Here is a 115,343-nt window from a genome sequence, read left to right on the forward strand (position 1 = left end):
GACTCATGATATATCATTTTAACTGGTAAATGAGACCTAGTATATTTTGCCCCATTACCAGATTGATGTTTTAACAATCGTTTATTTAAGTCATTAGTAAATCCACCATATAGAGAATTATCGCCACACAATAATACATACATATAATATTTATTTACCATATAAAATTTTCCTTACATAATCACTATATTGATCACTATCATCTTTATATGTAATTATTGGAGGTAAAATTTTCATCCCAGATTTTTTACCTTTATTAATACCCTCAATTAGTACCATATTAGAGTCTTTATTTTTTCGTGGATATATAAATTGTAACTTTTTAGGCGCTAAGCCATGTTTTAACATAACATCCATAATTTCAACCAATCGATCTGGACGATAAACTAAATAAATTTTTGCATTAGTTTTTAACATGTCGCTACTTGCAGCCATTATTGCTTCTAAATTAGTAGTAATTTCATGTCTAGCAATTGCTAAATATTTATTAGGATTCTTTTTACTTGTAGGCAAATCAGGAAAATATGGTGGATTACAGGTTATAACATCAATTGAATCTTTATCAAGATAATTATTAAACCTTGATAGATCAGAATTAATAACCGTTATCTTATCTTCTAAATTATTTAATAAAACACTTCTTTTAGCCATATCAGCAAGTCTATCTTGTAACTCAATTTCAAATATTTTGCCATTAGTCTTATGTGACATAAATATTCCAACTGCACCATTTCCAGCACATAAATCTACAGTCTTAGACCTACACTTATTAGGTAATTTAGCAAAGTTAGCCAAAAGAACTGCATCTAGAGAAAAAGAGAAGACATCAGGGTTTTGGATAATTTTAAAATTGTTACTATATAATTGATCAATTCTTTCGTTCTCGTATAATAATTTGTTCAATTTAATTTCCACCTTAATTTTAGCTTGCATATAATAATGATAATAGAATATTATTGTTTTATAAAGTATCGAGAGGAGCAACATGTATGTATTCTTTTTTAAGAGTATTAGCTAGAGTTATTTTATATACAATAAATGGTAAACCTAAATTTGAACACAAAAATAGGATTCCTGAAGGTAATTATGTCTTGGTTGCACCACATAGAACTTGGTTTGACCCATTATACTATGCCTTAGCTGCCAGTCCTAAGGAATTCGCATTTATGGCAAAAAAAGAGTTATTCAAGAACCCTGTTTTAAGATATATTTTAGTACATGCAAATGTATTAAGTGTAGACAGAGAGGATCCGGGCCCATCAGTTATAAAAGAACCAGTCAAAATTTTACAAAAGTCAGATAAGTCACTAATTATTTTCCCGTCTGGAACTAGACATTCACAAAGTTTAAAGGGTGGAGCTACTTTAATTTCAAAATTATCTAAGACTCCTTTACTTCCGGCTACTTATCAAGGACCATTAACGTTTAAATCACTATTCTCTAGAAAACAATCTACTATCAATTTTGGAGAACCAATATATATCGAAAAAAAGCTAAAATTAAATGATAATGGTCAAAGTAAAATAGAACAACAAATGCAAGATGCATTTGATAAATTAGATGATGAAATAAATCCTAATTTTAAATATATAGATCCAGCCAAAAAAGAAAAGGATTAAAATCCATTGGATTTTAATCCTTTTTTATTTATTTAGCATGAGCTTTCATGCTGTTCATCATTTGATTTAATTTTTTAGTAGATGGTTTTTGTCCCATTTGCAACATCATTGCTCTTAATTGATCTTTATTAATTGGTGGATTATCTTTAAGATATTTTTCCATATACTTACGAGCCATAAAGAATCCACCGATTAATCCTAGGATTAATGCTACTAAAACAATCACAATCCATAGAAATGTATTCACAGATATCCCTCCTAGCTTCATATACAAACATATAATTTATTCTACACAAAGTGTAAATAAAATTCAAAATTATTTTTAATCAGTTAGTTGTCACGGAGGCCTTTTTTACGTTGAATGTTTTTAACTTTGTCAGAAGTTATTTCCTTACCTTTTTTATTATAAACCTGAACCATTTCAATTTGGCTTCTCATATTTTCTTTAAAACGTTTTAAATATTTTTGATGTAACTCTTTTCTTTCAGCATCTTCAGCTTCAGTCAATCCTTGTTCCTTTTTCTTTTTAGATAATTCATTTATTCTAGGAATCAATTCTTTTAATACTTTGTCTTCTGCCATTTTAAAATCTCCTTGTTATAAAATTACGAACATTTGTTTACATTTTCTTATTATGCTAATATTAAAGCTAAATAAAATCAAGAATTGAGGCGTTTTATATGACCTTACCAAAAGATAAAGTATCTTCTAAACAAATAAATATTTTAAAATTCATTTGGAACTCAATTAATGATCAAGGTTATCCCCCAACAGTAAGAGAAATTGGTAAAGAAATGGGCTTAGCATCTACTTCAACTGTGCATGGACATTTAAGTCGTTTATCACAAAAAGGACTTTTGATCAAAAATAATGCTAAGCCCAGAGCAATTGAAATCACAGAAGCAGGCTTAAATCAATTAGGCATTAATTCACATTCAAATAAAATACCAATATTAGGGAATGTGGCTGCTGGTGAACCAATTCTTGCAGTAGAGAATTCAAATGAATACTTTTCTTTGCCTGACCAATTCAATAATGATAGTGATATTTTTATGCTAAACATAAAGGGTGAAAGCATGATTAATATTGGGATCTTTGATAATGATAAAGTTATTGTCAAAAAACAATCAACTGCCGAAAATGGCGATGTTGTCATTGCAATGAACGATAAAAACGAAGCAACATGCAAGAAATTCTTTAAAGAAAGTAATCACTATAGGCTACAACCTGAAAATGATTATATGAGTCCAATTATATTAAATAACGTTAAAATATTAGGAAAAGTAATTGGTTTATATAGAGATAACATTAATTAAAATACTTTTCCTTCATAGTAAGATTCTGGTAAATTATTAAAATCATAATCTTGTACTTCTTCAAACTTAGTTAAATAAGCAATTGAGCTATTACTTAACATTAAGTTAACGTTATTATCTTTTTCATGAAAAATAATAATTGGCTTATTTATAGCTTTGGCATATCCAATTTCAAAAGCTGTCCCACTATCTACATTATCTTCAACGTAGTCGATAATTGCGATAATGGCATCAGCTTTTTTTATTTCATCAGTATCTAATTTAAATACTTTTTTTGACCACTCTTGGGTTCCAACTTCGCAATCATTAATTTCTGATTTTCTAGGACTAAATACATTACTTACTGTAGTATTTTTTGCTAAAGCATTTTCTATTTTATAAATTCTATCAATTTGTTCGTCATCAAAAAATGGACTAGCTAAATATAAATTCATATTAAATTCCCCTATTTATGATCATAAATTCTTTGATTATCTTTTAATTCTTTTAAGAAAAATTCGGCATCATCAGATTTCCAGTCTAGCTCCATATTAATATTTTTGATAGGAAGCCATTGATTAAAGATTGTTTCATATTCACTGATGGTTAATTTTTTTCTGCTATTCATCATTGAGTCAATTTCTTCTATTGAATAATTATTTTTAAAACTACGTTCTAATTTCATTGAGAAAAATTCTCCTTGAGCTCCAGACCCATAGCTAAACAGACCAATTCTATCTCCAGTTTTTAAATCATTAGAATTATTAATTAGTGATAAAAAGCTTAAATATAATGAACCTGTATATAGATTACCAATATTTTCACTATATATTTTGCTAACATTAAACTCATTCTTCAATTCTTCTTGCTTTAATTCAGATGCTTCAGGTAAAACTGCTCTTAGACCTTTAATCCCCATTTTTACATAAGGCAAATGGAAAGTTATAGCTTTATAATCATTAATTGAGAGTCCATTCATTTGATTATATTTATCCCAAGTATTTTTAAAGAAATCCACATAAACGTTATTAGAATAGTGTCCATCTACAACTGCCTCTGTTCGATATAGTGGGCGCCAAAAATCCATTATATCATCTGAATGAAATGCACTTTCACCGTCGAACGAAGCAATTGAAGGATCAGATGAAACTATCATAGAAATAGCACCACCACCTTGTGTTACTTCACCAGGGGTATTAAGACCATATCTAGCAATATCAGCACCAATTACTAAAGCTTTTTTATCAGGATGATTAGTTACATATTCTTTGGCCATTTGTAACCCTGCAGTTGCACCATAACACGCTTGTTTTATTTCAAAAGCACGAGCAGATGCATTTAAATTTAATAAATTCTGCAAATATATAGCCGCTGATTTTGAATTATCGACACCAGTTTCTGTCCCAAAGATTATCAAGTCAATACTCTTCTTATCATCTTCATTAATAATTTTTTGGCTAGCATTTGCAGCCATCGTTACAACATCTTGAGTATTAGGAATTACAGCTTGCTTTTTTTGACCAATTCCAATTAAATATTTATTTGGATCTTCATTTCTGGCATTTGCTAAATCCACCATATCAATATATTTATTAGGTGAATAAAAACCAATTTTATCAATTCCAACCTTCAAATTACTCACTCAACTTTCATAACAGGATAATATTATTTTACTATCAATTAATTTAATAACAAAATATATAGAATAAAAAGCACACATACGTGTGCTTTTTATTATTTTTCTAAATGAATTTTATATTGGTCCGAATTATTCATAGAATTAATAATTTGGCCTTCTGATAATTGACCTGTATATACAAAGTTTTCATGTTTTTGACCAGTTGAAATAAATGTCCATTGAACCACTTGTTGTCCCATGCCAACAGGAATTCTAACTCCTGATAATTGACCCGTACTATTATCAGATAATTTAATTTCTTGGTTACCAAGATTGGTATTTACGTTTAATTTTAACATTATAAACTCCTTAAAAATTATGTAATACAATATAAATATAACATAATTTGTCTAATTAATTAATTTACTTTAGTAATTACGTGCTTTTTTAAGAAAATAATTAACAAAATATTCAGTATTTTTATAAGTACTATCTCCATCGTATTTATTTGGATATTCTCCCCATATAGATAATGAAGCACCTATATTATTTTTGCTGTTAGTTTTTTGCTTAAGTGACTCATCATTCCACATATTCATTTTCCATTTATTAATATCATCCCGCCACTCTTTAATTGAAGACTTAGTAAAAGAAAGTGGATCAGTAATTATATATAAGTAGTAACTATTATAATTAATCGTTTTAAAACCAGCAGCGTTCAGTTGTGGTAAAGTAGCACGCAATTTAATATTAGCTTCGTAGTCTTCTTTATCACTAACATCGCCACTAAGGCTCCAATAATTAATCAATATGTTTTTATGATACTTTTTAAGAACTGCTTTATGAAAGCTATCATTCCACATCTCTAACTTTAAACCTTTAGAGTTTATATAGTCATCAATACTATTTATATATTTAACTGCTGCATTTTGATCTTTTCTGTTGTTAATAGTAATTTCATCAGCGCCTACGCTAAAGTAAAATCCTTTAGGTATCATTCCTACATATTCGCTTAATATTTTTTTAGATAAATTAATAGTTTCTTTCTTACCATAAAACATTTCATTGTATCCATCAGCATTCCTTAATCTTTTCACCGTCTTGTTACCATTTTTTGTATAAGATAACAGTCTAAATAAAGATTGGGCATGACCAGGTAAATCTATCTCTGGTACAACTTGAATTCCTTTTTCATAACCATACTGAATAACATCCAATAACTGATCTTTACTTAAAAATGGTAGATGCGTTTTTTTATTATAATAAACATCACCCTTTTTAGTAGCATTATCAACAGTTTGGTTTAAGGTAGAATTTTCAATTCCAAAGTTTTCATTGTCGTTTAAATGTAATTGCAAATAGGTTGCTTTATTTTTACTTAATAAATTAATATATTGTTTTATTTTATCAGTAGAGTAATAAACTCTTGAACAATCCAAAGTTAAACCAATTCTTTTATTATCGGCCAATGCATTAATGTTACTCTTGGCTAGGCCAAATAATTGAAAGGATAATATAATAAAAGTAAAGAGGATTGTAAATACTGTTATAACTTTTTTCTTCATAAACTAAAACTCTTTTCCTTAAAAGTTATAGATTAATTATATCATTTATATTAAAAAATATCCTAATCTCCAGATTTAAAAAGAATAATAATTGAATACGTTGTCTAATTAGTATAAAAATAATGTTTGAATTTAATATTTTAAATCTTAGATTCTTTATTGCATACATAATTCAGCAATCAGTACTCTTGTTTGGATTTGGTTCTTCTAAAAATAGATGCGATGCTTATAATGCATTGTGCATTTTTTAATTATTAAACAACATAATAAATTTATTTGATAAATGTATACATAATAATTGAAATTAATAAACATATAAGATTGATATAATTAAATTGCATCCTACTTTAAAAGATAGGAGGTTCCTAATTATGGAATTTATGTTAGAGTTAGCTCTTAAGATTTCAGCAATGTTCAAATGTTAATTAATAAAGAATGTGGTACCTTTTGTATTGCATTCTTTATTTTTAGAGATTAAGAAAGTATATTTAAAAGAAAAGCTATATAAAAATAAGGAGTGTTATTCATGATTGTAGTAAACGTAAGAATGACAGTTGATCCCAACAAAAAAGCTGAATATTTAAAATTTATTAATGATTTAGTAAATAATTAATTGAAAGATAAAGAAAATTTGGCATATGTTCATTATCAAAATACTAACAATGAAAACAAATATTTAATCTTAGAACATTCGGATAACCAAGAAGACTTATATGCTCGTTTAAAAACCAAACATTTAATAAACTTTCAAGAACATATCGAAGAATTTGTTACTGAAAAACCTGAACTATTATTCTTAAATGAAAAATAAATATAATATGAAAACCACTCTATCACTGAATTGTGACAAGATGGTTTTTATTATTCATATTGCTTATTTTTCTTGAATAAACGAAATATATTTGAGATTATAATCGTAGGAAATTAGGCTTTATAAAGCATTTCACAAAGCTTAACTAAAGATTAAAGACGAAAATATTACAATATCTGCAAGTATAAATAGAATATAAATCATTCTATAAAGTTTATTGGTTAATTCAAAAACACGTTTCCTATTATCAGGATCTAATTTATAAAATCCCTTAATTTTCTTCCAGAGCTTAAAGAAAATGTATTCTAAATAAAAAAAGACATACTAACTAAATTAATAGATAGTATGTCTTTACATTTAATCTAAATTACTTCTTAAGTTTCTTAATAGCAAAATAGATTAAATCCCTAATTATTGCTGCAGTTAATGAAATTAATACTGCCTCAATAATGTGAAGTAAGGAGGGCATATTCACACCTCCTCTCTGATATAAATTGGCATTTGCATAATTCTAATTAGCAGCTGATAGACTACTGATCAGAAACAAATTGCCTATGTAATTATATCAGAGTTTGAATATATTAAAATACAAGTTAATATAGTTGACTTTATATATAAGTATTAACTATAATATGAATTGTGAAGTAAGGAGATATTCATATCTTCTCTATGTTATGATTCTGATAGGTCATAACATTCGATTAAAAAACAAAAAAATACCTACTAGCTATTAATTTAGTTAGTAGGTATTTTTTTATATTATTATTTAACTCGGTGTAAAAAGTCTTTATTGGCACTTACATAGCCTAAATGAGTTTTTAATCTTGTAACTTTGCCATCTTTCACAACATCGGCGTAGAAGCATGACTTAGCTCCAAATCTAGGTTCACGTTTACTCTTTAAGTGTAGGTCAGAGTATGTGTTAAGCATGGATTTAGCTTCAAAGAGCTTACCTTTTTGCCAGTAAGTAGATTGTTTAGGCTTTTCAAAACTTGTAAAGTGGCCAGTTTTATCTAAACTTAAATCGACATCACTATCACCAGCATATCCAGTCCATGTGTATTGCCATGCATCATATTTCATTTTTGGTTCATAACTAATATTTTCAACCCAAATATTAGGACTATAATGCAATTTGTTAATCATGATTTTAGATCCAAACCATGATTCCATTGAGTAGACTGCTAAGTTGTGATAACCAGCATTATATAGAACATCTAAGAATTGATTAGTTTGTGCGGTAAGATTGCCACTTAGGGAGCCATCTTCTACATCAATAGCTAACAAGGTAGATTTATCTAATCCGCATTATTTAACATGCTTTAAAAAGTAATTAGCTTCAGCAACTGGATTACCCATATAAAATGATATGCACTAATTACGCCAATGGCATTTTACTACGCAAAACAAGTAAATATTTCTGTTGTTGGTGCTGTACTAGGAATTATTGGAAGCCTATTATCCGGTATAACAATGGCCTTAGCTTTCCCATCAATTGTATTATTGATTATTGCGGTTGTTTTTGATTTTTTACAAAAACCAGCTAAAGGAGATAAATAATGCCTGAAAGACAAGTAAAGCCATGGTATAAAGTTTGGTGGATTTGGGTAATAATTGTTATAGTTCTTTTTGTCTTATTTGCTATGATTGGTGGCAATGATTCAAAAGATAGTAGTTCTTCAAAAGGTGTAAAAACCACTAAAGGAACTACAAAAAAGACAAATAATTCTACATCTGCACTAAATAAACAATATAAAGTTGGTCAAAATATCGACTATAAAGGATATAAGATTAAAGTTGATAATGTTACATATGATAATGGCAGTGACTTTGAAACTCCAAAAAGTGGCAACAAATATGTTGTGTCTAAAGTAACCATCACAAACAATACTGATGATAAACAAGATTATAACCCATTTGATTTCAAATTAAGTGCAAATGAAAATGCTACTGATCTAGATGAATCAACTGGTAATGATAAAATATGACAATAATGATTTAAGTAGCGGAACTCTAGAAAAAGGTGCTTCTGTTACTGGATACTTAATTGGTCAAGCAAATACTAATGCTAAACTTAAATTACAATACCAACCTAATTATTTTGATAATAAAACTGTTGATGTTGATCTAAATTAAATAATATAAGCCATCTATTTGGATGGCTTTTTATATAAAATTAGTATTACAGATTCATCAGGCGACTTAATTGCTAAGTCATATATGTTTGATAAATTTAAATTTTTAGATAAATAATAAATAAACCACCCTATCAATTATCACGATTAGAGTGGCTTTTATTTTTGAGTCTATAATATTAAGGAGAAAAAATGAAAAAAATAATTTTAATATTTATTTTTATATTGATTCTTATAGGTGGTTTTATAGTATACAATCAAGAAGGAGCATACTCAACTAGCCATCAATTCAATAAGATTATCAGGTATCCAAATAAAAGAATTAAAAATTATTGTATAAACAGCTATACTTTTAACTATATTAAAAGTCATGATAAACAAGAACTAAAAAATATAACAGACAATCAAGGCGGTTGGAGATGTCTTTTATTATGTTGCAACATACATCAACAAAAAAATAGGTATATACGGAAAAATAAACGAATCAGGATTTCACTTGTTAATGCCTTCGTATAAGGTTAAGAAAATTATCATATATAAATGATTTTTTATGGTATATAACTTTTTCACAATAAATAAACCACCCTATCATTGAATAGTGACAAGGTGGTTTTTATTATTTATATTGCTTATTTTTTTGAAAAGCAAAAAGAATAAAGCCAAACAGTTAAATAAAAAGATTAGAATAAAATTGTATGTGAATTGGTTATATAATCAAGAAACGCAAAAGTAAATTTTCAATTAAAATTACGTCTGTACAATACAAAAATGATAACACAAAAAATTATAATATCTGAAAAAACATATGATAACCACAATCCATTAATGTTAAATATTAATGGTAGCATAATGGCTAATGGTACTTGTAAAATAATTTGTCTTAAAACAACCATTATTGTTGATTTTTTGGATTCATTTATATATTGAAAATAGCTTGTACCAATATTAATGAACCCTTGTAATGGTAAAGATAGCATAATTATTTTTAACACTTTAGAGGTGTAAAAAATAAATGATATATTACTAGAATTAAATAATTGAGCTATTTGAAAAGAACATAGTTCAACTATTATAAATAGTACTATTGAAAATATAGTTCCTATATTAAAAGAACCAAACAATGCCTTTTTAACTCTTGAATAATTTTTAGCACCATAGTTATAGCTTATAACAGGTTGTGCGCCAGAAGTAATTGCATTCATTATAGATATAACATATCTATATATTGATGAAACTATAGACAAAGATGCAAGCCCGTAAGCTCCACCATAAATAATAGCAATTCTGTTATACAGTGAAAGAAGAACTACTGATATTATACTCGTTAAAGCAAATGGTAATCCCATAGATAAAATTTTTAAACTTAAATTTTTGTTTAAATAAATGTAATTTGAAAGTTTAAAATTATATTTATTTAAGTAATTAATATAGTAAATAAATGATAACAAGCAAGTTACAATGTTTGCAAATATTGTAGCCATGGCAGATCCTGTAAATCCTAAATTACATTTCATAATTAAAATATATCCCATTATAAAATTAGAAAAGAATGAAATAGTGTTAATTAATATTATTTTTTTTATGTTTCCTTGAGCTCTTATACTATACAATAAGGTATGAGCCACAAAATAAAATGGGGAGCCAATGAAAAATATTAATGAAAATTCCTTAATATAAGGATAATATTGAAAAGACGCCCCAAATAGAGACATTAAATTGGGCAAAAATACCCACATCATTATCCCTTGCAAAATAGAAATTAAAATAGATAATTCTATTCCCAAAAACAAAACTTTTATCATATTTAATGGTTCATCTTTACCTAAATAGATTGTTGTCAAAGATGAAGACCCTTGACTAACTAAGGCAGAAAAGCTATAAACTAATGCATATATCATAAATGTGTATGCATTGGCAGAGGTTCCATTTACCCCTAGTTTTTGTCCAATAAAAATACCATCAACTAAATTATAAGAACCACTTACTAAAACCGTAAAAAGAGATGGTAGTATAAGACTCAAAAGGAGTCTATGAACTGGTTTCGTAACTAATGAATTCATATTATTAACTCCCGGCTAAACGGTCCCTTTTATTTACTCCATATATTTTCCCTACAATATATCCTTTTAAGCAGCAAATATTATTTTGCCATATCGTAAATAAACAGAATCCCTCACTTTTTCTAGAATGAATAACAAATGTCTGTATATAGATTGGAAAATTAGAAGAAATAAATTTCCTGTAAATTTTTTCATCTTTTATAGGTATAAAGTATTCATGCTTGTTTAGTAAACTTTCTGAAGAAGCAATACATGCTTCCCTACATATCTCAGTTAATATTATAGATTCAACATGATCGGATGAAGAATGGTCAAGTTGTATTTCATTAAGTTTTTTATATCCTCTCATAAAGAACTGTCCATGAATACCTTCTGAATAGCAATTTGATATTAGAACATTTTTATCATAATTTTTATGTACTATACTTTTTTCTATAATGTCTTTCGTAGAGTTTAAATTAGATAATTTTTCTTGCATACTTTTAGGAATTTTTATTTTCTTAGAAACGTTTAACAATACTTCTGGGTTTAAGTTACTAATTTTTTCATCATTAATATGAAAATCAATAAACATATTTATCAATTCTAAGTTCTCATAAAAGTCAGGCAGATATATAGAAACCTTATCACGTAATAAATATGCTATAATACTTATCTCATCAATTTTATGAGATATTATGATATTACATCTTTTTAAATTATTTTTCTTTATATGACTAGTCTTCGAACATATTATGTATAAATTATCAAAATCATTTCTTAATATATTACTCATAGAAAACACTTTCTTTCTTAATTATTGTTTAGAAGATAAAATCTTTCTTTAAGCTATTTTCATATAGTTAATATTTATTACTATAAATTGTATTCTGGCATATTTATGGATAAATTAATGGTTACAAGTGGTGATAATGCCAACACAGACATCATAAAGATTCCTAATTTTGAAAATGTATTAAGCTTACGCATAAAAAATATACCCCTTTTAAATTTAATAAGATTAGTTGGGGCATAACAAGCTCACCAAAAATAATACTATACTAAAACAAATAATTTGCAATATTGTATAAAAATCATTTTAAAGGGGTTTTATAAAGCATTTAGTGTTGACATGCATAAACTAATATATTGATTTCTACACAATCATTGATAAATCAATAATACAGGGAAAACCATCAATGATGTAAATTAATGTTTAAGTTCATTTCACTTCAAAACATATGTATATGACTTAATGATCATAAAAAATAAACCACCCTACTCACGTAATTAATACTGAAGGGTGATTTTTTATTTTAATCATGTATAATTATAAAGTTATTAAAAATTAATATAAATGAGGAAAACAATTGAAAAACGATTTTGGTTTTAGACTTATACTTGCGTGTAATTTAAGACATATGACTATTGCGGAACTTCAAGAAAAATGCAATTATGCAGCACCACTTTTAGCTTACTGTGTTCAACTTGATTGTTCGACGCTACACTTAGTATATGATTTAGCAGAAATATTAGATGTATCAGTATTATGGTTAATAGGATTCAATGTTGATTATGAGAACAAATAAAGGAGTTACCGTATGGTAGCCACTTTTACTTATCCAAATAATTTTTCTTTGTATAAAAATACTTAACTGATTTGGTATTATTGCTTGAATCAGTATAGTAAAGAAATATTCTTTTGCCTTTTTTCTTTATTTTATATGTGTATTTACTATGAGTTAAATTTTCATGAGTTTTTATAAAATATATACTACCCTTTTTATAGACAGAGTCTACTAGACTACTATAACTATCTGATTGAGTTAAGCCCTGAATCACTACATGCTTGTTAAAGCGTATATAATAAACACCATTGAATTTTGGATTCTTAAAACTTTGTATCCATGTACTATCTAATAATTGATGTGGAATTGTTTTATTAACATGCTTAGCTTTAACAGATATATTACTTATATTAGTAAACAAGGTTAGTACAAATATAAATGAAAAAATAATACCCAGAATATTTTTCTTATGTAAAATAATAAGTACCCCCTAATATAACTATTCATTTTTCATACTAGTACTGATGATAATAAACATCAACATATAAAAAGAAAGGAGCTACCATGTGGTAGCTTCTTTTGTTGTAAGTTGACATTTTTATATAAAAATAAGATAATAAGTGAGATATGTTTTGTATTTTATAGGAGGTGTTATTATGTCATTTAATAAAATGTTCAATGGATATATTGAAGGATTGAATAAACAGATTAAGCATAATAAACAAGTCTCTAAAAAATCATCCACAAAAATTATTGAAGGACGAAAAAGGCAAAACAAGATGCATAATGAGAGTTTAAAAATGAAGCATAATAATGATAAATATTTTTCTATGTTTAACTAAAGTAGATGGCGATAGGTTTAATTAATCTATCGCCTTTTTTAATTTCTGATAGACTAGATAATAAAGTCATACTTAACATTGGAAATATTTTTCCAAAATTGCCGTTCACAAATGTATCTGAGTTAACCTCTAAATCATCTTCTTTTACTATAGATTCCACTTTACCAAATATTGTTATTTCTCTGCTAGTAAAGTTTAATAGTTGTAAAATGAACTCATATAAATAGAAAAATCATTGATAAAGCTTATTTACCAATGATTTTGACAGTTTATGAACATGTATGAATACTGCTTTAAGGAGAGTACAGGTATCGAGTATGTATTTAATTAATTCATTGCTACACCAGTAATATCACATATAATAGGAAGAGTTTTTCAAAAAGTGAATGCCCTTTTGAATGTCCTTTGATATAATTAACCGTGGGGGCTAATACATAATAAATCATAATATGTAAGTTAGATTAATGCGTTTTAGTTAAATTCTTTAAGGAGAAATTAAAAATGAATAAAGATACTAAAATTAAATTAAAAAAAGAAATATTTGATCTTTTGTATTATATAGATAAACATCAGAACAAAATATATGAAGATAATCCACTTAATATTTTTTCAGGTACCAAGGGTTACATGGACTATTCTGATGAAATTTTAGACAGAATTATTAAAGTTATTATCAAAGATAATGAATTAAAAAAAATATTTTCAAAAGATGATTTATCAAAAGAAATAATTAATTTGATATATAAAGATAGAATAGACAATAAAAGCAATGAAAGTATTGTTAATCACTTGATTGAATTAATAGGTTCGAAACCCAAATATTATTCATGCATAATACCAGTTCATGGTATTGATATTAATAAAAAGTTAGATCTGGGAATAGTAACAATTTATCCAATTATTAAAAAAGAAGAAGTATTTAAAAATAATTTTTCAATAAATGCCCAAAATCTTTTAAAAAATGCAGAAACTTTTGCTTTAATAAAAGTAAAAGCTGCTTTACCTAATAAAGCAATTGAAATAGCTTCCAAAGAAATTGATCATACATTAAATATATTAAAATTTGTTTCGAATAATGATACTAAAATGCTTTTCTCGATTGGAATTGGAGCTAATGCTGAAAACAATATCTCTAAAGAATTTATAATTATAGATGATAACAATAACGAATCAGTTAGTTATAAGTCTAATTATTATCCTATGAATTTAAATATTAATCAGTTAAAAGACTATAAAGATTATATTAGTAAGATGATAGATATACAAAAAAGGATATTTTATTCTCAAAGCCCTAAAAGAGATGTCCCCGCTATAGAAAGATATTTATTTCATGCAAATAATTTAGTAGCAGAAGGATTATATGAAAATACTTTTGAAAAACAGATGTCTAAATTTATTACAGCTGTAGAATCGCTGTTAGGGAAAAAAGGAGAAGGAATATCTGATAAAATCAGTGAGAAAGCTGCATTATTTTTAGGACATTCTATGGAAAATAGAATGTCTATATATAATACAATGCGTCATTTATATAATAAACGATCTATACTTACCCATGGAGATAGTACAGACTTAAACTATTATGATATTTACTATTTACTAAAAATATCTAAAGAATTATGTATGTTCTTCTTTGATAATATCGAAAAATTTATTGATATTAAAGAACCAAAAGAAAAAATAAGAACAGATGCTTTAGAAATTAAGTTTGGCAATAGTGGATTAAATGATGAATAGAAATAAAAAATAATTAACTTTTGTCTTTATTTTTATCTAAATGGAGGAATGTATGAAGTTATTTAACGAAAATATCAAAAAGCAAAAAGATATTTCTAAAGATGATTTAATAGATGTAAAGGATATATTTGATAAGAATAATGGTATAAATATAACAGTTATCTTTTCAATTGCAGTTCTAACTTTGTCTTTTATATTTTATTACAAAGATGGTGGTAATTTAGTAAATATATTGTTTATATCTTTCTTATTTTTGTATTTTTCTTTTAAGAATTTTATATCTTATTTAAAATTATATATTTCTAAAAGTATAAATTTTTGTTCTACTATAGATAAAAATGTTTCTTATATAGAGTTTAGATTTAATTTACTTATGTTTATATTTTTGTTAAGTGATTTTTTTATATTAAATTTATATAATCTTATCCTGAATTATTTCAACACTAATCATGGTATTGAATTTCATAATATTGATGATTTAATTAGCTATTTTAAGATTATTCCTATATTAGCTATGATTATATTATTAGAAATAATTATCTTAGAATCTAATAAATTGTTGCCTAAATATATATTAATATTTGTAAATAAATATATAATAAAAATTATAAAATGAAATTATTGAGAATTATAAAACTAGTATTACTGAAAAAGATAATATGACACTTGAAGAACACGAGGCTAGGAAAGCTGAATTAGAGGCTAAGTTAGCTATGTTTAGGGGGAAAATAGCTTAAATGTTGAAATGGAACATAAAAAGTTTTGAAAAGAAACAAAAACAAGTAATTTATGAAATAGGTATTTTAAAACAGCCTAATACCGAAACAATTTTAAATAAATCTTTTAAAAAAGCTGATAATTTATACAGTATTTTATCAGTTATTATTTTAGGAGTAATGTTTATATTATATAATTTTTACTCTAAAGATATAACTTCTGAATTGTTTTATTTAATATTGTTTACGTTTTTTGCTATTGTTTCTGGTTCAAATTATTATAATTCTATAATTAAAATGTCTGATAATATTGTTAAATCAAATAAACTAGAGGCAAACGAAATAATAAAAAAGAATTTAAACTATATATTCTTTAGATTTAACTGTTTGACAACTGTAATGTTTATTTTAATGCCTATTTACCAATTACTTGTTTCAAACATATTTCATCTTAAAATATTATCTAAATATATAGGTACTCAATTAGGTTTATCATTTGTTTTATTAATTGTTACTGCAATGTTTGCTATGAATTGTGCTGTAATGTTTTATAAATTAATAATACTTTTAATTAATAAAACTATTTATTCAATATGAACGGTCTTTAATTCATGTCACAAAAAGAAGTGAAAAAGCTAGTTGGCGGTATTAATACAATAATATATTCTATAAGTAAAATGATGAATAATATTATTGGTGCACATGCTTATAATGCTGAATATTATGATAAAAAAGCTGATGTATTTTTAATAATAACCCCTGCTATAAGGTATAGCTAGTTATTATTTAAATGTTTTAAAACGTCAGGAATAAAATTGGAGGAGTATAATATTATGAATTTTCTAGATAATTTAGCTGATAAATTTTTTATCACACCAACATTATCTTTTATGAAGAAAAGGAACAATATTTTTTATGTTATATTATTTCTTATTTCTATACCAATGTTAGCTGATATAAATAACATACCAGATTTTAGTTTATACTGCGATGGATGGTTTAATGAAATTATACAATTGCTATCAACTATATTTACTTCATTTAATAATCTTCTTATATATATATTGTCATATCCATTAATATTTATATTTATTTATTACCTTTTGTCAAATAAATTTCCCGATTATAAAAATTACTTAGCTATTTTGTTTTCAATCTTTTTTTATGTAATTTTTTCATTAGTATACATAATTCAGAACGTAAAAGTAAGTGATTTACTTAAATTATCTACATATGTTAATGAAATATTGCCCTTAGTTATTTTTATGGCTATGTTTTGTGGATATACTGTTTTAACGATCTTTATTGCAAGAGAAAAAAATATGGGTGATGCGTATACCATAATAAAAAATGTAGTATTAATTTTTACGTTGTTATATAGAAAGCTTTGGCTTACAACGTTAATTATAATTATTATATTTGGAAATAGGTCATTTATTACATTTCCTTTTGGTATAATTTTGTCTATTAATATTTTTATAAGTATGGGTATCTTGGCTATAGATCAAAAAGATAATGATAAAGTTTTTTCAATATCAGAGGAAAACTTCAAAGAAAACTTTTATATCTTATATAAAAATAGTGGGAACTATGAAACTGTATATATTTGTCAAAATAATAATAGAATCTTTATGAATAAAAGCAAAAATTGTTATATGATCAAACAAGGAAACTTTATTAACGGAGATAGAAATGTTTATGTTCTTAAAGAATTTAATAATAAATATGATGCCAAAGAATATGCCGATTCATACATTAAATACAATTAGATAGAAAAAGGCCTACCGACTAATAATATCCAGTAGGCCTTTACACTAATCTAAATTACTTCTTAAGTTTCTTAATAGCAAGATAGATTAAATCCTTAATTATTGCTGCAGTTAATGAAATTAATACTGCCTCAATAATGTGAAGTAAGGAGGGCATATTCACACCTCCTCTCTGATATAAATTGGTATTTGCATAAATCCAATTAGTAGCTGATAGACTACTGATCAGAAACAAATAGCCTATGTAATTATATCAGAGTTTGAATATATTAAAATACAAATTATTATAGTTGACTTTATATATAAGTATTAACTATAATATTAATTGTGAAGTAAGGAGATATTCATATCTTCTCTATGTTATGATTCTGATAGGTCATAGCATTCGAATGAAAACAAAAAAATACCTACTAGCTATTAATTTAGTTAGTAGGTATTTTTTTATATTATTATTTAATTTTTTCTGAGAAGTCAGTATTGGCACTCACATAGCCCAGATGAGTTTGTAGTCGTGTGATTTTTCCATGCTTAACTACTTTAGCGTAGAATCGTGATTTTGGTGCAAATCGTGGCTCACGTTTAGTTTTGAAGTCTAGGTCATGATAAACGTTCAACATGGAATCGGCTTCAAATAGTTCACCTTGTTGCCAGTATGTTGGTTTCTTTTTGGCAGGCTTTTCTTCTTTAACTCCGTTGGCTAGTTCGCCAACATAGTCCTGGTTTAAATCAAAACTAATTCCATTAGCATTAGCGGTAGAAGTGAATTGCCATGCATCAGCACCACCCGGTTTAATCGAGCCATATGATGCGATCCAAACTTTAGCATTCTTTAATTTACCAGTTTGAATACCATTATTAGCATAATCAAGCATGGAGCCCATTGAATATACATAAATGTTTTTATATCCATATTCATTTAAGGCTTTAATGAATTCATTCAGTTTATTAGTTAAATTTGCTAATCTAACTTCAGCATCAATCATGAGAACAGTTGATTTATCCGCTCCTACTTGTTTTAAAGCATTTAAGAAGTTATTTACTTCAGCTTCTACACTGCCACGGAAAAAGTGATAGCAAGAGAACGATCCGAATAATTTATAACTTGATGATACTTGGGACTTCATTACAGGATTGGTCCATGAATCGCCATCACTAAGTAAAATACAAGTTGATTTAATCTTGTATTTTGATTTGGCAGATTTCAAGAAGTTGACATAATGGTCATAATCAGAAGTCCATTGATAATTAGATACATCTGCAAAATATTCCATAATTTCACCTCCTAGTCTTTATGAATAGTGACAATTTGTTTATCAGCATCATCTAAAGTGTCATTAATGAATTTGTGAACGTCACCACCGCTATTTTTATAGTTTTGGTAGACTTTTTCGATAACTCCATTGATAGTTGATTCTGGTAAACTAATACCAATATTTGATAACTTCTTAGTCAATAATCTAATGGCCGATTGTAGCTTTTGATTATTAGTTAAATCAGCACGTTGAGCTAATGGCACTACAATAGCATATGCTAATTTTTCTGCAAATTGTAAATTTTGCATTCTATGTTTCCCTTTAATAATTGGTAAGGCCTTAACTAAAATTGTTGCTGCGGTTCCGCTTGTAATTAATCCTACTAACCAGTTTAATAATTGATCCATAATTATCTATTCTCCTTTTTGTTTTTCCAATCTTCTAGATCATGAATTCTAGTTTCATGATTTTCAATTTTTAAATCTCGTTTAAAAAACTCACTTTTTGAATCTGCATAATGTTTATTTAGGGCTTGTTTTAATCCATCTACACTTTCAGTAAAGTTCTTAAAAACTCCACTAAGTTTAGATACCACCCAAGCAACACCACCCATAACAGTTACTAAGCTGGCAATGTCGCTCCAATTATGAATAAAAAAATTCAATTTTAACCATTCCTTTCTAAATTTTTGCAAAATAAAAACGCCTAACTATTGTTGAGGCGTTGGTTGATTAAAAATAATATTGAAATCAGATTGTGGAATCATAAATGGTACATAATTTTGAATGGTGGGCTTATCCAAAACTCCTTGTTGATACTCATATTGTAGATACTTGCCCATATCAGTTAGTTCATTATTCATGTGTATTGCCTCCTACATTTTGTTTGTTAGCATCATCAGCAGTTTGTTGGCCATTTCCACCTAGTGAATTTACCTTTTCAACTAAAGCATTGATGGCGTTACCTTGCATCTTATTTTGCAGGGATAATTGTTGATTAGATTTATTCAAGTTAGTATTTTCGTCCTGCAAGTGTTTAATATTGGTTTGAAGTGTACCTAGTTGAGCAGACATATCATCTACAGCACCTTTATATTTCATTTCAATTTTTTGTTCGTCAGTAGCTGGATAATCTGGTGGGAATTGAAGTGCTTGTTTGGTTTCGTCCCAGAATATTTTATTGGTGATATATCCTAGTAGCTGCGCTTGATATCCACTTACTATAACTAGTTGGTAGCCTTCTTGTTGCGTATCTGATACGTTTTGAACATAATTATTTTTATCTAAAGTTACATATTTTTGCATTTGAAATCCTCCTTTTTAATATTCATCAATTTCATCAAAGATTAAATAATAATCATAAAAATAGTTTCCAATAAAGCTAGTAGGTTGTCCGTTCATATCATGAATGTATAGTGTATCTACACCATTAGTGCCTATATAAACAGAATAACTTGGTTTTTGTATCATTCCCATGTTATTTCTAAAGGGTCCAATTCCTAAACTAGTAGGATTGTTTTTAATCAAATCATCTTTAGATATTCTAAAAATATCATCGTAGTCTGGCATGATATTTAAAGAGTTATCAATTTTATTATTGTTACCATCATAGAAGTAGGCACATGTATCAAAATGGTCTTTTGGTTTAAAAATAAATTCTATTCCATTTTTTAATTTTGAAAATGGTTTATTTAGCTTAATGGTTCCACTATCATTGGTTGCTATATCCCTATGATTAAAGCGATTATAATATCCAGCAAATAATGTAGGAGTATTCCATAAAACATTAGGTTTTTGATTATTAATATCATAAATTTTAAGCCATTGGCCATTGTGCATAACTAAAGCATAGTCAGCGTTAGCAATTATCCCTTTTTCCATATAATTTCCTCTTTTTAGAATGTTAAATAAAAAGCACTTACTTTTTTGTAAGTGCTTGGATAAGTTAATTTATTTTCTTTAATTTACATTTTATATCTATAGGTATAGCAGTACCAAATTTAACATTTTTTCTATGCCCATAAACTTTTAAATCTCCATTTTTCTGTGACTTTGCACGAAAACCACTTGCTAATTGAGTAGATTTTTCGGATTTATGTGTTTCTAGAAAAAACAAATGGTCTTTCTTGGGCATAATATAGACAGCTCCTCTATTGTTTTTACCATCTGTATTTACTACACCTATCATTCTATTTTGATACTCATTATATAGAACAGTTCCCTTTCCATTTGTGAAAGAAAGAGGTTCCCAATCATTTTTTGCATCATATATTTTTAATAATTCATCTTTTCCTTTGTAATAAGCAGCTTTAGCATTCGCAATCTTAGCTTTTTCTACCATATAATATTATTCTCCCCTTTAAAATTATATACTTACTATTATTGTAGCCCATCATTAGTAACTATGGCAATGGTTCCTTCTGGGGCAGAAGTTTTAGTAACGTCATTTAAGTTACTAAAAAACTTTATTCCAGCTTCTACTTGCCAGCCACTCCACTTAACCACATCTTTAAACAGATGATTATGGGCAGAATTTTTAATATTATCTACATAACTTAAGTAAACATCATTAGCCACTGTATACTTATGAGCAATACCATATGAACTAAAATTACCCGGAATGTTGTAGACGTTTGAGCAGTTATAGTAACCATCAGGTTGACTGCCAATATTTAGTAAATCGCCACTCAAATTGCCTACTTTATGATAGCTTTGATTTATGGCATCAGTCTTTGCTGAACTAATATCACTAGATAATTGATCATGTGACTTATCAACTAAATTGCTGGCGTAATTGTTAGAATCTTGAATTCTACCATTAATCTGTGTTTGTAGATTATCTCGATTACTATCTGAATGACTAATGGAATCAGTTTTGGCTTGTGCGATATTTTTGCTGACTACGGAATCTGGTCCACTAATATTTTGTGCAATGTCTGCTTTTAAAGTTTCCAGTTCATCATGAGTTACATACACATCATTTTTAACTGTCAATTGAACATTTTCAGAGTTGCTAAATCCAATAGTGATTGATGGAACTAATGTAATTGGTGTATCTGCTTGCTTTTCAATTACAAAAGGTTCAGTGGCTTGAGCAACCGCAAATAATTTTCTATTATTGCTTGATTCATTTAAATAACCACTTAATCCAATTAATTGTGCAGTGTAATTTATATTAATTCCGCTATTGCTAATAACAGCACTGGCAGTAAAAGAATTAGCTGTTTGACTAACATTATTAACATCAAAAGATAAAGCGTTACTAAAGTCATTTAAGTTCAATGAATCAGGTGTTTTACCTTCTGGAACGTCAGTATTTAAAACTAGCATTTTATCAATAATCGGATTTTCTTTATTAGTAATTGAATCAGTCATAAGTGTAATTCCATCTTTTGTGACTAATTTATTATCATATTTCATATTAACCTCCTTATATACTAAAATATTTGTCTAAGCTAACAATTCCACCTGTATGGATATTGGCATCTATCTTAAGTGAAAAACTAATTTCAGCAATTTTTATTCCATATAAGACAGCACTTTGTAGCTGATCCAATAACCATGCTGTTTTTTGATTAGTATCTAGCTGATTAGCTGGAATTTTATCAATTACTACTTGATTAGGCTTGTCATTACCATGTATAAAGAACTGGTTAGGACTAATTCCTAATGTGCTAGAAACAAGCTTATATAGTGATTTTGAAGTTCCATCAGAATTTTTTTGATATCTTTTTGACTTAATCTTAAATCTGTAAAAATCATCGTCTGCTCCATTACGAGCAACTCCCAAATCATTTCCTAAATAATCTAGAGGCAAGCCTTTAGCATTGTCTACTGAACGCCATAAATCAATTTTATTAATTAGATTTTGAATGTTTATTAATTCTTTTCCCTCAATGTCAAAAAATAATTGCCAATTGGTAGAATCATCAGTCTTAAAAGCATCTGATAGAATATTTAAAATTGAGTTTATATCATACAATTGATTATTCATTTTGAACCACCACCACTAAATCAGTTTGTGGATTGGTAACAACACCACTATTAAAAGATTCCATTTGAACATCTTTTGCTTGTAAATTATTTGAATCACTACCAATTAAAATATCTGCATCATCAACACTATCAATGTTTAATGCTAGCTTTATAAATTGCTTGTACTTAATATGATTACCCATCGGTACATTTGCTACATAATCAGCAATTGATTTTTTTAAATCATCAACTGAATTAGTATCATCAAAATTAGCATTCACTTTTAAAGTAATCTTTGCATAAATGTTTATTGGCTTTGATTCGCTAAAATAAATAGATTGTTTATGGCCACCTTCATCAGTAGCCACATATTCAACGTTTCCAGAAGTGTGTACTCCAAATCCATAAGCATTGAAAAGCGCTTGTCCTATATCTTCCTTACGACCACCTTGCACAAAGAATTGAACTGATCCAGGAGCAGTCCCATTTTCATTAGTATTGTCTAAATCTTTGTTCCAATCAGAATCAACTAATTGAACTCCAGGAACTTTTAATAGTGCAGACGTAATTCCATTTTTAGTTCCACCACCAGGTGATTCATTTGATAAATGAATTCTATCTCTATAATCTTGGTCAGATTCCTGATCAGAACCGCCTGCTGCATTGGTAGGATTATTTACACTATCAATTCCATTAGGCTGATCAACTAAAACCGTAATTGTATTAGCAGAAACATTTGTATTAGAACTTTTTTCAGATGATTGAGCCATGCCCTTCCCAGTTCCTGTTGAATCAATGGTTACATCATCAACTACTTCAAATTCAACATCATCTTCTGTTGCAATTACTGATTCAGCTGGAACTACTGCATTAGGTGTACCAGTAAATTCAACATCAACAGTTGAAGAAGTTGCCGGTAGTCTTGAAACACTGTAATTTCCTTGTCCCAACATATCTAAGTTGACACTATCAGATGAATCAACATATTGATTAAAATAATTTGCTTCAATCAATTGATAAATATTGGCAAACATCCATGCATCTGTTCTAATCTTATGGCCAATTACTGAATTAGCATCAGTATTTACATCATCTCCATGCACTTTTTTAGCCTCTGCTGTGTATTGTTCAACTAGCTCTTCATAAGTTGGAATATGAATACCATTTTCGTCTAGCATTGCCATTTATACGCACCTCCTTATCCATCATTAGCTATGCTGTAATTTCTATTAATCTCACCAAAATCTTTAGTAGTAAATGTTATATTTACATATAAATTTCTAATATCGTTATTTTTATCAAATTCAATGGAATCTATTGATTGAACTTGGTCAACTTGTTCCAGAATAGCGTCTCTAATGTCTTGTTCCACAAAATCAAGAACAACATTTTTCCCTAATAAGTTTTCTTGATTTAATCCTAATTTTTTATCAGGTTCAAATTCATTTAACTTTGTTTGTAGAGTTATATACACTTGTTGAGCTACAACGTCGGCATCATATACATATTTATAATCACCATCTTCAAAAACTGGTTGCCCATTTTTAATAGCAATATCCTTCATTAATTGAACCTCCCAATTATTACGGCGTCATTAATTGAGTGCATTCTTTCAGAATCCTTAGTATATTTTCCACCGTGGAAATCATCTAAATTGCGATTAGAAAAAACGATAAAAACTACTTCACCTTTTTTTAAAGGATCATATACATAACAGTTTTTATTGTTTAATTTCATTAAAGCATTATTTAAAACAGGACATTGATTAATTTTTACAGATTCATCAATACCGCCTTTATCGTCAATCAGAGGTGTAACATCCGCTAATTTTTTACTATTATCAAACGAATTGACCTCCGCAAATTCCCCTACATTAATCCCAAAATTTATATTTTTTGTTTGTTGATTTAATAGTGTTTTTAATTGTTGGGCTACCTTATTTTGACTTAGCATTCTGATACACCTCGATTGTTGTTGAAAAATCACCATCACCACAATTAAATTCACCACTTTGTACCCTTCTAGTACCAGTAAAATATGGTGGATCTTTTATAGTTACTAATGATCCAGTACTAATTTGATTTCTTAAGTAAGTTTTAACCGAAATTGTTGCATGAGAATCAGTAGAATCATCAAAAGAAACGTGTTCCATTAAACCAGTTCCACCTGGTTTACCTTTAGTGGCCATAGAAATTAAGATATGTTCATTTTTACCGGATAAACTAGTCTCATCTTCAATCACTAATTGGCCACGTCTGTCATAAACTTGTGCACCAGATGTCTTGGCTAAGTCATGAATAATTTTGTATGGTTTCCCTTTAGCCACATAACCTTTTTTAAAAGTTTTAACTTTAGGTAACTTCAATTTACTAATTTTTATATTGGCATCTGCAGCAACTCGTCTAATAATCACATTAGAATTGGCTCCAGGTGCAAATGACATTGCAGTGTGCAACTTAACTTTGAACTTTTTAGCATCAGTTTTGCCTAAAACTTTTTCTCGTTTTTTAGCATTACTTTTTAATTTAGCGTTTTCTTTTTCCACAGTAGATTGTGCTTGTAATAATTGTTGACCTTCCACAAATGTAAATGAGAATTGTGTATCAGCACCACTAGCAGACAATGGATTAATTTTATCAATGGCACCTTCTGCAATTAGTTTCAATCCATTATCTTGTTTATATCCAGCAAATACTTGAACTTTTAATCCTTTTTTAAACATATCTCTATGTGCCTTGGACACATTCATAATGGTTACAGTACTAGTATGAGCAGTAGATGAATCGCCAAATGGAACAGTAAAATTAATTGAAAATGATTTTTGAGTATGAACAGCTAAAAATTCTATTTTCTTACCATTTTTTAAAAATAGTCGGATCATAACCATTCTTCCCCATAGAAATTTAGTCATAATCAATCATCTCCAATCTCATCAGAATCAATTGGAATTTGTTCCGATGGATCACTATCTGCATCAACTGTATCTTCATACAGAAAAACAGTATCACCAAAATTAGTAATACTGATTTTCTTTTCTTGTCCTGATTCGTCCATTGGGGTTAAATCAGTTGTTGGTAATCTAGAGTCCATTATATTGAAGAATAATGGTTGATTTAATATGATTTTCCAATCACGTACAAGCCAAGTACCATCATCTAAAGCAATACCAGCAGTAAAGAAGTCGCCTTGCTCGTTATACTTAATTTCAAAAATATAATCAACATCATCAATCTCATAATCAAATTGTTCTGGTAAATCATCGACATCAATTGGTATATAGTTACGAACAGACATTGAATCACTTCCTTGTTTTCTTAATATTTACCTTAGCATGGTGAGGTCTGGAATAATTTTTACTTTGTTTAGATTTAAACTTACCCTTAGTTACTTGTAATTTCTTTCCAGATAAATTGGTGTGAGAATTGTAATGACGACTAGAATTCATTTTAATCAGGTTTTTCACTGAAGTATGATATTTTTTTGCATAGTCATACATGGTCATACCTCTTTTACCTTTAATGGTTTTAGGTGCAACACACATTCCGGCAGGAACTTTTTTACCTTTGTTTTTCACCTTTTGTTTAGTGGTTGTAACTTCTGCTGCATAAACAAATTTTAAAGATAAAGTAAAAGCTATTTCATCTTCAAGTGGTTGTGATTGAGTCTTGTTTAATGATTGAATTCTAAAATGCTTATTATAGATTTTAGCCATGTTATGAGTGCCTTTAGAACCATTGGAACGATAAGTAAGCTCCACACCGTGATAACGCCAATCTAATATTTGATTGTACTGTTGAGTAGCAGACATCTTATTTCCTTTGGTATGGCCTTTTAATCTACCTTCAATCGAAACTGTTTTATCACCATTTATGGAATCATCGGCACTACTTTCCCCACGATCACTTGGATAGGTAGTTATTGTGTTTTCATTATCTTCTGTTTCAGACGTAGCAAAAATAAAAACTACCTTACCATTTTCACTATTAGTTTCGTATAAAGAAGCTTTAGGTGCTAAAAAGTCAGCATATTGTCTTTTAACAGATTTATTAATGGTTTTAACAGCATTTTTATGACGCCTTTTTTTAAACTTATCTAGATTTCTTTTTGATTTGGCCAATCTGTATTCTAGTTTTCTTCTATGACGCTTTGTTTGTTTAAAAGCACCACTACTTTTTAATTTATTTTGAGCTTTTTGAGCTTTACTTAAATCATGATTAAATTTGTTTAATTGATTAGACTGATTTGTAGTAGGTTTAGCGGGTATTTTTCTATGAATCCATACCTTCTTAGTTTTGGTAACAGTTCGCTTACCTTTTTTTACTTTATATTTATCTTTTTGCCAAAAATAAGATAAATCTCGATAGATATAATTTATAGATTGTTTTGAAGAATTTATAGTATTTCTATTATTAATTTCTTCTTGTACCATCTTTGCTTGGTGATTATTTAAAGTATTCAATGCTTTTTGATCATGCTTAACTTTATTTTCTAACCTTTGCCAAGTGCTTGTTTTTAATTTAGAAATATTTACATCTCCTAACAAAAAAGAGCTGCTTAATGCAACTCTTTAAAAACATATAACATATATCATATAGCACATAACATATACAATATATGTTATGTTGTTTTATCAAAACTTTAATGATTGAATGCTTGATCAATTTCTGCCTCCCCAAATATTTCAGATAACATTTTTAATAATTGCTGTTTTACATTATTAGCTGATTCTTTAGCATCTTCTTTAGATGCTGAACCATCAATTGTAATATTAATTTTAGGATTAATACTAATATTCTTACCATGATTCATCTTAGCTGCAATTGCTTTTGATGCATTGTGACTGTGAATTTGTGTTGGTGATTTGAATTCTGCAATTTCTGGTCCATTCTCACCAACTAGAACTGAATGATTAGTTAATGGAGTTCCACCAGTTGAATAACCATGTCCTTGACCTAAGAATGACAAATCAGTTCCATAACGATGCTTAGCATAATTTAAACCAGAAAAGATTGAAGCAAATCCATTACTCCAGCCACCTAAACCAGGCTTTGAATAAGCTGAAAAAGTACCAGGTTTAACTTGCATAAGTCCCATTGCTCTTCCATCAGCTAAACCATCAGTACCACCAATTGCATTTGGATTACCACCTGATTCGGTATTAATTTGAGTTAGCACTTTATTAATCATGCCACCACTAGTAGACAGATGAAGCATTCTTAATGCTTTAGTAACATCTGGCTTCCAACGTTGTACGCCAGCTCCACCAGGATTAGCGCTACCACCACCATTTTGCTTAAAGAAATCAACCGCCATAGTCTTAACTTTATCTAAAACACCAGTACCAAAATCAGTTAAGAAAGGTGGTAATTTAGGAAGTTTCCCAAAGGCATTCATGATGGTTCTAATAGGGTGTGCGATTGCACTTCCAACATCTTTAGCTTTATTCCAAGCCCAGCCAGCAGTACTCTTTGTTTTGTTCCATACAGAACTGCCTAAATGTTCGACTCCATGTAATGCTTTACCACCAATATTTTCGGCACCATGAATAGCATGACCAACACCACTAGCAACTGCATGAGTTGCACTACCTGCCATATTCTTGGCTCCATTTAACATGTTTCCAAAGAATCCAGTACCACCAGCAAAATGTTCAATGCCATTCATATTCATGATATTTTTAGTTTCTTTGGCATTCATTACTTCAGTACCGGCAGGCAATATACCTCTCCAATTGCGTTGCTTAGGCATAAAAGCATGTCCAGTTGGTAAAATAGCCATTTCCTTGTTACCAGTTTCTGGTGAATCATTTCCATCATTCAGCATTGAGTAAGTAGGACGATTAATTTTCTTACGTTTAGTTCCAGTAGCAAAATGAACTGGTTTTAACATACCTATGGTATGGCCAGAACCTCCTACATAACTTAATACCTTGTTTATTAGGCTGCTACCAGCGTTGATTATTCCAAACAGGTCATTGATTCCGCCTGCAACGATACCCTTAAGCCATTTGAACCCTTGAGAAAATTGATGCTTTATATCTACCCATAAGCTTCCAAAAAATCTTCCAATTCCAGCAAATGGCGATCGGATTATGTCCCAAATACCTGATCCAATGCTTTTCAAACTTTTACCAAGACCAGACCAATCACCAGTAATGATTGATGCACCTGCTTTAAAAAGTCCACCAACAACTTTGAATACACCCTTAAATAATGTGTAAAGAAATGATCCAATACCACGAGCAGTAGCTTTAATTGCACTCATTGAAACCTTGAAAGCTATTTTAATTCCATTAAACATTCCTTTTAAAGGCTTAATTTTATTAATAAAACTACCTATATTGGACTGCCCTTTTTTACTGCCTAGAGCTCTTTGAAATGAATTCCAGCCATCTGTAACTGGTCTAAAAAGTTTACCCATTCCGCTAAATAAAGATGTAAAAGGCTTTACTACTTGATGCACTGATTTTCCTATCCAACTTTGAAATTTGTTCCATTGCTTAACGATTGGATTGAAAGCACCTTTGGGTAATGACTTTTGAATAGTTTGGCCAATCTTTTTACCAATTGAGCTTCCACCAATTCCGCCAGCTGCACCACCGACTAGTCCGCCTATTGCAGTTCCAACGCCAGGTACAACTGAACCAATTGCAGCTCCTGCCGCAGCACCGCCAGTTGTTCCAGCTAGCATTCCACCAGCAGAACCAATTTTTCCACCGGCATTCTTCTTATTCATTCCAATTAGTTGAGTACCAGCCATTGCTACATCAAGATAAGGTATCTTAGATCCAATGGCTTTTGCCCCACCAAATAATTTAGAACCAACTTTAGAAATGACACCATTTTTTAATATTTGAGGAACGAATTTGCTACCAACAACTTTTTTGCCAATTGATTTAGTGCTGTTACCTATGGTCTTTATTCCATTTTTAGGATTAGGAATTTTACCCAACAAACTGGTAATACCTAATTTACTACTTAAAAATGAGATTCCACGACCCAAATGAGAAGCTGCAATGCCTCTACCAATAGAAGAAGGTCTTAGCTTGTTCCCAAAATTTCTTAAGGATGAATATTTACCAACTGCACCAATCTCGCTAGGTGTTATAAACATTCCATTAGATGGTTTAGACTTCATAGTTTCTAAACTAGACTTAGAAAAATTTGAACCAACGCCTGAACTTTTTAAATCAAAAGTAGTAGAAAAAGCTTTGTTTTTTTGTACCTTATTAGCTAATTTCCCAGTCACAGTTCCATTACCTAATATTCCATTTAGCAAACTAGTCCTATTATTTAATTTTTCAGCAGCAGTAACTAAACCAATGGATTTAGCAACAGATTTTAATGCACTAGCAAATCCTAGTGCTTTTTTAGTAACAAACATTCCAGCAAGTAACGGAACAATTATTTTTTGATGCTTAACAGCAAACTGCAAAAATGGAAGTGCAATCTTTGAAACATCTTTAATAGTTTCTGCGAGTAATTTAAAAGTAAGTACTCCAGAAGATTTAGTGAAGCTAAAGAAATCTTTAATTGCAGGGGCATTTCGAGCAATAGCGTTACTCATTTTGGTAATACCATTAGCAATAACATCTGTTGCGTGATCCATTGTATTGGCAACATTTTTCACATTATATGCTTTTGCAAATGCGTTACTAATCGTAATAATGCCTTGATTTGTAGCTTGCCCCATTTTGGTAAATTCTTTTTCAGTCTTTTTATCTGAAACCCATTTAGAGATTGCACCATAAATTGGATTCTTAGCAGTCATAAATGGTTTTTCAAATGCACCGATTAATACTGGGACACGAGCTTTAATTGTACGTTCCATCCCAAACATAGTTTTAAGCATGTTTTCCGCTGCTTTATTATATTTTCCAGAACCTAAACTGTTGAAAACTTTCTCAATATCACTAGCTGAAATCTGTCCTTTTTTGGACATTTCCATTAAATCAGAAACAGTCACTTTTTTACCATGATGAACTTGTGTTTCATACTGAGCTAATTGCTCTCGAAACATTGGAAAGTATTGAGAAATCTGATTAAGCATCCCCGCATTAGCTTTACCACGAGATAAACCATTGACCATGTCTTGTGACACAGCTTGAATTTGTGGTGTTCCTAAACCAACTGCATCGGCCATATTTAGCATAGATTTAGTTAATTCATCAGATTCAGTCTTGCTCGAATGTAAATGATAGAAACTTTGTTCCAGTTCATCAACAGTCCCAGCTGCTTGACCAGTTTTAACTGATAAGTCATTGACTGTTGAAACCATATTTTGAGCTTTACCAGCAGAACCGGTTAAAGTTGTCCAAGTGGCATTCATCTTTTGTTGTTCTTTATCGTACTGAATACCAGCTGCAAGACCCTCTTTAATTTTTCCAGTTAATGCTGAAAAAGTATTAGTTAAGGCATTACCAACAACAGTTCCTGCAGCAACTCCTCCGAATAAGTGCATCTTTGAACCGCTACCAATGGAACTCTTATCAATTTTAGGTGAAATATTAGGATGTACTGAGTCTAAGTCTTTAATCGATTGTCTCAACTGCTGCGTATTAACCACAGATTGATGTGTAGAATGATTAAATTTTTTAAAGCTATCATTAGAGTCATTGATTGATGATCTAAAAACTTTAGCATTATCATTCATGTTCTTAAATTGACCAATTGACTCTTTACTTTTATCAATAATGCCAGTAAATGAACTAGTTATACCTTTATTAGTATCAGCAACATTTTTTCCAATATCATTGACACGTTTGTATCTATCATGAATATTAGATAGTATTCCAAAAGTACTTTTTAGTTGAGAATTATTTCCTTTAAGAGGAGATTCTAAACTTTCAAAAGCACTTTTTAATGAATTAGTGGCAGATCTTGCTTTTTCAAGATTGGAAGTATCAAGTGACCATGATAAATTTATCGTTGATTGTTTTGTAGCCATAAATTACTTTCCTCCTTTAGAATCATCATCACCAAATAGTTCTCCAATCTGATTAGCATTAAAGATTGCTTGTTCTTTTGCTAATTTTGTTACAATTTCGTTAATATGAAGTAATTCTTTATAAGTCATTACTTCGATTTCTTTTTTAGTAGCCAGTCCATAGAAAACTGGCCTATAAAACATAAAATCCATATTAGCCTGTTTATCAAGCTTGTCAGGCTTATTTTTATATGGATTATTGAAACATTTTGTTTAAGAAATCCTTTACAGCATTCATTACAACCATAAATTCAGAGTTTTCTCTAATATCACTTGAGATTTTACTAATTGCAGTCATAATATCTGTATATCCCTTATGTTCATCAAAATAGTTAATCGAAATATCATTTTGAACTAAGTTTTTAATTGCATATTCACTCGCTAAATATTCGGAAAATTGTCTTTGACTATCAATTGATGAATCTCTAAAGTCATCAAATTGTTTAATATTTTTGAATCCAACTTTAAATGTAACTTTACTACCATCATCTTGTTCTACATCAATAGATTTTTGCTTATCAACACCATCATCTATATTATTAAAATAAGGATAATTAAAGTTTCCTTCTAATATTTTGTCCATAAACATTTGATGCATATCTGATTCACTTCCAGCTGCATCACTTTGTAGTTTTAATGCTTTTCTCATACCTGGGAAAGTCATTAAATATTGTCTTCCGCTTGGTGCGGTATAAGTTTCTTGTTTAAATTTTTTGCTTACAACTGGCTTATCTGTTTCTTTAACTTCTGTTGTTTTATTAGGCACTGGTTGTCCTCCTTGTTGTGAAATTACATTGTTTTGTCCATTTTCATTATTTTCCATAATTGAACACTCCTATTAAATTAATTTTTTGTATTAAATCAATACAAATACAGGTAGTGGAATCGAACCACTACCTGCAAATTTTGTGCATAAAAAAAGGCCTGCACCAGCAAGTCATAAACTAGTTACGATAGTTTCCATCGTAGTCGTAATCAAATACTTGAATATTCCATTGACGTACAGGAACACTTTTACCGAAGTTTGAAGTTGGTGCTTTTTGAATCATACAATGATCACCACCAAATTTTTCATGTCCATAGCGTACCCAAAGACTAAATACTTCATCTCCGTTATACATATCAGACATCAATTCATTAGAAGAGCTACCTTGTTGCAAGGTGGAATTCATTGTTCCCAAACGGTCTCCTGAAACTGAACCAGCTGATGAGCCTTGTGGATCAGAAAGTGATTCCAATTTATTATTGGTTTTATCTCCAGAAATCATATCACCGTCCTGGAAGTTACGAAGCACTACCGTTTGACCATTACCACGAACAACAGTAATTGATACCCCATCAGCATGATATAAATCTAATTCTTTACCGTTACCAATATCAATACGGTCAGCGCCATTAAAACTTTCAATTGCCATAAATCATTACCTCCTTTATGCTACTGCTGTTCCATTAACGTGAATTTCGTTAATAGCAGAAGAAGCAGTATATTTGAAATTAATATGGTCTAAAATCCTACGATCAATGTGAGTTTGTGGAATTTTATTAATATCTGGAACATTGTAACTATATTCATATTTATTGCTTGAATCGGTTGCAATAATTCCATTATTACCAGCTTCATTTAATGATGTTTCAAGATTAGTCTTAACAGCCCCTAAACCTTTAGCATCCAAAGTAAATGTCTTTTTACCATCAAGTGATAAAGCATCTTGTAAGTTGCTTTCAATGGTAGCTTTAACCCAATCCATGCCATGAATAAAGTCAATGTATAAGCCTCGTTTATTCTTATCATCAGTTTGATTAGAATGATTCCCCCTTAGTTACATAGCAAATTAATCCTTGATTTTCTAAATCCATGATTTGAGCTGCATTTAGTTCTTCAGGGGTTACATTATTTAAATCACTAACAAACTTCCATGATTGTTGCCCAACAATTGCTGAAGTTGCTTCAGAAGCTAAAGCAGCAACATAATACTCATCTTCCTTTGAATGATAGAATTGCCAAACACGATTATATTTGTCGAATTCAACATGATCAGAAGCATTAGATGGTCCAAATTGTTGCAACATAAAATGGAAACCCTTGCCATCATAACCACCATGTTCAATAACATCAGCTAATGCTAAAGCATCATTTTTGTTGTAATCAGACATGATTGCAATTTCCCAGTCATTATAAAAGTAGTCAAAAGCAGCACGACCAATGCCACTAGCTGGAGCACCAAACTTAGTCGCTACATCGTCATTAGCAACTTGTCCATTATTGGAGCTTACCATTGGAGCTGGAGCTTTATCTGAATAAGTAATGACTTGAATGGCTTCAGGAGCATCATCTTGGCTGAAGATGGTTTCTGCCATTTTATAAACTGAAGTATTAACATCAAAATCTGCCATTACATCTTCTAACATTAAATAAGTCTTGAATGATTCTTGATTGCCTTTAGTAAAAATAGCAATTTTCTTTAAATCTTTAGCCGCTTGTGGGTGTTCAATATCAATTGATACATACACATCGGTAATTTTTGGAATAATCAATTAAACTCCTCCTTATTTTTGAATATAATCTTTATTATCAACAAAGTTATCAATTGTTCTTAGCTTTACTTGAAAGCCAGCGGAACGCTCTACTTGTGCTGATAATAAGTTAGTAGTTTCATTGATATCTTCGGTTTCAATCACAACGAACCCGTTGGCCAAAGCCCATATATAAAACTCATGAGAATTAAATAGTTTATAAAGCTGATTGGCCAATTGAGTGGCACCAGTAATTCCTGCAATATCATTCATGGTTTTAGCAGCGTCTGCTACATGTGTATCAAATTCAATTACCATTTCAAACAATTCATGTTCTGTATTATCAGTAATGTGAATTCCTACATGTGGATTTATAAAATCATAACTAAAAAACGGATATTCTTGACCTTGTCGCTTAGAACCTTGCGAGATTGTCTCAATATCCGTTTCTTTTTTAATTTTTTCTATAATATTTTGCATAAAGTCTCGATAATTAAATGCTTCATTCATTAGCTATTCACCGCCTTTAGTCCATAAAATACTACAGTGGAATAATTAGTGTAATCAGTTTTATCAACGATGGTATATTTCTGATTATTACTATCATCAATTACTTCATCATCAATTTCGAATTCATTGTGATGTGAATACAAAGTTGCATCACATAGTTCAACTTGGCCACTATCGAAATAACTCAATTTAGATTGTTTATCATTAGGTATCAGCGGTTCTTTAATTTTAGTCTTATCGGTATTTCCATCAATCCAATCACCACCAACACGTTGTCCTTTTGTTTTATGCAAAACAGTAACTGTACTGTTGGCAAAATCATCAATGACAGTTCCAATATCTAAATCCATTTAAGCACCTCATTCCTAAAATCATTCATTATTCGTTAGTGTTTCCTTCTGAACCTTCTGAAATACTTACTCCACCATTTTCACCTGGCTTAACATTAATGTTATTAGGTGTTTCAGCTACATTTCTAGGCATTGTAAATCCTGGAATGTCAACTGCTGGTGAATCACTAACTGCACCAGTAGTATCGTGATTTAACGCAATATAATCACCAGTTTGAACATTAGTTCCTGGAGCAATGTCTTTTACAAAAGCAGAATATGGAATTGCTTCAGTTCCCTCTGCCAATGGTAAATCCTTTTCTACGTCTGCACCTTTTTTAAAAATTCTTAATACAATTGCCATAATATTGGCCTCCTAAATTTTTTCTTTAATTTCATATTTGATTGATTCCATTAATTTTCCTGTATCAATTAGTGGATCATCTTTACCCTTATTTGCAATAGTAATTGGAGCATTTCCTGGTTTACTCCAATTTTTCATAATATTTTGCATTCTTGCAACAACTTTGTTACCTAAACTATTCATAATACTGTCAGCTGTGACATCATGACCTTCAGTAATCTCAAAAACTTGGTTTAAAATAAAATCTTGCCATGCTGATTCACCATCAACGATAGTTTTTTCAAGATAACGCCTGGCTGGAATACGTACCGATTCTTTTTGAACAAATTCAATTCTTCCATCAGCCTGCCTAACTGGGATTTTCAAATATTTATAATTTTTAGCGTGAATAACAGTCCCATCGTTATTAACAATGGCTATCATCTGCAAAAATTGAGTTTCACTATTTAAAATCCCCACATTAAGTTGCATATGGTTTAATTTATTGAATTCCTTAATTGCTTTAGGAATATTATCTTTTTCTTCCATAATTAAAATCCAGATAAATAAACAGATTTGCCAGATTTTAAGTCATATTGATCACATAAGGAATTAAACTCGTCTAGAGCATCATCACTAGAATTACCAGATATTGTTTTAGTCATTGGTCCTAGTTTTTCAGTAATCGTATTATCTTGAATTTGCTGATTCATTAAATGTACTGTATACAATCTAACTAAAGTATTAATTAGATAATCTGGTGCATTTAAAGGTTTAACAAATAATAAGGCACGGTCAATATAATCAATTACTGCATTGTTATTTCCAATTTTATTAACGATATCTGAATTGTTTTGTTGTAGCTTTTGCATTACATATTGTTTATCCATCTTTATCATCAACTTCCGCAATGACTGGACTATTAAAATTATCATTTGGTCCAGTTGGATTTAATAATTGCGCTAAACGTTCTTGAGTTTTGGCACCATTATATGATTGTGGTAGAAAAGGGTAATCGTCACCTTTTCTATATACATGTAAATTACCATTGTCATCAGCTGAATTAGGATTGGAATCAGTAAAAGCTTGAATTACTTTATAACTCATTTTGTTGCCTCCTAGCTAAGCCTTTGGTGGAGTGACTTGTTTACCATCATCATTTTTTTGTTCTTGCTCACCATTGTTGTTACCAGGACTATCATTACCACCTTGTGATTGTTTGTCGGTATCGGCAACAGTTAAACGGAAGATGGTTTGAGAACCCTCTAATGATGGGAAAACATTCATAGAAGTTAAATCTTCTTCGCGTGCTAACCTTCTATCAATATATCGATGATAAGTAACACCAGTGTCTAAAGTAATAACATCGTTAGCACTATATTTTCCAGTCATAACACCAATTTGTTCAGGTGTTGGTGCGAAATTCATATGGCCTAACCATTGGCCTCCACTTAAGTCAGATACTTGGGAACTATTAGTACCAGGAACGATATAGCTTTGGTTAGGCATTGGTGCAAAAACAAATGCAACTTTACCATCTGGAACATAAGTTTTTAATTCAGCATTATTAGTTGCTGATAAATCACTTTCACGATATACATCATCACAACGAACAATTGCTAAATGAAATTCAGATTTGAAGTAATCCACAACCTGATTTTCACTTAAATTACCATTAGCAATATTTACATTCATACTTGGAATAGTATTTTTCATGCGGTCACTATTTTGGATCATTTCAAAAGTATTATCGTTCATAATTGCTTGATTAGGAATTAAACCAATTTGACGCATTGTTTTTAGCACTTTTTTAACATCACTATAAACATTTGCTTCTTTTGCATTACTCCAATCAGTAGTAGCTTCTTGTTGAAAGTCTGGTTTAACGTCAAATTTAAATGTTTGAATTTGGCCACCAACTTTTAATGGAATTTCAGCATCAACAATTGCCTTGGTCCCTAAGTAATTACGTCTAGCACGCATAGATAAAAGATCCTTGGTTTGATTATCAAAAATGTTTTTAACTACTGTTTGCAAATAAGGATCTGATTGGTTACCTGTTAAAGCGGTATTAATATCAACTGCATCGTGTTCAGTTAAAACTGAAGATTTTCTAAAGAACTGAGTTGACATTAACTTTTCTTGGAAGCCATCACGGTTAGATGGTTCAGGACTAGCATCATAACTAGATGCTGCAGCTAATGTTGGTGCTGATACTTGTGATACCAAATACTTTAATTTATCAGATGTAATTGATTGGTTTGGTAAATATGATTCAGCAAAATATGGTGGCAATGCTTGAACCTTTCGTTCATAATATGCTGCCATATTTTTTAAACTTCTTAATTGGGCAAAATTTGCCATTTATAACTCCTCCTTTATTCAGTTACGGTAATGCTTGGCAAAGCTTTAATAGTGTTTTCTTGATACATTGTTCTAACATCTGAGTCCATATTGGATAAAATGATGGCACCCTTTACAATTACAGTGCCTGTTTCAGGGCCATTAGTAACATCAACGTCTGCCATTAAAACTCCGCTAGGTGTATCAGATGTTGGAACAAGTGTTTGTTCCATTACAAATGGGAATGGTTTAGAACCTCCAACTGGAGTTCCGGCTTTAATAATTTTCTTACCTTCACTATTAGCTGCTACGTTTGGATAATCTACAGTAGCTGTTTTAGCTAATAAGTTAGTTAAGTCATAAGCAATTTCATTACGTGTTGTGTAATTGCGTGTTTCCATACTTTTCATATGTTTTCACTCCTTTTAATTATTTTTTAGCGGGACCAAATGAGTTATCTAACAGATTATCCATAAACGACTTTTCATCTGTTACGACATCACGATTAACTGCAATGCCTTTATCAGTTGGTTTTGTATTATTAGTAATTGTATCCGCTAAAGCTGTAACGTTAGATTTAGTAGTATCGTCATCAGATCCCAATAAGTTATCTACCATTGAATCAATTTTGATACCTTTTTCTTCAGCAACTGCTTTAGCAATGCCAATTTGATGGTTACGTGCATCTTGTTGTTCACGATCAGCCTTAAATTGTTTTAAATCTTCAATTTCTTTTTTAGTAGCATCATCAAGCGTTAAATTAGCTGGTTCTTTCTTAGGTTCTGGTTTAGGATCAGTTTTCTTATTGCTGTCCATAAATGCTTGGAATTGCTTGGTAAAACCACCTATACTGCTTTCAATCTTATCGATACGACCATTCAATTCATCAAAATCTTTACGACCAGGATTTAATGGTTCCTTTTTTGGATCCGTTTTATTCGGTTCTGTCATAAGCCTTCATCTCCTTTTTAATATTTTTCATATGCAGGGCTTGGAAAACAAATGCAACCCCAATGAGGTCTACTTGGATAGTCCGCTTTGCTGTACGGACTGCCCTGTGCTAGATCATCACATGCATCAGTATGATTATGTGTACTAGCTAAATTCCAATTTAATTTATTAACTGAGTATCTATCGAATACATCATTAGCAGCACTGATTCCAAAACGATTTTTTTCTTGATTTATCAGCTGATTTTTATAAAAGTTTTTTGTCTTATTAAAAATAGTTTCAACTGAATTAGGACTTGTGGTAAATGGCTTAAACAAATGATTATTAATATAATCAGTCGTAATCCCCACCATTAAACCTTTATTAACAGCATCAATAGTTTGATTTGCTAATTTATCATTTTTAACCCAAACTCGTTGGTCAACTGTTAGTCCATAATTCTTTTCATCTAATAAATTTTTGGCTTGATTATCAATATCATTGTTTGAATATTGAACGTTTGTTCGGTGATGTGTATTTCTGGCTTCACGTTCTTGCCAAGCCATTGCATACTGATATTCATTGATCAGTGAACTGCCTAAATATTTACTAACATCTTTTGATGTGGCAGCAATAACTATTGATGTAATTGCATTCAGTAAGTTTTGCTTATTCATACCAGCAATATGTTTAGCCTTTTCAAGCCTTAATACACCCTCATCATCATTAACCAACGGCTTAGAATATTGATTTAATACTCTTCTAAATAAATCATAGTCATTGGAATCAACATTTTTTCGTAAATCACTAGTTGATACAATGCCATCATTATTTTCGGCATAAAAAAAACGCATCAGATAATTTTTAAAATTACCTTGTGCGCTATCATATAAGCTATTAATAAATTGACGGTCGTTTAATATACCTGTAATTAATTGTGCTGAACGTGTACTCAATTATCATCACTTCCGGAAACTTTACTGTCATCTGGATAATCACCATCATTTGAATCATCGGCACCGGCTTTTTGGAATTGTTGCATGTTTGTTTGCTTTTCAGCATTAATCTGACTAATTTCTTGTTGAACATTATTAATATTGGATAAATAAGATAATAACGTTGGCAAAGAAACAATATTATTAAGATTTTTAACAATATTACTTTCATCCAACAATGAATGTGGAATATTTGGTGTAAATTTAACTTGTATATCAGCTACAACATCATCAATACTTTGTCCATTCAAGCAATCACATTGAGTTAACATAATAGTAATTATTTGTTTGAAAGCATTAGTCATTTTACGAGCTTTTGCTCCTGCTAGCATGACCATTGGCTGTAGTTTTTTGCCTAAGGCATCCCCACTAGCTGATGCACCTAAAGTTGGATCAGATAAATTAATAATTTGAGCATTTTGATAAATTTGTGATGAAATGTCATGAATGAAATTTTGTTGCTGTTGATCATTTTGAGGTTTAGACAAAAATTTAGCATCAATGTCACTAGCATCAATAGCCCTTCCATTCTTATCAACCGGTTGTAAAACATGAATTTTTTGAACAGTGTCTTGTTGTTTCTCGTCTAATGCATTAAAGCCCTTTAAGAATAGCAATGCATTACTAAAGTATTTAACATCATTAAACTTTAAAGAATAGACTTTGTCTAATTTATCAATAGCTGAGATAGCATCATCAAATAATCCCATTCGTTCATCATTTTCTAACATTTCAACAACTGGAATCATCCCTAAATCATTCTTAACTTGTTTTTTGTCGAATTTATTAGAATCTGTTAATTCATCAACACCAAAGTCATACATAAATTCATCAGTATATAAGGTTCCCATAAAAACACCATTTATTTTAATAAAATAAATTGCAAATAATGGATTCTCGTTCATTGAATTATCATATACTATTAAGCAATTTTCAGGACTTAAATCTCTAAACTTAACTTTGTCATTTTTATCTAAGTAACTAATTGCATAACTATGGCCGTAAATATCAGCTTTTTTCGCCCATTCAAACAAAATATCAGAATAATTACTACGGTTAAGTACATTACTTAACCAATCATTAATCTTTTGACTTTTATCGTCTAATGGATCATTAGCTGAAGAACCATTAGGTACATAATTAACTTTAGCTGGAATCCCAGCAAAAAATCCGGCAAAAGTATTGACCATGTTTTTAGGAATATTAATACTCATATTCTTTTCAAATTCTTTTAGCAACGGACTATAAAATCCCTGATGCAAAGCACTATGGTCACCTTTATAGACACGCATTTTAGCATGATAAATACTTAATAAATCAGCATAACTATTTAATAATTCATTAACTTCATCTAAATTCTCAGTAATATCAAAATCAGGCATTGCGTGCAGCACATCATTATCATCCAAATAAATATGATCAGTAAAAAACGGAGTTGTAACACCATCTTGATTATTAAAACCACTGATGAATCGATAAGGATTGTCATTATCAAAAATAAAATCAATTAAGCTAGACATCATTTCACCTCCTAAAAAATACTAAATTTAGTGTAAGTAGCTACTGAAGCACCACGATGACTGGCCTCTTGTGATAAAGCTTGTGTCATGGAGTCTACTTCATCATCATGTTCTAAATTAGGAAAGCCCACCCATTCATCTAACATCTTACGAATTTCAGGTTTCCATTTAGGATGAGGAACATAAATATTTCCAGCTTCAAAATATGGTACTACAACATTAGCACGAGTAACTTTATCACCATGAGGGACTACTGGAATTACACCACTTACATAATTCTTTATCATATTAATCACAGCAGAACCATTAGCTTTGTCTTCAATATAAATTGCACTGGCTTCTGGTTGCCGTTCGTGCATACTAACAATGGATTTAATTTGCTCATCAAAAGTCATTCGGTCATGTACACGATCTAATAAATATTTATTGCTACCAGAACTTCCCCAGGTTTGTCCAGCTACATAATCAGAAGTATCACTAGCAGTAAAGGTTAAATCCCAACTGCTCCAACGTTTATCTAATTCTGGTAGAACCACTGTATTTTTATCATTTTGCAGCCCTAACTTCTCAGCAGTAATTGCATCTGGTAAATAATACTTAATGGTAGATAATTTAAAAATATTACCACCATCCTGCACTGGTCTCTGTTGATATAATGCTTCCCAAACACGACCACCTGCGTTAGCTCTCACTTGTTCTGCCCATTTTAGTCCTTTATTCATTGGTGGAAATGGACATAATGGCATTCCTGGTTTACGACCAAGAATATCATTCTTTTCAGCTATTTCTGGTAATCTAATTTCTTCCCATGGAAAAGCATTTTCCTTTAATAAGCGACCTGCTAAATCATCTGCATTCCATCTAGTCATAATAACAATAATTGATGCATCCGCAGACAAACGAGAAGTAAAACTGGCCTGCCACTCATCCCATATCTTTTGACGTTGATTAGGTGAGCTAGCTTCAGCCATATTTTTTAATGGATCATCAACAATTAATAAATCTGCATGTTTCCCAGTCGCTGAACCTAAAATGGTAGTTGCATGTAAAGCACCCTTATGCCCATCAATTTGCCATTCATTTTGAGTTCGTTTTCTAGGATCAACTGTTAACCCATACATTGGCTTACCAAATTGTGTAAATTTACCTAGATTAAAGCGGCCAAACTTTTGTACCAATGTATCAGAATAACTGGCAATCATCACTTCTTTTTCTGGATTATTCATTAAATAATAACTAGGAAAAGTTTCAGTTATGGTTGTTGATTTACCATGTTGTGGTGGCATTTCAACAATATAGCATTTACGTTCACCATTAATAATCTTTTGCAACTTATCACAAATTAATTTAGTATGCGGGAACATTTCAACATTATAGTCATGTGCTAACTTAAAATAATTACCATAAGAACGTTTAGCTAATGCCATTCGTGATACTTGCTGCAACATTTGTTCTTGCTTAGGACTCATGTTTGACCTCCTTTCTAGGCATCTGGATAGTCTTTGTTAACATCAAACTTATTGTCTGATTCATCATTATCAGCATATTTTTCTAAAGTATTATCAGAAACATCCTTTAATTGACTGAAATCAATAGAACCAGATAATTCTGTTTGTACTTTATCAGTAAACATTCCTCGAGTCTTACCTAATAACTTCAATGCTGATATCTGGTCTTTCACTGCAATAGGTGCATCATTATAAATCTTGCCACCTGTTGCAACTGTATCGGTTACTTCATTTCTAGCAATTGCAGTTAGGCGTTCATTAATTTCAGTCTGATCAGCAACCTTTTGTGAACTAATAAAATCATTGCGAGCATCAACATATTCACGAATCTTAGGTTTCTTAAGATTTTCACAGGCAATAGCATAAGCAGTGGCTTTACTATAACCAGCTGCTATGGCCGCTTTAGTACCATTTGAATATTCAATATAATAATCAGCAAACTTTAACTGACGAGCAGTTAATTTATGTGCTAAATTTCTAATATCAACTGGTAATCTTTTCTTTGGCTTAGTTTTAGGCCTTGCCATAGTTATTCCTCCTTTCTAATTACTATAAGTACTTTCGACACCACATTTAGTACGGTTCAGTGTACGCATATCTTGATAATTAATTGCATTATCAATAGCAATCATAGTTAAACGATTTTCTTTACAGGGATGCTGATCATTTAAAATAGATAAACGTTCTTTAGCAACTTTTAAAATATCATTAAGTGATGCACCATTAACACCATGCTTACTAATAACACCTTTTTGCCATTTAACTTTGAAATATTTATTATTCATTTATTAATTCACTCCTTCCATATAAAAAAGGATAGCTAGTTAGCTATCCTATGCTTGATTATTTGGTTGTCCAGGTTGCTCATAACTTGATTGTGAAACTCTAGTATTAGCACTTACATTAGTGCTACTTTTAATATTCATATAACTTGATTCAGCATATTTTAAAATATCTTCTAATTGATCATCGTTTAAACCAGTTAATTCAATTAAACTACCGTTAGAGCCTTTAAATGTTAGCATTTTATCTCACCACCTTTTGATTTTATGTATAAAAAAAAGAACTCGAAATGAGTTCTTAAAAATTATTTAATCTTATAATAATTTTTCTTATCAATTTTAATCGATACCTTGTACGCCGCATGGCAATAATTATTTTTACCATATCCGGTAATAAAAAAACGTGGATGATATGAAAATCCATTTGAGTTTGAAATGTTCCCAACAGCATCTGCTAATGCAGACAAATGAAAACTATTGTTTAATGCTTCGTCAATAATTTCTTCATAGTAAAGTGAATTAAAATTTTCAACTTTTCCAGTAGCTAATAATAATTCCGATTTTTTATTATTCTTAAATAAAGATTTTATAGTTGAAAAGTTCTTATTATTATTATAATTTTTCAATAGTCTTTTGCTGTCTAAACAATACTTTACACCTGAAGATGCTATGATAGCGAAAGTATTTATTATATAAATACTTTTATAATCTGAATGGAATAAATTAGATAGATAATTAACTGAAGGATCAGCATACATAGAATTGGCAATGCTAGGGTTTTCCATTAATATAAATAAAGACTTAAAACTATTTGCTTTAGTATCAGCCCGAAGATAGTATCTATATGAATACATACTATCTCCATCAAAATTGCAGCAGACACTGCTAATATATTTTTTATAAGAAAAAACCATTTTATCCCCCATATATTACATTTTAGTTACATTTTATAAAAGCCCTACGATTTAAGATGATCACAAGGCTTATTTTGTTATTTTGCAGCATTAAAATGCTTTTGCATCAATGTTTATAGCATATTGGTTTGCTCTACTTTACATAACTGTTTATTATCCGAAGTTGTTTTCAGAAACCTTGATTTAGCAGTACGCAAAACTCATTTTCATTTGTCAAATGCGCTTTTCACAAACATCTTTGTGAATTGGACGCTTGTGAAGCAGTTTCACAAAGTCTAAATTTAGCAAATATTACAAAATTATTTATAAAATAAATAGATTGCATAGCAAAATGACATTAATAAAATATCAAATAAAACAATGATTACATATTGAATTATCTTAAATGACTTTGTATTTTTATTAAATAAATCTAAATTAATTCCTATAAAATCATTATAGTTTTGCAAAAGACGTTTAGCAAATACTGTAACAAACTGAAAAACTAGCATTATAAAGAACAATATCCAACATGCAACGTATATTTTAAAACTATAAAAGAATTCAATTGCAAAAATAGAAATTGCAATACCTAAAAATGTTCCTAAGCTAAGATTAGAAATAGAGGCAATTTTTCTAGATTTTGTATAGAAGTCCCATCTTGATCTATCTTCAGATGATAAAGAGTCAGCTATTTGCTCAAGACTCTTTTTTCTTTTCATTGAAAGATAGATTATATAAATGAATGATCCAATTAGCATTAGGAAAAATATTAAAGCCATATATTATAAGCATCTCCATAATTAATAATTGGATATATTATAACATTACTCCTCAATATAGTCTGCCTTTACCAATCTCATAAGAAACATTTTAGTTTTCAAAGTCCAATCATGTTTTTTCAATTAAATTTTGCCCTTCTAACCATCATCAATTACTGTTATCAAGGCAATTAACCATAATAACATTAATTCACCTTAAAACTGTATTTTTACTTAATTTTAATTATAAAAGTTAAGGTAACTTAGTACATTGATTACCATTGAATAATAATTAATTCAATTAAGCGTTAATGATCAGGAATTTTGATTGAAAATATATTAATTATTTAAATTATTAACCATATAAAAAAGCAGCCACTTCTGACTGCCTGAATTACATATATATTGGATTCAATAGTTTTTAGTAAGGATTTTTATTAAGTAGTGTTAATTAATGTGTGTTGCTTTTTATAAAAGTCTCACTATACACATTATAACGGATAAGTACCCCCATGATTCCCAGTTTTTTCCCAGTTATAAATTTTTCTGTAAATAATAGTATAAATTAAGCTGTTTTAAGATATCTGCAAAAAATAAATCTCTTTCACGATAAATAACAGATCTACTTAAATGATATTGATTGGCTAAACTAACTAAAGTTCGATTTCTAACTTGACCATCGAAATAATATTTTTTAAAGACAGTAAACACATCTGGTGAAAGCTTAGTGATTGAATTAGTTATTGCATGTTTCTGCCTTTTTAAAGCATTTAAAGTTTTATCTTCATCAATACTGATCACTAAATTTTCAACTGCTAGTGTTGTTTTATTAGATTTACCTCCCCCTACATTTTCATCTTTAAATTCATCAAATGGATTCTTAATTTCTTCGACTCTTTGTTTTACGTACTCATCAATTTTAGGATAATCAAATAACATTTTTTCTACTATTTTTCTAACATGTCTTTGCATTATTAATCACCTTCAATAATTTTTATTGCATCATTTGCACTTCTAGCAACTCCATATAACACTGGATAATTAGCTGCAAATTTTCTAAATGTTTTTTGTTCAGGTCTTAATCTGCCAATTTCATTTTTGACTTCAATAAAGAATATTTTTCCGTCTGAATGTCGAAATCCAAATAAATCAGGGTAACCTTTAGGTAGTCCGGTATCGAAAAATTTTCCATTACTCATAAATACTTTTCCTACATTAGCTCGAAAACAGGTGCAATCATGTTGTGTTAATGCAACACGAATTTCATTTTGTATTTGATGTTCCGGTGTGATGTGCATTGTTTTTTACCTCCGATTTGTTAATTTGTATGCATGTCATGTTTACAAACGAAGCATGTAAAAATTATATTGTAAGCATGTATTATAATTGCGAAAAATATTGATATAACAACATTCTTAAGTGTTTGTAAGCATGTTAAGCATGTTTTCGTGTTACCCTATTTATTACTATGCACATAGTTATTTATACATCCTTTATATGTTGTCTAATTTACATGCTTAACATGCTTACATATATCTATAATTACTGACATACCAGTAATAAGCAGTGTAAACATGTACACAAAACACATGCTTACATCATGCTTATAGTTTTAACTACATGTTTACGTTTTTTCTCCAACCTCTTACTACTTTTTTATTTATTCGCATTGCTGAAACTTTTTTCCAACCGTTTAAACTATTCATCACTAATGCTATCTTTTTGCCATAACTACCACGGCTAGCCATCATCAAGTCATGACCATGGATATCTAAAATAACTTGTAATATCTCTTTAGTCGTGATTTTATTGATACTTACTAAACTTTCTGGATGTAAACTATTAGTTTCTTTGTCAGTTAATGAATCATTGTCCTTATAACGATTGTAGTAATTACGTTTTTGAAACATTGTATATTTTTCCCAATCTTCTGGGACTGGCATATCTAAATATTCTTTAATCGATTCTTCCAATGGATCCTCAACTATATTTTCCTTTTGAATATTAGCTAATTCATTGCTAGTATCTTCGTCTAAATATAATGGTTCATGGTTTTCGTATAACGTTCTAGCTTCAGCTAATAACTGTAAAATATACTCAGGACTAATTTTAAAAACATTTTTAGTTGGTTTATTGATTCCACATTGAATCGGTAGAAATCTACGGTTACCAGTTTTATCCTTTAAAAATTCAGATTCATTTGTGGTTCCAATAAATACACAACGACGAGCATGATCCTCGATTGTACTGGCATATGGTGCTTTATATTTATCGACTCGTGTTGAAATAAATGCTTTAGTGCCTTCAATAGCGGTTTTACTCATAGCAGATAGTTCAGCAACTTCCACAATCCAGTTATCCTTAATTAACATTAAATTGTCTTTATTAATTCCACTTAATGATGGTAAATTATCTAAAAAATACTCTGGACACAATGAATTACATAATGTCGATTTTCCTAATCCTTGTTGGCCAATTAATACTGGCATCAGTTCAAATTTAATTCCTGGTTGTAATGCTCGAGCAACCGCCCCAGTAAGCCATTTACGAGTAACTTGTTTTACATAATTACTATTTTCAGCACCTAAAAAGTCAATAAAAAAAGTATCCACACGTTTAACTTTGTCCCATTTTTCAGCATTGATACGATCAATAACTGGATTAAATATTTGTCTAACTGCAGCTTGCTTTAATCCACTAATAAAAATGTCTTTTTTAAAAATTATATGAAATTTATCCTCAATGTATCCTGATATCATGTCTTTATAAATATCTCGAAATGTACCCTTTTTGATTAGTAATTCTGGAATATCTTTCATAACTGTTATGGTCTGCGTAAAATCATTCCAACCAACAACATCTTTTAGTACATCATCATGTAATAGCAATTGACGGACATTTTTAGCTGAATTGGATTTTAATTTCCCATCATCGTTACGTTCATATCCATTTTTAGTATTTTCCATAGATATAACTTTTAAATAGTCAGATTCTTTTTTTAAGTCATCTGGCATTTTTCGCTTAGCCATTATTAACCTCCTCTCCGTCTAATCTCTTTCTTTTGTACGCTTGAAAAGGTGGTATTTAACTCTTTATCTGGTAATGGATCATTAGTATTGCTGTTGGCAATGCAAGCTAGATTGTAAGCATCTTCTGGTTCAACATTTCTAAATAATAATCCACCCACCAAACTAGTTAAGTTATTATTACGACTGCCATTATTACCCAGTCCATTGGAAATGGTTTCAAATAAAAGTGTTGTTTTGGTTTTTAAACCGCTGAATTTATCAAAGCTAATATCATCATCAGCATAATTATTATTTTTATTAATTAATTGAATCAATTGCTTAGGTGCCGTTACGATTGGATCATGATTTAACCATTCATATTTTTTACCATTACGTTCGCTGGGAGCAACGACTACATAATTATTTTTATGTGCCTTAATATCGACACCTGGAAGCCAGCCAATATTTTGATGAATGGTGGTGTCATCTCTTTTTAAATAAAATCGTTGTTGTCCACCACCAGCTGTGGCTTGGGTTAAAGTATGCGTTAATAAATCTGGATGTTTATTCTTAAATTCTTGAATTGACTTAAACCCATCTTGACCGCCATCGTGTTCATCAATATCAACAACAAAAAAGTTAGTAGTTCGTAATGCAATTGAAGCAAATGGATATTGTTTCCATAGTTTAGTAATTTCATTAGTAGTTAATGGCGGTTGATCAGCAAATTTAATTAGCGGCTGCTTATCATGCATGGGAAGTACTGAAAAACCTGCCTTAGCATAAGCGATTGCATAGTTGATTAGGTTTTTCATTGGTTTACCTCCTTTGATTATTCATTTTGTTATAATTATTTAGAGAAAGGATGATTAAAAATTATTTATTTATATTTACTATTTATTTTTATATTAATTTTCATTTTAAGAATTTTCTTAACAAAATCTGATTTAAAAGAAATTAAAAATATACAATCTCAGTTTGAAAAATGGGCATTTAATGATTCTAAACAGGCTCCTAATAATAGTTCATTTGTAAGATTGTATCGAAAAGAATATGGTGATCAGCAAAGAACAACTTATGCTACAACTGCGCTAAACAAAACAAGATTAGTAAAAGTTGACGTAATTGCTAGTTTTCCATCTCAAAATGCATTACTAATAGAACAACAAGTTCCTTTATTAAGTAATTTAGTTGATTTTTATACTTATAAATATAATCAAAATTTTAAAATAAATTTTTGGATTGAGACTATAATGTTTTTGCCTCAAAAATTATTGTTATATCTAGGTATTAAACAAGAATCTGTTGCAAGTAAGCTTTTAAATTTAATATATTGGATATTTGGATTAACGTATCCAATAATAAAAACATTAATTTATGAATATATTCATAAAACCATTTAAATATTATTTATATAATCCAAAATCTCTATAATTATTAATATCAATCCTGAGAATGTTGTTGCGGATAAAAATGCAAGTATTATTTGACCCCACCAATATGGAAATATAAACCAAAGATTAATTATTATAAATACTTGAAGAATAAAGTACATTATGTGCTTTATTTTTTTATTCATTTATCATCCCTCCTAATATTAATGGGCTTCTCACCCCATTTGAGTAGTTAGGCTACTGTCCTATTTAATTTATCAGAATGGTAAATCTTCATCATCAATATCAATGCTTTCTGGTTGTTTAGCTTCAGAAAATTCATATTCTTTATATGGATTGCTAGGATCTTTTTTGTTAGGACGTTCACTAATATTCATGTTTACTACTACACCCACTTTGTCATTAATTTTTTTATCAATAGCTACATGAATATCAGTTTCATTACCTAATAGAAACATATCCGATGTAACACCCGCATCCATTAATTCACTTAAAGTTAATATTGTTTTCATATTACGTTCTAGAACAAAATCTGGAATTGGATTACCTTTTTTACTAGTTTCAGCAAAGCTAACATTCATTAATTCACTTTCACCAGTGTGTTCACCTTCAATTACCTCAAACTTAAATTTCAAACAGTCATAGCCACTTTTATAAACAGTATGACCAGCTTCTGAAATACTTACTTTATAATCACCAGCTGGTAAACCATTACCACCACCGTTGATGTTGTCTTTCTTTGGATCAAAATCTTTTAAATTGTTATTTACTAAATCTGCTAAACTCATAATACTTTCTCCTTTTAAATTTAATTATTTTTTATTTGTTTTCAGTTGGGCGTTCACTAATAGCCCCTGGTACTGCTTTTAAAATTCTTAATATTTTAGGATCATCAATTTTATCCGCATAGTATTTTTTACGTTTGTCTTTGATAGTTCTTAAATAATTGTTACCTATTTTTTGTGTATGAATTACTAGGTCACAATTGCCGTTGACCACGTTATAATATTTAGTTTTTAAAGATGGAATTTCTTTAGCTTTGCTATTATCACCATCCTTAGTTTCATAACTAACTCTTGAAACATAAACAATGTTTAATGGTAAGGACTTTAAATTCATTACTAAATCCTGTAATACCGTGTTAAAAGTTGCATAGCCTTTTCCGTAACCAATATCAGCTAAAGATTTAACCCCTGCTTCTGTACATATTGCCTGTTCAATCAACTGGCAAATATCATCAATCACGTCCAATACAATGGTTTCATAACCAAACTCTTTCTTTTTATTCTGAGTTTGTAAATCAAACATAATTTCATCTAAATCTTTTAATACTGACTGCTTCAAATTACCATTCTCATTTTTTACATTTCTTAGTTGAATCGATGGAGCGGGATTGGCCAATGAATTACCATCAGTGTTTAAAAATAATGGTTTAGGAAACCTTTCTGCTAAATAACTTTTTCCGCTCATTGTTGCACCATAGATAAAATAATTTCTAGGTGTATCAATGGTGGGTTTAGGTTCATTAATTGGTAAAATACTCATTTCTTAATAATTCCTTTCCTCTTGCCTTGCATGTAAGACCAACCTTTTTTATAGCCGTGTAACTCTGCAAAAGCTTTTAATTGTTTCATGCTATGCAGTTCACCAATCGTCTTACCAGCAACTTCTTTATATAGATTGTTTTGCATAATTTTATCTATTCTTTGCACTCGTTTATTTTTGCGTTCCGTAATTTTTTTCAGTTCTGCTTTACTATCAACTGCGATTTCTGAATTACTATTATCAGTTAATATCGCATTACAGAATGGACAAAAATTATTCGTTCGATAGAATGTTGCAAAACAGTTATTACATACAGTGACCGGTTTAATTTGTTCACCAGTGGATGATTTACTTTTATTTTTACCCTTCAGCGACCAATGACGTTCATCTGTGGGTAAACCAAATTTTTCAACATTCCCAACATGGTCAATAATGATAGCCCGTTTACCTAAGCGATAATTCATAGATCGCATACTGAACTGTAAAAATAAGCTTAGTGATTTCGTTGGTCTCAACTGAATTACTGTATCTACTCCTGGTAAATCAAGTCCTTCAGTAAATAATTCAACATTAGTTAAAACCTTTATTTTGCCATTCTTAAATTTCTTAATAATTTCATCCCGTTTGGTCTGTTCAGTAGATCCATCAACTTCAACCGAACTAATTCCTACTTTATTGAAAGCTGCAGCTAGTTTTTTGGCACTTTGAACATTATGACAATAAGCAATTGCATTAGTTCCATTTGCTATTTTTTGATAATTTTTAACTGCATTACCATATATTTTGGGTTTCATTGCATCATCAATTGAATTATTGGTATATTCACCATGGTTAGTCTTTAGTTCATTTACATTAATAAATTTTGGTGCATAATAATCAACTGGTGATAAACGATTATGTTTGATTAGCCAACTTACTTGGCGACCTTCAATTAAATCATCTGCAACATTTTCAAATCCTTTACCACTTAGGCGATAAGGAGTTCCCGTAAACATTAATCTGATTGTTTTGGGGAAATGTGCGATAATGTTTAAATATGAACGAGCTAAAACATGATGAGCTTCATCAATTAAAATTAAATTAGGTAGTTTTAATTTATTCACCTTACGAGTTAATGTTTGCACCATCCCTACTGTACATAATTCAGGATCAACACCTTGCTCCTTAAATGTTGCTTTAACTTGTTGAATAATTTCTTTTCTGTGAACTATAAACAAAACCCGATTACCCTTTGCAGTGGTTCTACGAGCAATTTCAGCCATAATGACAGTTTTTCCAGATCGAGGTGGATACTGTACAATAATAGATTTATTACCCTTAACCAATGATTCTTGGATATTCTCAATGGTTTCATTTTGATAATCACGTAATTTAAACATTATTATTCAGTTCCTTTATTTAGCTTGAAACTTACGCTTTCAGTCTGTTCAAATTTAATTCCGTCAATAATTTGACCATTATCATCAATGGCTTTTCCATCAACAATTTGATAATGTTTTTTAAGTTCATTTTTGCTAAATTTATACTCAGTCTTAATCATTTTTGGTTGATTCATACGAACGTAATTTAGCAATTTATCATCGTTATATTTAGGCTTATGCAAATTTTTAACAATGGTCCTTCCAAATGGAACATCAATTTTGCCACCTGGTTTGGTAATCCGATAATCATTTAACTTAGATTGCATGTAATCACGTTGATCAATAATCTTGTTGGCTTTTCTCTCATACCAACTATTAACTTGATCCATGTATGCTTGTTTCTGCTTATCTAAATCAATTAATTTTTGTTTATCTTCAGCTAATTTACTAAAAGCCCAATTAGCCGTCATATCATCTTGAATAATAAATTCTGATTCACTCATTACAGATATTCTCCTTTAAACTTTCTTGTCTTGAAGCAATTATCAAATCAATATAATTACTGTAATCATGTAATTGTTGAACTTGTTCTTTAGTTAACTCAATCAAATTATTTACTTCTAAATTCAGCTAAGTAATCATCTAATGCATCATGTGCATCTGAATAGGAACAATTATTTGATACATCAATTAACATGCTTTCAGCAAAACTTTTCTCATGATGTGTACATGCATATAAAAAGCTATCTAATGCATCATCTGAAGATGTATATAAATTTTCCATAATGATTCACCACTTTTTGCTTTGAAATAATTGTCCATAACTATTAGAATTAAAGTGGATTAAATAATTACTAATGTATTTATCTCGGTCGTTGATGCTGGTGACATCAACGGCTTTTTCTTTTGCGTGAAATAATCTCGTTATAAATCTGAACATATTTAAATCCTCCATCCTACTTTGTACATATTTTGAATAGTTAGTTCTCTTGCTTTCACTTCTTCTTTGAGTGAATCGATTTTGTTGTCTTTATCGATAAGCATTTTTGATTGCTTACCTAATAAGCTATCTTTCAAATCTAATTGAGCTTGCTTTTCATGTAGCTTAGAATTAACAATGTCTAATTCTTGTTGTTTTTCCATTAAGTCGTCATATAAGTCTTTTAGCGGACGTCTAACGCCTGTTAAATACGCTGTTGGCATAGTTAAATTCTCCTTTTGTTATAATGTTTAATGAAAGGTGGTGAATAATAATGGATGAAAAAGAATTTGATGAAAAATATAATAAATATTTTAAAGAAGCTAGTGATGAAATAAGACCTAAGATTCAAGAAAAAACGCAAAAAATATTAGACAAGTTTAAAAAGCGTTCAAAAGATATTAGAAAAAATCAGAAAGATTTTGAGAAACGTATTTCTGATGATTTGGAAGAACGTGATGAATTGATGATTGAATTCATGAAAATAAATTCAATCAGAGATAATTCAGTAAATAAAAGAGTCTTAAAGAAGTTCTTTGTTAATAAATAAATTTTTATGCATTTTGTTTGTGATCTCATCTATCGTTTTATCAGCATATTCACTAATCTCTTGGCTATTCGCAGTAGCTGAGAGATTTTTTAGTATACTTTTAATTTCATCTGGCTTGCCTTCAATAGTTAGTTTCATTACATCCCCTCCTTACATAATTATGTCGAAACTGAGGCTTTTCTTTAAAAGTCCTTTGATGTATTGCTTATCATTGATAATTTCTGGATGATTTTTTAATTCTTCAAAGAAATCATCATCAATATCAATATTTAGTGGTAACTTAATTTTTCCTAAACTTTCATCCATTACATACACCTCCTAATAACATGTATGAAGAAAAATATGATCAATCTCTTCCATACTCATATTTAGTATTTTCTCAATTACAAGCATTTCACCAAAAGTAAAATCATCATTTCTTGATTTCCTGTAAAATGTTGACTTGGATATTTTTATTCCTTTTTCGTGCATTGCATCAACCACGTCGTTTACTGTTTTTCCTTTGTACTTAATTAAATTGATTAACATAATGAATTTCTCCCTTTAAACTTTGTTTCACTTTTAACAACACTAGCATCTAAAAAAATATCTTTTTTATCAACTTTAAGAAGTAATGAAATAAAATTTGCAACTGGAGCTGATAAATTACTTCTTTTGTGAATAACGGCCGAAAGATAAACCCGAGTAACACCTAAAGTACTAGCGAATTCGTTATTATTCATACCAGTTTGTCTAATTAATTTTTGAAAGTAATCTGAATTTTTAACTACGTAAGTGATCATTTATATCGATACCCCCCTTTCAACAATTTATATAATACAATACTGTTTCACTTAATGCAACACTTTTTAATCAAAAAGTGAAAAAATATTGTTCACTTTTGTAAACAGTGTGTTAAATTATTAATTAGAAAATACATATTTGGGAGAAAAGAAAATGGACAATAAAAAATTGGGTACAGAAATACATAAATTAAGAGACAGTCAAAAAATGAGTATAAGACAACTAAGTACATACGCAGATATTTCTGCTAGCTATTTATCTAGATTAGAAAATAATAAAGTTAGCAATAAGATAAAACCATCAACCATAGATAAGATCTCTAAAGCACTTCATATTTCTTCAAAGGAATTATATGAAGCAGCAGGATATGATGATTTAAACAATAATGAAGAAAAGGATATTGCACAAATGATTGATAATGGTGATTATATGACTTTTCAAGGTAAAGAGTTAACTGACGAAGATAAAGAGCTATTAAAAAGATTATTAAGGAAGTAATATATGTACAGTGATATTTTAAAGGATTTATTAAACTACGCATTTGATCATGGAATTGGTGTTGAAACAGTACACGCTAATATGGATACACCTTGCTTAGTACTTAATGATAAAAAATTAATAGTTTTAAATTTAAATTGGAACAATGCTCAAATTCCGTTTGCCCTATCTCATGAAATAGCTCATATTCTAAATGAAGATGAATTATCACTTTATAAATCTGATAGTTGTAATTATAAGTTATCATTTGAATATAACGCTAATATCAAAGCTCTAAATATACTGGTGCCTGCATATTTAAAAAAATGTGAATACACTATAAATAATATTTATCCTTTAATGAGACAATTGAATATACCTGGAAAATTGGTGAATGAAACAAAACATATAACATCTAAATATATACAAAAAGGCTGCTAGGATAACAAGCAGCCTATTTTTTATACATATAATTATGATATTATAGTTATATTACATAATTAAGGGAGAGATAATAAGTGTTCTTAGACATATTTAAAATTAACAAATTTAAAAGAAAAATTAAGGCTTTAGAAACAGAAAACAATAATATTAGTGAAGAAAACAACAGGCTTAACCAAAAGTTAAATGTTAAGTTATCACTACAGGCAATGTCAGCAAATGATTTAAATAATTTAATACATAAAAGAGAAAAAGAAAAAAATGATATTGAAACAGAAACAACATTAGAAAAGGATAAATTAAAAGCAATAATGGAAGAGATTGGTAAAAAACAAGAAGCCCTAGAAGATTTAAAAGCGGAAGTTGGAGATCTAAATTCTAATGTTGAAATTAGCAACTATGGGCTTTATGATTCTAATTATAAGTTTGAAAGTTCTTGGGAATACAAAGAAAAATTAAAGAAAATCAGGCAAAAGGAAAAGGACTCTATAAAAAATAAAACAGCTGTTCATTATGATCCTAATTGGAGATTAAACGGAAGCATTGCAATGGGTAAGAGTTTAATAAGAAAGAATATTAAAGCAATGATGAGAAGTTTTAATAACGAATGTACAGAAGCAATTAAAAAAGTAAATCATTCTAATTATTATAGAATTGAAAATAGAATAATTAAATCTTGTGAACAACATAATAAAATGTATAGTTTAAACGATCTAAGAATAGAACAATTTTATTTAGATTATAAAATAAACGAATTAGATTTAGCTTTTGGGTATGAGCTTAAAAAAGAAGAAGAAAAAGAACAACTTAAAGAGGAAAGAAGAAAAGAAAGAGAAGAAAAACAGCTTAAAAAAGATGTTGAAAAACAAAATAAAAGTATAGATAAAGATATAGATCACTACAGTAAGGCTATTGAAGAATTAGAAGCACGAGAAGACCAAACACAAGAACTTAAAGATGAGATTAAAAGTCTAAAACAAAAAATAAAAGACAACAATGACAAAAAAGATGGCCTAAATAGTACTTTATATAATGCACAAGCTGGATATGTTTATATAATTTCTAATATTGGATCATTAGGTAAAAATATTGTTAAGATAGGTGTAACTAGAAGATTAAAACCTGAGGATAGAGTTAGAGAGTTAAGTAGTGCTTCAGTACCTTTTAAGTTTGATATTCACGCTCTTATTTTTAGTACTGATGCTTTTGCGTTAGAAAATAAATTACACAAAAGATTTAGTAAAAATAGAGTAAATAAAATAAATGGTAGAAAAGAATTTTTTCATATAAGCATAGATGAAATAGAAAATGAACTAAAAAAATATGATAATGTTACGGTAGACTTCAACGAAATACCTGTAGCCGATGAATATAGAGAAACACTAAAAATTGATAATAAGGCAGCAGAAAAACAAAAGATTGATTGTTTATTGGAATAAAAAATGAAAAAAGTAATTTTAATATTTATGTTTTTTGTGGTTATTGTAGTTGGCCTTATAGTATATGACCAAGAAGGAGCATACTCAACTAGCCATCAATTCAATAAGGTTATCAGGTATCCCACCACCAGAATTAAAAAGTACTGTATCAATAGCTATACTTTTAATTATATTAAAAATCATGATAAACAAGAACTAAAAAATATAACAGACAATCAAGGTGGTGGAGATGTATTTTATTATGTTGCAACATACATCAATAAGAAGATAGGTATATATGGAAAAATAAACGAATCAGGATTTCACTTGTTAATGCCTTCATATAAGGTTAAGAAAATTATCATATATAAATGATTCTTTCACAATAAATAAGCCACCCTATTAATAATTAAGATAAGGTGGTTTTTAATGTATATTGCTTTTTGTTTGTATTACCTTTGCAAATTGCTATACAATAATCTTTAATAAAAATTAAGGAGTGTTTTTCATGATCGTAGTAAACGTAAGAATGACTGTTAATCCTAACAAAAAAGCTGAATATCTAAAATTTATTAATGATTTAGTAAATAAGTCATTGAAAGATAAGGGTAACTTGTCATATGCTCATTATCAAGATACTAACGACAAAAACAAATATTTAATCTTAGAACATTGGGATAACCAAGAAGACTTAGATGCTCATTTAAAAACTAAACATTTAATAAATTTCCAAGAACATATTGGAGAATTTGTTACCGAAAAGCCTGAACTATTGTTCTTAAATGAAAAATAGATTTAATATGAAAAACCACCCTATCACTAAATTTTGATAAGGTGGCTTTATTATTTATATTGCTTATTTTTCTTGAATAAGCGAAACATAGTTGGAATTATGATAATGGCAGTAAATATAAAGAATGCAGTCCAATGCCAGTCATTTATTGGTAAATTACGAGACATTAATTGGATAAATCCAATTATTATAATAACCGCAAGCATGATAGTAGATATTGTAGTTTTTCTCAAAGTAAATTCCTCCTTATTTCTTATATTTAAGGATAACATACTAATAAATATATGGAGCTAGGCCATCTAAAATAATTTGAAAATAAGTCTAAACGTGGTTATTAATTCTCATGATTCAAGTTATTATAAATATGAATCAATGACAACTAATAGTTCATTGGTATAAAAAATAAAATAGTACCCGATCTATCCGAATGTGGATAAGGTGACTATTTTTTAATTTTTATTGATTAATGAAAATAGTTTTGAAAGTAGTCCATTATTAAAAATAATTATAAATATAATAACTACATATGTAATATAAAATCTAATGCATTTTTTACTAAAATTAGTTCTTTCAGCAGTAATCCTTAGTGATTGAATTAAACAAACTACAATTAATGTTAAACTTATAATTCCATAAAGTACAAATCCAAAATTATTAAAACTTTTAAAGATGTGTAAAAGATTAGATATATTATCTGACATATTATTGCAAAAATTTTTTATTAAGCTTTTTTCAAATAAGTGTTTTGAATTATAGTTAATGTGTTTGAATATATTAGTCTTGTAAAAAAACATTTTAGCAAAATGTGAAGTGTTAAATCTCAATAAAATCAATATCAATAAATAAAATAATTGATTCAAATATAAATGAATGTTTATAGCCATCTTCTTAAAATATCTCATAACAAAGTAATACAATATAGATACTAAACAAGATAAAACAGCAAACCACCATATAATACCTGGCAAAATAAGTAAAAACGCAAGAAAAAACAAACCAAGAAGAAGACCCTCAAATATATCTGAAGTATCATTAAAGTTAAACATTTTATCAAGTACTTCTAGTATAGTATCAGCTAATTTTGCAGTCCAAGGTTTTTTCCCATTACCACCATTCCCATTACCACCATTACTGGGTACACCTGTATATAAATAATTCTTGGTAACATTGTGAACAGAATTATCATTTAAAGTACTGTTGTTAATATTATTGTGATCATGAAACTTCAAATAAACATCTCCTTATAATAATATACATTTTAAGTGACATCTATTAATTATACACAATATATGTATAATTTAAATATATTGTTCGCATATTTTGTGATAAAATGATAATAATTATTTTATAGGAGTACTAAAATGAAAGAAAAAGAATATGAACAAGTTGTTAATATTACAAAAATTAATGACGATACACAATACTGGTTTTTTAGAGCGGGAACTGGGGCAAGATATTTAACAGATTTTTATATAAATAATTATATAGGAATTGCAAATGATGGATTCACTTTGAAATATTTAAAAAAAATTAAAGCAGAAGTTATAGAAAACAATAAGAATATAAAAGAAAATATATATAATAAACAAAAAGAAATGTTAAAAAATGCAATTATAGAAAAAAATAAAAAAGTTCTAATAAAGCATGACATATCTGACAAAGAAATTGAATTTCTTCTTGAATTAAATGATTCAGAAATAGATAGTGAAGTTAATAAAATTTTACAAAATAAAAAAATAAAAAACAAAATACAAGTTCAATATCAAGAATTAATAAATTTAGAGTTAGAACAAAAATATAAATCAATATTTTTTAATAAAATGAAAAAAATAAAAGAAGACGATAAAAAGCTAATATATAAAGATGAAAAAGAAAAGCAAAGTCTTACAGATGAGGAAATGACTTCCATAAAAAGGTCTAGTTCTATTCAGGCTGTTAAAAGCTTAGACTTTATAAATAATATGAAAGTTGGAGATATTTTATTAATTCCAGAAAAGAGAACTAATGGTTTTCATATAGGTTATATAGATAGCGATATATTTGAGGATACAATAGAACATAGAGAAATTGGATCAGAATATATAACTTCTGATTTCAACAAAAAAAGAAAAATTCATTGGATTAAAAGAATAGATCTTAAAGACCTTCCTGACAAATTATATTGGATTAAAACCGCACATAAAGCTATATTCAATATAGATGAAAATGCGAAAAGTATAAATACAATAATAAGCAATCTTTATTTATACAAAGGAGAGATACATTCAATACTTAACATAAAAACCAATGATTCAATAACCTCTGATGAATGGTTAGAATTTCAACAAGCAATTAAAAGTATAACTAAAGAAGATAACAAGTATATAAATCAAAAACAAAAAGTTCAAAGTCCTGGTATTATAGAATTATTTACTAATTGGAATTATTCATTACCTCTAATAACATCTTCGATAATTTTAACCTCATTAGTTGCCGGAAAAATTAACGGAATTAAGATAGGAAAAGCAAAGTTTAATGTTAAATTAACCGGATTATTAAGAAAAGAAGGATTACTTGGTCATGTTATATACAAAGAAAATAGGCTAAAAACACAAATTAAAAATACAAAGCTTGAAAATGAGTTAGAATCCATAAAAAATAAAAAAGGAAATCAAGAAGAAAAAAATATAACGGTGGAAGATAAAATAAAAACACTATCTAAAAATGAAAAAGATAGTGTAGAAAATATATCTCACAAAATGAACATAACTAGTGATGGAATTGGAAACAAATATTCAGAGAAAAATCAAAAGGATAATTAGAATTTTTTAAAGGCTTAATTCTTACAAACATGACAATTAATATTATAGGTATAGTTATGCTTAAAACTTGAGGAGCCCTTATAATGAATAGTATCAAATAAATAACAGAAAATACATTAGAGTATCCAAAGATTTTTTGAATTTGTTTAATCACAATCACTACCCCCTCTTTCAAATGTATATAACTATTGTTACATTATACAATAGTTTTCAAAAAAATAAAGGAGCTACCATATAAACCGACTAAAAGAGTTAGACATAAGGTCCAATCTTTTAAGTCATAATTGGTAACTCCTTTTTATATACTACCATTCCCAACGGCAATTATTTTTTAATTTCTTTGATAGCTGATTTTCCACAATATTTTATTCCATTATAAAAATAACTTATTTATTATAGATGCTTTATAATTCCCGCCCCCACGGATAATTATTTTTCTAATAAATATTTAGTTATTTCTTGTTTGTTAAAAAAGCAAATGTCCATATCTTCTATGAAATGAACAGGTAATCCATACTTCATTAATTTATCTAAAGAATTCCGACTAACTCCTAACCATTTAGAAGCAGCTAACTTACCCTTAATCCAAGGGCTATCTATACCTGCTTCTTTTTTTGCATCGTCAATTGCTTTATTCAGGATACCGTTAATACTATGGTAAATTTCGGTTGCCTGATTTTTTGGTAATTGTACTAACATTCCAATCTCCCCTTCTTTTTATAACTTATAGCTATACTTTTCTTTACTTAAATTTAAAAATAAAGAAGAAATAATCATTTCTTCAAAAACAATGTTAATACATGTTCAAAACATTTTCAACATTTTTCTTTACTATACTTTACATATCATATATGTTCATTATAATAATATTAAGGAGATGAGTATATGAGTACAGGAAATAAAATTAAAAATATTAGATACCGTCTTGGATTAAGTCAACAAGGATTTGCAGATCTATTAAACAAAAAAATAAATGATAATTTTAGTAAAGGAACTGTAAATAACTGGGAAAAAGAAAGAAACTTACCTAACAATAAGCGTTTAAAAGCAATTGCAGAAATTGGTGATACAACTATTTTCGAATTACTAAATGATGGTGAAAAAGGTACCCATAAAGTAGGTCCATTAAACAAAAATATTGTAGAAGTTTTTGAGAATAGACGTAAAGAATTACACATTAAAAAGTCTACATGGGCAAATTATGTTGGTATTTCAACAATGCAGTTAAGCAGATATGAAAAAAGAAATTTCATAAATATTAAAGACTCTTTTTTAAACAAAAGTTTGGAAATATTAAATATATCTCCTCGAGTGGCTTTTGACAAAATTAATTTTTTTGAATCATATGATGACTATAAAATTTTTCTTTCAAGGAAAACATATATTGATGATAATATTAGCAAGTTTAACAATGAACAAATTAATAAAATATATAATGCTGTAAAAGATTTAAAGAATCTCTAAAAATACATACCGCCCCCACGGATGTACGGAGATGAAATAATTTGGCAAGTATTAAGAAATATAAAAACAAAGATAATAAAATAAGATATAGTTTCCAAGTTTATTTAGGATTAGATAAACAAACTGGGAAAAAGATGAGAACCACTAGAAGAGGTTTTAAGACAAAAAAAGAAGCCAATTTAGAAGCATCTAAATTAGAAATTCAAATTGCTCAAGGTGACTTAAAAAAACAAACTAATATTAAATTCTTGGATGTATATAAAGAATGGTTCCCATCATATAAAAATACTGTCCGTGTTTCTACATGGGCAAGATCTATTGGTATGTTTAAAAATCACATTTTGCCATCACTAGGTAATAAAAAGATAGAAACGATTAAACCTAATGATGTACAAATTGCAGTCAATAAATGGTTTAAATTTGCACCTAATAATAGTAAAAAATGGTATTACTATTCATCCATGGTATTTGACTATGCTATGAAACAAGAATATATATCAAAGAACCCCTGTAAAATGGTAACATTACCCAGACGTAAACCTGTTTCAGGAGATAAGCCTGCTAATTTTTGGACTAAAAATCAATTAATGGAATTTTTTAAATATATTGATAAAGACAAAAATACAGAAAAGTTTACACTATTTCGTGTCCTGGCATTCACTGGTATTAGACGTGGCGAATGTTTAGCTTTAACCTGGGGTGATATTAACTTCAACGAAAACACTTTAAGAGTAAATAAAACTCTAACGCAAGGTATTAAAGGTAAACAAATCGTACAGGCACCTAAGACACGTAAAGGTAGACGTACCATTATTTTAGATAAATTAACTATCAATTATTTAAAAGAATGGCATATGAAACAAAGAAAATTATTTTTAAAGTATGGATTTAATACCATCAATAAATCACAATTAGTATTTACAACTAATAACAACACGCATAAAAGTTTAAATACTCCTGGAAAATGGTTAAGTAAGATTATAAAGGATCATAATTTAAAGAAAATTACTGTGCATGGATTTAGACATACACATGCCTCTGCATTATTTGCAGCTGGAGCTTCAATAAAAGAGGTACAGGAGCGTTTAGGGCATGAAGATGTACAAACTACAATGAACATCTATACGCACGTTACTAACAACCAAAATAAAGATGCTGTCAAAAAGCTTACTAATTACCTTAATTTTTAGTTAAAAATTGAATGCCCTTTTGAATGCCCCACTGACTACCCTTTGATGTTAAAATAATGAACTCATATAAATAGAAAAATCATTGATAAAGTTGATTTACCAATGATTTTGACAGTTTATGAACATGTATGAATACTGCTTTAAGGAGAGTACAGGAGTCGAACCTGCCCGCCGGAAAAACCGGTTCGTCGGATTTCGAGTCCGATGCATTACCGCTCTGCCAACTCTCCATAATAACGATGTGAACAAGTCACATCATAAATAATTTTAATATTGTAAAAGACTTAAAAGATCATAGTCCTTAATCTTATCTCGACCTTTTAATTCAGAAATTTCAATGATAAAAGCTGTTCCAACAACAATACCACCTAATTTTTCAACTAATTCAATGGTAGCCTCGATAGTTCCACCAGTTGCTAATAAGTCATCGGTAATTAAAACTCTTTGACCTGGTTTAACAGCATCAGCATGAATGTATAAAGATGATTTTCCATATTCTAATCCATAAGACGCCCCTATAACCTTGCCTGGAAGTTTACCCTTTTTTCTTGCAGGCACAAATCCAATACCTAAATCATAAGCTACTGGACAACCAACAATAAAACCACGAGCTTCAGGACCAACAACTAAATCCACTTTCTTATCTCTTGCATATCTGACAATTTTATCTGTAGCCTCATGATATGCTTCACCATTTTCCATAAGTGGAGAAATATCTCTAAAAGTAACTCCTTTTTCTGGAAAATTGTCATAACTAGCAACATATTTATACAAATCAAGTGCCATTGGTTAAATAACTTCCTTTCATCCCATCAAAAGCAACTACGAATAACTTTATTCAAAGTTGTAGTATCAACATCTAACAATTTTTTCTTAACAGTTAACTGATGCTTTCTAAGAATATAACTTTTAGTTAAAGTTATATCGCTTGATTCAGGATTACGATTACCATTCATAATACCATTTTCAATTGAAATAAAATTTAATTCTTTGAATACATTAATCATAAAAGTTAAATTGCTCTTATTAATTTTCAAATAATTACTTAATAAATCAATATCATCATATATTTTAATATTTTTGTGACCTTCAACAAACCTAAACAAATCAGCATATTGTGATCTGGTAGGCATTTCACCTAAAATATTATTATAAAGATAAAAAATTAAATTATTATTTTTACTAATAGCATTCAAAGCTAAAATAAAGTTTTCAAAAGAATCTGGACAATCAACAAATATTATATTATCAAAATTATCCTCTAAAGACAAATTATTATATAAGCATGCCTCAGAATTATTTCCTATAAAGGGCAATATTTTATTATATACTTTTTCATGAAAGAAAACATATAATGAATTGCTATATTGAAACATCGACTTTTTTAATTGATTGGTTCTCAAATCAGTTATTTCAACATTATCACTATAGATATCATCATTCATAACTTGAATTGTAGTTCTGCCCTTCCAAGTATTCTTCTCTAAATGACCTGCAACGTGAACACAATCAAATAATGAATCTAAGTGACTAGCTAATTTACCATTTTTAAAAGCTAAAACATTAATTTTTGAATTATTATCAACCATTTGAAATTTTAAGTGTTCATTACTTTTTCCCATGGTTTTAACATTGGTAATAATTTGTGGTTCAAATTCAAAAATTGGATATTCATTATCAGTACCAAAAGGTGATAATAATTGTAAATTATCAAATAATTTTTGAGTAACATCGTTAACTTGTATTTTTTTAGCAATTGGTAATTTAGTTTTTTGCAATTTTTCAATACCATTATTAACAGCATAATTTTCAAAGTGATTAATTAATGCACTTAAATTATCACTTTCAATACTCAATCCAATTGCCATACTATGACCACCAAATGAAGCCATATTATCACGAATACCATTTATAGCTTCAAATAGATCAAAGCCCTCAACGCTCCTACCTGAGCCTTTATATATACCAGTTTCAGGATTATGACTTATAACGATAGTTGGTTTATTATATTTTTCAACCAAACGACTAGCAACAATTCCTACGACACCTTCATGCCAATTATCGCCATATACAACAATTGTATGTTTATCTATATTTTTTGCTGCCATTTCAGATGCCTGTAAGAAAATATCATCGACTAATTTTCTTCTTTTCTTATTTTCATTTTCAGTATTGTGACTTAATTCATCAGCCAAATCATCATCAAAGGTAGTCAATAGTTCTACCCCAGTTGTAGCATCGCTAATTCTACCTAACGCATTTAAACGGGGCGCTAAGCCAAAGCTAATACTTTGTTCATTAATATTATCAGCTTTCAAACCCGCTAATTTCTCAAGATGCATTAATCCTGGACGCTGGGTATCTGATAATTCTTGTAGACCATATTTTACTAAGATGCGATTTTCATCAGTCAAAGATACTAAGTCAGCCACTGTCCCAATTGCGGCTAAATCAAAATATTCTTCAGGTATTTCTTCTAATAATGCGGTTGCTACTTTAAAAGCTATTCCCACTCCAGAGAAATCTCCGAAAGGATATTCATCCCCTGGATATCTAGCATGTACAATGGCATATGCCTCCGGAATAACATCAGGAATTTTATGATGATCTGTAATGATAACATCACAGTTCATCTTATTTGCCAAGCTAACAGAGTCATTACCAGATATCCCATTATCAACGGTCACAATCAGGCTTGTTCCATCACTAATAATTTCTTTATATTTTTGCGGATTAGGTCCATATCCATCTTTAAATCGATTAGGAATAAAATATGTTACGTTAGCACCTAAATTAACTAAAGTTTCATACATAACAGAAGTGCTAGTAATTCCGTCAGCATCATAATCACCATAAACCGTAATTTTTTCATTATCTTCAATTGCCCTTTTTATTCGATCACATGCTTTTTGCATATCATGCATCATGTAAGGATCACGTAAATTATTAATTTGTGGTGTTAAAAACGACTTAATATCATCAATATTCTTATAACCACGACTAAATAAAATTGAAATTATTAATGTACTAATTCCTAATTCTTTAGCAATGTCTTTTTGTTCATCATTCACTATATTTTTATTTAATTGCCAATCGAATTTTGCAGGTATCATTATATTTCATCCTTTAATTGTTTTTTTCAAAGGGTACATCTATTACATCAAAATCCTTAACCACTCTAGTATTGTTAAAAATACTCTGCGCTTGTTTTTGTAATTCTCTAGCCATTTTCCCAGTGTACCTTGCTGAAATATGAGTTAAAAGCAATTTACCCACATTTGCTTTTTTAGCTAATTTAGCTGCTTGCATATTAGTTGAATGATAATAATTATGCGCTAATCTGCTTTCACCTTTACCAAAAGTACTCTCATGTACTAATACATCAGCATTCTCAGCTAATTTATAACTATTAGGATTACTTCTAGTATCACCGATAACAGTTATAATTCTTCCTTTTTGAGATTCACCAATAAACTCGTTTCCATCGATAGTTCTACCATCATCCAGAGTGACCGTTTCACCATTTTTCAACTTACCATAAACAGGTCCTGAAGGTATTTTAGCTGCTTTTAATTTATCAACTAATAGTTCTCCTTGATGATCTTTTTCTACTACACGATAGCCAAAAGATTCAATTTGATGATCTAAACGATCAGCATAAACTTCAAATTGTTTGTTATTTAATAAAACTCCTGGTTCATTAAACTCTTCATAATTAATTTTGTAAGATAATTTAGTTTGAGAAACTCTTAAACTAATTTCAACAAAATCTTTAACTCCCTTAGGGCCATAAATAGTAACAGGTGTATTTCCTCCCTGAAATGAACGAGAACTTAATAAGCCTGGTAGCCCAAAAATATGATCACCGTGTAAATGAGTAATAAATATTTTATTAATTTTACGTGGCTTCAAATTAGAACGTAAAATTTGTTGTTGAGTACCTTCACCACAGTCAAATAACCAAACTGAGTTACACTCATCGAGTAGTTTTAAGGCTGTTGCTGAAACGTTTCTAAATTTACCTGGTACACCAGAACCAGTTCCTAAAAATTCTAATTGCATAAAAATCTATTCCTTTTTATTTATTCGTATCTAAAAAAATCACTAATATAAATTGTAGCATATAAAGATATATTTCAATACATAAAAAAAGATGGGATTAATTCCCATCTTTAAATGCTAATCTACATAAGAAAATGTGAAATCAAGAATCGAAACTAAATCACCATTTTCAGCTCCAGCTTTTCTTAAGGCATCGTCAACACCCATACCACGAAGTTGTCTTGCAAATCGCAACATGCTTTGATCATGAGTAGTATCTGTCATCTTGAACAACTTTTCAATTTTCTTACCAGATAAGATCCAATTACCATCCTCATCTTTACTAATCTCAAATGGCTTTTCATCAGCATTGAATTTGTACTCTGATTCATCTTCAACTGGTTCTTCTGTATCAGTAATAGGGAATTTAGGAGTTTTATCTAATAATTCAGCTGTTTCACTTATTAATGTACTCAAACCACTATGAGTTATAGAAGAAATTGGAATTATTTCATAAGCATTATCATTTTTATTAGATAAAGCATCTTTAAATTCTTTTAAGTTTTCTTCAGAGTCTGGCATATCCATCTTAGTTGCAACAATAATTTGTGGTCTTTTTAAAAGATTACTATCATATTTAGATAATTCTTCATTAATTTTTTGGTAATCTTCAATCGGATTTCGACCTTCTTGCCCACTCATATCAACTAAATGTAAAATGACTCTAGTTCTTTCAACATGACGCAAAAATTGAAAACCTAAACCAACACCAGAAGATGCACCTTCAATTAAACCTGGTAAGTCAGCTACAGCAAAATCTCTACCATCGTCTAATTTAACCATTCCTAAGTTAGGAACTAATGTCGTAAAATGATATTGTGCAACCTTAGGTTTAGAACTAGTTATTGTAGATAATAATGTAGATTTACCGACAGAAGGAAATCCTACCAATCCTACATCAGCTAGAACTTTTAATTCTAATCTAACACTAAGTTCTTCACCAGGTTCACCATTTTCAGCAATTTCAGGGGCAGAATTTTTAGCTGAAGCAAAATGAGTATTACCACGACCACCACGGCCGCCAGCAGCAACAACATAGCTATCACCTTTATCAACTAAATCATAAAGAAGCTTATTAGTATCATTATCATAAATAGAGGTCCCTTCAGGTACATATACGACTAAGTCATCAGCACTACGACCAGTCATCTTTTTATTTCCACCATCAGCACCACGATCCGCAACAAATTTACGTTTGTAATGAAAATCCATTAATGTACTCATACCAGTTTCAACAGCAAAAATAACACTTCCACCATGTCCACCATCACCACCAGCAGGTCCACCGTTTGGAACAAACTTTTCTCTTCTAAAGGCAACGATTCCATTACCACCATTACCAGCTTTTACATTTATTTTAACTTGATCAACAAACATATTTTATATCAACTCTACTTTTTCTTTTATTTATTGAGTATAACGACATTTATATTTAACGTAAAGAACTCAATATAATTCGCAATTATTTTTTTACTTTGGTTAAGGTGAATTTAATATTCTGAGCAACCTTATGCGATATCCCTAAAGCTTCAATCTTTGAAATTGGTGAATCAGAAATGTTATTTAAAGATCCAAATTCTCTTAGTAATTTATTTCTAGTCTTAGGTCCTACACCATCAATATTATCTAGTTCCGAACTTAACGAATGCTTAGTATGAACTTTTCTATGAAAGTTAATGGCAAATCTATGAACCTCATCTTGAACCCTCTGAACTAAATAAAATGCTTGGCTTTTAGGATTCAAATAAACATGTTCATCTAATTGACCAAATAATAAATCAGCAGTCTTGTGCTTATCATTTTTGACCATCCCAGCTACTGGAATTTGTAAATTCAATTCATTTTCTAAAACATCCTTAACCGCATTCAATTGGATAACTCCACCATCCATCAATATTAAATCTGGTAATGGCAAATGAGCCTTTAAAAGATAACTATATCGTCTCCTAATAACTTCGCGTGTACTAGCAGCTTCATCAGCATGATCTTCATTTCTAAGTTTATACTTACGATATTCATTCTTATTGGGCTTACCATCATCAAAAACAACCATTGCAGACACTAAATCAGCACCTTGAATATGAGAATGGTCAAATGATTCAATTCGATGACCATGGGGAATATTTAATAAATTACACAAATCTTCCATTGCACCGACAGTTTTAATATTATCTAATTCCATTAGTCTGAATTTTTCATCTAAAACTAATTTAGCATTTTTATAAGCCATATCTAGTAAGTCTTTCTTCTGACCACGTTTTGGTACTCTAACTGGTGAATCCAAAGCTTCTGAAATCATATCTTTATCTAATTTTTTAGGAACAAGGATTTCACTGGGTAAAGGTTGATTTTCCTGGGAATAAAAGCTAGCAATAAAATTATCCATTTCTTCTTCTGGAGAATCAATAATTGGAAATGTCCTTTTAATGCGCTTAAGCAATCTAGCTTGTCGAATAAAGAATATTTGGATAGAAATCCAACCATCATTAACATAGTAATTAAAGATGTCTCGTGGAGTTGTATCGTTAGAAATGATTTTCTGCTTTTCAACAGTAATTTCAATATATTTTAATTGGTCTCTTATTTCAGCAGCCCTTTCATATTCCATATTTTCAGATGCTTTTAACATTTTAGAAGTAAGCATTTTTTTAGCAATTCCAACATTTCCATTCAAGAATGATTTAATATGCCTAATTTGTTCATCGTATACAGACTTAGGAACTTTTTTAAAACAAGCGCCTAAACATTGCCCCATATGATAATACAAACATGGCCTATTTTGATAACCATTACATCTTCTCAAAGGATATACTTTTTGTAGAAAATGTAAAGTTTCATCAGCAGCGTATACATTAGGATAAGGACCAAAGTAATAACCACCATCATGCTTAATGTGATTAACAATTTTAATTTGTGGATCTCTTTCTTTAGTAATTTTAATGTAAGGGTAACCACTATTACCTTGTTTTAATTGAATGTTAAAATGAGGACGATATTTATGAATTAGCGTTATTTCTAACAAAAAAGCTTCTTTATTGGTAGAGGTTATAATTGTTTCAAAATCACGAATATTAGCAACTAGTTTAGCTGTTTTCCCTTCATGACTACTTTTAAAATAAGATTTAACTCGATTTTTTAAATTTTTTGCTTTTCCAACATAGATGATTTTACCAAGTCTGTCTTTCATTAAGTAACATCCCGGTAAATCTGGCAATAATCTTAATTTATGTTCTATATGTGGAGTGGCCAAATTTCTCACCTCAATTAATAAATCCAATTAATATGACAAACAATCAATAATTTGATACTATATACGTATAAAAGCAAGGAGATGTATACTTATGAGTTTAAATATACAACGTAATAACGATTTAAATGCTATGTTTGATAAGATAGCAAAAGTCGACTCAAATGACAAGAAACGCGAAAAATTCCTCAAAAAAGGAAATAAAGATTCTAAAAATAAGAAAAAAGACAAATAATCTAATTAGGCTTCACAATAATATTATTGTGAAGCCTTTTTTAATCTTTTAACATTGCATCTTTTCTCTTATTTAATCGTTTAATGTTAAAATCGGCTACTTCTTCGAAAGGAACATTATTCCATTCAGCTATTTGTGATAGATACCACAAAACATCGCCCATTTCTTTAACTAATTGTTCACGATTTAACTCTTCACCATGAAAAGTATATTTTTTAACAAGATCAACAACTTGTCCAGTTTCACTACCTAATCCTAATGCACAGTTAGTTAAAACTTGTTCATTTCCACGAAGAGTTTTGTTAGCAGCTTTTTGATATTCATTAAAATTCAATTATTCTACCCCCGTGTGTTTTTCAATCCATTGCCAAACTTCATCCTTACCATATTTAGTTTGAGCAGAAAACAACATAATCTCATCGTCTTCATTTAGTTCGATGGTTTTATTTAGTAAACTAGTTTCTTTATTCCATTTACTTTTAGGAGTTTTATCCATTTTAGTTGCTAAAATTAATGTAGGAATGTCATAATATTTTAAAAATTCATACATTTGCAAATCGTCATCGCTTGGTTTTCTTCTACCATCAATTAATAAAATAACACCATCTAACTGGCGGCGAGTGGTCAAATATGTTTCAATCATTTGTCCCCATTTTTCACGTTCTTTTTTAGAAATTCTAGCATAACCATAACCAGGAATATCAACAAAAAACATTTTATCATCTACGTTATAAAAGTTTAAAGTTTGAGTTTTACCTGGAGTATTTGAAGTTCTTGCATAACTATTTCGATTAATTAAAACGTTAGTTAATGAAGATTTTCCTACGTTTGAGCGACCAACTAAAGCAATTTCAGGATACCCGTTTGAAGGATATTGTTTAGGCTCTACTGCACTAATATCAATATTCACATTGTTTACGTCCATTGGTAGTACTTCCCCTTATCATTTAAAGTTCTTAATGTATTTTAACACATTTTATCACCAATTATTTAAAAGAAATTAAAACGCCTCACCTAAATAATTAGGCAGGCGTTTTAATTTTAACTATTTATCATTATAAATTAAATCGGGTTCTTTTTCACCGTCAACTGCTTCTTTAGTAACAACAACTTCTTTAACATTATCATCACTTGGTACATTATACATAACATCTCTCATTGTATCTTCAACAATAGATCTTAATCCACGGGCACCAGTATTTCTAGCGATAGCTAATTTAGCCATTGCTTTTAAAGCTTCAGGCTTAAAAGTCAAATCTACCCCATCTAAGTTCATCAACTTAGTATACTGTTTTACCAAGGCATTTTTAGGCTCACTTAAAATTCTAACTAAATCATCTTCATTTAATTTTTTCAAAGCAGTTAAGATAGGCAAACGACCAATAAATTCAGGAATTAAACCAAACTGTAGTAAGTCACTTGGAATAACATGCTGCATAACATTATCATCAGTAATTTCAGTTGCCTCTGCAGAATCAGTTCCAAAACCAATAGTTTTATCACCTAAACGATGCTTAATGATACCTTGGATACCATCAAATGCACCACCAACAATAAACAAAATATTTTTAGTATCAATTTGAATATTTTCTTGTTGTGGATGCTTTCTACCACCCTGTGGAGGAACACTAGCGACAGTACCTTCAAGAATCTTTAATAATGATTGTTGAACCCCTTCACCAGAAACATCTCTAGTAATAGAAACGTTTTCTGACTTTTTGGCAATTTTATCAATTTCATCAATATAGATAATACCTTTTTCAGCACGTTCTACATCAAAATCTGCATTTTGTAGTAACTTCAATAGAATATTTTCTACATCATCACCCACATAACCAGCTTCAGTTAATGTGGTAGCGTCAGCGATTGCAAAAGGAACGTTAAGAATTTTAGCTAAAGATTGTGCCAAATATGTCTTACCAGAGCCAGTAGGTCCAATTACAGAAATATTACTCTTCTGTAAATCAGTTCCATCATCACTATCTAAATTATTTACTCGTTTATAGTGATTATAAACTGCAACAGCCAATGTTTTTTTAGCATCATCTTGACCAATTACATATTCATCAAGCTTTTCAACAATTTGTTTAGGACTTAATGCCTTAATATTTTTATCATTATTTTCTTGTGAAAGTTCCTCATCAACAATTTCTTTACACAAATCAATACATTCATTACAAATATAAACTCCTGGACCAGCAACAATTTTCTTTACTTGATCTTGTGATTTACCACAAAAAGAACAAGTTACTGGACCGTCTTTTTTATCATCTTCGAACAAATAACTCACCTCTTTAAGCTATAAAGCTAACTTAATAAATAATATCACACTTATAATTATGAATAAAATAAAGAGTCCAACTAACAATTAAGTTAATTGAACTCTTTTTAATCAAAAATTATTTTTTCATTTTTGATTTTGGTTCTTTCTTAGCATTGTCTGTAATCATCTTAACAGCATTTTGGATAGAAATATCATGTTTCAACATGTCATCAGTCAAAGCACCACGAACAGCTTCTTCTTTCATGCCATATTGAGTAGCTAAGTCTTTAACTTGTTGATCAATTTCTTCCTTAGTAGGTTCAATCTTAGCATCTTTAACAATTGCTTCTAGAACTAGATTAGTTTTTACTCGTTCTTCAGCACCTGAAGCAAATTGTTTCTTCAAGTCTTCTGGCTTTGTCCCAGTTAATTGGAAGTACATTTGTGAATTAATACCTTGTTGTTGCATATTTGCAAGATATTGATCCATTTGACGTTGAACATCTTCATCAATCATTGCTTGAGGAATGTCTTTAACAGTAGCATTAGCAACTACTGACTTAATAGCCTCATCTTCTAATTGATTTTCACCATCAGTTTTCTTTTGATCCTTAAGTTGAGCTTTTACCTTGTCTTTTAATTCATCTAAGCTATCGACATCTTCATCAACATCCTTAGCAAATTCATCATCTAACTTAGGTAATTGTTTTTCTTTAACTTCATGTAATTTAGTCTTAAAAGTTGCTTCCTTACCAGCTAGTTCTTTAGCTTGATAGTTTTCAGGGAATGTAACTTTAACATCAACATCATCGCCAGCCTTATGACCAATTAATTGATCTTCAAAGCCTGGGATAAATGAATTTGAGCCTAATTCAAGTGAATAGTTAGTTGATTTACCACCATCAAATGCTTTTCCGTCAACATATCCATCAAAATCGATGACTACAGTGTCACCTTTTTCAGCTGCTTTACCTTCTTTAAGAACTAATTCAGCTTGATTTTGACGTTTCTTTTCGATTTCAGCATCAATATCTTTTTGGTATACACGAGTGTTTGGTTTTTCAACTTCAACACCTTCATATTTACCAAGTTCAACATCTGGTTTTACAGTTACATTAGCTTTTAGAACCCATGGTTGTCCCTTTTCTAATGAATCAATATTAACTTCTGGTTGAGCAACTGGTTCAATATCAGCTTCTTTTACAGCATTACTGTAAGCTTCAGGTAGTAAAATATTTAAAGCATCTTGGTATAATGCTTCTTCACCATACATTTCGTTAAAAATTTGGCGAGAAACTTTACCCTTACGGAAACCAGGAATGCTAATATTTTTCTTGTTTTTGTTAAAGGCTTTATCTAAACCTTCTTTAATTTTGTCAGTACTAATTTCAAATGTTAATTCTCCATCATTAGTACCCTTTTTTTCCCATTTTGCAGACATTATTTTCCCTCCGACATGAAAATATAATTTAATACAATTTTCTTCTAATTGCGCACATAAGTATTTTAACGTATGAACAATAAAAAGTAAATATTTAAAGGGAATTTGACCCCTTAACAATAAAAAAAAGATTCGAAAAGAAGACTTTTCGAATCTTAATAAAAGAATAAATTCTTTTTATTCGTCAATACCAGAAACAACACCAGCACCAACAGTGTGTCCACCTTCACGAATAGTGAACTTAGTACCGTTTTCAATAGCAACAGGCTTAGTTAACTTAACGTTAAACTTAGCATTATCACCAGGCATAACCATTTCTACACCATCTTCAAGTGTAATAACACCTGTAACATCAGTTGTATGGAAATAGAATTGAGGACGGTAGTTTGAGAAGAATGGAGTATGACGTCCACCTTCTTCTTTACTTAAAGCATAAACTTGTGCTTCAAATTCAGTATGAGTCTTGATTGAACCAGGAGCAGCAACAACTTGTCCACGAACAACTTGATCACGGTTTACACCACGAAGTAACATACCAACGTTATCTCCAGCTTCACCTTCATCAAGAGTCTTACGGAACATTTCAAGACCAGTAACAGTAGTCTTAACAATGTCTTCTACAAGACCGATAACTTCAACGTCGTCTCCAACTTTAACAACACCACGATCGATACGACCAGAAGCAACAGTACCACGACCAGTGATAGTAAATACATCTTCAACTGGTAATAGTAAAGGTTTTGAATCATCACGTTGTGGAGTTGGAATATATTCATCAACGATGTCCATTAAGTGTAAGATAACATCTTTTTGTTCTTGATCGTCTTGTAATGCTTTAAGAGCTGAACCACGAACAACAGGAATATCATCACCTGGGTAATCGTATTCTGAAAGTAATTCACGTACTTCCATTTCAACTAAGTCAACTAATTCGTCATCATCAACTAAATCAGTCTTGTTCAAGAATACAACGATATTTTCAACACCAACTTGGCGAGCAAGTAGAATATGTTCACGAGTTTGTGGCATAGGACCATCAGTTGCAGCAACAACTAAAATAGCACCGTCCATTTGAGCAGCACCAGTAATCATATTCTTAACATAGTCAGCATGTCCTGGAGCATCAATATGAGCGTAATGACGTTTTTCAGTTGAGTATTCAACATGGGCAGTATTAATAGTAATACCACGTTCTTGTTCTTCTGGAGCAGCATCAATTTGTGCATAATCTTCAGCGCTAGCTAAACCTTTTTCTGATAGCACTTTAGTGATAGCTGCAGTTAAAGTAGTTTTACCATGATCAATATGGCCAATAGTACCAATATTTACATGGGGTTTTGTTCTTTCATAATGTTCTTTTGCCATTTATGAAAACCTCCTATAAATTCGAAAGATTTACATTGAATTAATACAATGTATCTTTATGAGTTATTATACTACATCTTCTCAAAAAGACAAAATAACATATCAATCTCAAGAAGAATTCTTTTAATATTATAGCTACTGTATTTTTATTTGTAAACACTTAAATAGCATTTTTACTGTAAGTTTAACAATAATCTAATTAATTTCATCAAATTTATTAATTATAAGAGATATTAACTTATAATAATTGTTTTTTTTAGTAAATTTATTATTTTTATTAGATAAAAATAAATCAATAGATAAATTATACCAATCATCTACATTTTTAATGATTTGTTCATTTAAAGGATATAAAGTAATGCTCTGATATTCAAAATAAGATTTAACTTTTAAATATAAAATTGGATTTTTATTAGAATAATCATCATCAAGTTTAGACATAATTTTATTGTATGAATCTAATTTAGATAACGGTTTTAATTCCTTCATATTAACTGAATATACATCATCGTCTATCCATCTAATACTAATAGTATCTTGATAATTAATTTTTCTTAAAGTATCTATCAACTCAGACTTAATATTTTCTTGAACAAAGGGATCCAATAATAAATACTTTGTATAATTAACAAATTTATTTATTGGTAATTTTTCACCTTTTAATAAAGTTTCTTTTTGTTCATATAAGTTTTTATTAAAACTCATATGATAAAAGTCATTAGATACATTTTTTAAATATGCGGGTTCATTTTCTAAAACTATTTTTTCTTCTTTATTAATAACATTTATAGAAATGTCATACCACTCTTTGGATAAATAGTGAATTTGTTCGACTATTTCTCTAGATTTTATAAACTCTTTATTCTTTACTAAAACTAATATTAATAATTTAAAGTCAGAAAATGAGCGCAAGAAATCATTAACATTATCGTAAGCAACTTTTTTAGCATCAATCAGTTGCTTATTAAAAAAATAACATTTTGTTAATAATGTTGTTACTGGAAACCCTTCTTTACCATCATAAAGGGGTATTAACTTATTAATTGCTTCTTGAAAATTATTTTGTTCAATATCTAATTTAGATTCATCGATAAGTTCTTTATTAGATGAATTATTTTCGTTCATTTAAAACACCTATTTTTTAATTTCACTATAACGCTTTTTGAAGCTGTGCTTATTTCTTCTATGATGTTGGTTAACTTCCATAATAACAGGTAGTATAACCGGTCTACGTTTTGTCTTATCAAACAAGAAGTGACTAATTTGTTCTCTAACAGCCTGTTTCAAATGGCTCCAATCAAATTCTTTATTATCTAAATTTAATTGAATTGTTTTAGAAACAATTTGAGAAGCTTCATTCATCAATTCCTTATTAGATTTAACATAAATAAATCCTCTGGAAGTAATTTTAGGCCTAGATATAATTAATTTTTTCTTACGATCAATTGTAACAACAATAATAAAAATTCCATCTTCAGAAAGAACTTTTCTATCTCTTAGAACAATATTTCCAATATCTCCTATACCAATACCATCAATCATAGTATTACCAGCTTCAACTGAACTACCACGATGAATTTTTACACCATCATACTCAGCAACGTCTCCCTTATTCATTAAAAGGATATGTTGGTCATCGATGCCTAGTTCGTTAGCTGTTTGTCTATGTGCTTCCATCATCATATATTCTCCATTAACTGGAATAACATACTCCGGATTTAATAAATCAATAAGCATTTGTAAATCTTCGTCACTAGCATGATTAGAAATATTCAAATCATCAGAAATTGTTTTAACTTCACCATCAGCTCGATAAACCATATCTCTAGTTTTAGCCATAGTATTATCTAAAGCAGGTGATGGTGTAGTAGTGATTAAAACAATGTCACCAGAAATTAAATTAACACTTTTTTCTTTTTGAGATGCCATTCTTTGAATTACTTTAATTGGCTCTCCAACCGGATTGGTTTCCAAAATAACAATTTCATTTTTAGATAACTCATTCATTTCTTTAACAGATTGAATAATCATATCTTCATCAGGTAATACAAGATATCCCATATCCAGTGCAGCAATCACAGTTTTAGATAAATCATGTCCAATATATATTTTTCGATCAGTTTTATAAGCAGCATCAAATACTTGTTGTAATCTTAAAATGTTAGCAGAATTAGCGGCTACAATGATTCTTTCATCATTGTCTTTAAATACATCAAAAATATATTTTTCAACTTTTAATTCACTGTCCATTGGATAAGGATTATCAGCATTTTCTGAGTCACTTAATAAAGCAATAACCTTTTTATCGCCTACTCTTGCAATGTCACCATATGAAGTTCTATATTCACCCTTAAGAGCAGGATCAAATTTAAAATCTCCAGTATATACAATTTGTCCCTCATCAACTGAAAGTACAATCCCCATAGAATCTGGAATTGAATAGCTAGTCTTAAAGAATGTAACAGTGACATCATCAAATATAATTTCACTTTTCGAATTAATAACATTAAAATCATCAAAATTCTTTGAGTTTGGATTATCCTTGATGGCATTTTTAGCCAATTCAATTGTTAATTTTGAGCCAAAGATAGGTACATTAAATTCACTTAAAAAATATGGTAAAGCACCAATAGAATCAGCTTGTCCATTAGATAAAAATATTCCTACTATCTTATCCTTATTATCTTCTAAGTATGAAAAATCAGGAATAACTACATCAATTCCTAACATTCCATTGTCAGGATACTTTAAGCCACAGTCTAAAATATAAATTCCATCATTAATTTCTACGGCATATAAATTTTTACCATCTTCCCTAACGCCACCTAAGGGAATAATTTTTATACTACTTTTCATAATTCACCTCATGATATAAACAAATTTCAACTTTTATTTTTGGAAATTAAAATATCCAAATACGAACAAAATATAACTTATTATAGTGTATCATATTTTATATTTTTTAATAACTGTTTTAATTTTATAAAATAATATGTATAAAAAAAGATGGAACTAAAAAATAGTTCCATCTTTCTTTTTTATTAACGACGTAAGCCTAAGCTCTTAATTAAATCACGGTAACGAATAACATCTTTATTACGTAAGTAACGTAATAAATTACGACGATGCCCAATTTTCTTCATCAAACCACGTTGTGAATGAAAATCTTTTTTGTTAGCCTTCATATGCTTATTAATTTCAGTAATATCTGCAGTTAATACAGCAATTTGTACTTCAGCAGAACCAGTATCACCATCATGACGAGCATATTTTTTGATAATATCATTTTTATTAGCTTGTGTAAGTGCCATATACATTTCCCACCTTTCAAATCATATAAAATATACCTTAAACTGAGTAATACGTAAAGTGAGATAACGTTAAGACTAAGTTTAGGTAATCATTTACATATGTAATATTACTATGTTATAAATAAATTATCAAGGAAAATATTAAATTTAAAGAAATGCAATTATGATAATACTATTGCATTTGTATACTGTATTTTGTATAATAAAAGTCGTTGAAATTTGAGGATTTTTGTTAAAATTCGATATTTTATGGAGGTGAATTTCATGCCTGTTATCAAATCTGCTATTGAACGTGTTAAAACAAACGAAAAAGCAAATAAACGTAACGCATCTCAATTAAGTAAAATGAGAACTGCTGTTAAGAAGTTTGAAAAAGCTGAAGATAAGGGTGCTGACAATCTTGAAGAATTATTCAACAATGCTGTTAGTGCTTTAGATCATGCAAGCTCAAAAGGTTTAATCAAGCCAAATAAGGCTGCACGTAACAAGTCTCGTTTAGCTGGAATGATGAAATAATAAAGAAAATATAATTTTATATTTTCAAAAAGGGTCAACTATATTAAATATAGTTGGCCCTTTTATTTTAATTAATTAATGAATTTAATCATAAACATCTCAAATAACAAATCAGCAGGTTTTTGGGTAGACTTCATTTGCTTTTCTATATCTACAAGCCCTAAATAAGCTCTCGATAATTTTTTATAATTATATTTTTTTACTGTTTGCAAAGCTAATTTAATTCTATAGGGATGAATCTTTAATTTACTAGCCAGTTTGCCTTGACTATATCCCTTTTTAGCCATAATTTTGACTTGAATTAACAATCTAAATTGACTTAGTAATATAGCATTTATTTGTAAAGGTTCGTTACTTCCATTAATTAATTCATGATATAAATTAATCGATTTATTAACATTATTATTTATTACATAATTGACTAAATCAAAAACATTCTGATCTAATGACTTAGTAACAACTTTATTTACATCGTTAATACTAATTAATTTATTATTATAACAGTATAAAAACAACTTTGATAGCTCACTCATTGCGTTAGAAAAATCATTAGAAGTCATTTGTAACAATTTATCTAACGCATTTTGCTCTATTTTATAACCCTTATCATTAACATTAGAACCCAAGTAATTTTTAATTTCAGTTTCAGAAATGTTACTTAAATCAATTATTTCAGAATTCTTTTTAATTGCTTTATTTATTTTTTTTCTAGAGTCTAACTTGTCATAAGGAGCAATGATTAGCAAAATAGTACTATCTTGAGGACTATCAACATAGCTAGTAAAGCTATCCACGTCTTGATCTATTTTATCTTTACCATGACTCCCTGTTAAAAAGTAAGGATTATTAATAATAACTAATCTTTTTTCGCCAAAAAAAGGTAATGACATTGCATCTTCAATAGCATTTGAAACATTAGTCGTTTCCATATCATAATTAGCATAATTCATTGTTCTTTCATCTTCAGGAATAAAAGAAAGAAATTTACCTATAAGTTTTTTTATTAAATAGCCCTGCTTTCCTTTAATTAAATATAAAGGCTTAGTATTTTCACTATTTAAAGATTGAAATAATTCATTAATTTGCAAAATCATTCTCCTTTTAAAACTGTTGACCAATAGTTTCCAAAAGCACCATATTTATATGATATCATACCTGAATCTTGCGTATTAAAATAAGATAAATTATATCTATGAAGTTTATCCAAAACATCTTTATTGGGATGATTATATCGATTATTTCTACCAGCAGATATTATAGATAACTTAGGATGAATGAACTGCAAAAATTCATCACTACTAGAATTTTTGCTTCCGTGATGCCCTAATTTCAAAACATCAGCTTTCAAATCAGGATATCTACGAATTATATCTTTCTCACCCTCTTGACCCAAATCACCCATAAACAAAAAGTTAATTCCTCCTTGTTTGGTGCCTAAAACAATAGAATCTTCATTATTACCTAATCCTGATTTAAAAGGATGATAAATATAAAATGGAAAATTAGATATATGCATATCATTTTTAATAAAGGTTACTTGAGTATTAATTATATTAGGTAATATTTTTCTCATAAAATTTTTATTATTGTTAGTTCCAATACCAATAAACAGCCTTTTAACTTTCAATTTACTAAGAATACTAGATACATCACCAGTATGATCTGCATCTTGATGTGTCAAAACTAAATTATCTATATAATTAATACCAATACTTTTCAAATAATTAATAGAGGTTCTTGGCGCCTGATATTTAAATTTATTAGATTTATTAAATTGTATTTTTCCTCCAGTATCAATCATAGTAATAGATTTATTAAATGGTTCTCTAATTAAAAAGCTATCACCCTGGCCTACATCAAAAGTTGTGACTTCACCATAAAATGGAAAATGTATAAAGACGTAAAAAGATACATAAATGAAAATTAACAGAAGTAGCTTTTTATGAGAATAATTGGCGATCAATAATAAAGTCATAAGAAATAAAATGAAACATATACATATATTTGGTTTACCAAATATAATGTTACCCGGTAATGTTCCTATAAAATTCACTAAGTTATCAAATAATTGTAAAAGCATTGCAGTAAATTTTCCAAAAATTGGCAAAATGGGGTGGAGAATCACAGATAAAGTAATAATAGGCATCACAAAAACAGAAAATATTGGTATAACAATAAAATTAGCTATCATTGTTAAAAGATGCCACTCAAATAACTTATAAATAATAATGGGCAAACTAATTAAATTCATCATTATTGTCTGTTTTATTGTAGAAAATTTATTAGTATAGATTAGACCAAAGGATAATAAATAGCTCAATTGACACCCAAACTGTAATAACATTTGCGGTTGCAAAAATAGATTTATTAGAATGGTTATACTCCATATATCTAAGGATCCCATTTTATTTTTAAACAAACCAAATATAAGTCCTATTTCAACTGATAATATAGATCTCATCAATCCAATTGACGCCCCTGCAATGATAAAAAACATAGGCAACATAAACATTAACAATAATAAATACCGTTCTCTACTAATTCTTAAATGAATAAATATCATAGTTAACACACTAACTATATAAAAAACATGTAATCCCGAAATACTAAATAAATGAATTAATCCTAAAGTCTTAACGCCGGAAAGTTCTTCAGCGAAAGAATCACTCATTTCTCCTAAAAACAAACTATTAAAATAAAGATTTAGTGGTTTAGGTAAAGACTCACCGTAACATAATAATTGTTTTCTAAAATCATGTAGAATGACAAATATATTTTTACTTTTTAATACATTAACTTTGAATATCTTTTTAATATATATAATCTTATATACATTATTTGATTGATAATATTCCTTAGCATTAAACTCGTTTAAATTAGTGGGTTCATTAATATTCTTAATTTCTCCTTGAATATTTAGATAAAAACTTTTATTAATAGATTTTAAATAATTATAATTATCATTACCATATAATAAATATTTACTATTAGAATATATATCTTTAAATACACCACTATATCCATTATATTTAAATTTAATTTGATCCGGATGGATCAAAAATTTAAAACTATTCGAAGTGTTATTATTTAAATATTCATCATTGTTAAATTGATTAATACATACAAAACAAAAAAACATTGATATTATTATGGAAAATAAACATACTTTTACATTTCTTAAACATAAAATACGTAATAACAATAATAATATCAATATAATTCCTAAAAATTTATTGCCAAAAAATAAAATACTTATACATATACAAACTAGCGCCGGAAATATATATAATTTTTTAATTTATTTTGGTAAATAAGAGCTAAATTTAATTTGATTAATAGTTTCAGAATTCAATTCCACTTTATGCAATTTAACATTTTTAAGTTTAATTAATTCTTTTGCATATTCATCATTATGATAATTTCTTAAATAATTAATCTTAACAATACCAGCCTGTAATAAAGTTTTAGTGCATTGCAAGCATGGAAAATCAGTCACATAAATTTCTGATCCATCAGTGGCTTCACCAAACTTTGCACATTGAGATATTGCATTCATTTCAGCATGAATAGTTCTAATACAGTGACCATCACGCATATAGCATCCAACATCTGTACAATGTTCATCACCCGAAACGGACCCATTATAACCACCAGCAATAATTCTACGATCTCTAACTAAAGTAGCACCTACTGACAATCGATTACAAGTACTTCTAGTTGATAACAAAACTGCCTGTAACATAAAATATTGATCCCAAGGAATTCTTTTTTTACTCATTTTATGTCCACTCCTAAATAATTATTAAATACTATTATATCAAATAATTATACTTCTAAATAATCTTTTAATTTCTCAAAAATTTTATCACCAAAACCACTAATTTTCTTTAATTCGTCAATATTTCTAAAACCATTATGCTGATTACGATATTCTATAATTTTATCAGCTTTTTTTTCCCCAACACTATCCAATTCTTGCAATTGCTTATTATCAGAAGTATTTAAATTAATCTTTTTAGAATCCCCATTTGACAAATTATTATCTGAATTAGAAGTATTAGCATCTGCATTTATTTTATTTACAATAACAACTTGTTGATCATTTAATTTTTGAGATAGATTAACACTTCTTTGATCAGCAGATTTATTAAATCCACCAGCATATCTAATAATATTAGTGACTCTGTCATCAGATTTCACTCTGTAAACACCTGGATGTTTAACTTCTCCTTTTATATCTACATAAATTTCATTATTAATCGAGTCATTAACAGAAGAACTACTAATATAAGATTTACTATTTTGTAAATTTAATGATTCATTATATGAAACTTTTTTATGATTTTTCTGTACATATACTATAAATGATAATCCTAAAAAAATTAACAACAATAATAACGACATCATAATTTTATGAATGTTATTATTCAATATCTTTTTGATGGTACTAATTATGAATTCTAACCTCGTCTTATTCACCTTTTCCTCCCTTTCAAAATGTATATACGAAAAAAGAACACAAAAAATGTGTTCTTTAAATATGTTTTAGTTTATTTAATGCATCTTCAAAATTAGTTACGGGTATAATTTTCATATTAGGTGCATATTTTTTAGCAGTTTTCACTGCAGCTTGATAATTAGTCATATTATTCTCTTCCAACTTTAAAGCATCTTTAGTTGGCTTGATATAAGGAGCTAAGAAATATTTAGCTCCTGCGTTTTTAGCAGCAATTATTTTCTTATCAATGCCACCGATTTCTCCAACATTACCGTTTTTATCAATAGTTCCGGTACCAGCAATGTTTTCTCCATGTCTAATGTTTTTTCCAGTCAACTGTTCATATATTTGTAATGAAAACATTAATCCTCCTGAAGGACCACCAATGTCACCGGCATTAATTTTAATTGGAATTTCAGGCTTAACTGAATCATTATCAATCAGGATAATTCCGATTCCAGGATTCTTGGAACCCATTAAACTAATCAACGGTTCCTTAGCATTCATTATTTTTCCATCATGGTTAAATTGAATATTAACATACTGACCTATTTTTTTATTATTAATATATTTTCTAAATTTATAAGAACTATTAAAATTATGTCCATCTACACTAATAATAGTATCACCAACAGACAATTTATTCTTAAATTTAGATTTGTTATCTATATTCAAAACGTATATGCCATTATATTTCATCGTGACCTTTTGCTTAGCATAATGATAAGCATTATAGATAGCTTCATTAATAGAATTTGTCATATAAAATGTTTGGACTTTCATATAAGTTTGACTGCTTTCACCACTAGTTACATCATCAATACTCTCAATTGAATAATGCGGATTAATTTTAGCATATAAATAACTGGCTGGTGATGCTTTAGATTCTTTAACAGTTGTCAACATAAACTTTCCATCATTATTGTCACGGTGATTATCAATATTAACAATTTCCTTTAGACTTATTGCATCACCTGGGCCTTCTATATACTTAGGCAAAAATGGAACAAACATTATTAAAATAATTAATAATGTAGCAGATATTAATATATATTTAATTTTTCTATTTTTAAACAATTATTTCATTTTCTCCTTCAAACTTTTTTCAACATTGACAGGAACATAATTGGATATATCTCCATTAAAATAACAAATTTCTTTAATTAAGCTTGAGGAAACCGCTTGAAAATAAGGCTTGGAAATTAGAAACATTGTTTCAATAGAATTATCCAAATTGTAGTTCATATTTGAAATTGCATTTTCAGAATCAAAATCTTTTAAATTTCTCAAGCCACGAATAATTACATTTGCCGAAACACTTTTAGCAAAATCAACAATCAATCCATCAGCTATCATTACTTCAACATTGTTTATTTTATTAACGTTGTCTGTTACCATCTTCATTCTTTCATTTAGAGTAAACATTCCATTTTTACTAGTATTTTTACCCACTGTAACAATCAACTTATCAAAAATTTTACTAGCTCGATTAATTAAGTCTAAGTGACCATTAGTAATTGGATCAAAGCTTCCTGGAAAGATAGCAATTGTCATAAGCCTAATCACCCCTGTAATTTATAGATAGAAATAATGGTAATTCCATATTTTTTTTGTTGAGATAAATGATAATGATCAACATCGTCATTTAAATTGACATTATCATCAGTTTCACAAATAACAATTCCACTATCATTAAGTAAGTTCAACTTATATATTTCTTGTAGTTGTTCCACCATTTTTTGATTTTTATAAGGTGGATCAAGAAATATAATATCAAATTTTTTATTTTGATTTGATAAGAATTGCAGTGCATTTTCAGCATTCATTTTTAACACATCAAATGATTCTGTTTGTTTTGTAATACTGATATTTTCATTAATAGTTTTAATAGCAGCATATTGTTTATCAACTAAAGTGGCTTTATCAAAGCCTCTTGATACTGCTTCTATAGAAACAGCACCGGATCCTGCAAATAAATCCAAAAAGTTTCCACCATTAAAATAAGGACCTATCATATTGAACAATGATTCTTTCACTTTATCAGTAGTAGGTCTTGTCTTATTGCCAGGAACTGATTTTAAATTTCTGCTGCCAAAATTGCCAGATATAACACGCAATAAAAAAACTCCTTTATCTAATATTCTTCATCATCTTTTTGATCATCAATATCTTCTTTCTGAGACAATTGATTATATAAATTAATATATGGAGAATCTACAACCGATTTAACTATCCTTAATTTTTTCAATTTTTCTTTAATCATATTAAAATTTTCAGAGTTAACATACATTACTAAATAATGCATTTTATATGATACATAATAAATTAGACCATACTTTTTAAGTTGTCTAATTTGTTTTGTTGAATAAACATAAACAATTAATGATTTTCTTTCTTCTAAAATATTATCCAAGATAAAGTCACCACCAATTCAATATTTATAAATTAAACCTTTCTTTTCTCTGCTTAGAACTTATAACAAGAATCATTCCTATACAAAGTGCTAATGTAACCATACTAGATCCTCCATAACTAATGAATGGAAAAGTAACGCCGGTAATTGGTAACATTCCAGTTACACCACCAACATTAACAAAAGCCTGAACTGTTAAATATGAAGCGACTCCATAACATATCAATGAATCATATGTGTTATGAGATCTAATCCCTAATTGAAAACATCTAACTATAATAATCAACAGCAAGAAAAGAATAAATAATACACCCACTAGTCCTAGTTCTTCTGAAATTATCGACATAATAAAATCAGTATTAGGTTCCGGTAAATAACCAGTTTTTTGAATACTATTACCTAGCCCTACTCCGAAAATACCACCATTACTTAATGCATAATATGAATTAACAAGTTGAGCACCACTTCCTTGAGTAAATTTAAAAGGGTTAGTAAAAGTGATAATTCTTTGAATTTGATAATTATTAGTACCGTTCCTAAATACAAAAGCTAATATTCTAACAATAATATAAGAAAGTACAAAAGAGAGCGATAATAACAATGATGCTCCTTTCCAATTTATCCCACTGGAAAGTAATAATATAAGTAATATCGTAAAACTAATAATAGTTCCACCAAGGTCAGGTTGTATAACAACCAATAAAAGTAAAATTATAGTGGTAATTATCTGCCCTTTCATAATAGGCCACCAATGACTTTCCAAATATGGTTCCTTTTTAGTAATAAATGAAGAAAATCTTAATATTATATATATTTTTACAACTTCAGCAGGCTGAATATGTATAGGACCTAAATCAATCCAACCGGCAGCACCATTAATACTATGCCCAAAGAACTTTAAATAAATAAGCGATATAAAAAGGATGCATAAAAATATACCTAAGAATTTAGGATTCCTTACAGTTTTATTATTACCCATTAAACAAAAAAATATTAAAATTAGACTAACAATTACATACATACCTTGCTTAATTAAATATCCCGTAGGAGAACCTCCATTTTGGGCTGCAATATTTGAACTTGAAGAATACACCATAATAATTCCAATAAATGATAATAAAATATATGGAACAAAAATATAGTAATCCATAGTCGATAGACTAATTTTCAAGTTCGATATATGTCGTTTAAAAAACATAAATCCATCTCCAAAAAGTTTACTAATATTACTCATATTATAGCATAGTAACCATATTGCATTTAACAATAAACAAAAAAAGAGCGAGCCAATAAGCTCACTCTTAGAAATATCATTAACTGTTATGACGTTTACGTTTTGATTGTTTTTCACGTTCATTAGTATTTAAAATACTCTTTCTCAAACGAACATTTTCAGGTGTAACTTCACAAAGTTCATCTTCATTTAAGAATTCTAAAGATTCTTCTAAAGTTAAATGTTGTGGTTCATTAATCTTAGAAGTATCATCTGAACCAGCAGCACGAACGTTGGTTTGTTTCTTACCCTTAGTAATATTAACTGAAATATCATTGTCTCGGCTGTTCTTACCAACAATCATACCTTCATATACTTCAGTACCTGGATCAACAAAGATAGTACCACGATCTTCAATACCCATTGTAGCGTATGTTGTAGTCTTACCCTTATTAATTGAAACTAGAGCACCATTTCTTCTACCTGGATTCCAGTTCTTAACAACTGGTAAGTACTTTTCAAAGGTATGGTTCATAATTCCATATCCACGAGTAAGTGACAAGAATTCTGCTGAGTAACCAATCAATCCACGGGAAGGTGCTAGGAATGTCAAACGAGTTTGACCATTACCAACATTTTCCATATTTTGCATATTACCCTTTCTTTCAGATAATGTTTGAATAATTGAACCTGAATATTCTTCTGGAGTATCAATTTGAACTGATTCAAATGGTTCACACTTTTCTCCATCAATTTCACGGATAATAACTTGTGGACGTGAAACTTGTAATTCATATCCTTCACGACGTAAGTTTTCAATTAGAATTGATAAATGTAGTTCACCACGACCAGAAACTGTCCATGAACCAGGATCATCAGTTTCATCAACACGTAATGAAACGTCAGTATGCAATTCACGTTCAAGTCTATCAATTAATTGACGAGCGGTAACAAACTTACCTTCTTGTCCAGCAAATGGTGAAGTATTTGTACCAAAAGTCATCTGTAGAGTTGGTTTATCAATTCTTAAAATTGGTAATGCTTCTTTAGCAGAAGGATCCACAATAGTTTCACCAACATTAATGTCTTCCATACCAGAAATAGCAATTAAATCTCCAGCTTTTGCTTCATTAATGTCTAATTTCTTAAGACCAAAGAATCCCATAAGTTTTGTAACACGGAAATCTTGAGTTGAACCATCAAGTTTCATAACAGTAACACTGTCTCCTACTTTAATAGTTCCACGGAAAATACGACCAATACCAATACGACCAACGAAATCATCATAATCAAGCATTGCAACTTGGAATTGTAATGGTTCATCTGAATTATCAATAGGTGCTGGAATAGCATCAACAATAGTATCAAAAACTGGCTTCATAGTATGTTCTTGAGTTGATAAGTCATCATCATAACTAGAAGTTCCATTCATAGCTGAAGTATAAATAATAGGGAAATCTAGTTGTTCTTCATCCGCACCTAATTCAATAAATAAATCAAGAACTTCATCAACAACTTCACTAGGACGGGCACCTGGACGATCAACCTTATTAATAACTACAACTGGTGTTAAATGTTGTTCTAGAGCCTTTTTCAAAACAAAACGTGTTTGAGGCATAGTACCTTCAAAAGCATCAACAACTAATAATACACCATCAACCATGCGCATGATACGTTCAACTTCTCCACCGAAGTCAGCATGTCCTGGAGTATCCAAAATATTAATTTGTTTATCTCCATATCTAACTGCAGTATTCTTTGAAAGAATTGTAATACCACGTTCACGTTCAATGTCATTTGTATCCATGGCACGATCTTCAATTTGAACGTGTTCGTCTAAAGTATCTGATTGTTTTAGTAATTCGTTAACCAAAGTTGTTTTACCGTGGTCAACATGGGCAATAATAGCAATATTTCTAATATCGTCTCTTGTCTTCATATATTTACCTTCCTTTCGAAGTATCCTCTTATCTCTTACTTAGCAACTCGGACCAAGTTATTAATTTATATAAATTTACACATAAGGCACTACTTTACTAAATCAAGTATTTCCTTATGTGCAATCTTCGTCGCTATCAATACAGTTTCTGATGATACCATATCAAGCTCATTCCCGTCAATAGTGGTAACAGTGAGGCCTAAGCTTTCACACATTACTTTACCTGCTGCAATATCCCATGGCTTTAAATGAGAAATATAACCAACTAATTCGCCTTTTATAACAGATATTAACTGAATTCCTGCACTCCCATATATTCTAACGCCTTCACTTTGCTTAGCAATTTTTTGCATATTATATGAATCTTCAATTAAAAGTGGGGCACTCATACCCATCAATCCATAATCAAGTTTAATGTCATTGGGTTCATGTAATATTTCATTGTTTTTATAAACCTTACCAAATATACCATGATATAAGTCATTATTAATAACATCTAGAATATATCCAAGAATTCCTTTCCCATCTATATACAATGACACCATTATTGCAAAATAATTTCGTTCCTTAACAAAATTCATAGTTCCATCAATAGGATCTATTATCCAAATATGACCCTTCATTGAATCAACCTGATCACCAAAGCCCTCTTCTCCTAATATTTTAGAATTAGGATCATTTTCTCTGATTTTTTTTACAAAAAATTGTTCATTATCTTTATCAACATTCGTAACTAGATCTTTTCTACTAGTTTTAGTGTCAACTTTAAGATCTTTATTAACCGAATCTAAAGCATTATGTCTAGCAATTTGTAACCATGATTGAATTTTTTCATCCATTGTTTTAAGCCAAATTTTATTCAAAATAACATCCCCAATTATTATTAATTCATTCTGACATTTTTTGATTTGTTATTATTAGCAGCTTGCCAAGTCTTATATAAACTATATCCAGACATTTTATAGAAATCTCTATCTAACTGTTTTTGCTCCATTTTCGAAGGATTAATCGATTCAAACTCATCATAAAGCTTAATTATTAAATTTTTGGCAACACCATTTTTATCTTCATAAGCTTTTTCTACAGACGTATACAAATCCATCATCGTTAAAACCTCATGCCTATTCCAGCTCTCAAACATTGGATATGAGTAATTGTTATTCATTATTTTTTCCCCCATTAATTATTTCATTTATAACAACATTTGATTCATCAAATATTGAATTAAAAGTAGACTCTTCATTGTCAGACAATGAAACTTTTATGTATTGATATAACCCTTTATTATTAATAATAACTGGAGAACTTAATGATGATAATTTTCCATTGTTCACTCTTAGATTAGATAAATCCATAATATGCGGTGAATATAAATATAAAGAATCTAAAATAATCTTTATTGATTTAAATTGTAAGATTTCATCTTTTGATAATACTTGTAAATCTAACTGATGGTTAATGTCATCTAAGACATCATCTTTAAACAAATTGTTTTTATCTGATAAATAAGACAAAATTGGTGTTTGTCCAATATAAGATCTACTCCAAGATATAAAATTTTTAGTATTACTACCAAAAGTACTAATTGTTATATCTGATATTCCAACATTAAAATAATTTTTTAATATATTTTTTAAAATTAGAGTACTAGGCAATGTTCCAGTCCCTATCAAATTACTAGATGACTTACCAGTGAATTTACTGGCAAAATAATTTAATATATCATCTCTAAATCCATTAATAATAATTTTCCCATTAAATCCTTTTTCAATTATATCATTAACAGATAATCGAAAATTAGATATTTTTTCTTTTAAGAAATCAATATTATCATCATTGATATTTTCTGGAAAATCATACAAGTAAATAAATCCATTAATATTACTATAATCATCTTTATCAAAAACTGATGTCTCAAAATGATTACATAAATTTTTAGATTTTAAATTATCAATATTATTGTTTAAGTGGTTATTTAAAATATGTAAATTAATTGGATAATCAATGCTTATTAAGAATTTAACAAAACTTAAGATGCGCATCTCATCCCCACCTATTAGTAAATTATTCAAAATCAAATCACCTCTAATTATTATTATATATCAATGAAACAGTTGATAAAAATTATAAAGAACAAATATTAATTGCTTATGATATAATTTATCTAAATAAAAAGGAGGTAAACGATTTGTTTTTAATGAAAGATATTATTAGAGATGGAGATAAAGTGCTTAGACAACAAGCCAAAAAAGTTGATTTCCCTCTAAATGACGAAGACAAAAAATTAGCAAGTAACCTAATGGAATATCTTGAGGTCAGTCAAGATCCTAAATTATGTAAGAAATATGGGCTAAGAGCCGGAGTAGGTCTTGCAGCACCACAAGTTGGCGTCTCTAAAATGATGGCTTCTGTATTAGTTCCTGCAGAAAATGAAGATGATGATCCTATATTTAAGGATGTAATTATTAACCCGGTCATTCTATCAAATTCAGTTCAAAGATGTGCTTTAATTGAAGGTGAGGGCTGTCTATCAGTGGATAAGGATATTGAAGGATATATTCATAGATCTGCTAGAATTACTTTAAAATATCAAGATATTAATGGCAAAGAACATACAATTAGACTGAAAAATTATCCAGCAATTGTTTGCCAACATGAAATTGATCACTTACATGGCACATTATTTTATGATCATATCGATAAAGAAAATCCTTTTTCAAAAAGAGACAACGATTTGTTTGTTGAATAATAAAAAGCTTGGGAATTTAAATAATTCCCAAGCTTTTTATTTATCCAATCTTTTCATATCTAATACATACTCATAAGTTGCAGAATTTAAAAGGTAAGCTAAATCGAGATGAATTAATTCATCTCGAATAAAAAAGTCAGTCATAACAATGTCATGATTAAACTTTTTACTATTATTAAAGTTTGTTATTAAATCATTTATAAACTTTTTAAGATATTCTTCATCAAGATTATTATATTTTAAAACATATTCATAGTCATATATATTTCTTCCCCAAATAACAGAATTATTATGTTTTTCAATAATTATTAAATTATTATCCAAATTTTTATTTAATTTATCAATAAAATCATCCAAAACTTTTAAAGTTTCTTTATTTCCCATATCAATAGGTCTTGCAATAAAAAAATGATGAATAATATTATAAATAATTATTGCTATAATAAAACCAACTATCATTTCAAAAATTAACATTATTTTACCTCTTGATTTATTTTAATATAAATTAAATTTTAACATTCTTAACGCTTTTCTGCTTACTATACTTATTAAAATTTCTATGATAAAATTAACTTAATCATTTGTGCAGTCGCACAATCGTACGGTTAAAAAACAAAAAGGAGTTATTGAAATGATATTTAAAGTTTTATATCAAGAAAATACAAAGTCTAATCCAAAAAGAGAATTTACTAATGCTCTTTATCTAGAATGTGATACAGAAGTTGAAGCAAGAGAACTAGTAGATAAGAACACTGATCATAACATAGAATTTATTGAACCTTTAGAAGGAAACCATTTGGCTTATGAACAAAAAAGCCCAGATTTTAAAATTACGGAGTTTAAATAATTATGAATAAACTAAACGTCAGAAATAATGAAACTGCTATTTATGGCGTTGGTGGACTTGGCGAAATTGGTAAAAATACTTATGGAGTTCAATTTCAGGATGAAATTATTTTAATTGATGCTGGAATTAAGTTCCCAGAAGATGATTTGTTAGGAATTGATTATGTTATTCCTGACTACCAATATCTAGTTAAAAATAAAGATAAGATAAAAGCTTTAGTAATTACCCATGGTCACGAAGACCATATTGGTGGTGTACCTTATCTAATCAAAGACTTAAATGTTCCAATTTACGCTGGTCCATTAGCGCTAGCATTAATAAAAAGTAAGCTAGAAGAACACGGCTTATTAAGAACAACCGAATTACATGAAATTACACCTAAGAGTGTGCTCAAATTTAATAAAACTAAAGTTTCGTTTTTTAGAACAACACATTCAATTCCTGACACTATTGGAATTGCAGTTCATACACCTTCTGGTGTAATTGTTGAAACTGGTGATTATAAATTTGATTTGACCCCTGTTACGAGACAGCCACCTGACTTGCAGGAAATGGCTCGACTTGGACAAGAAGGTGTACTATGTTTAATGTCAGATAGTACAAATGCCGAAAGACCTATTTGGACTAAATCTGAAAGCTGGATTGGTCATGCTGTTAGACATATATTTGATGAAGAAACTGGTAGAATAATATTTGCTACCTTTGCATCAAATATTTCAAGAATTAAAACTGCATGCGATGTGGCAATTAAACATGGTAGGAAAATAGCCGTTTTTGGTCGTAGTATGGAGGCCGCAATTGTTAACGGAAAAGAATTAGGATATTTAGATGTTCCAGATGATACATTTGTTGATGCATCAGAATTACAATCTTTACCTGCTGAAAAAACATTAATTTTATGTACAGGTTCACAAGGTGAACAGATGGCTGCCCTTTCAAGAATAGCTAATGGAACTCATAGACAAATATCGATACAACCTAATGATACTGTTGTATTTTCTAGTAATCCGATTCCTGGAAATAAGATAAGTGTAAATAGAGTTATTAATGAATTAGAAGAAGCTGGAGCTAAGGTTATTCATGGCAAGATTAATAAAATTCATACATCTGGACATGGTGGCCAAGAAGAACAAAAACTAATGCTAAGATTAATGAAACCTAAGTTCTTTATGCCCATTCACGGTGAATATCGTATGCTAAAAATTCATACAAAATTAGCTGAACAATGTGGAGTACCATTAAAAAATAGCTTTATTATGCAAAATGGTGATGTTCTTGCATTAACTAAGGACTCAGCTAGAATCGCTGGACATTTTACTTCCGGAGATATTTACGTTGATGGGAATGGTATTGGTGATGTTGGTAACGTAGTACTTCGTGATCGTCAACTATTATCTGAAGAAGGTCTTGTAGTAGTTGTTGCAACTATTAACCTAAAAGATCAAGAAATTCAGTCAGGCCCTGATTTATTATCAAGAGGATTTGTTTATATGAGAGAATCCGGACAGTTATTAGATGAAGGTCGACGTTTAGTATTTAGAACTATAAGAAGAGCTATGCGAAACCGCAATGCAAACGAATCTAGTATTAGAAACGAAATTATCGAGGATTTACAAGAATTCTTATATAATAAGACTGAAAGACATCCATTAATTCTACCAATGCTTATAATGAATACAAAATAATTGTCTAATCTTATTTAAAGGGCGAATTCTTAAAGAATTCGTCCTTTTTAATTAAATAGAAAAAGGAGAAAATAAATTGTCTTCAGATTACCTAATAATTTTGAATCCCAAAGCTGATAATGGAAAAGCTAAAAAAAATTGGCCTAATATAAAAAATATATTAGAATCGAATAAAGTAAAATATAAGCTTAGAATTACAAGAAAAATAAATCATGCAAAATCCATTACAAATTATTATTTAAACAAATGGGAAAAACAAAATAAATTTCCTAAATGCATAATTATAGTTGGTGGAGATGGAACCATTAATGAAGTATTAAATGCAATACTCTCCGATAAAGCGGCTCCTAATATTCCAATAGGCTTTCTGCCATTCGGAAAAAATACCAAATTTGCTAAGGCTAATAAAATAAACAAATCGGAATGGAAAAAAATTCTTCTAAATATAATAAATAATGATAATTATAAAAACATCAGTATTGGTAATTTTAATGAAAAAATAAAACAAGAAAATGGAATATTTATAAACCAAATAGTTATAGGAATGGATATCAATCCTAAAAATGGTTCTAATAAATTTTATAAACTAAAACAACTAATTGCTTTAGTTCCATTGCTGTACAATGTAGACTGCTTTAATACAAAAGTAACAGTAGATTCTAAGGAATATAGTTTTAAAAAAGCAATAACTTGTTCAGTAACAAATGAAATTACAAATGATAATAAAGAAGAGCCTTTAAGATTATTAATAATAGAAAAAAGAAATATTTTTAAATTAATCTATACAATATTAGCAATACTAATGGGAAAAAGTTATAAACTAAAATCGCTTCATAAACTTTATGGAAAAAATATACACTTATCTGTACCCTCTCTAGAATATGGAAAAATAGATGGAAATAACTTTGGAAGCCGTTTTTACGATATTGAATATAGAATTATACAGTATCCTTTCATTATGTAGGTATAAATAAAAAAGCATCTTCGACAATAAAGTTGAAGATGCTTTTTTATTTATATATTTATTGAACCATTTAAAAGACAAATTATAGATACAATTGCTAAAATAAATAATAATAAAGCAATTAATCCTTCATATTTATTAAATACTAATTTTTCTTTATTATCAATCTTTTGTAAATAATAATAAACTGGAATTCCAGCCGCAAACATAATCGTAGCTAATAACATATAATTAGGTCCAGCAGCATATAGTAGCCAACAAGAATATATACTAGCAACAATCCCTAAAAAGATATTTTTATTTCTGTCATTACTTTGACGATCCAAATAAGAATATTTTAACTGATAAAATGCAGAGAAAGCATATGGTATAAGAACAGCAGCACTAGAAATCGAATAAAATAAATGATATACACTTGAAGATATTAAGAAAGAAACCATAAATAATTCAACTAAAACATTAGTAAAAATCAATGAATTCACGGGTGCTCCATTTTTGTTTGATTTGGCAAATAATTTAGGAAAAGAACCTGTCTTAGCAGCAGCATATGGTACTTCAGATGCAAACATAGTAAATGATAACCATGCTCCAACTACAGAAATAATTAATCCAATATTAACAACAACGGCACCCCATTTACCAACAATACTTTGTAATAGATATGCCATAGCCGGTTGATCTAGATTAGATAATTGTGCTTGTTTCATCACACCAAAAGATAATAATGTAACTAACATATATATTAATAAAACAATCAATATTCCTAAAACTGTGGCTCGACCAATATCATTTCTTTTTTTTGCATAACCAGAAAAGATAACTGCACCTTCAATTCCTGAAAAAACCCAAACAGTGACTAACATTGTGCTTTTAACTTGTTCTAAAACATCGCTAAAACTAAAAGGTTTATCACTCATTAACCAAAAATCACTAGTAAAAATATTTAGCTTAAAAGCAACAATCATAATAATAATAAATAAAAACAATGGTATTAATTTTGTAATTGTAATGACTGTGTTAATAAAAGATGCTGATTGAATACCTCTTAAAATTAAGAAATGACAAATCCATAGAAACATTGAGCCTACTAGAAAAGACAGCCAGTTATGTCCATTTTCAAAGATTGGAAAGAAGTAAGTCAAAGCACTCATAAGTAAAGTAGCATAGCTAATATTCCCTAACCATACTGATAACCAATATCCCCAAGCAGAATTGAAACCCATATATTTTCCAAATCCTGCTTCTGCATAACTATAAACTCCCGCTTGTAAATCAGGTCTTTTATTTGTAAGGTTTTGAAAGGTAAAAGCTAATGATAACATCCCTATTCCAGTTATAATCCAACCAATAATAACCGCCCCTGCTCCTGCATTGGCAGACATATCATTCATTAAATTAAAAACTCCTCCACCAATTATTGAGCCTATAACTAACCCTATCAATTCATAAAGATTTAGTTTTTTTGAGGAAGCCCCCATGTTATCTCTCCTTTAAAATTATATAAAAATCACATAGATTTAATTATAACGTAATGAATAATGATTTGTATATAAAAAAGTTATGTCTAAAAAGACATAACTAAAATTCAAGATTATTTTTTCAAAATATTGTTTATTTCATCTAACTCATCATTAGTAAAATGTAAATTATCTAAAGCTTTTAGATTAGAAGATAGATGTTCTGGTTTAGAAGCACCAGTAACAACACTAGTAACTACGGGATCATGTAATAACCAAGCTAAACTCATTTGGGCCAAGCTTTGATTACGATTTCTAGCTAAATTATTTAGTTTATTAAGTTTTTCAACTACATTTGCTTTATCATTTAACATAAAACTATTTGTGAAATGTAGTTTTAAATCTTCTGGCATTCCATTTAAATATTTATCGGTTAATACACCTTCTGCAAGTGGCCCATAAGCTACTAATCCATCATTATTTTCTTTCAATGCATCAATAGTTCCATCTTCTTCAACTTGCCTATTTAGTAAATTATATGACATTTGATTAACAACAAACGGTGTGTGCAATTCCCTAAAATATTTGATAATTTCTTTAGTTTGTTCACCATTATAATTAGAAATACCAGCATATAGAGCTTTCCCTGACTTTACAATTTCATCAAGTGCCTCAGCAGTTTCCTCTAAGCTAGTATTTGGATCAAATCTATGACTATAATATATATCAACATAATCTAGTCCCATACGTTTTAATGAGCGATCAATTGCAGCAACTAAAGTTTTCTTAGAAGAAAATGAGCCATATGGTCCAGGCCACATATGATAACCAGCTTTAGTAGTAATAACTAACTCATCACGATAAGGCTTTAAATCAGCACGATAAACTTGTCCAAACATTCTTTCAGCTGCACCAGAACCCGGACCATAATTATTAGCTAAATCAAAGCTAAAGATCCCTTTATCAAATGCGTCAAGCATTACTTTTTCACTATCTTTAAAATTAGCATCGTCTCCATAACTATGCCACATTCCAAAAGATAATGCTGGTAATTGTAATCCAGAATTACCTGCTCTGCGTACTTTAATATTATCATAACGTTTATCAGAAGCTTTATACATAATAATCCCCCTATTCTTTTTAAAGACTATAAATAGTTTAAAATGTTTTTTTATCTAAAGTCAAGAAAAGCCCCTAACAATAATATGTTAAGGACTTTTTTAGTCTACTTAATATTTATATTAATCCAGTTTCTACTCATACCTGCTGGATTCCAAATATATCCATCAATATGTGTATTCCATAATTCTGCAGTTGCAGGTTGATACAATGGAATAACACCTTGATTTTGCATTAATATTTTTTCAGCATTTACTAAATCATTGAAACGTTGTTCAGAGTTATTAGCATCACGATTATTAGACATATTTATATAATTATCGTAAGCAGGATTACTCCATTTAGAAAAGTTCATTGAGTTATTGGATTCAAATAATTGTAAAAAGTTAATTGGATCTGAGAAATCAGCTCCCCATTTATTAACCGCAATATCAAATTGACCGTTATCTTGACGACTCATCCTAGTCTTATCAGGAATTGCAGTAACATTAATTGATAATCCTGGTAATTTATTCAACTGAGTTTGTAAGAATTCAGCATTTGCTTTAGATTGATCATCATCTGCAGTCAATAATGATAATTTAACTGAAGACATTTTCTCTTCTTTCATGGCATTTTTCCAAAGAGTTTTAGCTTTGTCTAGATTGTATGAAACAGCATCTTTAACATAAGATTTATCGCCAAATGTCTTGTCTCTATTATTGCCCTTCATACTAGCAAGTTTAGATGGAACTAAACCTTTTGCTGGAATTGAACCATCACGTAGAACATTATTAGATAACTCATCTCTATTAATTGCCATTGATAAAGCTCTTCTAGCATTCTCGTTTCTTAAAATAGGATTCTTCTTTTGGTTTAACAACATATAAACTGTTGCTCCACCGGTGAATGATTTGAAGCCCTTAGAATTTTTATAATTAACTACTTGATCACCATTTAATGGAGTAACATCTAATTTACCTTGTTGGAACAAGTTTAATGAAGTACTTGGGTTCTTTACGACAGAAACGTTTATTTTTTGCAAATGAACATTTTTCGCATTCCAATACTTATTGTTTTTAACTAGTTGCCAATTTTCATTAGTACCATTCCATTTTTTTAGGATAAATGGTCCATCAGAATTAGTTTTTGAACTATTTTCACCATATGATTTTCCATACTTTTCAACTACTGATTGTTGTAATGGGAAAAATACTGGGAATGATAAAAGTCTTCTAAAATAAGAAACTGGTTTATTCAAATTAACCACTAATTTGTAATCACCATCAGCTTTAACTCCCAAACTATCAGGACTCATTTGTCCTTTTTGAATTGCATCATAATTTTTAATTTGAGCAAATAAGTACGCATATTGGGAAGCAGATTTAGGATTAGCTGCTCGACGCCATGAGTAAACGAAATCATTAGCAGTAACATTTTTACCATTTAACCATTTTGCATTTTTTCTTAAATTAAAAGTATACTGTTTACCATCCTTAGATACTTTATAGCTTTCAGCTAAAGCATTATCGATACTATCATTTTTACCTAGTCGATATAATCCCTCAGTTGTATGATATAACATCGTCAAACTAGAAGAATCAGAAGCCTTGGTATTATCCATTGAAGATATTTCAGTTGGATAACTTAAATTTAATTCTTTATTACTAATTTGCTTGTCTTGAGCATTTTGGCTACCACATGCTACTAAAACTAATGCTAAAGCAGCAGTTGCCATTCCTACAATTGATTTTTTCCATTTCACTCTTTATCACCTACCATAATTTATAACAAAAGATAGTATAGCAGAAAACTATATCTAATTAAAATAAAAAGCACCCGATTTAATCAGATACTTATAAAATCTATTTAAATAATTTACCTACCGATTTATTATCATGAATTCTAGTAATGGCCTTACCAATAAGATCAGCAACAGAAACAACATCTAACTTGTCAGTCTTTTTAGAATCATCAAGATATATAGAATCAGAAACAATAACTTTTTCAATTGGTGATTGTTCAATTCTTTCTAAAGCATCTTTAGCAAAAACTCCATGAGTACTAACAACATAAATTTTGGCAGCTCCATGTTTTTCTAAAACATTAGCGGCTTTAATTGCGCCGTTACCTGTGTCAATCATATCATCAGCAATAATTGCAACCTTATCTTTAACATCACCAATAACAAAGGTAGGAATATGTTTAACGTTTCCAGGATCACGATCATCAACAATTGCAATAGGTGAATCTATTAAGCCAGCAAATCCTCTAGCACGAGCAACTCCAGCATGATCTGGCGATACCACTACTGCATTTTCTAAATCATAATTTTGTATCATATGATTAGACATAATTTTATCCATTTTAAGATTATCAACCGGTTTATTAAAGAAACCTTGAATTTGTGGAGAGTGTAAATCTAAAGTTACAACACGATCAATACCATCATTTTCCAAAACAGATGCAATTAGCTTAGCAACAATTGGCTTACGTTCGCGCTTCTTAGCTGTATATCTAGCATATCCATAATAAGGAATAACAACATTAATGGACTTAGCACTAGTTCTACGAACGGCATCAATCATAATAAATAGTTCCATGACATTAGCATTAATGGGATCAGACATTGATTGAATAATATAAACAGAATCACCCCTGATACTTTCATCAATTTGAATTTTAATTTCGCCATCACTAAATCTTTTAATTGTAGCTTTTCCTAGTTCTACTCCGCATGTCTCAGCAATTTTTTTTGCTAAAGGCCTGTTAGAACTCAAAGAAAAAATCTTTATTCCTTTATTATCAGAATTTTCTGTCATGGAATTTTCCTCCTAATCGATCAAATAATTCAATATTTAATTTTAACATAAAATAACAACTAAAGCATGATTTTTTAAGGCTTAATACCTTCCATGCCAATCATCGGGTCAACTAATCCATCTCTAATCATACTACTAGTTAAACGATAATCATTATTTTGTTTACTATTATTAGTTTTTTCATCAGAATCAATATTATTATCAATAGCAGGTTTAATGCCACCACTTACTAATTTTTGAACTCTTTCTTTTAAACTAGTATTACGATTATCAGATTCACTCTTAGCACAACTTAAGAATGAATTATAATCACCAATCATGATTAAAGCATCTGTTGATCTAGTAATTGCAGTATACAAAAGATTCTTTTTTAACATTTTAGAAAATTGAGGAACTATCGGTAATATGACCATTTTAAACTCACTACCTTGAGCTTTATGAATAGTCGTACAATAAGCTAAAGTTATTTGTAACCAATCTTTTCTACTATAGGTTACTTCACTTTGATCAAAAACAATCTTAATTTTATCATTACTAGATTTTGCATCGTCCTTAGTAATTTCAATTATTTGTCCAATATCTCCATTAAAAACATTATCTTCAGGACTATTTACTAATTGTAATACTTTATCTCCTTCACGGTATACTATACCTCGGTAATCAACTTCAACTAATTCTTCAGATCTTGGATTCATAATAGATTGAATAACATCATTAAGTTTATTAACTCCAGCTGCTCCGCGATACATTGGGGCTAAAACTTGAATATCATTAGCGGTAAATCCCTTAATCTTAGCCTTTTTAACAATTTGTTCAATAACATTGCTCATTTGACTAGGAGTGCATGGTATAAAACTACGATCTGGCTTTTTATCTGTAAAATCATCAGGTAGCCTACCCTGTTGAATACTATGAGCTAAAGGAATAATGGTAGAATTACTATCTTGTCTATAAATAGTATTTAGATGCATTTTATTTATACAATTAGATCTTAATAAATCATTAAATATTTGGCCAGGTCCTACTGATGGTAACTGATCTTTGTCCCCAACAAGAATTACTTTCATATTATTTGGAATTGCACGAACTAATGATTGAAATAAAAAAGTATCAACCATTGACACTTCATCAATAATCAACAATCCACCATCTAAATCTTTTGTAGGCTCCTCATTATTACCTTCATGACCATTTAATCCTAGTAAGCGATGAATAGTACTAGCAGGAATTCCAGTAGCTTCGTTCATCCTTTTAGCAGCACGACCAGTTGGTGCAGCTAAAAGAATTGGAAACTCTTTGTCCTTATATGAATTTAAATCTAAAGAATAATCATTTAAATAAGCATAAAGATAAGTAATTCCCTTAATTATAGTAGTTTTACCAGTTCCTGGACCACCAGTTAATAAAAACATCTTGGAATTCACCGCATCTTTTAGTGCACCAGTTTGTGACTTATCATATTGAATATTAAGCTTTTTCTCTACTAACCTAATTTTCTTATTAATATTTTCATCATCATAGTTACTAGATTCAGAGTTTTTAATAATCCGATTAAGATGTTCAGCAATATTCCATTCATCATCATACAAAGATTTTAGATAAACTCGGTCATCTTCACCAACTATTTTTTGATTCCTAGCTAGTTCAATAAACTGGCTAGATAAATCTTCACCATTAATCATTTTATTAGCGCCATTATTTAATAATTTTAAAGTTTCATCAACAATTGGCCCCGTAAAAGTATAAGTATCGCCGTTTTTTATGGATAAATTTTGTAATGCAGAAATCAACCCCGCTCTTATTCTGGAAGGATTATTTGATGACATACCAATTTTTGAGGCAATTTCATCGGCCTTTTTAAAACCAATTCCATTGATATCTTCTACTAAACGATATGGATTTTTGTTAATAACTTCTAAAGTATCATTTTTATATTTATTATAAATTGTTGAAGATAAATCACTACCAAAGCCATAGCTATTCAATCCAATTATAACTTGTTCCATGCCATTATTTTTATTAATGGCACTAGTAATCGTAGCTTTTTGATTACTATTTAATCCAGCCTTATCTAAACTATTAGCATCATTTAGAACTTCTTGAATTAAGTTCGTTCCAAGTGAATCGACAACTTTTTTTGCCGTTTTTTTACCAATTCCAGAAAAATCATCTCCAGATAAATAAGATATAAGGCCTTCCCGAGATGTAGGAACATTACTTTCATAATTCAAAGCTTTAAATTGTTTGCCATATTTTGGATGCTCTATTACCTCACCATAAAAGCAATATTCATTATCCTCAACGACATCAGCAAAATTACCAGTAATAACAATTTCATCCTCATGCCAATCGTTGATATTAGTTTCCATAATTTTAACTAAAATTACTTTATAAAAACTATCTTTACTTTCAAAGAAGGTTGCCGCAACTTTTCCTTTAACATATAACTTATTATCATCAGAATTATCATTAATGTCTGAAAATAAACTTATAGATTCTGACACGGGCTTAATCCTCCTTATTTTTTACCTTGTTTTGCTTGAATAAACTTTTCAATATCAGCTAATCTTTTTTGTCCATTATCGAAATATTTTTTATCATATTTTTTTGCAGTTGAAAAATAATTATCAAAATTTTCTCCTAAAACCATTGCTACAATGCCACGATCAAAGTTTGCTTTTCCATTTTTAGGTTGAGCATATAAAGTAGTGTCCAAGAATTGTGCCGCTTCAGAAAAATTACCGAGAGCCATCAAACTACTCCCTAAAAGATAATTAACATCCGGATCTTGTTTTCTAAAGCCTTGTGCAGTTAAAGCAAATACTACTGCTTTTTTATAATCCTTTTTACCCATATAGCTTTGAGCCAACATAATGAAAGCATCAGCCTTCATATCACTGCTACTTAAAGCATTAAATTGTTCAATAGACTTATCAAAATCACCAGCTGCATAATAAACATTTCCTAAACCATAAGTAAGAATTTCTTTTGCTTTTTTATTTTTATCGGAAAAAAGGCCTAATGCTTTCATTATTAATTCTTCAGCTTGCGTAAAATTGTGAAGTTCAACTAAAAAAGCTCCTAAATCATAATAAGTACGATAGTCATTAGGATGTTCGTCAATATCTTTAACTAATTTGTGTAAAGTTTTATCTGCATTTTTTTGCTTTTCTTCATGTTCTTTTTGAATCTTTAATTGCGAATTTGTTAAATCTTCATTATTTTTTACCATGTTAATCACCTATATCAAATCAGTAGAATTTAAATGTTTGTTCAAGTATTCAGTATCATTCCATTTAACTAAATTGAAGCTTTTACCATCATCATTAGTTTCCAAAATAGTAGTACTAGTATTAGCAAGGCCACCACGCTTTTTAATGTCTTTAATGGGAGTGCCTAATAATGAATTAATTAAGGCTTTTAAAGCTGCACCGTGACTAAAAATAATTACGTTATCATTAGCATTGTTATTTGCAACTATATAATCAATAGCTGGTCTCATTCTAGCAATTACATCTTGAAAACTTTCTCCACCGATTTCTTTAGCATTATATTGTTCAGGATGATTTCTAAAATTATCAAACGATTGTGGATATTTAATCTTTACATCATCAAATTTTTGGCCTTCCATTTTGCCTAAGTTAAATTCTTCTAATCGACTCCACAATGTTAAATTAGGACGATGCTTTAATTGTGAAATAACTCTCTCAGCAGTAACTCTAGCTCTTTTAATTGGACTAGAATAGGCATGCGCAAAATCTACATCTTTTAGATAACTGCCTAATTGGTCCATTTCTTTATAACTCTGTGATAATAAATCAGAGTCGCCACCTGCACCTTGATATCTGCTTTCTAAATTCCATTTAGTTTTTCCATGTCTTATAAAATATAATTTCAATTTTATCCCTCGTTCAAAAATGATTATGTATATTATCTCAATTTATTGATATAAATTCAAAGTATTAAATAAAAAAAGTCTTTAAAAAAATTTAAAGACTTTTCCATTAAATATATTGTAATTCTCTGTTGTTTTGGAATGCAGCATCAATAATCCCAGAACCTAGGCATTCATCACCGTCATAGAAAACAACAGCTTGTCCTGGAGTAACTGCTCTTGCAGGGTCATCAAAATCAACTCTTAGTGATTTACCATCATCATTAAGGTGAACAGTCACAGCAACATCCTTTTGACGATAGCGGAACTTAGCAGTGCAACGGAAATCATTACCACGATTCGATATATCATTTATCCAAAAAATATCTGAAGCTTCTAAATAATCAGCATACAAATGTTCATTTTCGTACCCCTTACCTACATACAAAATATTTTTTGATAAATCCTTTCCAACAACAAACCAAGGAAGATTATCAGTTCCATCTCCGCCAATACCTAGTCCTCTGCGTTGACCAATTGTATAATACATTAGTCCGTCATGAGTTCCTTTAACTTCTCCATCAAAGGTCATCATTTTACCAGAAGTAGCAGGCAAATAGTTACTTAAGAAAGATTTAAAGTTTTTTTCACCAATAAAACAAATTCCCATAGAATCTTTTTTATCAGCAGTAGCTAAACCAGCCTTTTTAGCGATTTCTCTAACTTTAGGTTTTTCCATATCACCAATTGGGAAAATAACACGATCTAACTGTTCTTCTGAAAGTTGGCTTAAGAAATAAGTTTGATCTTTATTATCATCACTACCTCTAAGCAAATGATTATTTCCATCACTATCCCTTTCCAAACGAGAATAATGTCCAGTGGCAATATAATCAGCACCTAATTCTAATGCATAATCTAAAAAGGCTCTAAATTTAATTTCTTTATTACAAATTACGTCTGGATCTGGAGTTCTCCCCTTTTTATATTCATCTAAAAAGTAAGTAAAAACACGATCCCAGTATTCTTTTTCAAAGTTTACTGAATAATAAGGAATGCCAATTTCAGAAGCTACTTTTGCAACATCTTTATAATCTTCAGTTGCCGTACATACTCCATTTTCATCAGTATCATCCCAATTTTTCATAAAAACTCCAACAACATCATAACCCTGTTGTTTTAATAAGTAAGCTGAAACAGATGAATCAACTCCACCTGACATTCCAACAACAACACGAGTATTACTATTGTCTGTCATATAAAAATCACCATCATTTCTTCTAGATTCATAGAATCTACGATTTGAAGGTCGCATATCCCATATTTGCTATAATACATATTTTAATTATTAATTGCAATGAAATGATAAAAAAAGAAACGCTCCCGGCGTTTCTTTTTGCTTATTTTTGAACAAATACTTCTCTATCAATAAAATTATTCATTAAATAATGAAATTGTTCAATTAATCTATCCTTATTAATATTTTTAAAAATATTCACTTTATTTAATCCATTTCCACTTACAGTAGACATTTTGAATGATTTAAGATCTGATTTAAAAGTTATTTTTAACTTAACACCATTATAAGGGTCTTCAGTATCTAAAGATTGTTCAAAAGAAAAATTACCAGCATTAGTTTTATTAAAACCAGTATCACTTAAAGTATAACGTTTAATTGATGGATTAACAGAATAGATTTGACTATCACCATCAACTTTATTTTCTGTTGAAAAAGCCATTAAAAAATCCCCTTTGCCATTATTTTTTGATTCTTTTAATAATTTTAATTGCTGATTTAATAAATTTATCAATATCATCCATAGTAGTAAATTTACCAAAACTTACTCTAATCGATTGGTTAATTCTAGGACTATCTTTACCATACATTGCAATTAAAACATGGGAAGGCTCAATACTTCCAGCAGTACATGCTGAACCAGATGAAACTGCAATGTTATCTAAGTCTAGATTAGTTTGTAATAAATCAGTAGGAACTCCTTTGGTCCATATATTAAAAACATGTTGTAAATTATCTCTACTCATTGAACCATTTATTTCAAAATCAATCTTGTTTTCATTGAATTGATTAATAATGTGCTCTTTAAAAGAAATATAACGCTCATGTAATTCTTGTTTTAAATAAGGTGTTGCTAATGAAACTGCAGTAGCAAAACCAGAGATAGCTGGAATATTTTCGGTTCCTGCGCGTCTTTTATCTTCTTGATCTCCACCTTTTATAAAGCTTGGAAAGTTAACAGAATTATTTTTATATAAGAATCCCATCATTTTAGGACCATTAAGTTTATGAGCTGAGGTGGATAGCATATCTATATGGTCAGCTTTGACATCTATGTCAGATAATCCATAAGCTTGTACAGCATCAGTATGGAACCAAGCTTGATGATCTTTCAATAATTCACCTATTTCATGAATAGGTAAGTGAGAACCCACTTCATTATTACCAGTCATAATAGTAACCAAAATTGTTTCATCATCTAGCGCATTTTTAAAATCATTAATATTAATTTGACCAGCTTCATTAACTGGAAGATAGGTAATTTTAAATCCATGTTTTGACAAAAAGTCTAATGGTTTTAAAACTGCTTCATGTTCAATTGCAGTCGTAATTATATGATTACCTAAATTTTTTCTTGCTTCAGCAGTTTGCATAATTGCAGTATTATCACTTTCAGTACCACCACTGGTAAATATAATTTCATCAGATTGAGCATTAATACTTTTTGCAATGATATCTCTACTATTTTCTAAAATTGTATGAGCTTGTCTACCTATTCCATATAAGGTTGAAGCATTACCATATACATTTTTGAATTTATCATACATATCTGCTAAAACTTCATTATCAATCTGCGTTGTAGCAGCATTATCCAAATAAATTTCTTTCAAGTATAACTACCCCTATCTATTTTTGGTTATTAAATAAGTTTAATAGCATCTTAGCAGAACGTTTACCAGCCTCAAGAATGAATTCATCGAAACTATTATCAGCATCTTCATCTCCAACATCAGACATTGCTCTAACAACAACATAGGGAATGTTAAATTGATTAGCAATTTGTCCAACTGCGGCTCCTTCCATTTCGCATGATAATGCATCAGGAAATTCTTTTAATATATTGTTAGTAGCATCTTTTGATGCAACAAATTGATCACCAGTAACAATTAAACCGCTCTTAACATTCATCCCGATATTTTTGGATGCGTCAGTAATTTTCTTACCCCATTCTTCCGATGCTTTAAATCTAGCTGGTTGTCCCGGTAATTGGCCATAAACATATCCAGCTGGACGAGCATCTACATCATGATATGCAGTTTCACTAGAAATTACTACATCTCCAACAGATAAACCAGAGCCAATTCCACCAGCAGATCCTGAATTAATTACAACGTTAACATTAAAGTTGGTAATTAACATTGCAGTGGTTGAACCTGCTTCTACTTTACCAATACCAGATTTAACTAAAACAACTTCTTGTCCAAGAATATTCCCTTCATGAAAAATAACTCCATGTATATCAGTTCTACGATCATTATCTAATTTAGAAATTAAAGTTTTAATTTCTTCATCCATTGCACATAAAATTCCAAATTTCATAATTAGCACTCCATCCTAAGGATTAAAAAAGAACAATATTAAATAAACGATTATTATTCCAAGAATTAGTAAAAAAATTGTCCAATTTAATTTTCTTTTCAACCCATCATTTTTATATTCAACATTTTGTTTACTTTCTTTATTCTCATAATTGTTACGAGAATCTTGCATCTGTTTTTTATATGCTTCTCTAGTTAAGTTATCGGTATTATTTTTCATAAAACTAAACACCTACTTTTTTTGCAATAATTTCCAATAAAAAATTGCAGTAATGGTTTTAGCATCCTCGATTTTACCATCTTCGATTAACTGCATAGCTTCTTCCAAACTATATTCGTTAATGTTTAGGTATTCTCCTTGATCTCTAGGCAATTCATCACTAACAGGTTCCAAGTCTGTTGCCATATAAAGATCCATATATTCATCAGAAAAACCAACAGTTGAATAAAAACCAGTAATTCTCTTTAAGTTTTTGGCATGATATCTAGTTTCCTCATTAAGTTCCCTAATAGCAGCATGTTTAGAAGAAGCATCATCTCTGTCATCAACTTTACCAGCAGGAATTTCCAAAGTAGCCTTCGCAATTGGAGCACGCCATTGTTTTTCTATCAACATCTTATTATTCTTAGTTATAACAAGAATCCCAACTGCTTTAGAATGATGAACTACGTCTCTAGTTGCAGTTTCTCCATTAGGTAGTTTAACAGTTTGCTTTTCAACATTGATAATTGAGCCTTTATATTTAGGCTCTCTTTTAATAACTTTTTCTTCCAAATCCATAAAATAATCACCTTTATCCTAATAGTTTTATTCTATCGATATTTAAATATTTTTTCAATTATCAGATTCAATAAAAGTTATTTTAACGGCTTGAGGTCCTTTCTTACCCTCAGCAATTTGATATTCAACAAGATCCCCAATATTAATGTCATCAGCCTTTTTATTAATAACTGAGGAAGCATGGAAAAAAACTTTATTTTTATCTTGTCCTTTTAAAAATCCAAAATCATGTTCTGGGTTAAAATTATTAACTTTTCCTTTTATCATAAGTATTCTCCTTAAAATAAAAAATCTGGGATAAATCATCCCAGAACTTTTTTATTATTTTTCTTCAAATCCTTCAGTTGCAGTTTCTGGAAAATTTGTACGAACAATTTTGGCACAACGTCCACAGAAATTAGGATAATCAGTATCGATTCCTACATCTGTACTAATCAAACGACAACGTTCACACGTTTCACCATCAGCATGATCAACTTTAATTGCAATTTCATCTCTAAAGTTTTGAGCATCACTAGGAGCATGCTCAATAGTATCGATAGATAATTGAGATACCATTAATATTTGTTGAATATTGGCGTTTAATTCATCAATTAGTGTTTTATTATCATTATTTACATATAATGATAATTTTGCTTCTGATGGTTTACCAATTAATTTGTTATCACGAGCTTCTTCCAATGATTTTAAGACATCATCACGAAGGTTCATAAATTCTGACCATTGAGATAGAATTTGATCTTCATTTGAATAATTTTCTACTTCTGGCATTTCAGATAGTTGTGCGAAATCTTCAGCTTCTTTTAAGAATGGCCAAATTTCTTCAGCAGTATGTGGAAGAATTGGCGTAATCAATTTTGTAATTGATACAACCGCTTTATATAAAACTGTTTGCATTGATCTTCTAGTCAAACTATCTTTTGGATCAATATATAGAATATCTTTAGCAAAATCTAAATAAAATGCTGATAAATCAGAATTAATAAATGATTGTAACTTACGGTTTAAGCTTAAGAAATTATAGTTATCATAATCATTCTTAATTTCACCAACAAATTTGTTCAATTTAACTAACATGTATTTATCGACTGATGGCATATCATCAAAATTAACTGAATTTTCTTTAGGATCAAAGTCACTAGTATTAGCTAACATGTATCTAATAGTATTTCTAATCTTTTTATATGAATCAGAAACTTTGACAAAATTTTCCATTGATACACGAACATCAGCAGATGTATCAACTGATGTTACCCATAAACGAACAATTTCAGCACCCATCTTCTTAATTACATCGATAGGAGCAATGGTATTACCAAGTGATTTACTCATCTTATGACCATTACCATCAAGAGTAAATCCTTGAGATAATAATTGCTTGTATGGAGCCTTATTATCGTAAGCTACACTTGTAATTAAGCTTGAATTAAACCAACCACGATATTGGTCAGAACCTTCAAGATATAAATCAGCTGGATATGTTAAGTAATCACGTTCTGCACAAACACCTTGATGTGATGATCCTGAATCAAACCAAACATCCATAATGTCATTTTCTTTAGTAAACTTACCGTTAGGAGAATGTTCACTAGTGAAACCTTCAGGTAATAAATCATTGGCTTCTTTTTCAAACCAAATATCTGAACCATATTTAGCAAACAAATCAGCAACATGATTAGTAGTTTCCTTGGTAATAATTGCTTCACCATCTTCGCCATAGAAAATAGGTAAAGGAACTCCCCAAACACGTTGTCTAGAAATTACCCAATCTCCACGATCTTTAATCATATTGTGCAAACGTTTTTTACCCCAACTAGGCTTGAAATCAACGTCTTCAATTGCATCTAAAATATTATCTTTAATTTTATCCACAGAAGCAAACCATTGATCAGTAGCACGATAAATAACTGGTTTTTTAGTACGCCAATCAAATGGATAACTATGAACAATTGGTTCTTGTTTAAGTAACAAGTTCGATTCTTTTAGTTTATTTAAAGAAATTTCATTAGCATCATCATAAAAGACTCCTTCAAAGTCTTTACCAGCATCTTTAGTTAAATATCCTTGTGCGTCAACATCAACAAAAATATCTAGTCCATTAGCTTTACCAACATTATAATCATCTTCACCAAATCCAGGAGCAGTATGAACTAATCCAGTACCAGTATCAATAGTAACAAAATCGCCTAACATAGTAAGAATCTTACGATCCATAAATGGATGCTTTGCAAGTACACCTTCAAGATCTTGACCTTTAACAGTTTTAACAATCTTGTAATTTTTCCAACCAAATGCTTCAGCATCTTTTTCAACTAATTCAGTTGCCAAAACAAATTTACGATTATCATCTTCAGGTTGAACTACTGAATAATCAAATCCACCATCAATAGTAATACCTTCAGATGCCGGTATAGTCCAAGGAGTTGTGGTCCAAACTACCATGTAAGTATTATCTTCATCTAATACACCTTTGCCATCAATAACTTTTTCTGCATAGAAAGCAGTTTGTGAAGTAATATCATGATATTCAACTTCAGCTTCAGCTAATGCTGATTCAGAAGACCAAGACCAAATAACTGGCTTTTTACCACGATAAATTAAACCTTTTTCAGCCATTTTACCAAATACACGAATTTCAGCTGCTTCGAATTCAGGTTTTAATGTTAAATATGGATTATCCCATTCAGCAGAAACCCCTAATCTTTCAAATTCTTTACGCTGACGGTCAACTTGTTTCAATGCATAATCATGACATAGCTTTCTAAAAGCATTAGTGGACATTTTTTTACGATCATAACCTGCTTGAGTTAGCTTTTGTTCAATAGGCAATCCATGAGTATCCCAACCTGGAACATATGGTGATCTAAAGCCGTTCATCGATTTGTATCTAACGATAAAGTCCTTAGAAATTTTATTCATAGCATGTCCCATATGAATATCACCATTTGCATATGGAGGTCCATCATGAAGAATAAATGATGGTTTACCTTGGTTTAATTTTTGTCTTAATTCATAAACATGATTATCTTCCCATACTTTTTGACGTTCAGCTTCTTTAACCGGTAAATTCCCGCGCATCTTAAATTTAGTCTTTCCTAAATTTAAAGTATCCTTTACTCGCATTAACAAACAACTCCTTTTAATTTAATAAAAAAAGAAGATTTCATCACAAGGGACGAAATCTTCCGTGGTACCACCCAATTTTAGAATAATAATTCTATCTTAATTAATATTAAGTATAATAAAGAGATGATCTGTAATATATTGAATAACAACTAATCTCACACCATACATTAGCTCGCTTATGTTTCAATATAAACTTTCTGTTCTCTAACTTAATAAACTATTTAATTATTTTGAAAGAACCATCTGGATAAAAAATTTCAATATTTTTATCATTTGATTCATCTTTATTTAATGATTTTACGCCTGCAGATTTACTATTGTCAAGTTCATTTACCTTTTTCAAAACGTTATCATAATTATCATCTGAAGAATTGATTACTTGATCCCATTTATCATTATTTAATAAGTCCATTTGACTATTTAGCAAGGTTTGAATCTTTTCTTTAAATTCAGCAGTACTTTTATGCAAATCATCATTAACTGTTAATAAAGATTTTGCCCGATCTGAAGCATTTTTAATAATTAGGTCAGCCTTATCGCTAGCATCATCTAAAATTTTATCAGCTTTTTTATGAGAAGTTTGATATATTTCTTTTGAATCTTTTTCAGCATTACTCTTTAAGTTGTCAGCAGCATTTTGAGCAACGATAATAGATTGATTCAATGAGTCTTTCATACCATTGAAATGTTTCAATTGTTCATTAGCTGAAGATAGTTTTTTCTTTAATGATTCATTATCTTCTAAAGTTAATTGATAGTCTTTGATAATTCTATCTAGATAATCATTAACTTCATCAATGTTATAACCTCTCATCTTAACTGAAAATTCTTTATTATGAATATCTTGTGGGCTAAGTACCATTTTATTAATTCCTCCAAATCACTTTCTTAATATTGAAACAAGTGCTCTCTTTTTACCCTTCTTAGTCTCTCCATTTTGACTTTTCAATTTAATCCTACCATATCTTCTAACAGATATAATATCATTCACAGAAATTTCATTATCAGGATGATCATAAAGTGTCCAATTTAAATGAACTTTTTTATGACTAACAAGTGTTTTGGCGTCATTTCTCGAAATGTTAAAAGAACTAGCAATAACATTATCTATCCTAAAAGATGATAAAGTAAGCGACCTGTCTTTCCATTCATCTTCAGGAATGATAATATCGGAAAAATTAATTTCTTCAATAGAAACTTTAATTTTACCAATTTTATCAATAGTCATTTTTAAATAATCAGAAATTTCGTTTGTACATAAAAATTGCCAAGTTTTGCCATCTGTTAAAATGTCACCGATTGTAGATCGTTCAATTCCTGCGCCCATAAGTGTTCCCAAAATTTTACTATGTTTCAGTTTAGAAAACTTAATTGGATATATTATTTGATAGGCTGAAATATTAAAATCATCATCATTAGGCGAAAAATATTGAGGATATATAATTGCTCTCTTCATTTCAGAATTTATATGTCCACCAAAGGAATCAACATTTAAATCACTATAACTATTAACAATAGTAGTTAATATATATATTTCCCTTGGATTTAAAAATTTTGTCAAAATTGGTCGATACTGACTGATGGCCTCATTAGCTAAATCATCACATGATTCTACAAATGATAGTTCTTCTTTTCTAAAATGTTGTTTAACATTAGAGTTCATTTAATTAATCAAATCCCTCAATCAAATAACTTTAATTTAATCTGCGATTTATTTGCTTTTTAAATTCACCATCTATGGAATAACTATGTGGTGAGAATAAAAATACCATTTCAGAGATTCTTTCAATTCTACCATCGATAGTAAAAATAACACCATTTAAAAAATCTATAATTCTTTTAGTAGTTTTATCATCTGCACTATCAAAATTAATAATCACTGCAAAATTATCAATAAGTTTTTTAGCAATAGTTTTAACATCCGTATAGATTCGAGGTTCAAATACAGCAATTTTGCTATCGCCTTTTTTATTGTCACTGATTGAAACTATTTTTTGATTAGAATTTGTTTTCTGTTCATTAGGATTAGGTAATCCCTCGTCATCAGTGCCAAAAAATTTACTAAAACTAAATTTAGATGTCATTTAATTCATTCCTTTCAAGAAATGTACATATAATGATTAATCTTTCTTGTGACGGAATTTAAAGAATGGTGGTAAATCATCATCTGCTGAACTATCATCACTTTGATTATCTGAAGAATTATTGGCATCAAATGGATCAAATTC

The 115,343-nt window shown here is 29.3% G+C and carries 143 protein-coding genes, 1 tRNA gene and 1 pseudogene (2 of these 145 only partly in view); 29 read left to right on the forward strand and 116 right to left on the reverse strand.

Features of this window, described 5'->3' with window-relative positions:
• Both C7N44_RS01455 and C7N44_RS01460 read right to left on the reverse strand, forming a co-directional pair.
• Window positions 1–161 carry the 5' portion of a GIY-YIG nuclease family protein gene (locus tag C7N44_RS01455; RefSeq protein WP_105956145.1) on the reverse strand. 115 nt of this gene lie to the left of the window's left edge, so the window shows 161 of its 276 coding nt (coding positions 1–161); the start codon lies at window positions 159–161; its stop codon lies beyond the left edge, outside the window.
• A complete protein-coding gene (locus C7N44_RS01460) occupies window positions 151–903 on the reverse strand; it encodes a tRNA1(Val) (adenine(37)-N6)-methyltransferase (RefSeq protein WP_318530490.1) in 753 nt (250 codons plus the stop codon). Before C7N44_RS01460 ends, C7N44_RS01455 begins: the two co-directional genes overlap by 11 nt.
• 86 nt (window positions 904–989) lie before the next feature.
• Between C7N44_RS01460 and C7N44_RS01465 the strand changes: the two genes are divergently transcribed.
• Entirely contained in the window at window positions 990–1,619 is a 630-nt protein-coding gene (locus C7N44_RS01465) for a lysophospholipid acyltransferase family protein (RefSeq protein ID WP_105956147.1), read from the forward strand.
• A 28-nt stretch (window positions 1,620–1,647) separates the two neighbouring features.
• Here the strand turns inward: C7N44_RS01465 and C7N44_RS01470 are convergent, their stop codons facing one another.
• Complete coding sequence (locus tag C7N44_RS01470; protein ID WP_105956148.1) at window positions 1,648–1,866, reverse strand: YneF family protein; 219 nt, start codon at window positions 1,864–1,866, stop codon at window positions 1,648–1,650.
• An 83-nt stretch (window positions 1,867–1,949) separates the two neighbouring features.
• Window positions 1,950–2,201 (reverse strand): DUF896 domain-containing protein, encoded by a 252-nt coding sequence (locus C7N44_RS01475; protein WP_105956149.1) that lies wholly within the window; start codon window positions 2,199–2,201, stop codon window positions 1,950–1,952.
• A gap of 98 nt (window positions 2,202–2,299) precedes the next feature.
• On the opposite strand from C7N44_RS01475, the gene lexA reads away from it, so the two are divergent.
• Window positions 2,300–2,935, forward strand: a complete 636-nt coding sequence (gene lexA / locus C7N44_RS01480; RefSeq protein ID WP_105956150.1) for a transcriptional repressor LexA — start codon at window positions 2,300–2,302, stop codon at window positions 2,933–2,935.
• Here the strand turns inward: lexA and C7N44_RS01485 are convergent.
• The 4 genes from C7N44_RS01485 to C7N44_RS01500 all read right to left on the reverse strand — a co-directional run bounded on the left by C7N44_RS01485 (window position 2,932) and on the right by C7N44_RS01500 (window position 6,097).
• Window positions 2,932–3,369 (reverse strand): nucleoside 2-deoxyribosyltransferase, encoded by a 438-nt coding sequence (locus C7N44_RS01485; RefSeq protein WP_105956151.1) that lies wholly within the window; start codon window positions 3,367–3,369, stop codon window positions 2,932–2,934. The two genes, lexA and C7N44_RS01485, sit on opposite strands and share 4 nt — an antisense overlap.
• An 11-nt stretch (window positions 3,370–3,380) precedes the next feature.
• Window positions 3,381–4,547, reverse strand: a complete 1,167-nt coding sequence (locus C7N44_RS01490) for a hydroxymethylglutaryl-CoA synthase (RefSeq protein ID WP_105956152.1) — start codon at window positions 4,545–4,547, stop codon at window positions 3,381–3,383.
• 101 nt (window positions 4,548–4,648) lie between these two features.
• On the reverse strand, window positions 4,649–4,891 hold the full coding sequence (locus C7N44_RS01495; protein ID WP_105956153.1) for a hypothetical protein: 243 nt from the start codon (window positions 4,889–4,891) through the stop codon (window positions 4,649–4,651).
• 69 nt (window positions 4,892–4,960) lie between these two features.
• Complete coding sequence (locus C7N44_RS01500; RefSeq protein WP_105956154.1) at window positions 4,961–6,097, reverse strand: family 20 glycosylhydrolase; 1,137 nt, start codon at window positions 6,095–6,097, stop codon at window positions 4,961–4,963.
• 613 nt (window positions 6,098–6,710) lie between these two features.
• Between C7N44_RS01500 and C7N44_RS01505 the strand changes: the two genes are divergently transcribed.
• Entirely contained in the window at window positions 6,711–6,908 is a 198-nt protein-coding gene (locus tag C7N44_RS01505) for a putative quinol monooxygenase (RefSeq protein WP_105956155.1), read from the forward strand.
• 762 nt (window positions 6,909–7,670) lie between these two features.
• On the opposite strand, the pseudogene C7N44_RS01510 reads toward C7N44_RS01505, so the two are convergent.
• Window positions 7,671–8,198 (reverse strand): annotated as a pseudogene (locus tag C7N44_RS01510) (GH25 family lysozyme); the annotation flags it as partial.
• 96 nt (window positions 8,199–8,294) lie between these two features.
• Here C7N44_RS01510 and C7N44_RS07945 point away from each other — a divergent pair.
• From C7N44_RS07945 to C7N44_RS08100, 3 genes are read left to right on the forward strand one after another with little or no spacing between them, the layout of a single operon-like run.
• Complete coding sequence (locus tag C7N44_RS07945; protein WP_157945005.1) at window positions 8,295–8,468, forward strand: hypothetical protein; 174 nt, start codon at window positions 8,295–8,297, stop codon at window positions 8,466–8,468.
• Window positions 8,468–8,896, forward strand: a complete 429-nt coding sequence (locus C7N44_RS01515; protein ID WP_225362920.1) for a DUF4352 domain-containing protein — start codon at window positions 8,468–8,470, stop codon at window positions 8,894–8,896. The genes C7N44_RS07945 and C7N44_RS01515 overlap by 1 nt, the downstream gene beginning before the upstream one ends.
• The gene (locus C7N44_RS08100) at window positions 8,883–9,044 is read left to right on the forward strand and encodes a hypothetical protein (RefSeq protein ID WP_225362921.1); all 162 of its coding nucleotides are present in this window, start codon (window positions 8,883–8,885) and stop codon (window positions 9,042–9,044) included. Before C7N44_RS01515 ends, C7N44_RS08100 begins: the two co-directional genes overlap by 14 nt.
• A gap of 736 nt (window positions 9,045–9,780) precedes the next feature.
• Here the strand turns inward: C7N44_RS08100 and C7N44_RS01525 are convergent.
• Together C7N44_RS01525 and C7N44_RS01530 are read right to left on the reverse strand one after the other, a co-directional pair.
• Window positions 9,781–11,103 carry an MATE family efflux transporter gene (locus C7N44_RS01525; RefSeq protein ID WP_105956158.1) on the reverse strand — a complete coding sequence of 441 codons (1,323 nt, stop codon included), beginning with the start codon at window positions 11,101–11,103 and terminating at the stop codon, window positions 9,781–9,783.
• Window positions 11,104–11,107: 4 nt separating this feature from the next.
• Window positions 11,108–11,878: an AfsA-related hotdog domain-containing protein gene (locus tag C7N44_RS01530; protein ID WP_105956159.1), complete on the reverse strand. Its 771-nt coding sequence runs from the start codon at window positions 11,876–11,878 to the stop codon at window positions 11,108–11,110.
• Between the two features lie 574 nt (window positions 11,879–12,452).
• On the opposite strand from C7N44_RS01530, the gene C7N44_RS01535 reads away from it, so the two are divergent.
• The gene (locus C7N44_RS01535) at window positions 12,453–12,671 is read left to right on the forward strand and encodes a hypothetical protein (protein ID WP_105956160.1); all 219 of its coding nucleotides are present in this window, start codon (window positions 12,453–12,455) and stop codon (window positions 12,669–12,671) included.
• A 25-nt stretch (window positions 12,672–12,696) separates the two neighbouring features.
• Here C7N44_RS01535 and C7N44_RS01540 read toward each other — a convergent pair whose 3' ends face one another.
• Window positions 12,697–13,071 (reverse strand): hypothetical protein, encoded by a 375-nt coding sequence (locus tag C7N44_RS01540; protein WP_105956161.1) that lies wholly within the window; start codon window positions 13,069–13,071, stop codon window positions 12,697–12,699.
• Window positions 13,072–13,306: 235 nt separating this feature from the next.
• Here C7N44_RS01540 and C7N44_RS01545 point away from each other — a divergent pair, with 235 nt between their 5' ends.
• The 6 genes from C7N44_RS01545 to C7N44_RS01565 all read left to right on the forward strand — a co-directional run bounded on the left by C7N44_RS01545 (window position 13,307) and on the right by C7N44_RS01565 (window position 17,711).
• The gene (locus tag C7N44_RS01545) at window positions 13,307–13,492 is read left to right on the forward strand and encodes a hypothetical protein (protein ID WP_105956162.1); all 186 of its coding nucleotides are present in this window, start codon (window positions 13,307–13,309) and stop codon (window positions 13,490–13,492) included.
• A gap of 501 nt (window positions 13,493–13,993) precedes the next feature.
• The gene (locus tag C7N44_RS01550; protein WP_105956163.1) at window positions 13,994–15,226 is read left to right on the forward strand and encodes a HEPN domain-containing protein; all 1,233 of its coding nucleotides are present in this window, start codon (window positions 13,994–13,996) and stop codon (window positions 15,224–15,226) included.
• A 52-nt stretch (window positions 15,227–15,278) separates the two neighbouring features.
• The gene (locus C7N44_RS01555) at window positions 15,279–15,842 is read left to right on the forward strand and encodes a hypothetical protein (protein WP_105956164.1); all 564 of its coding nucleotides are present in this window, start codon (window positions 15,279–15,281) and stop codon (window positions 15,840–15,842) included.
• A gap of 121 nt (window positions 15,843–15,963) precedes the next feature.
• The gene (locus tag C7N44_RS01560) at window positions 15,964–16,539 is read left to right on the forward strand and encodes a hypothetical protein (protein ID WP_105956165.1); all 576 of its coding nucleotides are present in this window, start codon (window positions 15,964–15,966) and stop codon (window positions 16,537–16,539) included.
• A gap of 14 nt (window positions 16,540–16,553) precedes the next feature.
• Window positions 16,554–16,721: a hypothetical protein gene (locus C7N44_RS07950; protein ID WP_157945006.1), complete on the forward strand. Its 168-nt coding sequence runs from the start codon at window positions 16,554–16,556 to the stop codon at window positions 16,719–16,721.
• A gap of 54 nt (window positions 16,722–16,775) precedes the next feature.
• A complete protein-coding gene (locus tag C7N44_RS01565) occupies window positions 16,776–17,711 on the forward strand; it encodes a hypothetical protein (RefSeq protein ID WP_105956166.1) in 936 nt (311 codons plus the stop codon).
• Window positions 17,712–18,160: 449 nt separating this feature from the next.
• Here the strand turns inward: C7N44_RS01565 and C7N44_RS01570 are convergent, their stop codons facing one another.
• The 42 genes from C7N44_RS01570 to C7N44_RS01770 form a co-directional block, all read right to left on the reverse strand.
• Complete coding sequence (locus C7N44_RS01570) at window positions 18,161–18,982, reverse strand: GH25 family lysozyme (protein WP_105956167.1); 822 nt, start codon at window positions 18,980–18,982, stop codon at window positions 18,161–18,163.
• A gap of 11 nt (window positions 18,983–18,993) precedes the next feature.
• Entirely contained in the window at window positions 18,994–19,371 is a 378-nt protein-coding gene (locus C7N44_RS01575; protein WP_105956168.1) for a phage holin, LLH family, read from the reverse strand.
• Window positions 19,372–19,373: 2 nt separating this feature from the next.
• Window positions 19,374–19,628: a hypothetical protein gene (locus C7N44_RS01580; protein ID WP_140987717.1), complete on the reverse strand. Its 255-nt coding sequence runs from the start codon at window positions 19,626–19,628 to the stop codon at window positions 19,374–19,376.
• 45 nt (window positions 19,629–19,673) lie between these two features.
• Window positions 19,674–19,826, reverse strand: a complete 153-nt coding sequence (locus tag C7N44_RS07955) for a hypothetical protein (protein ID WP_157945007.1) — start codon at window positions 19,824–19,826, stop codon at window positions 19,674–19,676.
• Complete coding sequence (locus C7N44_RS01585; RefSeq protein WP_105956170.1) at window positions 19,819–20,268, reverse strand: hypothetical protein; 450 nt, start codon at window positions 20,266–20,268, stop codon at window positions 19,819–19,821. The genes C7N44_RS07955 and C7N44_RS01585 overlap by 8 nt, the downstream gene beginning before the upstream one ends.
• Before the next feature lie 15 nt (window positions 20,269–20,283).
• Window positions 20,284–20,844, reverse strand: coding sequence for a hypothetical protein (locus tag C7N44_RS01590; RefSeq protein ID WP_105956171.1), 561 nt, complete (start codon window positions 20,842–20,844; stop codon window positions 20,284–20,286).
• Window positions 20,845–20,908: 64 nt separating this feature from the next.
• Complete coding sequence (locus C7N44_RS01595; RefSeq protein WP_105956172.1) at window positions 20,909–21,304, reverse strand: hypothetical protein; 396 nt, start codon at window positions 21,302–21,304, stop codon at window positions 20,909–20,911.
• 38 nt (window positions 21,305–21,342) lie between these two features.
• The gene (locus tag C7N44_RS01600; RefSeq protein ID WP_105956173.1) at window positions 21,343–22,383 is read right to left on the reverse strand and encodes a hypothetical protein; all 1,041 of its coding nucleotides are present in this window, start codon (window positions 22,381–22,383) and stop codon (window positions 21,343–21,345) included.
• 10 nt (window positions 22,384–22,393) lie between these two features.
• Window positions 22,394–22,957, reverse strand: coding sequence for a hypothetical protein (locus tag C7N44_RS01605; protein ID WP_105956174.1), 564 nt, complete (start codon window positions 22,955–22,957; stop codon window positions 22,394–22,396).
• Window positions 22,950–24,122: a baseplate J/gp47 family protein gene (locus tag C7N44_RS01610; protein ID WP_105956175.1), complete on the reverse strand. Its 1,173-nt coding sequence runs from the start codon at window positions 24,120–24,122 to the stop codon at window positions 22,950–22,952. The genes C7N44_RS01605 and C7N44_RS01610 overlap by 8 nt, the downstream gene beginning before the upstream one ends.
• Window positions 24,123–24,136: 14 nt before the next feature.
• Window positions 24,137–24,502, reverse strand: coding sequence for a contractile injection system sheath initiator (locus tag C7N44_RS01615; RefSeq protein ID WP_105956176.1), 366 nt, complete (start codon window positions 24,500–24,502; stop codon window positions 24,137–24,139).
• Complete coding sequence (locus C7N44_RS01620; RefSeq protein WP_105956177.1) at window positions 24,502–24,891, reverse strand: Gp138 family membrane-puncturing spike protein; 390 nt, start codon at window positions 24,889–24,891, stop codon at window positions 24,502–24,504. The genes C7N44_RS01615 and C7N44_RS01620 overlap by 1 nt, the downstream gene beginning before the upstream one ends.
• Complete coding sequence (locus tag C7N44_RS01625) at window positions 24,875–25,849, reverse strand: hypothetical protein (RefSeq protein ID WP_105956178.1); 975 nt, start codon at window positions 25,847–25,849, stop codon at window positions 24,875–24,877. Before C7N44_RS01625 ends, C7N44_RS01620 begins: the two co-directional genes overlap by 17 nt.
• 2 nt (window positions 25,850–25,851) lie before the next feature.
• Complete coding sequence (locus tag C7N44_RS01630) at window positions 25,852–26,232, reverse strand: phage baseplate plug family protein (protein ID WP_105956179.1); 381 nt, start codon at window positions 26,230–26,232, stop codon at window positions 25,852–25,854.
• A 4-nt stretch (window positions 26,233–26,236) separates the two neighbouring features.
• A complete protein-coding gene (locus tag C7N44_RS01635) occupies window positions 26,237–27,481 on the reverse strand; it encodes a phage baseplate protein (RefSeq protein ID WP_105956180.1) in 1,245 nt (414 codons plus the stop codon).
• Between the two features lie 95 nt (window positions 27,482–27,576).
• Complete coding sequence (locus tag C7N44_RS01640; RefSeq protein WP_225362922.1) at window positions 27,577–31,884, reverse strand: tape measure protein; 4,308 nt, start codon at window positions 31,882–31,884, stop codon at window positions 27,577–27,579.
• 3 nt (window positions 31,885–31,887) lie between these two features.
• A complete protein-coding gene (locus C7N44_RS01645) occupies window positions 31,888–32,076 on the reverse strand; it encodes a hypothetical protein (protein ID WP_105956181.1) in 189 nt (62 codons plus the stop codon).
• A gap of 43 nt (window positions 32,077–32,119) precedes the next feature.
• Entirely contained in the window at window positions 32,120–32,746 is a 627-nt protein-coding gene (locus C7N44_RS01650) for a hypothetical protein (protein ID WP_105956182.1), read from the reverse strand.
• 121 nt (window positions 32,747–32,867) lie between these two features.
• Complete coding sequence (locus tag C7N44_RS01655) at window positions 32,868–33,338, reverse strand: hypothetical protein (protein WP_105956183.1); 471 nt, start codon at window positions 33,336–33,338, stop codon at window positions 32,868–32,870.
• 15 nt (window positions 33,339–33,353) lie between these two features.
• The gene (locus C7N44_RS01660) at window positions 33,354–33,671 is read right to left on the reverse strand and encodes a hypothetical protein (RefSeq protein ID WP_105956184.1); all 318 of its coding nucleotides are present in this window, start codon (window positions 33,669–33,671) and stop codon (window positions 33,354–33,356) included.
• Between the two features lie 52 nt (window positions 33,672–33,723).
• Window positions 33,724–34,458 carry a hypothetical protein gene (locus C7N44_RS01665; protein ID WP_105956185.1) on the reverse strand — a complete coding sequence of 245 codons (735 nt, stop codon included), beginning with the start codon at window positions 34,456–34,458 and terminating at the stop codon, window positions 33,724–33,726.
• 12 nt (window positions 34,459–34,470) lie between these two features.
• Complete coding sequence (locus tag C7N44_RS01670; RefSeq protein ID WP_105956186.1) at window positions 34,471–34,947, reverse strand: phage neck terminator protein; 477 nt, start codon at window positions 34,945–34,947, stop codon at window positions 34,471–34,473.
• Window positions 34,947–35,297, reverse strand: coding sequence for a hypothetical protein (locus C7N44_RS01675; RefSeq protein ID WP_105956187.1), 351 nt, complete (start codon window positions 35,295–35,297; stop codon window positions 34,947–34,949). The genes C7N44_RS01670 and C7N44_RS01675 overlap by 1 nt, the downstream gene beginning before the upstream one ends.
• 28 nt (window positions 35,298–35,325) lie before the next feature.
• Window positions 35,326–35,640 carry a hypothetical protein gene (locus tag C7N44_RS01680; RefSeq protein ID WP_105956188.1) on the reverse strand — a complete coding sequence of 105 codons (315 nt, stop codon included), beginning with the start codon at window positions 35,638–35,640 and terminating at the stop codon, window positions 35,326–35,328.
• A 12-nt stretch (window positions 35,641–35,652) separates the two neighbouring features.
• The gene (locus C7N44_RS01685) at window positions 35,653–36,168 is read right to left on the reverse strand and encodes a hypothetical protein (protein WP_105956189.1); all 516 of its coding nucleotides are present in this window, start codon (window positions 36,166–36,168) and stop codon (window positions 35,653–35,655) included.
• A 2-nt stretch (window positions 36,169–36,170) separates the two neighbouring features.
• Entirely contained in the window at window positions 36,171–36,509 is a 339-nt protein-coding gene (locus tag C7N44_RS01690; protein ID WP_105956190.1) for a hypothetical protein, read from the reverse strand.
• Window positions 36,502–36,726, reverse strand: coding sequence for a hypothetical protein (locus C7N44_RS01695; RefSeq protein WP_105956191.1), 225 nt, complete (start codon window positions 36,724–36,726; stop codon window positions 36,502–36,504). Before C7N44_RS01695 ends, C7N44_RS01690 begins: the two co-directional genes overlap by 8 nt.
• Before the next feature lie 15 nt (window positions 36,727–36,741).
• On the reverse strand, window positions 36,742–37,983 hold the full coding sequence (locus tag C7N44_RS01700) for a major capsid protein (protein ID WP_105956192.1): 1,242 nt from the start codon (window positions 37,981–37,983) through the stop codon (window positions 36,742–36,744).
• 14 nt (window positions 37,984–37,997) lie between these two features.
• On the reverse strand, window positions 37,998–38,372 hold the full coding sequence (locus C7N44_RS01705) for a hypothetical protein (RefSeq protein ID WP_105956193.1): 375 nt from the start codon (window positions 38,370–38,372) through the stop codon (window positions 37,998–38,000).
• 19 nt (window positions 38,373–38,391) lie between these two features.
• Window positions 38,392–38,913 carry a capsid assembly scaffolding protein Gp46 family protein gene (locus tag C7N44_RS01710; RefSeq protein ID WP_105956194.1) on the reverse strand — a complete coding sequence of 174 codons (522 nt, stop codon included), beginning with the start codon at window positions 38,911–38,913 and terminating at the stop codon, window positions 38,392–38,394.
• A gap of 17 nt (window positions 38,914–38,930) precedes the next feature.
• On the reverse strand, window positions 38,931–39,848 hold the full coding sequence (locus C7N44_RS01715; protein WP_105956195.1) for a hypothetical protein: 918 nt from the start codon (window positions 39,846–39,848) through the stop codon (window positions 38,931–38,933).
• Window positions 39,845–41,407 carry a phage portal protein gene (locus C7N44_RS01720; protein ID WP_157945008.1) on the reverse strand — a complete coding sequence of 521 codons (1,563 nt, stop codon included), beginning with the start codon at window positions 41,405–41,407 and terminating at the stop codon, window positions 39,845–39,847. Before C7N44_RS01720 ends, C7N44_RS01715 begins: the two co-directional genes overlap by 4 nt.
• Before the next feature lie 11 nt (window positions 41,408–41,418).
• Window positions 41,419–42,876 (reverse strand): phage terminase large subunit, encoded by a 1,458-nt coding sequence (gene terL / locus C7N44_RS01725; RefSeq protein ID WP_105956197.1) that lies wholly within the window; start codon window positions 42,874–42,876, stop codon window positions 41,419–41,421.
• A 14-nt stretch (window positions 42,877–42,890) separates the two neighbouring features.
• A complete protein-coding gene (locus tag C7N44_RS01730) occupies window positions 42,891–43,442 on the reverse strand; it encodes a terminase small subunit (RefSeq protein WP_105956198.1) in 552 nt (183 codons plus the stop codon).
• Between the two features lie 15 nt (window positions 43,443–43,457).
• Window positions 43,458–43,700: a hypothetical protein gene (locus C7N44_RS01735; RefSeq protein ID WP_105956199.1), complete on the reverse strand. Its 243-nt coding sequence runs from the start codon at window positions 43,698–43,700 to the stop codon at window positions 43,458–43,460.
• 48 nt (window positions 43,701–43,748) lie between these two features.
• Complete coding sequence (locus C7N44_RS01740) at window positions 43,749–43,940, reverse strand: hypothetical protein (protein WP_105956200.1); 192 nt, start codon at window positions 43,938–43,940, stop codon at window positions 43,749–43,751.
• 62 nt (window positions 43,941–44,002) lie between these two features.
• Window positions 44,003–44,611, reverse strand: coding sequence for a DUF1643 domain-containing protein (locus C7N44_RS01745; RefSeq protein ID WP_157945009.1), 609 nt, complete (start codon window positions 44,609–44,611; stop codon window positions 44,003–44,005).
• Between the two features lie 299 nt (window positions 44,612–44,910).
• Window positions 44,911–45,372: a hypothetical protein gene (locus C7N44_RS01750; protein WP_105956202.1), complete on the reverse strand. Its 462-nt coding sequence runs from the start codon at window positions 45,370–45,372 to the stop codon at window positions 44,911–44,913.
• Between the two features lie 513 nt (window positions 45,373–45,885).
• The gene (locus C7N44_RS01755; RefSeq protein WP_105956203.1) at window positions 45,886–46,323 is read right to left on the reverse strand and encodes a hypothetical protein; all 438 of its coding nucleotides are present in this window, start codon (window positions 46,321–46,323) and stop codon (window positions 45,886–45,888) included.
• A 2-nt stretch (window positions 46,324–46,325) separates the two neighbouring features.
• Complete coding sequence (locus C7N44_RS01760) at window positions 46,326–46,649, reverse strand: VRR-NUC domain-containing protein (protein ID WP_225362923.1); 324 nt, start codon at window positions 46,647–46,649, stop codon at window positions 46,326–46,328.
• 318 nt (window positions 46,650–46,967) lie between these two features.
• Entirely contained in the window at window positions 46,968–48,380 is a 1,413-nt protein-coding gene (locus tag C7N44_RS01765; protein ID WP_105956204.1) for a virulence-associated E family protein, read from the reverse strand.
• Window positions 48,381–48,382: 2 nt separating this feature from the next.
• Window positions 48,383–49,174, reverse strand: a complete 792-nt coding sequence (locus C7N44_RS01770; RefSeq protein WP_105956205.1) for a bifunctional DNA primase/polymerase — start codon at window positions 49,172–49,174, stop codon at window positions 48,383–48,385.
• A 222-nt stretch (window positions 49,175–49,396) separates the two neighbouring features.
• Between C7N44_RS01770 and C7N44_RS01775 the strand changes: the two genes are divergently transcribed.
• Complete coding sequence (locus tag C7N44_RS01775) at window positions 49,397–49,762, forward strand: hypothetical protein (protein ID WP_105956206.1); 366 nt, start codon at window positions 49,397–49,399, stop codon at window positions 49,760–49,762.
• Here C7N44_RS01775 and C7N44_RS08105 read toward each other — a convergent pair.
• The 8 genes from C7N44_RS08105 to C7N44_RS01805 all read right to left on the reverse strand — a co-directional run bounded on the left by C7N44_RS08105 (window position 49,759) and on the right by C7N44_RS01805 (window position 53,862).
• Complete coding sequence (locus tag C7N44_RS08105; protein ID WP_105956207.1) at window positions 49,759–49,938, reverse strand: hypothetical protein; 180 nt, start codon at window positions 49,936–49,938, stop codon at window positions 49,759–49,761. The genes C7N44_RS01775 and C7N44_RS08105 overlap by 4 nt on opposite strands.
• Window positions 49,939–50,010: 72 nt before the next feature.
• Window positions 50,011–50,541, reverse strand: a complete 531-nt coding sequence (locus C7N44_RS01785; RefSeq protein WP_105956208.1) for a DUF669 domain-containing protein — start codon at window positions 50,539–50,541, stop codon at window positions 50,011–50,013.
• 31 nt (window positions 50,542–50,572) lie between these two features.
• On the reverse strand, window positions 50,573–51,298 hold the full coding sequence (locus C7N44_RS01790; protein WP_105956209.1) for an AAA family ATPase: 726 nt from the start codon (window positions 51,296–51,298) through the stop codon (window positions 50,573–50,575).
• Window positions 51,295–52,677: a DEAD/DEAH box helicase gene (locus C7N44_RS01795; protein ID WP_105956210.1), complete on the reverse strand. Its 1,383-nt coding sequence runs from the start codon at window positions 52,675–52,677 to the stop codon at window positions 51,295–51,297. The genes C7N44_RS01790 and C7N44_RS01795 overlap by 4 nt, the downstream gene beginning before the upstream one ends.
• A 2-nt stretch (window positions 52,678–52,679) precedes the next feature.
• The gene (locus C7N44_RS01800) at window positions 52,680–53,162 is read right to left on the reverse strand and encodes a host-nuclease inhibitor Gam family protein (protein ID WP_105956211.1); all 483 of its coding nucleotides are present in this window, start codon (window positions 53,160–53,162) and stop codon (window positions 52,680–52,682) included.
• Window positions 53,163–53,269: 107 nt separating this feature from the next.
• The gene (locus C7N44_RS07960; protein ID WP_157945010.1) at window positions 53,270–53,443 is read right to left on the reverse strand and encodes a hypothetical protein; all 174 of its coding nucleotides are present in this window, start codon (window positions 53,441–53,443) and stop codon (window positions 53,270–53,272) included.
• Between the two features lie 6 nt (window positions 53,444–53,449).
• Window positions 53,450–53,599 carry a hypothetical protein gene (locus C7N44_RS07965; protein ID WP_157945011.1) on the reverse strand — a complete coding sequence of 50 codons (150 nt, stop codon included), beginning with the start codon at window positions 53,597–53,599 and terminating at the stop codon, window positions 53,450–53,452.
• Window positions 53,600–53,601: 2 nt separating this feature from the next.
• Window positions 53,602–53,862, reverse strand: coding sequence for a hypothetical protein (locus C7N44_RS01805; protein ID WP_105956212.1), 261 nt, complete (start codon window positions 53,860–53,862; stop codon window positions 53,602–53,604).
• A gap of 50 nt (window positions 53,863–53,912) precedes the next feature.
• Here C7N44_RS01805 and C7N44_RS01810 point away from each other — a divergent pair, with 50 nt between their 5' ends.
• Entirely contained in the window at window positions 53,913–54,188 is a 276-nt protein-coding gene (locus C7N44_RS01810; RefSeq protein ID WP_105956213.1) for a hypothetical protein, read from the forward strand.
• Here the strand turns inward: C7N44_RS01810 and C7N44_RS07970 are convergent.
• From C7N44_RS07970 to C7N44_RS01820, 4 genes are read right to left on the reverse strand one after another with little or no spacing between them, the layout of a single operon-like run.
• Window positions 54,162–54,326, reverse strand: a complete 165-nt coding sequence (locus C7N44_RS07970; RefSeq protein WP_157945012.1) for a hypothetical protein — start codon at window positions 54,324–54,326, stop codon at window positions 54,162–54,164. The two genes, C7N44_RS01810 and C7N44_RS07970, sit on opposite strands and share 27 nt — an antisense overlap.
• A 12-nt stretch (window positions 54,327–54,338) precedes the next feature.
• The gene (locus C7N44_RS07975) at window positions 54,339–54,494 is read right to left on the reverse strand and encodes a hypothetical protein (protein ID WP_157945013.1); all 156 of its coding nucleotides are present in this window, start codon (window positions 54,492–54,494) and stop codon (window positions 54,339–54,341) included.
• A 12-nt stretch (window positions 54,495–54,506) separates the two neighbouring features.
• Window positions 54,507–54,716, reverse strand: coding sequence for a hypothetical protein (locus tag C7N44_RS01815; protein WP_105956214.1), 210 nt, complete (start codon window positions 54,714–54,716; stop codon window positions 54,507–54,509).
• Window positions 54,710–54,970 (reverse strand): helix-turn-helix domain-containing protein, encoded by a 261-nt coding sequence (locus tag C7N44_RS01820; protein WP_105956215.1) that lies wholly within the window; start codon window positions 54,968–54,970, stop codon window positions 54,710–54,712. Before C7N44_RS01820 ends, C7N44_RS01815 begins: the two co-directional genes overlap by 7 nt.
• A 154-nt stretch (window positions 54,971–55,124) precedes the next feature.
• On the opposite strand from C7N44_RS01820, the gene C7N44_RS01825 reads away from it, so the two are divergent.
• The 5 genes from C7N44_RS01825 (at window position 55,125) to C7N44_RS01845 (ending at window position 58,100) form a co-directional block, all read left to right on the forward strand.
• The gene (locus tag C7N44_RS01825; RefSeq protein ID WP_105956216.1) at window positions 55,125–55,469 is read left to right on the forward strand and encodes a helix-turn-helix domain-containing protein; all 345 of its coding nucleotides are present in this window, start codon (window positions 55,125–55,127) and stop codon (window positions 55,467–55,469) included.
• A gap of 3 nt (window positions 55,470–55,472) precedes the next feature.
• A complete protein-coding gene (locus tag C7N44_RS01830; RefSeq protein ID WP_105956217.1) occupies window positions 55,473–55,889 on the forward strand; it encodes a M78 family metallopeptidase domain-containing protein in 417 nt (138 codons plus the stop codon).
• Between the two features lie 77 nt (window positions 55,890–55,966).
• On the forward strand, window positions 55,967–57,328 hold the full coding sequence (locus tag C7N44_RS01835; protein ID WP_105956218.1) for a DUF4041 domain-containing protein: 1,362 nt from the start codon (window positions 55,967–55,969) through the stop codon (window positions 57,326–57,328).
• Window positions 57,329–57,331: 3 nt separating this feature from the next.
• Window positions 57,332–57,682 (forward strand): hypothetical protein, encoded by a 351-nt coding sequence (locus tag C7N44_RS01840; protein ID WP_105956219.1) that lies wholly within the window; start codon window positions 57,332–57,334, stop codon window positions 57,680–57,682.
• A gap of 133 nt (window positions 57,683–57,815) precedes the next feature.
• On the forward strand, window positions 57,816–58,100 hold the full coding sequence (locus C7N44_RS01845; RefSeq protein WP_105956220.1) for a putative quinol monooxygenase: 285 nt from the start codon (window positions 57,816–57,818) through the stop codon (window positions 58,098–58,100).
• A gap of 50 nt (window positions 58,101–58,150) precedes the next feature.
• Here the strand turns inward: C7N44_RS01845 and C7N44_RS01850 are convergent, their stop codons facing one another.
• Together C7N44_RS01850 and C7N44_RS01855 are read right to left on the reverse strand one after the other, a co-directional pair.
• On the reverse strand, window positions 58,151–58,333 hold the full coding sequence (locus tag C7N44_RS01850; protein ID WP_105956221.1) for a hypothetical protein: 183 nt from the start codon (window positions 58,331–58,333) through the stop codon (window positions 58,151–58,153).
• Window positions 58,334–58,549: 216 nt separating this feature from the next.
• Window positions 58,550–59,329: a hypothetical protein gene (locus C7N44_RS01855; RefSeq protein ID WP_105956222.1), complete on the reverse strand. Its 780-nt coding sequence runs from the start codon at window positions 59,327–59,329 to the stop codon at window positions 58,550–58,552.
• Between the two features lie 132 nt (window positions 59,330–59,461).
• Between C7N44_RS01855 and C7N44_RS01860 the strand changes: the two genes are divergently transcribed.
• Window positions 59,462–60,901 (forward strand): hypothetical protein, encoded by a 1,440-nt coding sequence (locus C7N44_RS01860; protein ID WP_105956223.1) that lies wholly within the window; start codon window positions 59,462–59,464, stop codon window positions 60,899–60,901.
• A 429-nt stretch (window positions 60,902–61,330) separates the two neighbouring features.
• On the opposite strand, the gene C7N44_RS01865 is transcribed toward C7N44_RS01860, so the two are convergent.
• Window positions 61,331–61,600: a hypothetical protein gene (locus tag C7N44_RS01865; protein WP_105956224.1), complete on the reverse strand. Its 270-nt coding sequence runs from the start codon at window positions 61,598–61,600 to the stop codon at window positions 61,331–61,333.
• A gap of 186 nt (window positions 61,601–61,786) precedes the next feature.
• Between C7N44_RS01865 and C7N44_RS07935 the strand changes: the two genes are divergently transcribed.
• Together C7N44_RS07935 and C7N44_RS01875 are read left to right on the forward strand one after the other, a co-directional pair.
• The gene (locus C7N44_RS07935) at window positions 61,787–62,365 is read left to right on the forward strand and encodes a helix-turn-helix transcriptional regulator (protein ID WP_108723413.1); all 579 of its coding nucleotides are present in this window, start codon (window positions 61,787–61,789) and stop codon (window positions 62,363–62,365) included.
• Between the two features lie 41 nt (window positions 62,366–62,406).
• A complete protein-coding gene (locus tag C7N44_RS01875) occupies window positions 62,407–63,555 on the forward strand; it encodes a site-specific integrase (RefSeq protein WP_105956225.1) in 1,149 nt (382 codons plus the stop codon).
• A gap of 143 nt (window positions 63,556–63,698) precedes the next feature.
• Here the strand turns inward: C7N44_RS01875 and C7N44_RS01880 are convergent.
• The 6 genes from C7N44_RS01880 to uvrC all read right to left on the reverse strand — a co-directional run bounded on the left by C7N44_RS01880 (window position 63,699) and on the right by uvrC (window position 70,906).
• Window positions 63,699–63,785: transfer RNA gene (locus tag C7N44_RS01880), tRNA-Ser, on the reverse strand.
• Between the two features lie 37 nt (window positions 63,786–63,822).
• A complete protein-coding gene (locus tag C7N44_RS01885; protein ID WP_105956226.1) occupies window positions 63,823–64,341 on the reverse strand; it encodes an adenine phosphoribosyltransferase in 519 nt (172 codons plus the stop codon).
• Between the two features lie 26 nt (window positions 64,342–64,367).
• Window positions 64,368–66,668: a single-stranded-DNA-specific exonuclease RecJ gene (recJ, locus tag C7N44_RS01890; protein WP_105956227.1), complete on the reverse strand. Its 2,301-nt coding sequence runs from the start codon at window positions 66,666–66,668 to the stop codon at window positions 64,368–64,370.
• A gap of 13 nt (window positions 66,669–66,681) precedes the next feature.
• Complete coding sequence (gene rnz, locus C7N44_RS01895) at window positions 66,682–67,617, reverse strand: ribonuclease Z (RefSeq protein ID WP_105956228.1); 936 nt, start codon at window positions 67,615–67,617, stop codon at window positions 66,682–66,684.
• A 117-nt stretch (window positions 67,618–67,734) separates the two neighbouring features.
• Window positions 67,735–69,033: a GTPase ObgE gene (obgE, locus tag C7N44_RS01900; RefSeq protein ID WP_105956229.1), complete on the reverse strand. Its 1,299-nt coding sequence runs from the start codon at window positions 69,031–69,033 to the stop codon at window positions 67,735–67,737.
• A gap of 85 nt (window positions 69,034–69,118) precedes the next feature.
• Window positions 69,119–70,906, reverse strand: a complete 1,788-nt coding sequence (gene uvrC / locus C7N44_RS01905; protein WP_105956230.1) for an excinuclease ABC subunit UvrC — start codon at window positions 70,904–70,906, stop codon at window positions 69,119–69,121.
• A gap of 91 nt (window positions 70,907–70,997) precedes the next feature.
• Here uvrC and C7N44_RS08055 point away from each other — a divergent pair, with 91 nt between their 5' ends.
• Window positions 70,998–71,138 (forward strand): SPJ_0845 family protein, encoded by a 141-nt coding sequence (locus tag C7N44_RS08055; RefSeq protein ID WP_167387276.1) that lies wholly within the window; start codon window positions 70,998–71,000, stop codon window positions 71,136–71,138.
• Between the two features lie 40 nt (window positions 71,139–71,178).
• On the opposite strand, the gene C7N44_RS01910 is transcribed toward C7N44_RS08055, so the two are convergent.
• The 8 genes from C7N44_RS01910 to rpsO form a co-directional block, all read right to left on the reverse strand.
• Complete coding sequence (locus tag C7N44_RS01910) at window positions 71,179–71,472, reverse strand: nucleoside triphosphate pyrophosphohydrolase family protein (RefSeq protein ID WP_105956231.1); 294 nt, start codon at window positions 71,470–71,472, stop codon at window positions 71,179–71,181.
• Window positions 71,473–72,063 carry a ribosome biogenesis GTP-binding protein YihA/YsxC gene (gene yihA, locus C7N44_RS01915; protein WP_105956232.1) on the reverse strand — a complete coding sequence of 197 codons (591 nt, stop codon included), beginning with the start codon at window positions 72,061–72,063 and terminating at the stop codon, window positions 71,473–71,475.
• A gap of 120 nt (window positions 72,064–72,183) precedes the next feature.
• Window positions 72,184–73,419 (reverse strand): ATP-dependent Clp protease ATP-binding subunit ClpX, encoded by a 1,236-nt coding sequence (gene clpX / locus C7N44_RS01920; protein WP_105956233.1) that lies wholly within the window; start codon window positions 73,417–73,419, stop codon window positions 72,184–72,186.
• A 118-nt stretch (window positions 73,420–73,537) separates the two neighbouring features.
• On the reverse strand, window positions 73,538–74,842 hold the full coding sequence (tig, locus tag C7N44_RS01925) for a trigger factor (protein ID WP_105956234.1): 1,305 nt from the start codon (window positions 74,840–74,842) through the stop codon (window positions 73,538–73,540).
• A gap of 177 nt (window positions 74,843–75,019) precedes the next feature.
• Window positions 75,020–76,207, reverse strand: coding sequence for an elongation factor Tu (gene tuf, locus C7N44_RS01930; RefSeq protein WP_105956235.1), 1,188 nt, complete (start codon window positions 76,205–76,207; stop codon window positions 75,020–75,022).
• Window positions 76,208–76,402: 195 nt separating this feature from the next.
• Entirely contained in the window at window positions 76,403–77,332 is a 930-nt protein-coding gene (locus tag C7N44_RS01935; protein ID WP_105956236.1) for a hypothetical protein, read from the reverse strand.
• Window positions 77,333–77,341: 9 nt separating this feature from the next.
• Window positions 77,342–79,063 carry a ribonuclease J gene (locus C7N44_RS01940; protein WP_105956237.1) on the reverse strand — a complete coding sequence of 574 codons (1,722 nt, stop codon included), beginning with the start codon at window positions 79,061–79,063 and terminating at the stop codon, window positions 77,342–77,344.
• Window positions 79,064–79,248: 185 nt separating this feature from the next.
• Window positions 79,249–79,518 carry a 30S ribosomal protein S15 gene (gene rpsO / locus C7N44_RS01945; RefSeq protein WP_105956238.1) on the reverse strand — a complete coding sequence of 90 codons (270 nt, stop codon included), beginning with the start codon at window positions 79,516–79,518 and terminating at the stop codon, window positions 79,249–79,251.
• A gap of 264 nt (window positions 79,519–79,782) precedes the next feature.
• Here rpsO and rpsT point away from each other — a divergent pair, with 264 nt between their 5' ends.
• Complete coding sequence (gene rpsT, locus C7N44_RS01950; protein WP_105956239.1) at window positions 79,783–80,034, forward strand: 30S ribosomal protein S20; 252 nt, start codon at window positions 79,783–79,785, stop codon at window positions 80,032–80,034.
• Window positions 80,035–80,105: 71 nt separating this feature from the next.
• On the opposite strand, the gene holA is transcribed toward rpsT, so the two are convergent.
• The 13 genes from holA to C7N44_RS02010 all read right to left on the reverse strand — a co-directional run bounded on the left by holA (window position 80,106) and on the right by C7N44_RS02010 (window position 92,169).
• Entirely contained in the window at window positions 80,106–81,128 is a 1,023-nt protein-coding gene (holA, locus tag C7N44_RS01955; protein ID WP_225362924.1) for a DNA polymerase III subunit delta, read from the reverse strand.
• Entirely contained in the window at window positions 81,125–83,173 is a 2,049-nt protein-coding gene (locus tag C7N44_RS01960; protein ID WP_105956241.1) for a DNA internalization-related competence protein ComEC/Rec2, read from the reverse strand. Before C7N44_RS01960 ends, holA begins: the two co-directional genes overlap by 4 nt.
• Before the next feature lie 159 nt (window positions 83,174–83,332).
• Window positions 83,333–83,812 carry a ComE operon protein 2 gene (locus tag C7N44_RS01965; RefSeq protein WP_105956242.1) on the reverse strand — a complete coding sequence of 160 codons (480 nt, stop codon included), beginning with the start codon at window positions 83,810–83,812 and terminating at the stop codon, window positions 83,333–83,335.
• Window positions 83,813–83,859: 47 nt separating this feature from the next.
• Window positions 83,860–84,513 (reverse strand): helix-hairpin-helix domain-containing protein, encoded by a 654-nt coding sequence (locus C7N44_RS01970; protein WP_105956243.1) that lies wholly within the window; start codon window positions 84,511–84,513, stop codon window positions 83,860–83,862.
• A 55-nt stretch (window positions 84,514–84,568) separates the two neighbouring features.
• Complete coding sequence (locus C7N44_RS08080) at window positions 84,569–85,609, reverse strand: SepM family pheromone-processing serine protease (protein WP_318530491.1); 1,041 nt, start codon at window positions 85,607–85,609, stop codon at window positions 84,569–84,571.
• Window positions 85,610–86,086 carry a pantetheine-phosphate adenylyltransferase gene (gene coaD / locus C7N44_RS08085; protein ID WP_191983089.1) on the reverse strand — a complete coding sequence of 159 codons (477 nt, stop codon included), beginning with the start codon at window positions 86,084–86,086 and terminating at the stop codon, window positions 85,610–85,612. It lies immediately after the preceding gene.
• Between the two features lie 8 nt (window positions 86,087–86,094).
• The gene (gene rsmD / locus C7N44_RS01980; protein ID WP_318530492.1) at window positions 86,095–86,649 is read right to left on the reverse strand and encodes a 16S rRNA (guanine(966)-N(2))-methyltransferase RsmD; all 555 of its coding nucleotides are present in this window, start codon (window positions 86,647–86,649) and stop codon (window positions 86,095–86,097) included.
• A gap of 17 nt (window positions 86,650–86,666) precedes the next feature.
• A complete protein-coding gene (locus C7N44_RS01985) occupies window positions 86,667–86,945 on the reverse strand; it encodes a YlbG family protein (protein ID WP_157945014.1) in 279 nt (92 codons plus the stop codon).
• Window positions 86,946–86,970: 25 nt separating this feature from the next.
• Window positions 86,971–88,143, reverse strand: a complete 1,173-nt coding sequence (locus C7N44_RS01990) for an FtsW/RodA/SpoVE family cell cycle protein (protein ID WP_105956303.1) — start codon at window positions 88,141–88,143, stop codon at window positions 86,971–86,973.
• 115 nt (window positions 88,144–88,258) lie between these two features.
• The gene (gene typA, locus C7N44_RS01995) at window positions 88,259–90,097 is read right to left on the reverse strand and encodes a translational GTPase TypA (protein WP_105956246.1); all 1,839 of its coding nucleotides are present in this window, start codon (window positions 90,095–90,097) and stop codon (window positions 88,259–88,261) included.
• Between the two features lie 89 nt (window positions 90,098–90,186).
• A complete protein-coding gene (locus tag C7N44_RS02000; protein WP_105956304.1) occupies window positions 90,187–90,936 on the reverse strand; it encodes an inositol monophosphatase family protein in 750 nt (249 codons plus the stop codon).
• A gap of 44 nt (window positions 90,937–90,980) precedes the next feature.
• Complete coding sequence (locus tag C7N44_RS02005) at window positions 90,981–91,262, reverse strand: UPF0223 family protein (protein WP_157945015.1); 282 nt, start codon at window positions 91,260–91,262, stop codon at window positions 90,981–90,983.
• Complete coding sequence (locus C7N44_RS02010; protein ID WP_167387278.1) at window positions 91,255–92,169, reverse strand: Rossmann-fold NAD(P)-binding domain-containing protein; 915 nt, start codon at window positions 92,167–92,169, stop codon at window positions 91,255–91,257. The genes C7N44_RS02005 and C7N44_RS02010 overlap by 8 nt, the downstream gene beginning before the upstream one ends.
• 116 nt (window positions 92,170–92,285) lie before the next feature.
• Here C7N44_RS02010 and def point away from each other — a divergent pair, with 116 nt between their 5' ends.
• Window positions 92,286–92,846, forward strand: a complete 561-nt coding sequence (gene def, locus C7N44_RS02015) for a peptide deformylase (protein WP_105956249.1) — start codon at window positions 92,286–92,288, stop codon at window positions 92,844–92,846.
• A gap of 36 nt (window positions 92,847–92,882) precedes the next feature.
• Here def and C7N44_RS02020 read toward each other — a convergent pair whose 3' ends face one another.
• Window positions 92,883–93,320 carry a hypothetical protein gene (locus C7N44_RS02020; RefSeq protein ID WP_105956250.1) on the reverse strand — a complete coding sequence of 146 codons (438 nt, stop codon included), beginning with the start codon at window positions 93,318–93,320 and terminating at the stop codon, window positions 92,883–92,885.
• 157 nt (window positions 93,321–93,477) lie between these two features.
• On the opposite strand from C7N44_RS02020, the gene C7N44_RS02025 reads away from it, so the two are divergent.
• The 3 genes from C7N44_RS02025 to C7N44_RS02035 all read left to right on the forward strand — a co-directional run bounded on the left by C7N44_RS02025 (window position 93,478) and on the right by C7N44_RS02035 (window position 96,342).
• A complete protein-coding gene (locus C7N44_RS02025) occupies window positions 93,478–93,693 on the forward strand; it encodes a DNA-directed RNA polymerase subunit epsilon (RefSeq protein WP_105956251.1) in 216 nt (71 codons plus the stop codon).
• 2 nt (window positions 93,694–93,695) lie between these two features.
• Window positions 93,696–95,378 carry a ribonuclease J1 gene (rnjA, locus tag C7N44_RS02030; RefSeq protein WP_105956252.1) on the forward strand — a complete coding sequence of 561 codons (1,683 nt, stop codon included), beginning with the start codon at window positions 93,696–93,698 and terminating at the stop codon, window positions 95,376–95,378.
• 76 nt (window positions 95,379–95,454) lie between these two features.
• Window positions 95,455–96,342, forward strand: a complete 888-nt coding sequence (locus C7N44_RS02035) for a diacylglycerol/lipid kinase family protein (protein ID WP_157945016.1) — start codon at window positions 95,455–95,457, stop codon at window positions 96,340–96,342.
• Between the two features lie 50 nt (window positions 96,343–96,392).
• On the opposite strand, the gene arcD is transcribed toward C7N44_RS02035, so the two are convergent.
• The 19 genes from arcD to ftsZ form a co-directional block, all read right to left on the reverse strand.
• Entirely contained in the window at window positions 96,393–97,820 is a 1,428-nt protein-coding gene (gene arcD / locus C7N44_RS02040; protein ID WP_105956254.1) for an arginine-ornithine antiporter, read from the reverse strand.
• Window positions 97,821–97,933: 113 nt separating this feature from the next.
• Window positions 97,934–98,920 (reverse strand): aldo/keto reductase, encoded by a 987-nt coding sequence (locus C7N44_RS02045; protein ID WP_105956255.1) that lies wholly within the window; start codon window positions 98,918–98,920, stop codon window positions 97,934–97,936.
• A 104-nt stretch (window positions 98,921–99,024) separates the two neighbouring features.
• On the reverse strand, window positions 99,025–100,662 hold the full coding sequence (locus C7N44_RS02050) for a peptide ABC transporter substrate-binding protein (RefSeq protein WP_105956256.1): 1,638 nt from the start codon (window positions 100,660–100,662) through the stop codon (window positions 99,025–99,027).
• Window positions 100,663–100,762: 100 nt separating this feature from the next.
• Complete coding sequence (locus C7N44_RS02055; RefSeq protein WP_105956257.1) at window positions 100,763–101,719, reverse strand: ribose-phosphate diphosphokinase; 957 nt, start codon at window positions 101,717–101,719, stop codon at window positions 100,763–100,765.
• Between the two features lie 74 nt (window positions 101,720–101,793).
• Window positions 101,794–104,223, reverse strand: a complete 2,430-nt coding sequence (gene recD2, locus C7N44_RS02060) for an SF1B family DNA helicase RecD2 (protein WP_105956258.1) — start codon at window positions 104,221–104,223, stop codon at window positions 101,794–101,796.
• 14 nt (window positions 104,224–104,237) lie between these two features.
• Window positions 104,238–104,951 carry a tetratricopeptide repeat protein gene (locus tag C7N44_RS02065; RefSeq protein ID WP_105956259.1) on the reverse strand — a complete coding sequence of 238 codons (714 nt, stop codon included), beginning with the start codon at window positions 104,949–104,951 and terminating at the stop codon, window positions 104,238–104,240.
• A 9-nt stretch (window positions 104,952–104,960) separates the two neighbouring features.
• Window positions 104,961–105,617 (reverse strand): histidine phosphatase family protein, encoded by a 657-nt coding sequence (locus tag C7N44_RS02070; RefSeq protein ID WP_105956260.1) that lies wholly within the window; start codon window positions 105,615–105,617, stop codon window positions 104,961–104,963.
• A 106-nt stretch (window positions 105,618–105,723) separates the two neighbouring features.
• Window positions 105,724–106,851, reverse strand: coding sequence for a tRNA 2-thiouridine(34) synthase MnmA (gene mnmA, locus C7N44_RS02075; protein WP_105956261.1), 1,128 nt, complete (start codon window positions 106,849–106,851; stop codon window positions 105,724–105,726).
• 142 nt (window positions 106,852–106,993) lie between these two features.
• Window positions 106,994–107,332 (reverse strand): cysteine desulfurase, encoded by a 339-nt coding sequence (locus C7N44_RS02080; protein ID WP_105956305.1) that lies wholly within the window; start codon window positions 107,330–107,332, stop codon window positions 106,994–106,996.
• Window positions 107,333–107,351: 19 nt separating this feature from the next.
• Window positions 107,352–108,500: a cysteine desulfurase family protein gene (locus C7N44_RS02085; RefSeq protein ID WP_105956262.1), complete on the reverse strand. Its 1,149-nt coding sequence runs from the start codon at window positions 108,498–108,500 to the stop codon at window positions 107,352–107,354.
• A 16-nt stretch (window positions 108,501–108,516) separates the two neighbouring features.
• Complete coding sequence (locus C7N44_RS02090) at window positions 108,517–109,209, reverse strand: 5'-methylthioadenosine/adenosylhomocysteine nucleosidase (protein ID WP_105956263.1); 693 nt, start codon at window positions 109,207–109,209, stop codon at window positions 108,517–108,519.
• Window positions 109,210–109,224: 15 nt separating this feature from the next.
• On the reverse strand, window positions 109,225–109,428 hold the full coding sequence (locus tag C7N44_RS02095) for a hypothetical protein (protein WP_105956264.1): 204 nt from the start codon (window positions 109,426–109,428) through the stop codon (window positions 109,225–109,227).
• A 12-nt stretch (window positions 109,429–109,440) separates the two neighbouring features.
• A complete protein-coding gene (locus C7N44_RS02100) occupies window positions 109,441–109,989 on the reverse strand; it encodes an NUDIX domain-containing protein (protein ID WP_105956265.1) in 549 nt (182 codons plus the stop codon).
• A gap of 54 nt (window positions 109,990–110,043) precedes the next feature.
• A complete protein-coding gene (locus C7N44_RS02105; protein WP_157945017.1) occupies window positions 110,044–110,256 on the reverse strand; it encodes a cold-shock protein in 213 nt (70 codons plus the stop codon).
• A 54-nt stretch (window positions 110,257–110,310) separates the two neighbouring features.
• On the reverse strand, window positions 110,311–113,112 hold the full coding sequence (gene ileS / locus C7N44_RS02110) for an isoleucine--tRNA ligase (RefSeq protein ID WP_105956267.1): 2,802 nt from the start codon (window positions 113,110–113,112) through the stop codon (window positions 110,311–110,313).
• A gap of 220 nt (window positions 113,113–113,332) precedes the next feature.
• The gene (locus tag C7N44_RS02115; RefSeq protein WP_105956268.1) at window positions 113,333–113,977 is read right to left on the reverse strand and encodes a DivIVA domain-containing protein; all 645 of its coding nucleotides are present in this window, start codon (window positions 113,975–113,977) and stop codon (window positions 113,333–113,335) included.
• Between the two features lie 18 nt (window positions 113,978–113,995).
• Entirely contained in the window at window positions 113,996–114,778 is a 783-nt protein-coding gene (locus tag C7N44_RS02120) for a YlmH family RNA-binding protein (protein WP_105956269.1), read from the reverse strand.
• 31 nt (window positions 114,779–114,809) lie between these two features.
• Window positions 114,810–115,199, reverse strand: coding sequence for a cell division protein SepF (locus C7N44_RS02125; protein WP_105956270.1), 390 nt, complete (start codon window positions 115,197–115,199; stop codon window positions 114,810–114,812).
• Between the two features lie 36 nt (window positions 115,200–115,235).
• Window positions 115,236–115,343: the end of a cell division protein FtsZ gene (gene ftsZ, locus C7N44_RS02130; protein WP_105956271.1), read on the reverse strand. 1,152 nt of this gene lie beyond the right edge of the window; the window shows 108 of its 1,260 coding nt (coding positions 1,153–1,260); the start codon falls outside the window, past its right edge — the gene reads right to left on this strand; it ends in the stop codon at window positions 115,236–115,238.

Origin of the sequence: Apilactobacillus quenuiae, from assembly GCF_002994005.1 — a bacterium.
Classification (GTDB): Bacteria; Bacillota; Bacilli; order Lactobacillales; family Lactobacillaceae; genus Apilactobacillus; species Apilactobacillus quenuiae.

Coding starts and splice junctions, on each gene's coding strand:
- obgE (WP_105956229.1), bottom strand. CDS start 69,033: ATGTTTGTTGATCAAGTTAAAATAAATGTAAAAGCTGGTAATGGTGGT.
- C7N44_RS08100 (WP_225362921.1), top strand. CDS start 8,883: ATGATAAAATATGACAATAATGATTTAAGTAGCGGAACTCTAGAAAAA.
- C7N44_RS01500 (WP_105956154.1), bottom strand. CDS start 6,097: ATGAAGAAAAAAGTTATAACAGTATTTACAATCCTCTTTACTTTTATT.
- C7N44_RS01745 (WP_157945009.1), bottom strand. CDS start 44,611: ATGGTTTTTTCTTATAAAAAATATATTAGCAGTGTCTGCTGCAATTTT.
- C7N44_RS01615 (WP_105956176.1), bottom strand. CDS start 24,502: ATGAAGGATATTGCTATTAAAAATGGGCAACCAGTTTTTGAAGATGGT.
- C7N44_RS07950 (WP_157945006.1), top strand. CDS start 16,554: ATGTCACAAAAAGAAGTGAAAAAGCTAGTTGGCGGTATTAATACAATA.
- C7N44_RS01795 (WP_105956210.1), bottom strand. CDS start 52,677: ATGTTTAAATTACGTGATTATCAAAATGAAACCATTGAGAATATCCAA.
- C7N44_RS01655 (WP_105956183.1), bottom strand. CDS start 33,338: ATGGCAATTGAAAGTTTTAATGGCGCTGACCGTATTGATATTGGTAAC.
- C7N44_RS01805 (WP_105956212.1), bottom strand. CDS start 53,862: ATGCCAACAGCGTATTTAACAGGCGTTAGACGTCCGCTAAAAGACTTA.
- C7N44_RS01550 (WP_105956163.1), top strand. CDS start 13,994: ATGAATAAAGATACTAAAATTAAATTAAAAAAAGAAATATTTGATCTT.
- C7N44_RS01825 (WP_105956216.1), top strand. CDS start 55,125: ATGGACAATAAAAAATTGGGTACAGAAATACATAAATTAAGAGACAGT.
- C7N44_RS01475 (WP_105956149.1), bottom strand. CDS start 2,201: ATGGCAGAAGACAAAGTATTAAAAGAATTGATTCCTAGAATAAATGAA.
- C7N44_RS02000 (WP_105956304.1), bottom strand. CDS start 90,936: ATGGATGAAAAAATTCAATCATGGTTACAAATTGCTAGACATAATGCT.
- C7N44_RS01585 (WP_105956170.1), bottom strand. CDS start 20,268: ATGCAAAAATATGTAACTTTAGATAAAAATAATTATGTTCAAAACGTA.
- C7N44_RS01545 (WP_105956162.1), top strand. CDS start 13,307: ATGTCATTTAATAAAATGTTCAATGGATATATTGAAGGATTGAATAAA.
- C7N44_RS07945 (WP_157945005.1), top strand. CDS start 8,295: ATGGCATTTTACTACGCAAAACAAGTAAATATTTCTGTTGTTGGTGCT.
- coaD (WP_191983089.1), bottom strand. CDS start 86,086: ATGACAATTGCTATCTTTCCAGGAAGCTTTGATCCAATTACTAATGGT.
- C7N44_RS01790 (WP_105956209.1), bottom strand. CDS start 51,298: ATGAGTATTTTACCAATTAATGAACCTAAACCCACCATTGATACACCT.
- C7N44_RS01675 (WP_105956187.1), bottom strand. CDS start 35,297: ATGGATTTAGATATTGGAACTGTCATTGATGATTTTGCCAACAGTACA.
- C7N44_RS01740 (WP_105956200.1), bottom strand. CDS start 43,940: ATGCTAACATTTAAAGGCTCTAACGGTAGTTTAATTGAATTAACTGGT.
- C7N44_RS01885 (WP_105956226.1), bottom strand. CDS start 64,341: ATGGCACTTGATTTGTATAAATATGTTGCTAGTTATGACAATTTTCCA.
- rnjA (WP_105956252.1), top strand. CDS start 93,696: ATGAATAAACTAAACGTCAGAAATAATGAAACTGCTATTTATGGCGTT.
- C7N44_RS02115 (WP_105956268.1), bottom strand. CDS start 113,977: ATGGTACTTAGCCCACAAGATATTCATAATAAAGAATTTTCAGTTAAG.
- C7N44_RS01690 (WP_105956190.1), bottom strand. CDS start 36,509: ATGGATAAACAATATGTAATGCAAAAGCTACAACAAAACAATTCAGAT.
- C7N44_RS01620 (WP_105956177.1), bottom strand. CDS start 24,891: ATGCTAAGTCAAAATAAGGTAGCCCAACAATTAAAAACACTATTAAAT.
- C7N44_RS01960 (WP_105956241.1), bottom strand. CDS start 83,173: ATGTTTTTTTGTTTTGTATGTATTAATCAATTTAACAATGATGAATAT.
- C7N44_RS02025 (WP_105956251.1), top strand. CDS start 93,478: ATGATATTTAAAGTTTTATATCAAGAAAATACAAAGTCTAATCCAAAA.
- C7N44_RS01705 (WP_105956193.1), bottom strand. CDS start 38,372: ATGAAAAGTATGGAAACACGCAATTACACAACACGTAATGAAATTGCT.
- C7N44_RS01860 (WP_105956223.1), top strand. CDS start 59,462: ATGAAAGAAAAAGAATATGAACAAGTTGTTAATATTACAAAAATTAAT.
- C7N44_RS01735 (WP_105956199.1), bottom strand. CDS start 43,700: ATGAATAATAAATATTTCAAAGTTAAATGGCAAAAAGGTGTTATTAGT.
- C7N44_RS01820 (WP_105956215.1), bottom strand. CDS start 54,970: ATGATCACTTACGTAGTTAAAAATTCAGATTACTTTCAAAAATTAATT.
- C7N44_RS01800 (WP_105956211.1), bottom strand. CDS start 53,162: ATGAGTGAATCAGAATTTATTATTCAAGATGATATGACGGCTAATTGG.
- arcD (WP_105956254.1), bottom strand. CDS start 97,820: ATGGGGGCTTCCTCAAAAAAACTAAATCTTTATGAATTGATAGGGTTA.
- C7N44_RS02105 (WP_157945017.1), bottom strand. CDS start 110,256: ATGATAAAAGGAAAAGTTAATAATTTTAACCCAGAACATGATTTTGGA.
- C7N44_RS01605 (WP_105956174.1), bottom strand. CDS start 22,957: ATGAATAATCAATTGTATGATATAAACTCAATTTTAAATATTCTATCA.
- C7N44_RS01560 (WP_105956165.1), top strand. CDS start 15,964: ATGTTGAAATGGAACATAAAAAGTTTTGAAAAGAAACAAAAACAAGTA.
- C7N44_RS01595 (WP_105956172.1), bottom strand. CDS start 21,304: ATGGTAGAAAAAGCTAAGATTGCGAATGCTAAAGCTGCTTATTACAAA.
- C7N44_RS01660 (WP_105956184.1), bottom strand. CDS start 33,671: ATGGATTGGGTTAAAGCTACCATTGAAAGCAACTTACAAGATGCTTTA.
- terL (WP_105956197.1), bottom strand. CDS start 42,876: ATGAGTCCTAAGCAAGAACAAATGTTGCAGCAAGTATCACGAATGGCA.
- C7N44_RS02020 (WP_105956250.1), bottom strand. CDS start 93,320: ATGTTAATTTTTGAAATGATAGTTGGTTTTATTATAGCAATAATTATT.
- C7N44_RS08105 (WP_105956207.1), bottom strand. CDS start 49,938: ATGAATAAAAAAATAAAGCACATAATGTACTTTATTCTTCAAGTATTT.
- C7N44_RS01815 (WP_105956214.1), bottom strand. CDS start 54,716: ATGTTAATCAATTTAATTAAGTACAAAGGAAAAACAGTAAACGACGTG.
- C7N44_RS01600 (WP_105956173.1), bottom strand. CDS start 22,383: ATGAAATATGATAATAAATTAGTCACAAAAGATGGAATTACACTTATG.
- C7N44_RS01935 (WP_105956236.1), bottom strand. CDS start 77,332: ATGAACGAAAATAATTCATCTAATAAAGAACTTATCGATGAATCTAAA.
- C7N44_RS02125 (WP_105956270.1), bottom strand. CDS start 115,199: ATGACATCTAAATTTAGTTTTAGTAAATTTTTTGGCACTGATGACGAG.
- C7N44_RS01865 (WP_105956224.1), bottom strand. CDS start 61,600: ATGTTAGTACAATTACCAAAAAATCAGGCAACCGAAATTTACCATAGT.
- C7N44_RS01840 (WP_105956219.1), top strand. CDS start 57,332: ATGAAAAAAGTAATTTTAATATTTATGTTTTTTGTGGTTATTGTAGTT.
- C7N44_RS01940 (WP_105956237.1), bottom strand. CDS start 79,063: ATGAAAAGTAGTATAAAAATTATTCCCTTAGGTGGCGTTAGGGAAGAT.
- tig (WP_105956234.1), bottom strand. CDS start 74,842: ATGTCTGCAAAATGGGAAAAAAAGGGTACTAATGATGGAGAATTAACA.
- lexA (WP_105956150.1), top strand. CDS start 2,300: ATGACCTTACCAAAAGATAAAGTATCTTCTAAACAAATAAATATTTTA.
- C7N44_RS01750 (WP_105956202.1), bottom strand. CDS start 45,372: ATGGCTTTAATATTTTTCCTAATGCTAATTGGATCATTCATTTATATA.
- C7N44_RS02095 (WP_105956264.1), bottom strand. CDS start 109,428: ATGAAAAATAATACCGATAACTTAACTAGAGAAGCATATAAAAAACAG.
- C7N44_RS07935 (WP_108723413.1), top strand. CDS start 61,787: ATGAGTACAGGAAATAAAATTAAAAATATTAGATACCGTCTTGGATTA.
- C7N44_RS02090 (WP_105956263.1), bottom strand. CDS start 109,209: ATGAAATTTGGAATTTTATGTGCAATGGATGAAGAAATTAAAACTTTA.
- holA (WP_225362924.1), bottom strand. CDS start 81,128: ATGATTTTGCAAATTAATGAATTATTTCAATCTTTAAATAGTGAAAAT.
- C7N44_RS01680 (WP_105956188.1), bottom strand. CDS start 35,640: ATGGCAATTGTATTAAGAATTTTTAAAAAAGGTGCAGACGTAGAAAAG.
- rnz (WP_105956228.1), bottom strand. CDS start 67,617: ATGCAATTAGAATTTTTAGGAACTGGTTCTGGTGTACCAGGTAAATTT.
- C7N44_RS02080 (WP_105956305.1), bottom strand. CDS start 107,332: ATGGCTTTTTCAACAGAAAATAAAGTTGATGGTGATAGTCAAATCTAT.
- C7N44_RS01465 (WP_105956147.1), top strand. CDS start 990: ATGTATTCTTTTTTAAGAGTATTAGCTAGAGTTATTTTATATACAATA.
- typA (WP_105956246.1), bottom strand. CDS start 90,097: ATGAAGACAAGAGACGATATTAGAAATATTGCTATTATTGCCCATGTT.
- yihA (WP_105956232.1), bottom strand. CDS start 72,063: ATGGACGTAAACAATGTGAATATTGATATTAGTGCAGTAGAGCCTAAA.
- C7N44_RS02055 (WP_105956257.1), bottom strand. CDS start 101,719: ATGACAGAAAATTCTGATAATAAAGGAATAAAGATTTTTTCTTTGAGT.
- C7N44_RS01760 (WP_225362923.1), bottom strand. CDS start 46,649: ATGCACATCACACCGGAACATCAAATACAAAATGAAATTCGTGTTGCA.
- C7N44_RS01630 (WP_105956179.1), bottom strand. CDS start 26,232: ATGTCTGTTCGTAACTATATACCAATTGATGTCGATGATTTACCAGAA.
- C7N44_RS01695 (WP_105956191.1), bottom strand. CDS start 36,726: ATGAGTTATAAAGTAATTCAAGCTTTTACTGATTCCAATCCTAATTCA.
- recJ (WP_105956227.1), bottom strand. CDS start 66,668: ATGATACCTGCAAAATTCGATTGGCAATTAAATAAAAATATAGTGAAT.
- C7N44_RS01530 (WP_105956159.1), bottom strand. CDS start 11,878: ATGAGTAATATATTAAGAAATGATTTTGATAATTTATACATAATATGT.
- C7N44_RS02120 (WP_105956269.1), bottom strand. CDS start 114,778: ATGAACTCTAATGTTAAACAACATTTTAGAAAAGAAGAACTATCATTT.
- C7N44_RS01625 (WP_105956178.1), bottom strand. CDS start 25,849: ATGACTAAATTTCTATGGGGAAGAATGGTTATGATCCGACTATTTTTA.
- C7N44_RS07975 (WP_157945013.1), bottom strand. CDS start 54,494: ATGGATGAAAGTTTAGGAAAAATTAAGTTACCACTAAATATTGATATT.
- C7N44_RS01730 (WP_105956198.1), bottom strand. CDS start 43,442: ATGGCAAGGCCTAAAACTAAGCCAAAGAAAAGATTACCAGTTGATATT.
- C7N44_RS01525 (WP_105956158.1), bottom strand. CDS start 11,103: ATGAATTCATTAGTTACGAAACCAGTTCATAGACTCCTTTTGAGTCTT.
- C7N44_RS02005 (WP_157945015.1), bottom strand. CDS start 91,262: ATGAATAACAATTACTCATATCCAATGTTTGAGAGCTGGAATAGGCAT.
- C7N44_RS01685 (WP_105956189.1), bottom strand. CDS start 36,168: ATGGAAGAAAAAGATAATATTCCTAAAGCAATTAAGGAATTCAATAAA.
- C7N44_RS01720 (WP_157945008.1), bottom strand. CDS start 41,407: ATGTCTAGCTTAATTGATTTTATTTTTGATAATGACAATCCTTATCGA.
- ileS (WP_105956267.1), bottom strand. CDS start 113,112: ATGCGAGTAAAGGATACTTTAAATTTAGGAAAGACTAAATTTAAGATG.
- C7N44_RS02045 (WP_105956255.1), bottom strand. CDS start 98,920: ATGTATAAAGCTTCTGATAAACGTTATGATAATATTAAAGTACGCAGA.
- C7N44_RS01770 (WP_105956205.1), bottom strand. CDS start 49,174: ATGAAAAACCTAATCAACTATGCAATCGCTTATGCTAAGGCAGGTTTT.
- C7N44_RS01555 (WP_105956164.1), top strand. CDS start 15,279: ATGAAGTTATTTAACGAAAATATCAAAAAGCAAAAAGATATTTCTAAA.
- C7N44_RS01495 (WP_105956153.1), bottom strand. CDS start 4,891: ATGTTAAAATTAAACGTAAATACCAATCTTGGTAACCAAGAAATTAAA.
- C7N44_RS01575 (WP_105956168.1), bottom strand. CDS start 19,371: ATGGATCAATTATTAAACTGGTTAGTAGGATTAATTACAAGCGGAACC.
- C7N44_RS01670 (WP_105956186.1), bottom strand. CDS start 34,947: ATGAATGAAGCATTTAATTATCGAGACTTTATGCAAAATATTATAGAA.
- rpsT (WP_105956239.1), top strand. CDS start 79,783: ATGCCTGTTATCAAATCTGCTATTGAACGTGTTAAAACAAACGAAAAA.
- mnmA (WP_105956261.1), bottom strand. CDS start 106,851: ATGACAGACAATAGTAATACTCGTGTTGTTGTTGGAATGTCAGGTGGA.
- tuf (WP_105956235.1), bottom strand. CDS start 76,207: ATGGCAAAAGAACATTATGAAAGAACAAAACCCCATGTAAATATTGGT.
- C7N44_RS07955 (WP_157945007.1), bottom strand. CDS start 19,826: ATGAATAATGAACTAACTGATATGGGCAAGTATCTACAATATGAGTAT.
- C7N44_RS07965 (WP_157945011.1), bottom strand. CDS start 53,599: ATGTTCAGATTTATAACGAGATTATTTCACGCAAAAGAAAAAGCCGTT.
- C7N44_RS07960 (WP_157945010.1), bottom strand. CDS start 53,443: ATGGAAAATTTATATACATCTTCAGATGATGCATTAGATAGCTTTTTA.
- C7N44_RS01810 (WP_105956213.1), top strand. CDS start 53,913: ATGGATGAAAAAGAATTTGATGAAAAATATAATAAATATTTTAAAGAA.
- C7N44_RS01990 (WP_105956303.1), bottom strand. CDS start 88,143: ATGTTTTTTAAACGACATATATCGAACTTGAAAATTAGTCTATCGACT.
- C7N44_RS01640 (WP_225362922.1), bottom strand. CDS start 31,884: ATGGCTACAAAACAATCAACGATAAATTTATCATGGTCACTTGATACT.
- C7N44_RS01610 (WP_105956175.1), bottom strand. CDS start 24,122: ATGGCAATGCTAGACGAAAATGGTATTCATATTCCAACTTATGAAGAG.
- C7N44_RS01965 (WP_105956242.1), bottom strand. CDS start 83,812: ATGAGTAAAAAAAGAATTCCTTGGGATCAATATTTTATGTTACAGGCA.
- C7N44_RS01830 (WP_105956217.1), top strand. CDS start 55,473: ATGTACAGTGATATTTTAAAGGATTTATTAAACTACGCATTTGATCAT.
- C7N44_RS01590 (WP_105956171.1), bottom strand. CDS start 20,844: ATGGAAAAAGGGATAATTGCTAACGCTGACTATGCTTTAGTTATGCAC.
- C7N44_RS07970 (WP_157945012.1), bottom strand. CDS start 54,326: ATGAAACTAACTATTGAAGGCAAGCCAGATGAAATTAAAAGTATACTA.
- C7N44_RS01515 (WP_225362920.1), top strand. CDS start 8,468: ATGCCTGAAAGACAAGTAAAGCCATGGTATAAAGTTTGGTGGATTTGG.
- C7N44_RS01650 (WP_105956182.1), bottom strand. CDS start 32,746: ATGGAAAATAATGAAAATGGACAAAACAATGTAATTTCACAACAAGGA.
- C7N44_RS01570 (WP_105956167.1), bottom strand. CDS start 18,982: ATGGAATATTTTGCAGATGTATCTAATTATCAATGGACTTCTGATTAT.
- C7N44_RS01565 (WP_105956166.1), top strand. CDS start 16,776: ATGAATTTTCTAGATAATTTAGCTGATAAATTTTTTATCACACCAACA.
- C7N44_RS01645 (WP_105956181.1), bottom strand. CDS start 32,076: ATGGATTTTATGTTTTATAGGCCAGTTTTCTATGGACTGGCTACTAAA.
- C7N44_RS01785 (WP_105956208.1), bottom strand. CDS start 50,541: ATGAGTTTAGCAGATTTAGTAAATAACAATTTAAAAGATTTTGATCCA.
- C7N44_RS02100 (WP_105956265.1), bottom strand. CDS start 109,989: ATGGATTTGGAAGAAAAAGTTATTAAAAGAGAGCCTAAATATAAAGGC.
- C7N44_RS01485 (WP_105956151.1), bottom strand. CDS start 3,369: ATGAATTTATATTTAGCTAGTCCATTTTTTGATGACGAACAAATTGAT.
- C7N44_RS01755 (WP_105956203.1), bottom strand. CDS start 46,323: ATGCAAAGACATGTTAGAAAAATAGTAGAAAAAATGTTATTTGATTAT.
- C7N44_RS01710 (WP_105956194.1), bottom strand. CDS start 38,913: ATGACAGAACCGAATAAAACGGATCCAAAAAAGGAACCATTAAATCCT.
- C7N44_RS01700 (WP_105956192.1), bottom strand. CDS start 37,983: ATGGCAAATTTTGCCCAATTAAGAAGTTTAAAAAATATGGCAGCATAT.
- rpsO (WP_105956238.1), bottom strand. CDS start 79,518: ATGGCACTTACACAAGCTAATAAAAATGATATTATCAAAAAATATGCT.
- C7N44_RS02065 (WP_105956259.1), bottom strand. CDS start 104,951: ATGGTAAAAAATAATGAAGATTTAACAAATTCGCAATTAAAGATTCAA.
- C7N44_RS01845 (WP_105956220.1), top strand. CDS start 57,816: ATGATCGTAGTAAACGTAAGAATGACTGTTAATCCTAACAAAAAAGCT.
- C7N44_RS01765 (WP_105956204.1), bottom strand. CDS start 48,380: ATGGCTAAGCGAAAAATGCCAGATGACTTAAAAAAAGAATCTGACTAT.
- C7N44_RS08055 (WP_167387276.1), top strand. CDS start 70,998: ATGAGTTTAAATATACAACGTAATAACGATTTAAATGCTATGTTTGAT.